The organism is Providencia sp. PROV076, assembly GCF_028483405.1.
Classification (GTDB): domain Bacteria; phylum Pseudomonadota; class Gammaproteobacteria; order Enterobacterales; family Enterobacteriaceae; genus Providencia; species Providencia huaxiensis.
Genome location: NZ_JAMPRR010000008.1, coordinates 115,344 through 205,935 on the forward strand (window position 1 = coordinate 115,344; position 90,592 = coordinate 205,935).

At 40.7% G+C, this 90,592-nt stretch carries 82 protein-coding genes and 2 pseudogenes (1 of these 84 running past the window's edge); 47 read left to right on the top strand and 37 right to left on the bottom strand.

Going from position 1 to position 90,592, the window contains the following annotated elements:
• Together feoB and PSF67_RS06985 are read left to right on the top strand one after the other, a co-directional pair.
• Positions 1-439: the final stretch of a Fe(2+) transporter permease subunit FeoB gene (gene feoB / locus PSF67_RS06980; protein ID WP_272676686.1), read on the top strand. It extends 1,880 nt beyond the left edge of the window; 439 of the gene's 2,319 nt are visible here — the last part of the coding sequence; the start codon falls outside the window, past its left edge; the stop codon is at positions 437-439.
• An 11-nt stretch (positions 440-450) separates the two neighbouring features.
• Entirely contained in the window at positions 451-684 is a 234-nt protein-coding gene (locus PSF67_RS06985) for a FeoC-like transcriptional regulator (RefSeq protein ID WP_102138812.1), read from the top strand.
• Between the two features lie 48 nt (positions 685-732).
• Here the strand turns inward: PSF67_RS06985 and bioH are convergent, their stop codons facing one another.
• On the bottom strand, positions 733-1,512 hold the full coding sequence (gene bioH / locus PSF67_RS06990; protein ID WP_102138811.1) for a pimeloyl-ACP methyl ester esterase BioH: 780 nt from the start codon (positions 1,510-1,512) through the stop codon (positions 733-735).
• A gap of 54 nt (positions 1,513-1,566) precedes the next feature.
• Between bioH and PSF67_RS06995 the strand changes: the two genes are divergently transcribed.
• From PSF67_RS06995 to PSF67_RS07025, 7 genes and pseudogenes are all read left to right on the top strand, one after another.
• Complete coding sequence (locus PSF67_RS06995) at positions 1,567-2,250, top strand: DNA utilization protein GntX (protein WP_166266030.1); 684 nt, start codon at positions 1,567-1,569, stop codon at positions 2,248-2,250.
• 63 nt (positions 2,251-2,313) lie between these two features.
• A complete protein-coding gene (gene nfuA / locus PSF67_RS07000) occupies positions 2,314-2,892 on the top strand; it encodes a Fe-S biogenesis protein NfuA (RefSeq protein WP_004266130.1) in 579 nt (192 codons plus the stop codon).
• An 89-nt stretch (positions 2,893-2,981) separates the two neighbouring features.
• Entirely contained in the window at positions 2,982-3,305 is a 324-nt protein-coding gene (gene glpE, locus PSF67_RS07005; protein ID WP_004262879.1) for a thiosulfate sulfurtransferase GlpE, read from the top strand.
• 16 nt (positions 3,306-3,321) lie between these two features.
• Positions 3,322-4,167, top strand: coding sequence for a rhomboid family intramembrane serine protease GlpG (gene glpG / locus PSF67_RS07010; RefSeq protein ID WP_102138809.1), 846 nt, complete (start codon positions 3,322-3,324; stop codon positions 4,165-4,167).
• Positions 4,168-4,195: 28 nt separating this feature from the next.
• A complete protein-coding gene (locus PSF67_RS07015; RefSeq protein WP_004262881.1) occupies positions 4,196-4,954 on the top strand; it encodes a DeoR/GlpR family transcriptional regulator in 759 nt (252 codons plus the stop codon).
• A 290-nt stretch (positions 4,955-5,244) separates the two neighbouring features.
• The gene (gene glpD, locus PSF67_RS07020; RefSeq protein WP_102138808.1) at positions 5,245-6,750 is read left to right on the top strand and encodes a glycerol-3-phosphate dehydrogenase; all 1,506 of its coding nucleotides are present in this window, start codon (positions 5,245-5,247) and stop codon (positions 6,748-6,750) included.
• 357 nt (positions 6,751-7,107) lie between these two features.
• Positions 7,108-8,678: pseudogene (locus PSF67_RS07025) on the top strand (ATP-binding cassette domain-containing protein).
• A gap of 42 nt (positions 8,679-8,720) precedes the next feature.
• On the opposite strand, the gene PSF67_RS07030 reads toward PSF67_RS07025, so the two are convergent.
• From PSF67_RS07030 to PSF67_RS07040, 3 genes are read right to left on the bottom strand one after another with little or no spacing between them, the layout of a single operon-like run.
• Complete coding sequence (locus PSF67_RS07030; protein ID WP_272676687.1) at positions 8,721-9,245, bottom strand: DUF2569 family protein; 525 nt, start codon at positions 9,243-9,245, stop codon at positions 8,721-8,723.
• Between the two features lie 18 nt (positions 9,246-9,263).
• The gene (locus PSF67_RS07035; RefSeq protein ID WP_166266226.1) at positions 9,264-9,617 is read right to left on the bottom strand and encodes a DUF488 domain-containing protein; all 354 of its coding nucleotides are present in this window, start codon (positions 9,615-9,617) and stop codon (positions 9,264-9,266) included.
• Positions 9,618-9,657: 40 nt separating this feature from the next.
• A complete protein-coding gene (locus PSF67_RS07040; protein ID WP_102138806.1) occupies positions 9,658-10,170 on the bottom strand; it encodes a DUF2569 domain-containing protein in 513 nt (170 codons plus the stop codon).
• Between the two features lie 160 nt (positions 10,171-10,330).
• On the opposite strand from PSF67_RS07040, the gene PSF67_RS07045 reads away from it, so the two are divergent.
• On the top strand, positions 10,331-11,230 hold the full coding sequence (locus PSF67_RS07045) for a DNA-3-methyladenine glycosylase family protein (protein WP_272676688.1): 900 nt from the start codon (positions 10,331-10,333) through the stop codon (positions 11,228-11,230).
• Positions 11,231-11,292: 62 nt separating this feature from the next.
• On the opposite strand, the gene poxB is transcribed toward PSF67_RS07045, so the two are convergent.
• Complete coding sequence (poxB, locus tag PSF67_RS07050) at positions 11,293-13,017, bottom strand: ubiquinone-dependent pyruvate dehydrogenase (protein WP_102138804.1); 1,725 nt, start codon at positions 13,015-13,017, stop codon at positions 11,293-11,295.
• 824 nt (positions 13,018-13,841) lie between these two features.
• Here poxB and proP point away from each other — a divergent pair.
• The 3 genes from proP (at position 13,842) to PSF67_RS07065 (ending at position 17,246) form a co-directional block, all read left to right on the top strand.
• Positions 13,842-15,344, top strand: coding sequence for a glycine betaine/L-proline transporter ProP (proP, locus tag PSF67_RS07055; RefSeq protein WP_102138803.1), 1,503 nt, complete (start codon positions 13,842-13,844; stop codon positions 15,342-15,344).
• A 95-nt stretch (positions 15,345-15,439) separates the two neighbouring features.
• Positions 15,440-16,855, top strand: a complete 1,416-nt coding sequence (gene phrB / locus PSF67_RS07060) for a deoxyribodipyrimidine photo-lyase (protein WP_210848658.1) — start codon at positions 15,440-15,442, stop codon at positions 16,853-16,855.
• 79 nt (positions 16,856-16,934) lie between these two features.
• On the top strand, positions 16,935-17,246 hold the full coding sequence (locus PSF67_RS07065; protein ID WP_102138801.1) for a monooxygenase: 312 nt from the start codon (positions 16,935-16,937) through the stop codon (positions 17,244-17,246).
• A 49-nt stretch (positions 17,247-17,295) separates the two neighbouring features.
• Here PSF67_RS07065 and PSF67_RS07070 read toward each other — a convergent pair whose 3' ends face one another.
• Positions 17,296-18,093, bottom strand: a complete 798-nt coding sequence (locus tag PSF67_RS07070; RefSeq protein ID WP_269140433.1) for a class I SAM-dependent methyltransferase — start codon at positions 18,091-18,093, stop codon at positions 17,296-17,298.
• Between the two features lie 63 nt (positions 18,094-18,156).
• Positions 18,157-20,220, bottom strand: a complete 2,064-nt coding sequence (paaZ, locus tag PSF67_RS07075; RefSeq protein WP_195698035.1) for a phenylacetic acid degradation bifunctional protein PaaZ — start codon at positions 20,218-20,220, stop codon at positions 18,157-18,159.
• Positions 20,221-20,542: 322 nt separating this feature from the next.
• Between paaZ and paaA the strand changes: the two genes are divergently transcribed.
• From paaA to paaY, 13 genes are all read left to right on the top strand, one after another.
• Entirely contained in the window at positions 20,543-21,481 is a 939-nt protein-coding gene (gene paaA, locus PSF67_RS07080) for a 1,2-phenylacetyl-CoA epoxidase subunit PaaA (RefSeq protein WP_272676689.1), read from the top strand.
• Positions 21,482-21,512: 31 nt separating this feature from the next.
• Positions 21,513-21,800 carry a 1,2-phenylacetyl-CoA epoxidase subunit PaaB gene (paaB, locus tag PSF67_RS07085; protein ID WP_004262911.1) on the top strand — a complete coding sequence of 96 codons (288 nt, stop codon included), beginning with the start codon at positions 21,513-21,515 and terminating at the stop codon, positions 21,798-21,800.
• Positions 21,801-21,810: 10 nt separating this feature from the next.
• Positions 21,811-22,569: a 1,2-phenylacetyl-CoA epoxidase subunit PaaC gene (paaC, locus tag PSF67_RS07090; protein WP_272676690.1), complete on the top strand. Its 759-nt coding sequence runs from the start codon at positions 21,811-21,813 to the stop codon at positions 22,567-22,569.
• A 4-nt stretch (positions 22,570-22,573) separates the two neighbouring features.
• Complete coding sequence (gene paaD / locus PSF67_RS07095) at positions 22,574-23,083, top strand: 1,2-phenylacetyl-CoA epoxidase subunit PaaD (RefSeq protein ID WP_102138796.1); 510 nt, start codon at positions 22,574-22,576, stop codon at positions 23,081-23,083.
• Positions 23,084-23,093: 10 nt separating this feature from the next.
• Positions 23,094-24,152 carry a 1,2-phenylacetyl-CoA epoxidase subunit PaaE gene (gene paaE / locus PSF67_RS07100; RefSeq protein ID WP_210844110.1) on the top strand — a complete coding sequence of 353 codons (1,059 nt, stop codon included), beginning with the start codon at positions 23,094-23,096 and terminating at the stop codon, positions 24,150-24,152.
• An 8-nt stretch (positions 24,153-24,160) separates the two neighbouring features.
• Complete coding sequence (gene paaF, locus PSF67_RS07105; RefSeq protein ID WP_102138794.1) at positions 24,161-24,934, top strand: 2,3-dehydroadipyl-CoA hydratase PaaF; 774 nt, start codon at positions 24,161-24,163, stop codon at positions 24,932-24,934.
• Positions 24,935-24,936: 2 nt separating this feature from the next.
• Positions 24,937-25,731 (top strand): 2-(1,2-epoxy-1,2-dihydrophenyl)acetyl-CoA isomerase PaaG, encoded by a 795-nt coding sequence (gene paaG / locus PSF67_RS07110; protein WP_206276020.1) that lies wholly within the window; start codon positions 24,937-24,939, stop codon positions 25,729-25,731.
• A 2-nt stretch (positions 25,732-25,733) separates the two neighbouring features.
• Complete coding sequence (locus tag PSF67_RS07115; RefSeq protein WP_272676691.1) at positions 25,734-27,284, top strand: 3-hydroxyacyl-CoA dehydrogenase; 1,551 nt, start codon at positions 25,734-25,736, stop codon at positions 27,282-27,284.
• Entirely contained in the window at positions 27,281-27,721 is a 441-nt protein-coding gene (gene paaI / locus PSF67_RS07120; RefSeq protein WP_206276022.1) for a hydroxyphenylacetyl-CoA thioesterase PaaI, read from the top strand. The genes PSF67_RS07115 and paaI overlap by 4 nt, the downstream gene beginning before the upstream one ends.
• Entirely contained in the window at positions 27,718-28,920 is a 1,203-nt protein-coding gene (gene pcaF / locus PSF67_RS07125; RefSeq protein ID WP_102138790.1) for a 3-oxoadipyl-CoA thiolase, read from the top strand. Before paaI ends, pcaF begins: the two co-directional genes overlap by 4 nt.
• 118 nt (positions 28,921-29,038) lie before the next feature.
• A complete protein-coding gene (paaK, locus tag PSF67_RS07130; RefSeq protein ID WP_094960845.1) occupies positions 29,039-30,349 on the top strand; it encodes a phenylacetate--CoA ligase PaaK in 1,311 nt (436 codons plus the stop codon).
• Positions 30,350-30,500: 151 nt separating this feature from the next.
• Entirely contained in the window at positions 30,501-31,439 is a 939-nt protein-coding gene (paaX, locus tag PSF67_RS07135) for a phenylacetic acid degradation operon negative regulatory protein PaaX (protein ID WP_102138783.1), read from the top strand.
• A gap of 22 nt (positions 31,440-31,461) precedes the next feature.
• The gene (gene paaY, locus PSF67_RS07140) at positions 31,462-32,055 is read left to right on the top strand and encodes a phenylacetic acid degradation protein PaaY (RefSeq protein ID WP_166266062.1); all 594 of its coding nucleotides are present in this window, start codon (positions 31,462-31,464) and stop codon (positions 32,053-32,055) included.
• Between the two features lie 37 nt (positions 32,056-32,092).
• Here the strand turns inward: paaY and PSF67_RS07145 are convergent, their stop codons facing one another.
• The 4 genes from PSF67_RS07145 to PSF67_RS07160 form a co-directional block, all read right to left on the bottom strand.
• Entirely contained in the window at positions 32,093-33,616 is a 1,524-nt protein-coding gene (locus tag PSF67_RS07145; protein ID WP_102138781.1) for a DHA2 family efflux MFS transporter permease subunit, read from the bottom strand.
• Positions 33,617-33,632: 16 nt separating this feature from the next.
• Positions 33,633-34,805 carry a multidrug efflux MFS transporter periplasmic adaptor subunit EmrA gene (gene emrA, locus PSF67_RS07150; protein ID WP_181490006.1) on the bottom strand — a complete coding sequence of 391 codons (1,173 nt, stop codon included), beginning with the start codon at positions 34,803-34,805 and terminating at the stop codon, positions 33,633-33,635.
• Positions 34,806-35,296: 491 nt separating this feature from the next.
• Positions 35,297-38,383, bottom strand: coding sequence for an efflux RND transporter permease subunit (locus tag PSF67_RS07155; protein WP_239978878.1), 3,087 nt, complete (start codon positions 38,381-38,383; stop codon positions 35,297-35,299).
• Positions 38,380-39,474: an efflux RND transporter periplasmic adaptor subunit gene (locus PSF67_RS07160; protein WP_272676692.1), complete on the bottom strand. Its 1,095-nt coding sequence runs from the start codon at positions 39,472-39,474 to the stop codon at positions 38,380-38,382. The genes PSF67_RS07155 and PSF67_RS07160 overlap by 4 nt, the downstream gene beginning before the upstream one ends.
• Before the next feature lie 264 nt (positions 39,475-39,738).
• On the opposite strand from PSF67_RS07160, the gene PSF67_RS07165 reads away from it, so the two are divergent.
• Both PSF67_RS07165 and PSF67_RS07170 read left to right on the top strand, forming a co-directional pair.
• A complete protein-coding gene (locus PSF67_RS07165) occupies positions 39,739-41,793 on the top strand; it encodes a TonB-dependent receptor domain-containing protein (RefSeq protein ID WP_210848622.1) in 2,055 nt (684 codons plus the stop codon).
• A 101-nt stretch (positions 41,794-41,894) separates the two neighbouring features.
• The gene (locus PSF67_RS07170) at positions 41,895-42,752 is read left to right on the top strand and encodes an alpha/beta hydrolase (protein ID WP_232368215.1); all 858 of its coding nucleotides are present in this window, start codon (positions 41,895-41,897) and stop codon (positions 42,750-42,752) included.
• A 2-nt stretch (positions 42,753-42,754) separates the two neighbouring features.
• On the opposite strand, the gene PSF67_RS07175 is transcribed toward PSF67_RS07170, so the two are convergent.
• The gene (locus PSF67_RS07175) at positions 42,755-43,687 is read right to left on the bottom strand and encodes a LysR substrate-binding domain-containing protein (protein WP_102138776.1); all 933 of its coding nucleotides are present in this window, start codon (positions 43,685-43,687) and stop codon (positions 42,755-42,757) included.
• A gap of 594 nt (positions 43,688-44,281) precedes the next feature.
• On the opposite strand from PSF67_RS07175, the gene PSF67_RS07180 reads away from it, so the two are divergent.
• From PSF67_RS07180 to PSF67_RS07210, 7 genes are all read left to right on the top strand, one after another.
• Positions 44,282-44,887, top strand: coding sequence for an ankyrin repeat domain-containing protein (locus tag PSF67_RS07180; RefSeq protein WP_102138775.1), 606 nt, complete (start codon positions 44,282-44,284; stop codon positions 44,885-44,887).
• A 35-nt stretch (positions 44,888-44,922) separates the two neighbouring features.
• Positions 44,923-45,846, top strand: coding sequence for a DUF2877 domain-containing protein (locus tag PSF67_RS07185; protein ID WP_272676693.1), 924 nt, complete (start codon positions 44,923-44,925; stop codon positions 45,844-45,846).
• Positions 45,836-47,386 carry an acyl-CoA synthetase FdrA gene (gene fdrA, locus PSF67_RS07190; protein ID WP_272676694.1) on the top strand — a complete coding sequence of 517 codons (1,551 nt, stop codon included), beginning with the start codon at positions 45,836-45,838 and terminating at the stop codon, positions 47,384-47,386. The genes PSF67_RS07185 and fdrA overlap by 11 nt, the downstream gene beginning before the upstream one ends.
• Positions 47,386-48,801 carry a DUF1116 domain-containing protein gene (locus PSF67_RS07195; protein WP_272676695.1) on the top strand — a complete coding sequence of 472 codons (1,416 nt, stop codon included), beginning with the start codon at positions 47,386-47,388 and terminating at the stop codon, positions 48,799-48,801. The genes fdrA and PSF67_RS07195 overlap by 1 nt, the downstream gene beginning before the upstream one ends.
• A 269-nt stretch (positions 48,802-49,070) precedes the next feature.
• Entirely contained in the window at positions 49,071-50,633 is a 1,563-nt protein-coding gene (locus PSF67_RS07200; RefSeq protein ID WP_102138771.1) for a xanthine permease, read from the top strand.
• Positions 50,634-50,714: 81 nt separating this feature from the next.
• Complete coding sequence (locus tag PSF67_RS07205) at positions 50,715-51,665, top strand: carbamate kinase family protein (RefSeq protein ID WP_102138770.1); 951 nt, start codon at positions 50,715-50,717, stop codon at positions 51,663-51,665.
• A 141-nt stretch (positions 51,666-51,806) separates the two neighbouring features.
• On the top strand, positions 51,807-53,195 hold the full coding sequence (locus tag PSF67_RS07210; RefSeq protein WP_102138769.1) for an amidohydrolase family protein: 1,389 nt from the start codon (positions 51,807-51,809) through the stop codon (positions 53,193-53,195).
• A 68-nt stretch (positions 53,196-53,263) separates the two neighbouring features.
• Here PSF67_RS07210 and PSF67_RS07215 read toward each other — a convergent pair whose 3' ends face one another.
• From PSF67_RS07215 to PSF67_RS07305, 19 genes are all read right to left on the bottom strand, one after another.
• On the bottom strand, positions 53,264-53,518 hold the full coding sequence (locus PSF67_RS07215) for an acyl carrier protein (RefSeq protein ID WP_195698021.1): 255 nt from the start codon (positions 53,516-53,518) through the stop codon (positions 53,264-53,266).
• Between the two features lie 8 nt (positions 53,519-53,526).
• Complete coding sequence (locus PSF67_RS07220) at positions 53,527-55,089, bottom strand: hypothetical protein (RefSeq protein WP_272676696.1); 1,563 nt, start codon at positions 55,087-55,089, stop codon at positions 53,527-53,529.
• A gap of 77 nt (positions 55,090-55,166) precedes the next feature.
• Positions 55,167-56,213 carry an IpaD/SipD/SspD family type III secretion system needle tip protein gene (locus PSF67_RS07225; RefSeq protein WP_272676697.1) on the bottom strand — a complete coding sequence of 349 codons (1,047 nt, stop codon included), beginning with the start codon at positions 56,211-56,213 and terminating at the stop codon, positions 55,167-55,169.
• A 5-nt stretch (positions 56,214-56,218) separates the two neighbouring features.
• Positions 56,219-57,547: a type III secretion target, IpaC/SipC family protein gene (locus PSF67_RS07230; RefSeq protein ID WP_206276891.1), complete on the bottom strand. Its 1,329-nt coding sequence runs from the start codon at positions 57,545-57,547 to the stop codon at positions 56,219-56,221.
• A 20-nt stretch (positions 57,548-57,567) separates the two neighbouring features.
• Complete coding sequence (gene sctE / locus PSF67_RS07235; protein WP_272676698.1) at positions 57,568-59,481, bottom strand: type III secretion system translocon subunit SctE; 1,914 nt, start codon at positions 59,479-59,481, stop codon at positions 57,568-57,570.
• Between the two features lie 35 nt (positions 59,482-59,516).
• Positions 59,517-60,011, bottom strand: coding sequence for a type III secretion system translocator chaperone SicA (gene sicA / locus PSF67_RS07240; protein ID WP_102138765.1), 495 nt, complete (start codon positions 60,009-60,011; stop codon positions 59,517-59,519).
• Positions 60,012-60,146: 135 nt separating this feature from the next.
• Complete coding sequence (locus tag PSF67_RS07245; RefSeq protein ID WP_272676699.1) at positions 60,147-61,229, bottom strand: EscU/YscU/HrcU family type III secretion system export apparatus switch protein; 1,083 nt, start codon at positions 61,227-61,229, stop codon at positions 60,147-60,149.
• Positions 61,230-61,246: 17 nt separating this feature from the next.
• Positions 61,247-62,041, bottom strand: coding sequence for a type III secretion system export apparatus subunit SctT (gene sctT / locus PSF67_RS07250; protein ID WP_102138763.1), 795 nt, complete (start codon positions 62,039-62,041; stop codon positions 61,247-61,249).
• A complete protein-coding gene (gene sctS, locus PSF67_RS07255) occupies positions 62,038-62,310 on the bottom strand; it encodes a type III secretion system export apparatus subunit SctS (RefSeq protein WP_004262998.1) in 273 nt (90 codons plus the stop codon). The genes sctT and sctS overlap by 4 nt, the downstream gene beginning before the upstream one ends.
• Positions 62,311-62,323: 13 nt before the next feature.
• Positions 62,324-62,980 (bottom strand): EscR/YscR/HrcR family type III secretion system export apparatus protein, encoded by a 657-nt coding sequence (locus tag PSF67_RS07260; RefSeq protein ID WP_181490130.1) that lies wholly within the window; start codon positions 62,978-62,980, stop codon positions 62,324-62,326.
• 10 nt (positions 62,981-62,990) lie between these two features.
• Positions 62,991-63,923: a FliM/FliN family flagellar motor switch protein gene (locus tag PSF67_RS07265; protein WP_272676700.1), complete on the bottom strand. Its 933-nt coding sequence runs from the start codon at positions 63,921-63,923 to the stop codon at positions 62,991-62,993.
• Positions 63,924-63,925: 2 nt separating this feature from the next.
• Entirely contained in the window at positions 63,926-65,278 is a 1,353-nt protein-coding gene (locus PSF67_RS07270; RefSeq protein WP_272676701.1) for a SpaN/EivJ family type III secretion system needle length determinant, read from the bottom strand.
• Positions 65,250-65,705, bottom strand: a complete 456-nt coding sequence (locus PSF67_RS07275) for a hypothetical protein (protein WP_102138759.1) — start codon at positions 65,703-65,705, stop codon at positions 65,250-65,252. The genes PSF67_RS07270 and PSF67_RS07275 overlap by 29 nt, the downstream gene beginning before the upstream one ends.
• Positions 65,705-66,997 carry a type III secretion system ATPase SctN gene (gene sctN, locus PSF67_RS07280; RefSeq protein ID WP_102138758.1) on the bottom strand — a complete coding sequence of 431 codons (1,293 nt, stop codon included), beginning with the start codon at positions 66,995-66,997 and terminating at the stop codon, positions 65,705-65,707. The genes PSF67_RS07275 and sctN overlap by 1 nt, the downstream gene beginning before the upstream one ends.
• Positions 66,998-67,003: 6 nt before the next feature.
• On the bottom strand, positions 67,004-67,408 hold the full coding sequence (locus PSF67_RS07285) for a type III secretion system protein (RefSeq protein WP_102138757.1): 405 nt from the start codon (positions 67,406-67,408) through the stop codon (positions 67,004-67,006).
• 97 nt (positions 67,409-67,505) lie between these two features.
• Positions 67,506-69,572, bottom strand: coding sequence for an EscV/YscV/HrcV family type III secretion system export apparatus protein (locus PSF67_RS07290; protein WP_166266104.1), 2,067 nt, complete (start codon positions 69,570-69,572; stop codon positions 67,506-67,508).
• A gap of 20 nt (positions 69,573-69,592) precedes the next feature.
• Positions 69,593-70,690 carry a type III secretion system gatekeeper subunit SctW gene (gene sctW / locus PSF67_RS07295; protein ID WP_272676702.1) on the bottom strand — a complete coding sequence of 366 codons (1,098 nt, stop codon included), beginning with the start codon at positions 70,688-70,690 and terminating at the stop codon, positions 69,593-69,595.
• On the bottom strand, positions 70,681-72,384 hold the full coding sequence (gene sctC, locus PSF67_RS07300) for a type III secretion system outer membrane ring subunit SctC (RefSeq protein WP_206276897.1): 1,704 nt from the start codon (positions 72,382-72,384) through the stop codon (positions 70,681-70,683). Before sctC ends, sctW begins: the two co-directional genes overlap by 10 nt.
• Positions 72,374-73,153 (bottom strand): helix-turn-helix domain-containing protein, encoded by a 780-nt coding sequence (locus tag PSF67_RS07305; protein ID WP_102138753.1) that lies wholly within the window; start codon positions 73,151-73,153, stop codon positions 72,374-72,376. Before PSF67_RS07305 ends, sctC begins: the two co-directional genes overlap by 11 nt.
• Before the next feature lie 225 nt (positions 73,154-73,378).
• On the opposite strand from PSF67_RS07305, the gene PSF67_RS07310 reads away from it, so the two are divergent.
• From PSF67_RS07310 to PSF67_RS07350, 9 genes are all read left to right on the top strand, one after another.
• A complete protein-coding gene (locus PSF67_RS07310) occupies positions 73,379-74,587 on the top strand; it encodes a PrgH/EprH family type III secretion apparatus protein (RefSeq protein ID WP_166266116.1) in 1,209 nt (402 codons plus the stop codon).
• Between the two features lie 49 nt (positions 74,588-74,636).
• Positions 74,637-74,942 carry an EscF/YscF/HrpA family type III secretion system needle major subunit gene (locus PSF67_RS07315; RefSeq protein ID WP_272676703.1) on the top strand — a complete coding sequence of 102 codons (306 nt, stop codon included), beginning with the start codon at positions 74,637-74,639 and terminating at the stop codon, positions 74,940-74,942.
• A gap of 52 nt (positions 74,943-74,994) precedes the next feature.
• The gene (sctI, locus tag PSF67_RS07320; RefSeq protein ID WP_102138750.1) at positions 74,995-75,291 is read left to right on the top strand and encodes a type III secretion system inner rod subunit SctI; all 297 of its coding nucleotides are present in this window, start codon (positions 74,995-74,997) and stop codon (positions 75,289-75,291) included.
• 3 nt (positions 75,292-75,294) lie between these two features.
• A complete protein-coding gene (gene sctJ / locus PSF67_RS07325) occupies positions 75,295-76,044 on the top strand; it encodes a type III secretion system inner membrane ring lipoprotein SctJ (protein WP_272676704.1) in 750 nt (249 codons plus the stop codon).
• Positions 76,028-76,585 carry a hypothetical protein gene (locus PSF67_RS07330; protein ID WP_231068071.1) on the top strand — a complete coding sequence of 186 codons (558 nt, stop codon included), beginning with the start codon at positions 76,028-76,030 and terminating at the stop codon, positions 76,583-76,585. The genes sctJ and PSF67_RS07330 overlap by 17 nt, the downstream gene beginning before the upstream one ends.
• Positions 76,557-77,207, top strand: coding sequence for a hypothetical protein (locus PSF67_RS07335; protein WP_272676705.1), 651 nt, complete (start codon positions 76,557-76,559; stop codon positions 77,205-77,207). Before PSF67_RS07330 ends, PSF67_RS07335 begins: the two co-directional genes overlap by 29 nt.
• Positions 77,197-77,676 (top strand): hypothetical protein, encoded by a 480-nt coding sequence (locus tag PSF67_RS07340; RefSeq protein ID WP_102138746.1) that lies wholly within the window; start codon positions 77,197-77,199, stop codon positions 77,674-77,676. The genes PSF67_RS07335 and PSF67_RS07340 overlap by 11 nt, the downstream gene beginning before the upstream one ends.
• Before the next feature lie 318 nt (positions 77,677-77,994).
• Positions 77,995-78,423 carry a winged helix-turn-helix domain-containing protein gene (locus tag PSF67_RS07345; RefSeq protein ID WP_166266229.1) on the top strand — a complete coding sequence of 143 codons (429 nt, stop codon included), beginning with the start codon at positions 77,995-77,997 and terminating at the stop codon, positions 78,421-78,423.
• 26 nt (positions 78,424-78,449) lie between these two features.
• Positions 78,450-78,896, top strand: coding sequence for a YbaY family lipoprotein (locus PSF67_RS07350; RefSeq protein WP_102138745.1), 447 nt, complete (start codon positions 78,450-78,452; stop codon positions 78,894-78,896).
• Between the two features lie 16 nt (positions 78,897-78,912).
• Here PSF67_RS07350 and PSF67_RS07355 read toward each other — a convergent pair whose 3' ends face one another.
• Positions 78,913-79,374 carry a MarR family winged helix-turn-helix transcriptional regulator gene (locus tag PSF67_RS07355; protein ID WP_166266128.1) on the bottom strand — a complete coding sequence of 154 codons (462 nt, stop codon included), beginning with the start codon at positions 79,372-79,374 and terminating at the stop codon, positions 78,913-78,915.
• A gap of 108 nt (positions 79,375-79,482) precedes the next feature.
• Here PSF67_RS07355 and PSF67_RS07360 point away from each other — a divergent pair, with 108 nt between their 5' ends.
• Positions 79,483-81,303: an FUSC family protein gene (locus tag PSF67_RS07360; protein ID WP_272676706.1), complete on the top strand. Its 1,821-nt coding sequence runs from the start codon at positions 79,483-79,485 to the stop codon at positions 81,301-81,303.
• 47 nt (positions 81,304-81,350) lie between these two features.
• Here the strand turns inward: PSF67_RS07360 and norR are convergent, their stop codons facing one another.
• Positions 81,351-82,865 carry a nitric oxide reductase transcriptional regulator NorR gene (gene norR / locus PSF67_RS07365; protein WP_102138742.1) on the bottom strand — a complete coding sequence of 505 codons (1,515 nt, stop codon included), beginning with the start codon at positions 82,863-82,865 and terminating at the stop codon, positions 81,351-81,353.
• A gap of 180 nt (positions 82,866-83,045) precedes the next feature.
• Between norR and norV the strand changes: the two are divergent.
• A pseudogene (gene norV, locus PSF67_RS07370) lies at positions 83,046-84,242 on the top strand (anaerobic nitric oxide reductase flavorubredoxin); the annotation flags it as partial.
• Between the two features lie 59 nt (positions 84,243-84,301).
• Positions 84,302-84,964 carry an iron-sulfur cluster repair protein YtfE gene (gene ytfE / locus PSF67_RS07375; protein ID WP_102138741.1) on the top strand — a complete coding sequence of 221 codons (663 nt, stop codon included), beginning with the start codon at positions 84,302-84,304 and terminating at the stop codon, positions 84,962-84,964.
• Positions 84,965-85,034: 70 nt separating this feature from the next.
• On the opposite strand, the gene PSF67_RS07380 is transcribed toward ytfE, so the two are convergent.
• From PSF67_RS07380 to PSF67_RS07395, 4 genes are all read right to left on the bottom strand, one after another.
• Entirely contained in the window at positions 85,035-86,405 is a 1,371-nt protein-coding gene (locus tag PSF67_RS07380; RefSeq protein ID WP_102138740.1) for a class-II fumarase/aspartase family protein, read from the bottom strand.
• 14 nt (positions 86,406-86,419) lie between these two features.
• Complete coding sequence (locus tag PSF67_RS07385) at positions 86,420-87,976, bottom strand: PTS transporter subunit EIIC (protein ID WP_102138739.1); 1,557 nt, start codon at positions 87,974-87,976, stop codon at positions 86,420-86,422.
• A gap of 183 nt (positions 87,977-88,159) precedes the next feature.
• A complete protein-coding gene (locus PSF67_RS07390) occupies positions 88,160-88,900 on the bottom strand; it encodes a MurR/RpiR family transcriptional regulator (RefSeq protein ID WP_272676707.1) in 741 nt (246 codons plus the stop codon).
• Positions 88,901-89,197: 297 nt separating this feature from the next.
• Complete coding sequence (locus tag PSF67_RS07395; RefSeq protein WP_272676708.1) at positions 89,198-90,304, bottom strand: fimbria/pilus outer membrane usher protein; 1,107 nt, start codon at positions 90,302-90,304, stop codon at positions 89,198-89,200.
• Positions 90,305-90,592 lie beyond the last annotated feature (288 nt).

Sequence of the window (90,592 nt, forward strand, 5' to 3'; positions counted from 1 at the left end):
AGAGACCTTTACCTTAAGCGCGTTATCGAACCCTATCGAAGCCAGTAAAGGCGATGGAGAAATGGAATCCGGCTCAATGGGTACCATGGCAGCGAAATTTGGTTCAGGAATTGCAGCCTATAGCTACCTCATCTTCGTCTTACTGTATGTGCCTTGCGTCTCAGTAATGGGTGCTATTGCACGTGAAACCAATAAAAGTTGGATGAGCTTCTCCATTCTGTGGGGCTTAAATGTGGCTTATAGCCTTGCGGCTCTGTTTTACCAAGTTGCCACATTTAGCGAACACCCACAAAGCAGCTTGATTACTATAGCCGCGGTTGTTCTGTTCAACCTTGCCTTGTTCATATTCTTACGTCGCATGCGTAGCCGCGTAACCCTGAACATCAAGAACAGAACCGCAGAGCAATGTTCTGGCTGTTCAAATGATGCTTGCCACTAAGGAATAAAACGATGACTAGTTTGCTGCAAATAAGAGATTTAATCGCCTTATATGGGCAAGCTGACATCGCGCTACTCAGTGAGCAGCTAAATACACCGGCTCCATTAATTCAAGCGATGGTTGAGAAACTCGTTAGCTTAGAGAAAATTGAACAAGTTGATATCAGTGCTTGTTTAACAGGCAGTAGCTGTAAAGGCTGCCCTGAAAGCACTGATTGCACTCATTTTGTATATAAAATCAAATAATAGGCACACCACAAAAAAATCAGCCTCGAATTAGGCTGATTTTTTTATTTATTCCTCGATACGACTTTGAAAATCCAACAGGTATTCGCAAAACTCATCAGGATGAGAAATAAATGGTGCGTGAGCACTATTTCGAACAATGACAGATGGCGAATTAGGGTAAAGTTCATCTAAAATTGGCACTATTTTGCGCGGTACCAAGCCATCGAGATAACCATAAATACGCAAGAAAGGAATAGGTAACAGCTTTAATTCCTCGCGCAAATCTTCGGTGCGCAATGATTCAAGCCCTGCATTTAACGTTTCAACCGTTGGAATAGGCTGTTCGAGTACCACAGATTTCAAGGTTTTTGCGTCGTTTCTGGCGCTTTCTGTCCCTAATGTCTGCAATGCTAAAAAACGCTCGACTGTGCGATGAAAATCAGCCGAAAGTTGCTGCTCGAAACCTAATAAAACCTCTGGCCGGATCCCTGCCCAACCGTTTTCTTCGGCTTTAAAACACGGAGAGGAAGCAACCGTAATGAGCCCTTTAACTTCATAAGGATGGTCAAGCGCGATACGGCTTGCAACTAGCCCGCCAAGTGACCAACCAAGCCAAATCGCGTTTTTAGGTGCTTGTTCCCACAAAATATTCGCCATCGATTGAATATTCATGGGGGAAAAACCTTGGCTACGCCCATAGCCCGGCAGGTCAACCAAATGAACCCGAAAGTGCGAAGCGATTCGCGGAATAATTGTTTGCCAGACTTGGGCATTCAGCCCCCATCCGTGCAGCAACACAAGATCTTGTTTACCTTCACCAACGGTCTGCCAATATAACTTTGCCATCGTTACACTCTCTTCATTCATTTATTTGTCAATTCGTTTTAACGGGACGCTACTATGCTAACAATGGAAGGGGGCTGCTGGCTATGCCATCAATCACTAAAGTTACCTCATCAGGGCGTTTGTAGTTTTTGCCTCAAAGGACTGCCTAAAATGCCAACTTGCTGTTTACGTTGTGCTTTACCCTGTGAACAGCCGACCATGGAATGCGGACGCTGCCTAAAGAGCCCACCCCCATGGCAGAGAATTATCACTGTAACCCCCTACCAAGCCGCTTTACGCATGTTAATTCATCGTTTTAAATTTCAAAAACAACCTCAGCTTGCTTTTACTTTAGCACGTATCTTTGCATTATTTTGGCTCACAGGTTATCGCCAACAACAATGGCAAAAACCGGACTTAATCATCACCATTCCACTGCATCGTCGCCGTCTATGGTGGAGAGGATTTGACCACATGGCATTAATAGGCGAAAATTTGTCCAGATGGTTAAATATCCCCTATTCGCAAAATTCATTATCGCGTAGTCGTGCTACACTGGCACAGACTACACTAAAACGTGAGTATCGCCGAAACAACCTAAAGGGAGCATTTACCTTAAACGACTCTGTTTCAAACCTACATGTTGCTGTTATTGATGATGTTATTACAACAGGCTCTACCATGAATAGCGCAGCACAATTGTTGATTTGTGCGGGAGCGCATACTGTTGATGCATGGTCACTGTGTCGCACCTTGTAGGAAAGGGGTAAATGGGCGTATTATAACCAACTAAAGCAGTCAACTATTATTGAGCAAATGATTATGATTAATATTACTGAAGCAGCACAGGCTCATTTTGCCAAGTTGTTGGAAAATCAAGAGCCAGGAACTCAAATCCGTGTTTTTGTTATCAACCCAGGCACGCCAACCGCCGAATGCGGTGTGTCGTACTGCCCTCCGGGTGCCGTTGAAGCCACAGATAAAGAACTAAAGTTCGAGAAATTATCTGCTTATGTTGATGAAATTAGCGCCCCATTCTTGGATGATGCCGAAATTGACTTCGTCACCGACCAACTCGGCTCACAACTGACGTTAAAAGCACCAAACGCCAAAATGCGTAAAGTCTCTGATGACGCACCATTAATTGAGCGTGTTGAGTATGTTTTACAGTCACAAATTAACCCACAACTTGCCAGCCACGGTGGCCGTGTTTCCCTGATGGAAATCACCGACGAAGGCTTTGCAATTTTGCAATTTGGTGGCGGCTGTAACGGCTGTTCAATGGTCGATGTCACCCTTAAAGAAGGTATCGAGAAAGAACTTCTCAAAATGTTTGAAGGTGAGCTAAAAGGCGTTAAAGACCTGACCGAGCACCAACGTGGCGAGCACTCTTTCTATTAATCAATACCACGAATATTTGGCACTCGGTTCTTTACGGGTGCCTATCATTTAACCTTTTATGGGTTGTTACCTACTGTATTCGGTATTTTATGGACCATTTTGAAACATTAACACCAGAGCAAGCCTACCAACATTGGTTAGACGGCACCGCCATACTGGTAGATGTGCGAGACCCACAAAGTTTTCGTGCAGGCCATGCGAGTGGGGCCTATCACCTCACCAATGAGTCACTGAGCCAATTTCTAGAACAAACGGATTACGAACAACCTGTTATGGTGATGTGTTACCATGGGCACAGTAGCCAAGGTGCTGCACAGTATCTGATCAACATTGGCTTTGAATCTGTATATAGCATCAATGGTGGATTTGAAGCTTGGTTAAGGGAATATCCACAAGCCGTTACGGCTCTCTAGATGAGAAAACGCATTCATGATCCACATCACCTCCTTTGCTAATCCCAGAATGGCGCAAGCTTTTGTTGACTATATGGCGAGCAAAAATATTCACCTAAAAATAAAGCCATCACAAGAACAAGCCGTCTTTGAGCTTTGGCTAGAAGATGAGCAGCTTCAACCTCAAGTCCAAAAAGAATTAGATATTTTTCTACAAGACCCAAATCACCCTCGCTACTTAGAAGCCAGTTGGCACACAGGAAGCGCAGATACTCAATTTCAATATCGCAATTATCTAACTTGGGGTTATCTTAAAGAGCAATCTGGCCCTTTAACTATCGCTGTTATTTTATTGTCGATTGTTGTATATCTTTGGGTAGAAATGACCGATGCTCGAGAAGTTCTACGTTATTTGGCATGGCCTATTGGCGACCAACAAACGGAACTTTGGCGTTGGTTTAGTCCTGCATTGGTGCACTTTTCGCTATCACACATTGGTTTCAATCTTGCACTATGGTGGTTTCTCGCTGGGCAAGTTGAGCGAAAACTCGGGACGGGCAAGTTATTCACTATCTTACTGGTCTCTGCGCTATTTAGTAACTGGGGGCAATCGCTATTTAGTGAAAACAACTTTGGCGGCTTATCCGGTGTCGTCTATGCCCTTGTCAGCTATGTGTGGTTAACGGGTGAACGTCGGCCAGAAAGTGGCGTTAGCGTTCCTCGAGGGTTAATGATTTTCTCCATTATCTGGCTTTTTTTCGGTTACTTCGATGTTTTAGGCATGCATATCGCCAATGCCGCACATACTTCAGGGTTAATTATCGGCTTATTAATGGGAGTATGGGATAATAGACACAGTTTTAAACACCAGAGCTCCAGATAAAACATTTTAATAATTAGAGGCTAACGCTGTGAAACAAACCCAGAGACATGATGCAATAGTTGAGCTTGTGCGTCTTCAGGGATATGTCAGTACTGAAGAACTCGTCGAACACTTTGAGGTTAGCCCTCAAACAATCCGTCGAGACCTCAATGATCTCGCTGAACAAAATAAAATTCAGCGGCACCACGGTGGCGCAGCACTGCCTTCAAGTTCTGTAAATGCGGCCTATAATGACCGTAAAATCATGTGGTCAGATGAAAAAGCGCGTATCGCACAGCATGTTGCAAGCCAGATCCCTGATGGTGCAACACTGTTTATAGACATTGGTACCACACCCGAAGCCGTTGCCCATGCATTGGTTAATCACAAAAACCTACGTGTGGTGACCAATAACCTCAACGTCGCCACGTTGCTGATGCCAAAAGAAGACTTTCGCCTCATTTTAGCCGGTGGTGAAGTACGCTCACGGGATGGCGGTATTGTCGGTGAAGCGACCCTCGATTTTATTTCCCAATTTAGATTAGATTACGGCATTTTAGGTATCAGTGGTATTGATATGGATGGCTCATTACTTGAGTTCGATTACCACGAAGTTCGTACCAAACGCGCAATTATTGAAAACTCACGCTGTGTCATGCTTGTCACCGACCATTCTAAATTTGGTCGTAACGCGATGGTTAACTTGGGCAATATGAACCTGATTGACTACTTATTTACTGACAAACAGCCACCAGATAGTATTCTCAAAGTCATTGAGCAACATAATGTTCAATTAGAGCTTTGTTAATCAAATAGTTATTCTCATGATGGTAGTCCTCACTGCCATCATGCTTCTTGCTATCCCCCTATTTTAGCCCTCAGCCTTACCATCATTTTTTCTTTTTCGCGCGAAATTCTCTTTTTTCCATTGTGAATAACAATATTTTATGTGTGGGTATTGAAAAAAAATTGTTACCAATATCACGCAGTTGTTATTTTTTTCATTAATAATAGTTGGCATCACTATCTATTTTGACTACAATCAAATGAGCGAAAACGAACATTATTGAAAGTGTTTCGAACATCTCAGGGGGATGCATGGAAACTAAAGACTTGATTGTCATCGGCGGCGGGATCAACGGCGCTGGAATTGCAGCAGATGCTGCAGGTCGTGGATTATCGGTATTACTGCTCGAAGCTCAAGACTTAGCAAGTGCCACTTCATCTGCGAGTTCTAAACTCATTCATGGTGGCTTACGTTACTTAGAACATTATGAATTTAGATTAGTGAGCGAAGCATTGGCTGAACGTGAAGTGCTATTACGATTAGCGCCACATATTGCCTTCCCAATGCGCTTCCGCTTACCGCATCAGCCTCATTTACGTCCAGCTTGGATGATCCGTATTGGCCTGTTCTTATATGACCATTTAGGCAAACGAGTGAGCTTACCAAGCAGTAAAGGGCTGAAATTCAACCAAAATTCCGTACTCAAACCTGAATTAACGAAAGGTTTTGAATATTCTGACTGTTGGGTTGATGATGCGCGTTTAGTTGTGTTAAACGCTCAAGAAGTGGTACGTAAGAATGGTGAAGTTCGCACTCGCACAAAAGTGACTCGCGCTTACCGTGAAAATGGCTTATGGGTTGTTGAAGCTCAAGACTTACGTACGGGTGAAACCCATACATGGAAAGCGAAAGGGCTGGTTAATGCCACTGGGCCTTGGGTAAAAGAGTTCTTTGATGATGGCCTGAAATTAAAATCACCTTACGGTATTCGCCTGATCAAAGGTAGCCACATTGTCGTTCCACGTGCACATGATGAACCACAAGCGTATATCTTACAAAATGAAGATAACCGTATTGTATTTGTTATCCCGTGGATGGATGAATTTTCTATCATCGGCACCACTGACGTAGAATATAAAGGTGACCCGAAAGACGTCAAAATTGATGAGAACGAAGTTAACTATTTACTGAAAGTGTATAACGACCACTTCAAAAAACAGTTAACCGTGAGTGATATTGTTTGGGACTACTCAGGTGTTCGCCCACTGTGCGACGATGAGTCAGACTCACCACAAGCTATTACTCGTGATTACACATTGGATATTCACGATGAGCAAGGCCAAGCACCATTGTTGTCGGTATTTGGTGGTAAATTAACAACTTATCGTAAGTTAGCGGAAGCTGCTGTAAATAAATTAGCCACTTACTATCCAAATGCAGGTAGTCCATGGACTAAAAATGGTCAGTTACCAGGTGGTGATATCGAAGGTTGTGACCGTGATGGTTATGCACGTGTATTACGTCAACATTATCAATGGCTTCCTGAAGGCTTAGCGCTACGTTTTGCTAGAACTTACGGTAGCAACAGTAAATTGATCCTTGAAGGCGCGAATTCACTCAGTGACCTTGGTGAAGCATTCTCTGCGAATGTCTATGAAGCGGAATTACGTTACTTAGTCAAACATGAGTGGGTAACAGAGTTGGATGATGCTATTTGGCGTCGCACTAAATTGGGTATGTGGCTGAATGAAGAAGAAAAACAGCGCATTGCTCATTGGTTAGCAAAAAATGGGTTGTCAGAGAATACCTCTGCATAATCGTAAAAATCTCGTTGTTATAAAATCTCGTTGTTAATGGAAAAAGCCAGTCGCAGTTGTTGACTGGCTTTTTCTATTTTTAAATCGTTTTTTCTATTTTTAAATAATTAGTACGACTTTCAGAAAAAACCCAATCACGATAAGTTGCACAAATCAATTTGACCTGTTTATAATGTATGCGAATTTATCTCTCACCCAACTTCGCAGGTACGCCTCACGATGAACTAAGCACTGCCAGAAAATATTTTCCAATACCCTTTTGGTATTCATTTTTCTGTTCCTGGCAGGCAACCGCTTTCATCGACGCTTCTTGATAAGTCAACGACGTTGTCTGTCCTCATTATTTTGGAGGTGCATATGACGATTGTTTGTCACTTTTCACAGCTCAATATTGAATTTAACCAAACCGCTCTTTTTTCACCGCTAAGTGGGACGTTGTCATGCCAAAAAAATGCCCTAATTGGCCATAATGGCAAAGGAAAATCCGTCTTGATGCGTATTCTTGCTAGCCAATTATCCCCTACGCAAGGAAATGTACATTGGAACCGCCCCTTTATCTATGTCGAGCAATTAACGCGACTAGCGGGAGAAACGCTTGTCGATGCTTTAGGTATATCTGAGCTTTATCACGCATTCTTACGCATTGAGGCAGGAAATGGTTCTTTGGCAGATTTTGAGCTCACAGAAGATAAATGGCATTTACCTTCCCAATGGCAAAGTTTATTGGACTCTGCAGGGCTCTCTATCTCAATGGAAGCCCCCATTGCCCATTTAAGTGGAGGTGAACGTACTCGCCTAGCCCTTTGCCGTGCATTTCTTCATCAAGACCACTTTTTGCTACTTGATGAACCGGATAACCATTTAGATACACAAAGTCGGCAATGGCTTAGCCAGAAACTCACAGAGCACCGAGCTGGTTGTCTCGTTATTTCTCACAACAGAACCCTGTTAGGCGAAATGGATGCTATTTTTGAATTAACGGAAAAAGGGTTACACGAGTATGGGGGGAATTATGCGTTATACGATACCCAAAAAACCGCGGAAATCGCTGCAATCGATGCACAAAGTGAGCGCTTAGAAAAACGTATACATCAAGAGAAAAAACAGCAACAAGCCACATTACAAAAAGCCGCCCAACGCAAGAAACAGGGAGAGAAAATTCGCTATGGTGGGTCGCAATCCTTATTACTGCTTGATATGCAAAAAACCGGGCAGAGAAAAGGCAATCAAACGTCGCAGAGCGGCACCAACGGGTTATGGATAACCTACAAAATCAACAACAGGAAAACCAAGAGAAAGCCCGCCATATCAAGCCACAAAAAATGACAATTAACTATCAAAATGAAGGTAATAAAGTCACCATTTTTGCTTCTGACTTGCGTTTGCCTTACGGTTATTCGTCACCTCTTTCATTCACCATATACAGTGGGGAGCATTGGCATATTCAAGGGCGTAATGGTTGTGGGAAATCAACCCTACTTAAGGTTCTTGCTGGCCTGTTGCCATCAGATTCAGGAGAGTGCCGCCTCAGTGGGGAGTTTTGCTATTTAGACCAACACCTCAACTTACTCGATAAAACATTACCTGTTGCTGAAGCCCTTCATCAATATCAACCCTTGTTTACAGTAGAACAGTGGCGCACGCAATTAGGTATGTTACGAATACGAGGAGATAAATCATTACTGCCACTACAGCAGCTCAGTGGTGGGGAGCAACTAAAAGCAACACTATTGGCGCTCACACATAGCCCGAGCCCACCCGCTATTTTATTACTCGATGAACCGGATAACCATTTAGACTTGGATTCAAAACAACTACTTGAAGCGCTATTGCAGGATTACCAAGGAACACTCTTGCTGGTTTCTCACGATGAAGCCTTTATTGCAAACTGCAATATAACCCATACGCTAAATCTTTCTGATAAATAACCGTACGTTAGGCCACTGCCAAAATAGGAGTGGCCGTATACTTTAATGGATAAATGTATTTTTGACGCGATGAGAAGCTAAAAAGTAGGGGATCCATAACACGCAATAAAAGCTGCCATTTATAGCGGTAATAATATTTGAGTGATTGATTTCCAAACCAAATATATATGGGAATATAAAACGAGCAACCAATACCATTAACGTAAATAACACCATGGTGGTGATAAACAGCCACTTCGCCTGTTTTTTCCATTTAACCGCAGCGATAAATGTCCAAAGAAATAGGGCAATTAGAACACCATAACCTATTTGTAAGAAGTAAAAACCTGTCGCAAAGCCTGGAATATAAAAATCAGAATCTGCATGAGTTGCCAATGACCATGCTGTTTGTACTTGTGAAATTTCTTGCAATAACATCATGACGGTTTTGTACAGCATATAAAACAGACCAATAACCGGTAAAATTAACCATCCACTGATCCCCTGTAACGGCTTTTTAACTACCGGGTGAGCCACTGGTGATATTATTGCGGGCTCTGCTTGCGTGGCTGATTGCTGAATATCCATTCAAATAACCTTTATTTACTATTTACTTTGCATTTTTTCTTCAAGAAATGCCTTGAGTACAATTGCTTGATTATGTTCTGTATTTTTAGCACTGTATAACAGTGTTAAGTCACCTTGCTTTGCTTGTGAAACCAATACCTGCCAAGCTGTTGTGTTATTAAGTTCCTGCTGATATCGCTCGATAAATTGTGCAAACTGATCGGTGTTCTGATGAAACCATTTTCGTAGCTCATTGGAAGGTGCAACGTCTTTATTCCAAGCGTCGTGTTGTAAATCTGTTTTTTTTATTCCTCTTGGCCACAGTCTATCAATAAGCACGCGATAACCGTCGTTATCGTCAACAGGGTCATAAACTCGTTTGCATTTAATCATCATTTACCTACCCAATAAGTAAACCGCATAATTTTATTTATTAATTTACAAAGGTATTTTTAACACGCTTTGAAACTAAAAAATATGGTATCCAAATGGCACAAGCAATTAGAGCCCGAAAAATATCTTTGATATCGGAGGCTTCGACCTCTAAATCCAATAAAATACTTGCGAGTATAATATCCGTAACCGTCAAAACTAAAGAAAAGATCTGGAAAAAAATATAAATTTTAATTGTGAGCTTTTTCGTTGTAAAAAAAACATAACTGAGGAAAAGTAAGGTGGCGTATAAAATAACATTACCTAAAACCTCAAAGTAGATTAGCTCTTTAAATAATGGAATAAATGAACTTGATTGTGGATCTGTTAATTCAACCCAATATTCAATCACTTGAGCATTTTGCCCATAAATCGAAAAAGGCAAAATAATCAAGGACAATATTATCCCTAACATGGGTAAAATAAGCCATCCACCAATACCTTTTAATTCTTTCCTTGGTTGTGGTGATGGTACCGAAGTGCCATGAGATGAACTGTGACCTTCAGTTTTCATTTACACTTCCTTATTATCCTTATTAAACAGACAAATAATATCAATACAAAATAAATAACCCTATATAAGATAGCATACCTACTCAACAAAAAATGAGTAACTAAATGCGCTAATTCACAATTATATTGCTAATAAAGAACAATCTGACAAGGCCATCATTATGCAAATATTTACCGCACAGTTACCACTCCCTACCAATTACCTCTATGGTGATTTTTTTGCCTTTCATTTAAGAGATCAACACAATGTTGCGGAAATAGTGGAAGAAAATACATTACACAAAGGCATAATATGGCAACAACATGCCACAAAAATGACATTAGAGCTAAAAAAACAACAAGCAATAATTTCATTAGAAATTGATCCCCCATCTGTCATTGTCAATGAACAAGACCTGTTAACGTTGGCACAGCATGTACTTGGCTTGAAACAGAATATTGATGAGTTCGAAAAACACTACTGTGAAAACCCAACACTGGGCCAGCTCATTGAAAAACAAAGAGGATTACGAATTTATCAATCTGCCAGTGCATTTGAAGCATTAGTTTGGGCTATTATTGGCCAACAAATCAGTGTTCACGCAGCTATTGCCATTCGTCGACGATTTATCCAAGCCGTGGGGATCCAACACACTTCGGGTATTTGGTGTTTTCCCGATACACCACAGGTCAAATCAGTTGATGACGAAACGCTACGCCAAACGGGTTTTTCGAAGGGGAAAATTACCGCCCTCAGAGCCCTTTGTGAAGCCATCGAAAATCAACAAATTGATTTATCACAGCATGTCACTCACTCCAATGCGAATCAAATAACTGAACAATTATTAAAAATCAAAGGAATTGGCCCTTGGACTGTGAGCTATGCTTTACTCAGAGGATTCAACTACTTAGATGGCTCTTTACATGGAGATGTTGTGGTAAGGCGTAATTTGCAAACATTGCTCGATAAACCAGAACAACCCAACGCCAAAGAAACAGAAAAATGGTTAGCGCAATTCTCCCCATGGCGTGCGCTGGTTGCCGCTCATTTATGGCGTAGCCAATCAGCCGCAGGGTATTGATTAATCAAAAAAAGCCCACTTCACATTGAGAAGTGGGCTTTCCAGCTATACGCAATATCGATTTAACGTAGCCAGTTCGTTTTCACTAATTGAACGACTTCATCACCACGACCACTCATAATCGCTTTTAACATATACAGGCTAAAGCCTTTCGCTTCTTGCGCTGCAATTTCTGGCGGCATAGACAGCTCTTGTTTGGCGGTCAAGACATCAACGACCACCGGCCCATCATGGGCAAACGCTTCTTTTAATGCGCCGTCTAGGTCTTCACTTTTTTCAACACGGATCCCTTTAATACCCGCAGCATTCGCAATCGCTGCAAAGTTAGGGTTATGTAAATCCGTTCCTGCTGTCAAGAAACCGGCAACTTTCATTTCCATGGCAACAAAGCCAAGTACGCCATTGTTATGAATGATGATTTTTACTGGTAATTGCATTTGAGAAAGAGAGATAAAATCGCCCATTAGCATACTGAAGCCACCATCACCACACATTGCAACCACTTGACGTTTTTTATCAACGGCTTGTGCACCAATAGCTTGTGGCATCGCGTTTGCCATTGACCCATGGTTAAAAGAGCCAATTAAACGGCGCTTACCGTTCATTTTCAAATAACGCGCAGCCCATACTGTCGGGGTTCCCACGTCACAAGTGAAAATCGCGTCATCAGCGGCTAATTCACTAATTTTTGTTGCAAGATACTGTGGATGTATTAACCCTTCATGACCCGGTTTAGCAAGATCATCTAACCCTTTTCTAGCCTCTGAATAATGTTTCAAAGCACCGTCGAGGTGTTTTGTCTCTTGTTTCGTCTCTAGGTGTGGCTGTAACGCATCCAATGTCGCTTTGATATCTCCAATCAACCCCATATCAATATGGCAATGGGAGCCCAAGCTGCCCGCATTAATATCAACCTGAATGATTTTAGCTTCACTTGGGTAGAAAGGACGGTATGGAAATTGTGTCCCGAGCAAAACGACCGTATCTGCGTTCATCATTGCGTGGTAACCTGATGAAAAACCTATTAAACCTGTCATTCCAACGCTGTATGGGTTATCCCATTCAATATGTTCTTTACCACGTAACGCGTGTACTACCGGTGCTTTTAGTGTTTCTGCTAGCTTAACCACTTCATCATGGGCACCCGCGCAGCCATTACCACAGAATAACGTGATATTCTTAGACTGATTCAGCAGTTCAGCAAGTTTTTCGATTTCACTTCGCTGAGGCATAATCAGTGGAGCTTGTGGCTGATACCACGTTTCTTTCGCTGACTCTGGCGCATCTTTTAGCGCAATATCACCCGGTATCACAACAACGGATACCCCTTTATTCAGAATCGCTTTACGCATAGCGATACCAAGAACTTGTGGAATTTGCTCTGGATTAGAGACCATTTCACAATAATGGCTGCACTCGCGGAATAATTCAGTTGGATGGGTTTCTTGGAAATAGTTACTACCAATTTCACTGGATGGGATATGAGCTGCGATCGCTAATACGGGCACTCGATTACGGTGGCAATCATACAACCCATTTATAAGGTGCATATTTCCTGGCCCACAAGAGCCCGCACAGACGGCTAAATTGCCGGTTAACTGAGCTTCTGAACCCGCAGCAAAAGCAGCAACTTCCTCATGGCGAGTACCTAGCCACTCAATAGCGCCTTGACGACGCAAGCTGTCGGTTAAGCCATTCAACGAGTCTCCTGTAACGCCCCAAATACGTTTAACACCTGCATTATCAAGTACTTTTGCAATATAGGATGCAACACTCTGTTTTTTCATAATGGCACTCTTTTAAGTCGGATGTGGTACCCTTGATATCTTGCAGTTCAAAATATGAAAGGGACCTTTTTAGATGTATAGCAACATTCAAAATAGAATCTTGTCATACTCGCTTATATCAAACTCAATATTGACAATAAATTGATTGTAACTAAGTAAATTCTTCATTCCTACTCATCAAATTAAATATAAGACAGAACAGCATAATCCACCGTTATTATCAAAAGAAGAGGATAGCAACAAGATAAATAAACAGGCGAGTTATTAACAACTTAAATACAATGAGAGCATCAGAAAAGGATTAGATTATCTTCATATATTATTCATCGCAACAGCGCCATTATTTCAACAATATTAAATCGCTAGCCTTATATATTTATGACAGACTGAAACTTGCCAAATGAAATGGTATTGAATTGATTTAAAACAATTTATTTTCAGTCCATTTATTATCCAAATTCTATTTTTTCGAATATTCGGCTCAATCGTCTAGCCATCAACACAAAACCCTGCAAAGAAAAATGAATTGGTATAAAACACCTTCATTTTACATTTATCCGATATTAATGTAGTATTGAATGTGTATTTATTAATTCAAGGTGGTTTTCTTGCTGTATTTACAACACAAGTACTCTCATTTCTCTACCCATTACATACCTGCTTTAGCCTGTTATTTCAGCGCTACATAAAAACACTAAAAACTTATCTATTGCGAAAACAACGTCTATTCTAAATAATAAGGTTTTATATTTTCCGATGTATGAAAACCCATATCTTAAGTGCTGTTGTTTCGATTATTGAAATTAAAATAAGAGGATGGTTTCATGAGATTCAAGAAAAAAAAAGAAAAACCGTTAAATATTAGTGATATTACTATTATTGATGACGGTAAACTCAAAAAAGCAATTACCGCGGCTTCGCTGGGTAATGCGATGGAATGGTTTGATTTTGGGGTATACGGTTTCTTAGCCTATGTTCTAGGTCAGGTTTTCTTTCCAGACGCATCACCGAGCGTCCAGATGATTGCCGCATTAGCCACGTTCTCCGTGCCTTTCTTAGTTAGGCCATTAGGTGGGGTCGTTTTCGGTATCTTAGGTGATAAGTACGGCCGTCAAAAAGTCCTTTCGATGACAATTATTATTATGGCAATCAGTACCTTCTGTATCGGTTTGATCCCATCCTATGAGAGCATCGGTATCTGGGCGCCAATTCTGTTATTAATTGCTAAGTTAGCTCAAGGTTTCTCGGTAGGTGGCGAATATTCTGGTGCTGCAATCTTCGTTGCAGAATACTCACCAGACCGTAAACGTGGTTTTATGGGCAGTTGGTTAGATTTTGGCTCTATCGCTGGTTTCGTTTTAGGTGCAGGTGTCGTTGTCCTGATATCGAGCATTGTTGGAGAAGCCAACTTCCATGATTGGGGCTGGAGAATTCCGTTCTTCTTAGCATTACCGTTAGGGATCATCGGGTTATATCTACGTCATTCACTGGAAGAAACTCCTGCGTTCCAACAACATGTTGAATCGTTAGAAAAACAAGATAAAGCCAATATTCAAAATCCACCAAAAATCTCAGTACGTGAAGTGGCGACTAAGTATTGGAAAAGCTTGATGATTTGTGTTGGCTTGGTTATCGCAACTAATGTGACTTACTATATGTTGCTGACCTACATGCCAAGTTACTTATCACACAACCTGAATTATTCTACTGACCATGGTGTGCTAATTATTATTGCAATTATGATTGGTATGTTATTTGTTCAACCAATTATCGGTTTAACCAGTGATAAAATTGGTCGCCGCCCATTTGTTATTACCGGTAGTGTCGGTCTGATTTTATTGGCATACCCTGCATTTATGTTAATCAACAGTGGTTCTGTTGGCTTAATTTTCCTAGGTTTATTAATTTTAGCGGTGCTGTTGAACTGTTTTACCGGGGTTATGGCTTCCATTTTACCCGCGATTTTCCCGACACATATTCGTTACAGTGCGTTAGCGATTGCCTTTAACATTTCAGTATTAATTGCCGGTGCGACACCGACTGTTGCGGCATGGTTGGTCGAATCAACCACTGACTTATATATGCCAGCTTATTACTTAATCGTGATTGCTTTAATTGGTTTATATACGGGTATTAGAATGCCAGAAACAGCGAATAAACCATTGCGTGGTGCAACACCTGCGGCATCAGATAAAGCCGAGGCAAAAGAAATTCTTAGCGAGCACTTTGACAATATTGAGCAGAAAGTTGAAGATATTGACCAACAAATTGCTGAGCTTGAGAAAAAACGCCAATCCTTAATCAATCAGCATCCTAAATTAGATTAAACATGAAAGGGCCGGTAAACGGCCCTTTGTTTTAATTTCAACAAAAACTTCAACCAAGGAGGGAGGCGGTGGCAGCCAAACAAGTTTGTCATCTTATGTGGTTTCGTAATGATTTACGGGTCACTGATAACAAAGCGCTTTCCTCTGCGTGTGTGGATCCTCAAGCTAAGGTTATTGCTCTCTATACGGCAACACCAGAGCAGTGGCAACAACATGATATGGCTGAACGGCAAATTTCATTCATTCACCAGAATCTTGTTGAACTGCAGAATTCACTTGCTGAGCTTGGTATTCCACTGGTTTGTCAAACTGTGGCTAATTTTGCCGACGCAGCGCAATGGGTACTCGATTACGCAAAGGCGCAACAGGCTGATGCCCTGTTTTTTAATCGACAATATGAATGGAACGAAAAACAACGGGACGAGTGGTTAATCAATCAACCTCATGAGTTGCATATCCATGCTTTCGATGACTATTTATTACTGCCCCCCGGCTCCGTAACTACCCAAAAAGGGGAGATGTATCAAGTCTATACCCCTTTTCGCCGAGCTTTCATCACCCAACTTACCGTGACAGATTGTCGTTCACTGCGCGCCCCAGAAAAACGAGCGGTCGCCATCAACATTGATAAGGCTTCACCGTTATTTCCGCATCAACCCATTGAAGACTCACCACAATTTCCTGCTGGTGAAAAATCTGCTTTAACGCGACTCAGGCAGTTTTGTTCCCAGAAAGTCGTCGGTTATAAAAACAATAGAGATATTCCTTCTATTGATGGTACCAGCCAATTATCACCTTACCTCGCGGTGGGGGTGCTGTCCCCTCGCCAATGCTTCAACCGATTACAAGCAGAAAATCCCCAAGTGTTGGATTACCCAGATAGCGGGGCATTCACTTGGTTAAATGAGTTAATTTGGCGTGAATTTTATTCGCATCTTTTAGTGGCATTCCCACGCCTATGTCGCCATCAGCCATTTATTCAATGGACACAACATATTCACTGGAATGATTCTTCAACCGATTTTGCAGCATGGAAAACGGGACAAACGGGTTACCCAATAGTGGATGCCGCTATGCGCCAACTAAATACAACAGGTTGGATGCATAACCGCCTACGTATGATTGTCGCCAGCTTTTTAGTCAAAGACTTACTGATTGATTGGCGAAAAGGTGAAAAATACTTTATGAGCCAACTGCTTGATGGCAGTTTAGCCGCAAATAACGGTGGGTGGCAGTGGTCTGCCTCGACTGGTGTTGACGCTTCTCCTTGGTTTCGTATCTTTAACCCAACCACTCAAGGGCAAAAGTTTGATGCACAAGGGGCTTTTATTCGCCATTGGTTGCCCGAATTACAGCAAGTTCCCGATAAGTATATTCATACACCCCATGAATGGGCGGTGCTCAGCAGTACACCGATTAATTATCCAGAACCAATTGTTGACCATAAACAAGCCCGTCTCGCCACTTTGGCGGCATTTGAAGCAGGTAAGCGTAATAGTTTGAAGCAATAAATCGTTTAAAATACGATAAATAGCAAAGTTATTATTTGCTTTAAGAATTATTATAGCGCTTCAATCATAAGGAGCAGATATGAGCGTTATTTTACAAGTTGATTTCCCGTATCAAGGGCCTTGGGGTGCAGAAATGACCGCGGCAATGGATGAATTAGCCAATTCAATCAACCAAGAACCTGGTTTTGTGTGGAAAATTTGGACAGAAAACCAACAAACTCAAAAAGCCGGGGGCGTTTATCTGTTTACCTCTGAAGCCGATGCCAAAGCATATCTACAAAAACACAGCGCGCGCCTGAAATCTTTCGGTGTCCCTGAAGTACGTGGTGAAATTTTTGCAGTCAATAAGGCGCTTAGCCAATTGAACCAAGCGCAGTTTTTAGTGCAATAATTTTTAGTACAATAATTTTCAGTTCAATAATTTTCAGTGCAATAAATAACTATTGGCACTGAAATTCAAACAACATCACATCTGAGGTAAATGAGCCATCTGCTTGCACGGCAAAGTGGCTTTTTACCTCATCACTTAATGTTCCTTGGTAGTGGCGGATAGCTTCAACGAGTGCCTGTGGTGTACGCATCCGTTCGACCCAACTGGTAAATTCCAGCGCTAAACGGAAACTTTGTACCCGCTGAACAAATAACCCTGCATTATTAAACATGCCTGACCATTCCCCAGCGGAATAATCACGAATATGTGAAGTATCCCGAAGCACTTCGACAGTTTGTAAGTAAATATCCAATAATGGATGCCCTGGTGATACCACATCAATAAAGATACCTTTTCCACCCGGTTTGAGCACTCGGCGCACCTCACGCAGTGCTTGTTCCACATCGTGCCAATGGTGTGCAGAGTAGCGGCTAATCACTCGGTCAAAACCATTGTCATCAAACGGTAGAGACTCCGCAGTCCCTTTGCAGGTGGTGATATTATTTAACTTACGTTCTTGTGCATTTTTAACCACAACATTGAGCATTGAGTCCGACAAATCATAAGCCGTCACTGACTTCACCAACGGCGCTGCATGGAAGCTGGCATGCCCTGCTCCACAGCCAAGGTCTAGCACGTCCTCGTCCTGACAACCTTGTAGCAATTGTTGCAAAACAAGTAAGTCTTCACCTTGTGCATGAACTTGGCTGGTTAAATACGAGTTGGCTTGCTCATCAAATTGTTGATAAACCGCTTGGTGGTGCGTTTTCATCTTTGTTTCCTTACATTCAGTTGGTGATTTCCTCATCACAACAGAAAATGATTGAAAAAGCACCTATTAGCTCGACAATTAATTCATACCGTATAATGACTAGTGAAAATCCCCAACACGACGCTCCACCAGCGTTAAAATACTGTACAACGCCACAACGGTATCGTCCTGATTAAACACTTGCACATCCCATTCAACAACGCCATTAGGTTTGTCTTCAGCAAGTTTCTGCGTTTTCTTGATCTTTTTCTTGCACGTTAGGCGAACTTGTATGGTGTCTCCGATTTTTACAGGTTCAATGAAACGCAAGCTTTCCATGCCATAATTGGCGATCACGGGCCCAACACCAGCATCGACAAATAACCCTGCGGCGGCGGAAACGACAAAATAGCCGTGCGCAATCCGTTCACCAAATAACGACTGTGCTGCGCCAATTTTATCAACATGAACATAAAAATTATCACCGCTGAGACAGGCAAAATTAGCAATATCGGCCTCTGTAACGGTACGCCTTGCGGTCAGTAACGTGTCGCCAATCACTAAATCTTCAAAATGTTTACGGAATGGATGGACCGCATCAGCGATGGTATCTGCCCCACGGAGCCATTGCTTGGTAATTGCCGTTAGCATCGAAGGGCTACCTTGGATGGCAGTACGCTGCATATAGTGTTTGACTGCTCGCAAGCCACCTAGCTCTTCACCACCACCCGCACGCCCTGGGCCACCGTGTACCAGTAGCGGAAGCGGTGAACCGTGGCCAGTGGACTCCACGGCTGATGCTTCATTTAAAATTAGCATCCGCCCATGAGCTCGCGCACTCGCACGAATGACCGTTTGCGCGACTTGTGCATCAGCAGTGACTAACGTCCCCGCAAGGCTCCCTCCACCTAAAATCGCCAATTGCACCGCCTGTTCGATATTCTCATAGCTCATTAACGTGGCGACTGGACCAAAAGCCTCGATTTCATGTACTGCTGTAGATTTAAAAGGCTCTGCACAATACAACAACGTTGGTGGATAAAAAGCCCCATGTTGGCTATCTGCACCAATCACATCCAGCTTTTCGAATTGCCCACCACATAAGACATCACAGCCATGATCACGTAAATAATTTACTTTCTCTTGTACGTCTTGGCGCTGTTCTAAGTTAATCAATGCCCCCATTCTGACCCCTTCAACCGCAGGGTCACCCACTGTTGTAGCGGATAAGCGTTTCAATAATGCCTGCTTCACATTTTCGAGCTGATTTTTGGGCACGATAACGCGGCGGATCGCGGTACACTTCTGGCCTGCTTTCGCGGTCATCTCACGAGCGACTTCTTTAATAAATAAAGCAAATTCAGGCTGCTCTGGCTGAACGTCATCGCCTAAAATTGCACAGTTCAGTGAATCCGCCTCCATTGTAAAAGGCACTGATTTGGCAATAATACGTGGATGCGATTTCAGCTTTTGCCCTGTACTAGCGGACCCTGTAAAAGTCACCACATCTTCAAAATCAAGGTGTTCAAACATATCGCCAACACCACCGCAAACCAGTTGAATTGCGCCATCAGGTACCAAGCCGCTATCAACCATTAACTTCACCATCGCCTGTGTTAACTGTGCTGAGGCGGTTGCAGGTTTGATGATGGCTGGCATGCCAGCAAGCCATGTTGGCGCCAGTTTCTCTAACATTCCCCAACAAGGGAAGTTAAATGCATTAATGTGCAGGGCAACGCCACGGCGAGACGTTAAAATATGATGGCCAATAAATTGCCCTTGTTTCGATAACGGGATCATTTCTTCTTCTGGCCAAATCGTGTCATCTGGTAGCTCACGGTTAGCGAGACCCGAATAAGAAAACAGTGTGGCAATTCCCCCTTCGATATCTACCCAGCTATCCGCTTTTGTTGCGCCAGTTTGAGCCGAAATCGCATATAACTGCGCTTTATGTTCCAGTAGATATTTTGCGAGTGCCTTAAGCATCTGCCCGCGTTGCTGGAATGTCATCGCTGACAATATTTCGCCTCCCACTTGGCGGCCATACTGTAAGCTTTCTGCTAACGGCAACCCTTCAGTCGTCACCGTATATAAGGTTTCATTCGTTAGTGCATGGTGAATTTTTCGCCCTGCGCCCTCACCTTGTACCCATTTACCCATAATGTAACTTGTTAAATGCTGCATATTCCTCTCCAGAAATAAAAACACCAAATCAAATTAGATGACAAATATGTATCATAAAAATAAGCATAGAAGCTAATTTAAATTTAACAAATTAAGAACAATTTTGTCTTAAATGCTTATTTCCATCAAAACCATATAAAAATAAATAATATTAACTAATTGTTTTTATTTGAGTTTAATTTATTGATTGTGAAGCCACTCGCAAAACAGGGTTAATAAACATTGATCTTTTTGTTAACAGTTTCTAGCATTGATGTTAAATATATATGATTCATTATTCATACAAAATAAAACATAACCGAATCACTTAATGGAAAGATCAATGAGCGAGCAAAATCAGGCTAACTTCGAAGCCAAAATCGAAGCCGATATTTCCATCGAGCCCAAGGATTGGATGCCCGATGCGTATCGGCAGAACCTTATCCGCCAAATTGGCCAACATGCCCATTCAGAAGTCGTCGGCATGCTGCCAGAAGCAAATTGGCTGACACGCGCCCCGACACTCCGTCGGAAAGCGATTTTACTGGCCAAAATTCAAGATGAAGCAGGCCACAGTTTATATCTATATAGCGCTGCCGAAACCCTTGGTTGCTCTCGTCAAGATATCTACCAAAAGTTACTTGATGAAAAAATGAAATACTCCTCCATCTTCAATTACCCCACGTTAAGTTGGGCAGATATTGGCGTAATTGGCTGGTTAGTCGATGGTGCGGCAATTGTGAACCAAGTAGCACTGTGCCGTGCCTCTTATGGCCCTTATGCACGAGCGATGGTGAAAATCTGTAAAGAAGAAAGTTTTCACCAACGCCAAGGTTATGAAGCTGTTATGGCACTCGCAGAAGGCACCGATGAACAAAAAGCGATGCTGCAAGATGCGATAAACCGCTTTTGGTGGCCCGTCCTCACGATGTTCGGCCCCAATGATTCTGACTCCCCGCACAGCGCTCAAAGCATGGCTTGGAAAATCAAGCGTTTCAGTAATGATGAGCTACGACAAAAGTTTGTTGATAACACTGTTCCGCAAGTGGAAGCGCTAGGTATGACGATCCCTGACCCGGATCTGGTTTGGGATGAAGAACTTGGTCATTACCGCTTTGGTGAAATCGATTGGGAAGAGTTTTATCAGGTGATTAAAGGCAATGGCATTTGTAATCACGAACGCCTTAGCGCTAAGCGCAAAGGATGGGAAGACGGCGCATGGGTACGTGAAGGTGCAATGGCACATAGCCGTAAACAAAAATCCGTTAAAACTGCGGCTTAATCACTGACCATTTTACGAAAAGGAAAACACCATGAGCAATCAAGATTGGCCTTTATATGAAGTTTTTGTCCGTAGTAAGCAAGGGCTTGCGCATCGCCATGTTGGCAGTTTACATGCTGCTGATGACCAAATGGCACTGGAAAATGCACGCGATGCGTATACAAGACGTAGTGAAGGCTGCTCAATTTGGGTGGTGAAGGCCGCACATTTAATTGCCTCACAGCCCGAAGACAAAAGTACGTTCTTCGACCCTGCGGACACCAAGGTCTATCGTCACCCAACTTTCTATACCATCCCTGATGGCATCAAAAATATGTAAGGAGCTTGCCATGAACCAACAAGAACAGCTCCACCATTACACATTACGCCTTGGCGATACCCCCTTAGTTTTAGCGCAGCGCCTGTGCGAGTGGTGCGGCCATGCCCCTGAGCTCGAAATTGACCTAGCGCTATCGAATATCGGCTTAGATTTGCTAGGGCAAGCGCGTAACTTTTTAAGCTATGCCGCGCAATTAAAAGGGGCTGGGTGTGATGAAGACACCCTTGCCTTTTTGCGCGATGAACGAGAGTTCAGCAATTTATTACTGGTTGAGCAACCCAACAATGGCTTTGATGACACTCTAGTGCGCCAATTTTTTATGGATGCTTATCATGTTCCATTATATGAAGCGCTAATTCATAGCCGTGATGAACAACTGTCAGCCATTGCAGAGAAATCCCTCAAAGAAGCCGTTTATCACTTGCGTTTTAGCCGTGGTTGGATGATCCGTTTAGGAGATGGCAGTGAAGAAAGCCATCAACGGATCCAACGTTCAGTCAATGAGCTATGGCGTTTCACTAGCGAACTTTTCCATGCTGATGACGTTGAAATCACACTCAGCGAAGCAGGTATCGCCGTTGACCCGCGCACTTTACAAGCCGCATGGGTTAACACCATTAACGAAACATTCACTGAAGCGACCCTCACTATACCGGAGAAAAACGCGTATCGCTTAGGCGGCAAGCAAGGCAGCCATACAGAACACTTGGGCTTGTTATTAACGCAATTGCAGTTTGTGCAACGCGCTTACCCGAACAGCCAGTGGTGATGTTATGGAACAGAGACTGCAATATCGCGAGCTTCAATCGCCCCAGGTTCACCAGATCTGGCAACAGCTTCACCAAATACCCGATCCTGAGCTACCCGCACTCTCTATTACTGATCTCGGCATGATCCGCAATGTGCTACCTGCGGCTCAGGGTTGGAAAGTTATTTTTACACCTACCTACTCAGGTTGCCCAGCAACTGAATTTTTAATCAATGAAATCAAAACTGTTCTAGGTAATGCCGGTTTTCCAAACATCGACATCGAAATTCTGTTAACCCCAGCTTGGACAACAGATTGGATGAATCAGGACGCGAAAAGGCGCTTGCGTGAATTCGGTATCGCACCACCACAAGGTACGTCCTGCGAGCACCCAGAACACAAAGGTGCGGTTCGTTGCCCACGTTGTGACAGCGAGCAGACCGAAAAAATTAGTGAATTTGGTTCCACTGCATGTAAGGCATTGTATCGATGCACTGAATGCTTAGAACCGTTTGATTACTTTAAATGTATTTAGGGGCACCCATATGACTGTATTTCATCGTTTAAGTATTGCTGCCATTGAGCGTGACACCCCTGAAGCTGTCGCCATTACTTTTAACGTACCAGATGCATTACGAGAGCAATATCATTACCGCCCAGGGCAACATCTCACACTGAAGGCCTCTATTAATGGCGAAAGCCTACGTCGCTGTTATTCCATTTGCAGTTCACCGGATGAAAACACACTAAAAATTGGGGTGAAAGCCATTTACGAAGGGCGCTTCTCTAATTTCGTTAACCAAGAGCTACAAGTTGGCGATAGCCTTGATGTCATGGTTCCCCAAGGGCAATTTGGTTACCAGCCAGAGGCAGATACCCACGCACACTACCTTGCCGTTGCTGCAGGCTCTGGGATCACACCATTGCTCTCCATCATTAAAGCCACATTACAAACTGAGCCAAAAAGCAGTTTTGTGTTGATTTATGGTAACCGCAATAGCCGCTCTGTGATGTTTAAAGAAAGCATCGCAGACCTGAAAAACCGTTTTTCTACACGCTTTCAAGTTCTCTATTTATTTAGCCAAGAACAACAGGATAGCGAACTACTCAGTGGCAGAATTAGCCAACAGCAGCTCAGTGCATTGGGCAAAACCTTATTGAATTTTAAACAATTTAACCGAGCGTTTATTTGTGGGCCTGACAGCATGATGGATGAAGTGCATGACACTTTAGTCGGCTATGGCATGCCAAAGGAATATGTTCACACCGAGCGTTTCAACACTTCAGGCACCAAATTCAAACCCGCAACCGCCATGACTAGCGAAACACGCCAAGTCAGTATTCACCTTGATGGCAGAACCATGGATATTGCCATGGATAGCCAAGATGACAGTATTTTGGATGCCGCACTGCGCCAAGGCGCGGATTTACCCTACGCCTGTAAAGGGGGCGTTTGCGCAACCTGCAAATGTAAATTGCGCTCTGGTGAAGTGGAAATGGGGGTCAATTACAGCCTTGAGCCTGACCAAATCGCTGCGGGGTACATCCTTAGCTGCCAAGCGTGGCCAAAAGGCGATGGTGTTGTTCTAGACTTTGACGTGTAGGAGCTGTAATGGAAAACCATTGGATTTTATCACAACAACATAACCGAGTTTTGACTCTCACGTTAAACCGTCCAGAAGTGCGTAATGCCCTGAGCACCGCCTGTTTAGAGTTGCTGGTTCAGCACCTCGAACAAGCACAAATAAATGATGAGATCGGGGCGATCGTGATCACCGGCAATCCGCGTTTTTTCGCGGCCGGTGCCGACCTTAAAGAACTACAGCAACAAACCGTTGCTAACGCGATCACCGATAAACGTCCCCAAGTTTGGCGCAGGTTATCGATGATATCAAAGCCCATTATTAGTGCTGCGAATGGTTATGCTCTAGGGGCAGGTTTTGAATTATTACTCGCCAGCGACATCATTATTGCTGGTGAGTCCGCTCGCTTCGGGTTACCCGAAATTACTCTGGGTTTAATGCCAGGCGCGGGAGGAACACAGCGTTTAATCCGTGCGGTGGGCAAATCCCTCGCCATGCAAATGGTACTAACGGGTGAACCGATCAGTGCAAAACATGCGTTGCAAGCAGGGTTAATCAGTGAAATTTGTGTGGATAAATTAGTGCTAGAACGCGCCCAAAAACTGGCAGAGCGCATCGCGATGCATGCGCCTTTAGCCGTACAAGCCGCAAAAGCCTCACTGGTGCATTCTCAAGAAAACCACCTTACCGAAGGGTTACAACTTGAGCGCCAATACTTTGTGACTTTAGCGGGGACGAACGATCGACGTGAAGGGATCGAGGCATTCTTCGAAAAACGAAAACCTCAATTTACAGGACAATAATCATGACCAATGAAGCAATGATCCTCACTACGTTAGAAAATGGGGTTCTCACCGTCACTCTCAATCGCCCTGATAGATTGAATAGCTTTAATGATGAAATGCATCGCCAGCTCAGTGAAGCGATCAAAATAGCAGAACGCGATGAAACCGTACGCTGTTTAGTGATCACTGGCGCAGGCCGTGGATTTTGTGCCGGACAAGATCTAAATGATCGCAATGTAAGCGTGGGAAGTGAAGCGCCCGACCTCGGGTTCTCCGTTGAAACTTACTATAACCCCTTGATCCGTCGCCTAACCGCACTACCGAAACCGATTATTTGCGCGGTCAATGGTGTTGCCGCAGGTGCAGGCGCTGCCATTGCACTCGTGGGCGATATTGTTATCGCAGCAAAAAGTGCCAATTTTATTCAATCTTTTTGCCGCCTTGGCTTGGTTCCTGACTCAGGGGGGAGCTGGTTTTTACCTCAGTTAGCAGGCCATGCACGAGCAATGGGGATGGCGTTATTAGGCGACAAAATAAGTGCAGAACAAGCATTACAGTGGGGAATGATTTGGCAGGTGACTGAAAATGAAGAACTCATTAATACCGCTCAACAGCTTGCACAACACCTTGCAACCCAACCTACTTATGGCTTAGGGCTTATCAAAAAGGCCATTTATGCCGCAGCAACTAATACTCTTGATGAGCAACTCAACCTTGAGCGTGACTTACAGCGCCTTGGCGGGAGAAGTGAAGATTATCGCGAAGGGGTTAATGCTTTTTTAAATAAACGTGAACCACAGTTTAAAGGAAGATAATCATGACCTTACCTTTGAATTTAACCATCAACACCGTCGCGGTAATTGGCGCTGGAACCATGGGGATTGGTATAGCGCAAGTTGCCGCGAGCGCGGGTTTACGTGTCTTGTTGTTTGATGTTAACCAAGATGTCTTAAACCATAGTCTGTCAACGATGACCCTGCGTTTACGCAAACGTGTTGAGCAAGGAAAAGCAAAACCCGAGGTCACTGAGGCGATTATCGCAAAAATTGCAGTGGCAAAAAGTCTCTCGGCACTGTCGGATGCACAATTGGTAATAGAAGCTGTTGCTGAAAAACTTGAAATCAAACAAGCTATTTTCAGTGAACTTGAAGGCATTTGTAACGAAAAAACCATTTTTGCTAGTAATACTTCATCTTTATCAATTACCTCAATCGGTAAACAACTCACACATCCTGAGCGCCTTGCAGGGTTACACTTTTTTAACCCTGCTCCCGTGATGAAATTGGTTGAAGTGATCCGTGGGCTAGAAACATCAGATACAGTGATAAAACAGCTGAAAGAATTGACACTATCATTTGGAAAAGTGCCTGTAGTTTGTCGTTCAACTCCTGGTTTTATTGTTAATCGTGTCGCCAGACCATTCTACGCTGAAACATTACGTGCCCTTGAAGAACAAATTGCGTCTCCTGCCACATTAGACAGCGCAATACGTGACGCAGGGGGTTTCGCTATGGGGCCATTACAACTAACTGATTTGATTGGCCATGATGTGAACTATGCAGTGACTGAGTCGGTATTTCAGGCCTTCGGCTATGACCCACGCTTTCAAACCTCATTAATGCAATTGGAATTAGTCCAAGCTGGTCATTTAGGCCGTAAATCGAAGCAAGGGTTTTATCATTATGATGATAATAAACCTCAACCTTTACCCTCCGTTGCAGAAAAAATCCACCTTGACCAACCTCAAAATATAAAAGCTCGTGGCGATTGGCAGATATTTCCTGAGTTTGCGCAGCTTTTAACTGAAAATGGGATCTCTCTCGAAGGATTAACACAACATTCCGAACAATCCCCGACACTTATTGTTAATGACGTTATTATTATGTTAACGAATGGTGAATTGACATCATCACATGCGCAAACACAAAAACAAGCCGTCGTGCATTTTGACTTATCGGCAAATTACCTTGCCGCAACAACCATCACGTTAAGCTGTGCAGCACAAAATAATGCGCAACAAAACCAGCAAGCTATCGCGTTTTTTCAATCATTAGGGAAACACGTGATTGTATTACCCGACTACCCAGCGCTGTTAACCATGAGAACGGTCGCGATGTTATGCAATGAAGCGTTAGATATCGTCAATAAGGGGATAGCAACTGCTTTAGATACCGATAATGCCATGTGTTTTGGGGTGAATTACCCCAAAGGCCCACTTGCTTGGGGTATGCAACTAGGCTGGCAACGCGTGCTGTCAGTTCTTGAAAATTTGGCTCAGTTTTATGGGGACACCCGTTATCGGCCGAACCCGCTTTTAAGGCAATTAGCAGCGGGTTATCAATCTTTAACTTTCAAGGAGATACCATGATTTCACTGCCAAACGAGACGCTAGCTCAGCAATCAGCTCACATTATGTACCGTGATGATGCATGCGCAAAAGCTATGGGTATGTCCATTGAAAAAGTCGAAGAGGGCTTTGCGCAATTGAAAATGCCTATCACAGCAAAAATGCTTAACGGTCATAAAACCTGCCACGGTGGGCAGTTATTTAGCCTTGCCGACACTGCATTTGCCTACGCCTGTAATAGCCAAGGGCATGCCGCTGTTGCCTCAATGTGTTCCATTGATTTTATTCGTCCCGGTTTTGAAGGTGACTTACTAACCGCCACCGCCACAATGCAACACCAAGGCAAACGCAACGGTTTATATGAAGTCGAGATAACGAACCAAGATGGCAAAACACTCGCGCTATTCCACGGTCGTTCTCATCGGTTAGGCCATCGTTTAACAGGAGAACAATCATGATAGATGCGTTTATTTGTGATGGTGTCCGCACCCCAATTGGCCGCTACGGTGGCGCTTTGTCACCATTACGTCCTGACGACCTTGCCACAGTGCCATTAAAAGCCCTAATGGAGAGGCACCCACAACTTGATTGGTCATTGACTGATGACATTATTTTGGGTTGCGCAAACCAAGCAGGAGAAGACAACCGTAATGTGGCACGTATGGCTGGGCTGTTATCCGGGCTCCCTGTTTCCGTTTCTGGAACCACCATTAACCGCCTATGTGGCTCTGGGCTAGATGCCATTGCATTAGCGGCAAGAAGCATCAAAGCTGGGGAGTCTGGGCTGATGATTGCCGGAGGTGTTGAGTCCATGAGCCGAGCACCGTTTGTCATGGGCAAACAAGAATCTGCATTCTCACGCCAAGCGCAAGTGTTTGATACCACTATTGGTTGGCGGTTTATCAACCCACTAATGGAACAACAGTTTTCCACAGATTCGATGCCAGAAACTGCGGAAAATGTGGCTGAAACCTACAAAATTAGCCGTGAAGACCAAGATGCTTTTGCATTGCGCAGCCAACAACGTACCGAAACTGCAAAAGTTAGCGGCATTTTTGCGCAAGAAATCATCCCTGTTACGGTCAAACAGCGTAAAAGTGAATACGTCGTCAGCGAAGACGAACACCCAAGAGCAGAAACGACTTTTGAACAACTACAAAAACTAAAAACGCCATTTCGCGATAACGGAACGGTAACAGCGGGTAATGCCTCCGGTGTTAATGACGGGGCTGCCGCACTGATTATCGCATCCGACACGATTGCCAAGCAGCAAGGGTTAACACCACGGGCTCGTATCATCGCTACAGCTACTTGTGGAGTCGAGCCAAGGTTGATGGGCATCGGCCCGCTGCCTGCTTCGCAAAAAGTATTAAAAATGGCAGGGCTCACCATCGAACAAATGGATGTTATCGAATTAAACGAAGCCTTTGCCGCACAAGCACTTGCCGTTTTAAGGGGGCTTGGTTTACCTGATGATGCCTCACACGTTAACCCTAACGGAGGGGCAATTTCGCTAGGTCATCCACTTGGAATGAGTGGGGCAAGGCTTGTTATTGCTGCTATCAATGAGCTGCACCGCAAACAAGGTCGTTATGCATTATGCACCATGTGCATCGGCGTTGGCCAAGGGATAGCAATGATTATTGAACGAGTCTGAACAACGTCTTATTACAAATAAAAAACAGCCTGAAACCCTACACCTGCTCAGGCTTATACCAGGAACGTCATTGATTAGCGTGAACTGGTAACCATAATAATTATGAGGACAGGCAATTATGAGCAATATACAAGATAGCATCGACCCAATTGAATTTGCATCGCGGGATGAGATCGAGTCTTTACAGTATTCTCGAATGAAGTGGACACTCACTCACGCCTATGAAAATGTACCCATGTATCGTAAAAAATTCGATGATGCGGGTGTACACCCTGACGATTTCAAACAACTGAGTGATATCGAAAAATTCCCTTACACGACCAAACAGGATTTACGTGAAAACTACCCATTTAGCACCTTTGCCGTGCCAATGGACCAAATCATCCGTATTCACGCCTCTTCGGGAACTACTGGCCGCCCAACGGTGGTGGGTTACACCCAACGAGACATCGATAACTGGGCTGACCTGATCGCACGTAGTTTACGCTCTGCAGGCACTGTCCGAGGCGATAAAGTCCATGTTGCTTACGGCTATGGCTTATTCACCGGAGGGCTAGGTGCCCACTATGGTGCGGAGCGCCTAGGAGCCGCAGTTATTCCTATGTCTGGTGGGCAAACTGAAAAACAAGCGCAACTAATCGCGGATTTCAAACCCGATGTGATCATGGTAACCCCATCGTACTGCTTAAGTATTATTGATGAACTTGAGAAAATCATGGGTGGAGATGCTAGTAAGTGCTCACTTAGATTAGGCGTATTTGGTGCAGAACCTTGGACTGAATCCCTCAGAACTGAAATTGAAACCCGCCTTGGTATCAAAGCATTAGACATTTATGGTTTATCTGAAGTAATGGGGCCCGGTGTTGCTATGGAGTGCGCGGATTCAGGCGAGAGCGGCCCAACGATTTGGGAAGACCATTTTTATCCAGAAATTATTTCCCCCAATACCTTAAAAACATTAGGGGCGGGTGAGCATGGTGAGTTAGTGTTTACTACCCTTACAAAAGAAGCTATGCCTGTTATCCGTTACCGAACTCGCGACCTCACCCACCTCATGCAAGGGGTCAACCGTAATATGCGTCGAATTGGTAAAATCACCGGTCGTTCAGATGACATGATGATTATTCGCGGCGTGAATGTGTTCCCTTCTCAGATTGAAGAACAAATCATGCAATTTAAGGAACTTTCTCCTCATTACCAATTAGAGATTGGTCGCCAAGGCAATATGGACAATTTATCTGTCCGTGTTGAGCTCAAACACCCTGAACAGCTCACTTATGATGAACGCTGTAATATCTGCCACCATTTAAAGCACCGAATCAAATCGATGGTGGGTATTAGCACCCGTATTAGTATTGTAAATTGCGGTGATATCCCCCGTTCTCAAGGCAAAGCAGAACGAGTAATTGATACTAGAATTGCGATTTAATTCAAATTATCAAGGCATATTGGAATGAACTACTCTGATATGCCTTAATCTCTGAGAAAGTGTTTAAAACAGGTAATGGAAGACAACCTTTAAATTTATGTCTACTATTCAGTAAGCCTTCTGATACATAAATTTTATAGATGAAATATAAATGGAAAATAAACTTAACCAATTCATACAACATGCAATAGCAAGCCAACCTATTAGCGGCACCTCTTTAATTAGCTCACTATATGGTGATGCTTTGCACCATCGTGGTGGCGAAGTGTGGTTAGGAAGCTTAACTAAGCTGTTAGAGCCGATGGGTTTTACTGATCGTTTTGTCCGAACGTCTGTTTTCCGCTTACAAAAAGAAGGTTGGCTTGATACAGAAAAAATCGGCCGTCGCAGCTATTACCGTATTTCTGAGCGCGGGCAAAGCCGATTTCGCCGTGCAGAAAATAAAATTTATCTCGCAGAACAACCTGATTGGGATGGAAAGTGGGATTTACTCCTTCTTGAAACCGCTGAAAAAGATGAAAAAATCAGGCTAAAAAAGGAACTTAGTTGGCTCGGTTTCGGGCAATTTAATACCTCACTCATGGCGGCACCAAGCTGTGCACAAAGTGATGTAGCTACGCTACTCAATGAACTCAATGCGACTGAAAATACAATTTATTTTCACGCAGATTACCCCTATAGCCGCTCAGAAAAAAACCTCAAAGAACTGGTTTCCCATGCTTGGTCTTTGCAAGAAATTTCAGAACACTATCACCAGTTTATTTCATTATTTAGGCCACTCGCATTACTGCTTAAAGAAAATATTGATGCGCAAATTTCCCCGGAACACAGCTTTCAATTACGTTTATTGCTGATCCATTTCTATCGTCGTGTCACGTTAAAAGACCCATTATTGCCAGACGAGCTCCTTCCCACACAATGGGAAGGTCATATTGCACGCCACCTTTGCACCAATATTTATCAGCGTATCGACCAAGCCGCGACCCAATACGTTTCTGAACAGTGCGAAAGTACGGTTGGTGAACTTCCTCAACCATCCAGCGCTTACTATCGCCGCTTTGGTGGTGTACTCCGAGAGCTCGCGGCCTAAAACCTCTATTACAGGAGCCCATATGCCTTTTTATCAAATCGATGGCATTACGCCAGTCGTCAGCCCTGAAAGTTTTGTCCACCCTACTGCGGTAGTGATTGGAGATGTTATTATTGGTAAAAATGTCTATATTGGCCCAAATGCCAGTTTACGTGGCGATTTTGGCCGATTGATCATCAAAGATGGCGCAAACGTGCAAGATAATTGTGTCATGCACGGTTTCCCACAGTATGAAACGATCGTCGAGGAAAATGGGCATATTGGCCATGGGGCTATCTTACATGGCTGCCATATCAAGCGTAATGCTTTAGTCGGGATGAACAGTGTGATTATGGATGGAGCAGTAATTGGCGAAAACTCGATTGTCGGTGCTTGCGCCTTTATCAAAGCCGAGGCGATATTTGCTGATAATAGTCTTATCGTTGGTACGCCTGCAAAAGTACTTCGCACATTATCAGAAAAAGAAATTGCATGGAAAACCAGCGGAACTAAAGATTATCAAAACTTAGTCACGCGCTGCTTAAACACGTTTAAAGAAGTCGAGCCGCTCAAAGAAGTCGAAACAAACCGGCCAACCCTAAGTTTTGAGAATATTATTCCTAAATCCCAGCTATAAGCTAGATGGGGCTATAATACTTAGCCCCATCCATTAATTATTTCGCTTTACTGCCAAATGGTGGCTTAGCAAACCAAACGGTAATAATCAGCGCAATAAATACCCAACCGCATAACCAGAAGATCTCATTTGCAGCAATAATTAACCCTTGGCTAGTAATTTGCTGAGCAATAAAACCGGAAGTCTGTTCGGTACTCAGCCCATGAGCGGCCATTTCTTGATACATCCCTAAAGACTCAGGATTGTAATCGGTAATAAATTCCGTTAATTGGCTATGATGTACGGCTTCTCTATCGCTCCACAGCGTTGTGGTAATGGAAGTCCCTATTGAACCCGCTAAGGTACGGAAGAAGTTGGCTAAACTCGACGCTGAAGCGAGTTTTTCGGGCGGTAGGCCAGAAAGGGTTAATGTGGTCAGTGGCATAAAGAAGCAAGCCACCGCCATCCCTTGCACCAGTTGCGGCCAAACCACAGCAGAAAAGCCCATATCCGGTTCAAACGTATACGCGCGCCAGAAGAAACAAATTGCATAAAATACAAAGCTAAAGGTCACTATCCAGCGGATATCGAGAAAATCGGATAATTTTGCCACTGGAGCCGAGAACAACACAGGCAATAAACCAATGGGTGCCAATGCTAACCCTGCCCATGTTGCCGTATAGCCATACACTTCTTGTAAGAGCTGCGGCAACAATACAATAGCGCCGAAATAGGCCATATATGCCAAACTGACAGAAATAGTTCCGATGGTAAAATTGCGCGATTTAAATAACGATAATTCGACAATTGGGTTTTTGTCAGTGAGTTCCCAGATTACGAGGAAAACCAATGCAATCGCTGAAACAACGGCTAAGATAACAATTTCATTAGACGCCAACCATCCCAGCTCCTTACCTTTGTCGAGCAGAACTTGTAAGCAACCAACGCCCACCGAAAGTAGCGCCAAACCAATCACATTGAATGGGACTTTCACGATCTTCGACTCCATCCCTTTTAGGATAATAGAGCCAACAATAATGACGAAAATTCCCAAAGGCACATTCATAAAGAATATCCAGCCCCAATGGAAATTATCACTAATATAACCACCGAAAATAGGACCGAACACTGGAGCTAAAATGATGGTCATCGACCAAAATGCTAACGCCATATTTTGCATTTTCGGCGGGTAGCAACGCATAATAAGGCTTTGCGAAAGCGGGATCACCGGCCCTGCAACAGCCCCTTGCAATACGCGGTATAAAATCAGCATACCAAGGCTATCGGAAAACCCACAAAGTAATGAAAATAATGTGAAAAGTGCCGTTGCCCATAAGAAAACACGGATTTCACCAAAACGCTTCGCGAGGTAACCTGAAATCGCAATAGAAATCGCATTCGATACGCCAAACGAGGTAATGACCCATGTTCCTTGTGACATGGAAACCCCGAGATCACCGGCAATCGTCGGGATAGCCACGTTAGCAATCGTGGAATCAAGCACCTGCATGAAAGTTGCAAGGGACAACGCAATGGTTGCCCATACCAGTTTTGCACCCTTAAGTGGTTGAATATCTGCCACAACGGCTCCTTTCAAGCTAGTCTGCGTTATCGCTGATAATGGTGTCGATGATGTGGTCGACATCACTTAAGTTTAAGACCAACACATCACTTTCAAATGCCGGTACTGTACGCTGAACTTCCGCTAAAACAGGGCCATTTTGGTCTTTAATATCTATCGTGACATTCATGGACAACCCAATGCGCAGTGGGTGTTTCGCCACCTGCTCAGGGTCTAATTCAACACGTACAGGCAAACGCTGTACCACCTTAATCCAGTTCCCGGTTGCATTTTGAGCGGGTAATAATGAAAAAGCACTACCGGTTCCCATATCAAGCCCAACAACAGTGCCGTTATAAACAATATCCTCTCCGTAAAAATCACTATTGATAGTCACGGGTTGCCCAATACGGACTTTTTCCAGTTGGGTTTCTTTGAAGTTTGCATCTACCCAAACAGGCTGAACAGGCACAATGGCCATTAAAGAGCTCTGTGGGCTGACTTGAGAACCGACTTGAACATTACGCCGTGAAACATACCCCGTCATCGGGCTTTTAATTTCAGTACGTTGTAAGTTTATCCACGCACTGCGTACGCTATCAGCCGCTTGCTGAATTGCCGGTTGCTTTTTAAGCTCCGTGTTACGCAGCAATGCACGGTTGGCATTATATTGTTGAATAGAAATATCCAGAGCCGCCTGCGCAAGTTGTACGGCTTCTTGCGAATGCTGTAGGTCTTCCTTCGAAATAGTACCGCTACGCCCTAGCGCCACACGACGTTGATAATCTTTTTGCGCTTGCGCAAGTGTCACCCGGTTTTTTTGAATTTGCGCTTGATACTCATCACCATTGATATACAGCTCTTTGGTTTTGCGCACAGTTGTTGCTAAATCATGTTTGGCTTGTTCAAATGCTAATCGGGCATTAGTTTTATCCAATACAACCAATACGTCACCCGCTTTTACCAAGTCAGTATTTTCAAAGTTAACTTGAGTCACATTACCCGTTGTTTGCGCAACTATCGGGATCTGCAAACCGGATACATAAGCGTCATCGGTATATTCTTGAAAGCGTAAAACTAAAAACCAATAAACACCATAGGCTACAAATAATAGAACGATAATTATTGTGGCTACCACCATCCATATTGTTCTACGTTTTTCATTCGTCGTTTTTTGATTGTGTATTTCTGAATGGGTATCTTGACTCATAATAACTCTCAAGGTCTGAAATCAATATTAATTCTCCCTCTATATTCACGAAGTATATGTAATAAAGCAATAGCTAATAATTTACAATTAAATCAATTCCAACGAAAAACCATTAATGCATTGATATAAAACAAGTAATTATAAACAAACTGAGTTAGGTGTTAAATTGATTTTTATTATCAATTTAATCAAATCCGTTCCTAATTAGATTAATGATAAGAATTAAAAATAAAAAACATTAAATAACATTTATTTTTGATAGCAATTAGTCATTCAATTATTGATATTCTTTTTTTGATGTAATAACCCTATTTATTAGGCTATATTTATGATTTATTAACTTGAGATTTTAATTTTTGATCACGGGCTGCCGCTTGCTTTTTAATATAATTAATCGTCTCGATTTTCATTTTTGGCCTCATCAATACGATGCTTAACAGAGTAACAAAGTACGTGAGTCATTGCTGGCCTTTCGGCCAGCTTTTATCCCTTTACCAGTGCTTAATATTGCGGTCTTCTTTTGTCACTGAGGTTAATTTGGCGAGCTGAGGTAATAATTTACGTTTTAAATCATCCATCAAGCTATAAATCACAGGGACAAACAACAAGCTAAGGATCGTGGAGCTTAACAAGCCGCCAATCACAGCGATGGCCATAGGGGCTCGAAACCCTGCGTCTGCCCCACTTGTTAGTACTAGGGGGATCATCCCTGCAATCATGGCAAAGGTCGTCATAATAATGGGCCGAATACGCTCTTGTCCTGCCTCAATAATCGCTTTTTCTCGCGCCATACCTGAACGTTGTTTTTCAAGAATGAATTCCACCAGCAAAATCGAGTTTTTCGTCACAATCCCCATCAGCATTAAAATACCAATAATGACAGGTAAATCGATCATCGCACCGTATAACACTAAAGCTATAATTGCCCCGCCAATCGAAAAGGGTAAGGCAACCAGTATGGTAATCGGCTGAATAAAATCTTTAAACAATACGATTAAAATAGCGAAAACCAGTAACACACTGAATACCATCGTAGTGCCAAAGCGTTCGAACATATCAATCATATATTCCATATCACCGTATTCCACTTGGGAAATACTGTGTGGCAGTTGTTGATACTCAGGAAGTTGCGCCACAATATCTAACGCTTCCCCTAATGTGAGCCCTTCCAAATTGGCTTCTATCGACATCTGTCTTTGGCGATTAATTCGCTCAATCTGGGAAGGGCCATCACTGGAGTCAATATTAGCAACAGATTTAATCGGGACGTTTTGCCCATTTTGGCTTCTTACATATAAATTATTCAGCACATCAATATTATTTTGCTGGGACTCCGGTAAAATCACCTGTACGGCTAATTGCCTATCTGGCAGATTAAACTTAGCGCTACGTGAATTTGCCTCCCCCATAGTCGCAATGCGTAGTGTGTTTGCAATCTCTTCCACACTGACGCCTGTTCGGGCAACATCTACCACATTAGGTTTAACAATCAATTCTTTACGCAATAACGGTTTCATAACTTGGACATTTTTAAACCCATCAATTTTTGCCATTGCCTCGCGCAATTTTTGCATCGATTTTTCGAGTTGTTCAGGGTCACTCCCTGTAAACATTAACGAAAATTCTTTTCCCCCATTACTGTTGCTGAAAGTGTAACGTGCATCCGTTTTTTGGCTTAACCACTCAGAGATAGCCAGCTCAAATTCTTTTTGTGATAATTCACGCTCACTGGGCTCAGTTAAGGTTAAAATCATTTCGCCTTTGTGCTGAGCAACACCTTCTGAGTCATCCGCAATTCCGGCAATCGAGTAGGCCGATAAAATTTCCGGCCTATCTTTTAGCTGTTTGGCAATTTCATTAATTTTTTTCTGCGTTTGCTCAACAGGCGTTCCCGGTGGCAGCTCAATATTAATTTGGCTAACACTGATATCACCATCTGGCATGAACCCCACAGGCAAAAAACTGGTTATCGCCACTGAACCAAACAGAAACCCACCAGCTAGCATTGATGCGAACTTACGGTGTTTTAGTGTCATCGATAAAAAACGGGTATAACGCGCTATCCAATTTGCTGTTTTAACGCCTTCATGGGCACCTTTTTGTGGCAATAATACATAGGCTGCCATTAATGGCGTAACTAACCTTGCCACCAACAAGGAAGACAACACAGCGGCAGAAACGGTAATGCCGAATGGTACAAAATATTGCCCCACAAAGCCGCCAATAAAGCTAACGGGTAAAAATACCGCGACAATCGTTAGCGTAATGGCAACAATCGCAAAACCTATTGCATCAGAGGCTTTCAATGCAGCAAGATACGGCCGCTCACCGCGTTCAATATATTTTTGGATATTTTCAATTTCAACAATCGCATCATCCACTAAGATGCCAATCACTAACGTCAGGGCCAGTAATGTGATGCTATTTAAGCTGTAATCAAATAACATCAAAATAAAAAAGGTCGGTAATATCGATAGAGGCAATGCCACTGCTGCCACCAAAGTGGCTCGCCAGCTTTTCAAAAAGAAAAATACGATAACGATGGTTAAAAAGGCCCCTTCTAATAAGGTTTGAATCGTTAGCGTAAAGCTCGATTCCGTATATTTGACCGTCGATGAAACCAAGCTTATTTCAACATTTGGGTTGGCTTTTTGTAGCTTTTCCAGTGCTTGTGCAACGCCCTGAGCTACCTTGGTATCACTAGAACCTTTTGCACGATATACCGCAAACCCGACAACCTCTTTACCATCAAGTTGCGAAATAGATTTCACATTTTTATGGCCATCATAAATATTAGCGATTTCCCCCAACCTGACAGATTTTTGGTTATCAATGGGTAGCATGATGTTTTTAATATCATCTACTGCCTGTTTTTCCCCTAAAACACGAATGGTATGCTGTAACCGATTGTATTTTGCGTTTCCTCCAGCAGAATTCTGATGATTATTTTTTAATATTTCATTGATACTCGCTATCGATAACTGCATTGCAGCGAGTTTATCTGCGTCCGGCTCAATGCGAATTACTCGCTCTGTATCCCCTAACCGACTGACCTTTTGCACCCCTGGCACAGTAATCAACTGCTTACTCACGGTGTCATCGACAAACCAAGACAAATCGGCGATAGATTCGGTTTCAGATGAAACGGCATAACGTAAAATCGCCCCGCCTTCGACATCAATACGGTTAATTAACGGTTCGTCGATAGTTTGTGGCAATTCCCCACGAATTTGCCCAATTTGTTCACGTACATCGTTAGTGGCGACATGGGCATCAACACTTAAATCAAATTCAATGGTTGTCGTTGATGCGCCTTCACTAATCGATGAGGTAATATGGCGGATACCGGGGATCCCAGAAACTGCGCGTTCAACTCGCTTTGTGACGGCATTTTCTAACTCTGTCGGTGATGAGCCATCCTGTGTGACAGTAACCGTAACAATCGGAAAGGTAATCACTGGGTTCGCAGTGATAGGTAATTGATTAAAAGAGAAAATCCCAGCGATTGTCAGGGCTAAAAAAATCACAATAGTTGGGATTGGACGCGTTATCGCCCAAGACGATAGCTGTAGCTTCATTGCGGTGCCCTTACAGGAACAACTTTATCATCTTCAGATAAAAAGGCTTGAGCGTAAGTCACCACGTCAAGGTTCGCCGCTAACGGGCTTAATATTTCAACATGACCATGTTGAATTTTACCTATTTGGACGGGTTGTTTTTCTACGCGCCCATCATTTGCCACACTAAAAATAAAACGTTGACCATCAGGCTCCGTACGAATCGCACTATAAGGCAGTGATATGTATTCACGCGGTGAATTGGTATAGGTCATCGTACCGGTTTCCCCTAATCTCATCGATTGAACGGGTTCGGTCAGCGTCACTCTGATTTTTCCTAATTGGGTTAAAGCCTCTATTTTGGGTGATATATAACGTAGTTTTCCCGAAATGACCGTATTGTTATTCACTTTCATCATAACGGGGTTATCCCCAAGGATGCGGGCTAATTCAGAGGGGTGTGCGAGGGCTTCAAACTCTAGCTCGTTATTTTCGATTAGTTTAAATAACAATGTGTTATCGGATAGCGTACCGCTCATTGCATGGCGCTCGCTGATCACACCTGCAACGGGCGCAATAATTTTTGCTTTATCTTCTTGGCTTTGCTCACGCCTTAGTTGGGCTTGTAATTGGCGTAATTCTGCCCGACTTGCTGTGAGAAGTGCATTTTGCGCTGCAGCTTCGTTTTTTGCTTTTCCAAAGTCATTTGCTGAAATAACTCCTGTTTTAGCCAGCGGAGACAAGCGCTGAAGCTCACTTTGTGACTGCCTACTGAGTGCTTCTTGCTGTTTGATATAAGCCGCGGCCTTATCAATTTCAGCTTTCAATTGTTGTACAGCAGCACTTTGGATTGGCGATTCTAAGGTGGCAAGCAATTGGCCTTTCTCCACCCACTCCCCTTCTTCCACAAATACTGCGGTGACGATTTGTTGCTGTAATGGCGAACCGATAGAAATTTCATTTCGCGCCACAAATTGGCCAGGAAGGCTAACCGCATCCGCAACTTTAATTTTTTGCGGATGCGTCACACTTAAGCGTATTTCTTCCGCTTGTACCCCTTGAGCCACTGCCATAATAAAACAGCATAAAATGGCTAAAAATGTATGTTTCATATAATTCAAATTTTTCTAGTTAACGTTGGCACTAGAGTAAATTTGCGCATCCCCAAACACCATAAACCAAAGTTAAACCTTAATTTTTCGTTAAGCTTGGTAAAAATGGTAAAAAGGGGGAAAACACTGTAGGTGAAAATTCTTAGCTGAGATCAAATATTGCTCATAAATTAGTTAGCCCATTATTTATTTTTGATATGTTTTAGTGATAATATTCGCAAACAATATAATTATCATTCTCATTTATATTTCCTAGGGATAACTATGACTTCGCAATATCACTACACCCTGATTGCCGCCGGTGTTTGTGCGGCTTTATCTTCATTTAGTGCTACAGCAGCAGACAGTAAAACAGATACCATGGTCGTCAGTGCGTCAGGCTTCTCGCAACAACTGCGTGATGCTCCTGCTAGCGTGACTGTGATCACGGCAGACCAGCTACAAAATAAACCTGTTCGTGACCTCGCCGATGCGGTTAAAGACGTGGAAGGGGTAAGTATCGTTGGTGCTGCCAACAAACAAGATATTAATATCCGTGGCTTACCCGGCGAATACACGTTGATATTGGTCGATGGGCGTCGTCAAAATAGCCGTGAATCACGTCCAAATGGGAGTGGTGGTTTTGAAGCGGGCTTTATGCCACCTGTCGAAGCGATTGAACGCATCGAAGTGATCCGTGGACCTATGTCCTCCCTGTATGGTTCTGATGCGATGGGTGGTGTTATCAATATCATCACCAAAAAAGTGACCAATGAATGGCACGGTAGTGTGACAACAGGCGCGATTATCCAAGAAAATAGCGATAGCGGTAATTCAACCGACGGTAACTTCTACCTATCAGGCCCATTAATTCAAGATAAACTCGGCCTGCAATTATATGGTGGTGGGGACTATCGCCAGGAAGATAAAATCGCTGATGGCCATCACAAGAAAGATAATAAGAGCCTAACCGCAAAACTGACATTTACCCCAATGGACAACCAGACTTTCTTATTAGAAGCGGGTAGAACCACGCAGGAAAGGGAAGAAAAACCGGGTTACTCCCTTGCACCAACCAGTGAGTTTAATGGTAAGCCAAGAGCAAATAAACACTCTGAAATCCATAATGACCGTAACCATTTTGCTTTAACCTATAAAGGGGACTGGGATTCATTCAATACTGAGTTGAGTGTTTATCAAGAAAATACGAAAAAAAGAACCAAAACAGACATAACAGACCCTGCGACTAAAATTACAGAATATCGTTATGACGCACGAGTACCCGAAATTACCAATACTGTCGTTGATGGAAAAGTCGTGGCGTTTTTGCCGGACAATATCCTAACCGTTGGTGGTCAATTTCAGTATGCGAAACTAAAAGACACCTCAGCAACAGGTTCATCAACAACTGAAAATGCGAAGATGACCGCGGAACAACACGCTTTCTTCTTAGAAAATGAGTTCACGGCAACAGAGAATCTGATATTGACGGGTGGGTTACGTTTAGATCACCATGAGTTTTATGGCGACCACTGGAACCCAAGAGGTTATGCCGTCTATTACCTCACCGATGAGATAACCATTAAAGGGGGCGTTTCATCTGCATTCCGCGCGCCAACATTACGTGAAATTAGCCCGACTTATGGAACGTCTACTGAAAAAGGCTTAGGCATCATTCATGGTAACCCTGACCTGAAACCCGAAAAAAGTGTCAGTGAAGAAATCAGCATTGCCTATAACCATGAGTCAGGCTTTGATGCGAGCTTAACATTCTTTAATACTGATTTTAAAAATAAATTAACCAGTTATTACACTGGTGGAACTGACCCACTTACAGGCCTAAAACTGTATACCTATGATAATGTGGGTAAAGCAAACATTAAAGGGGTTGAAGTCGCAACAGGTATTCCAATTATAGAAGATTGGAAGCTGAGTTTGAACTATACCTATACCGACTCAGAACGTAAAAGTGATGATGAAAAGCTAACTAGTGGACAATCTTTAAAAGGCTATCCTTTGGATAAGACACCAAAACACTTAGCCAATGCGAAATTAGATTGGCAGTTTAGCGAAGACCTCAACTTGTATACCCGTGCGCAATATGTAGGAAAACAAGTTTGGGCTGCACAGCGTAATGGTGCATCAGTCCCTCGTTACCGTAATGGCTATACCACTATGGATGTGGGTGCGACCTATCAATTATTGAAAAATACCAAACTCAACTTTGCGGTATTAAATATTGGTAATGAAAAAGGCGATAAAATTGACGCACAAGGTGGTGGAAACTGGGATGTTGAAGACGGACGCCGCTATTGGGCGAACGTTAACGTTAGTTTCTAATTAGCTCTGAGGGTGTACCTGTTTCAGGTATGCCCTCAAAAGTATGTGATTCGGGTTGCTGAGCGTAGTCAACACCCCTGCAGCTTGAAGGATGACGAGTATTGAATAAATTATTAATTTCCAGCTTATTATTATGTATGGCAAGCAGTGCGTTCGCACGCCCTAGCCAGACTATCCCAAGTATGGATGAGCAAGTCAGCCAATTTTACGATATCCAACAAACGGATATGGCCTACGGTGACCGTGCGCTGCGCATTTACAGTGCGGTACCCTATAATGTCACCGCACAACGCCCTGTCCTGTATATGCTTGATGGTAATGGCTTATACCCCAAAGCGGTTAATCGCGCAGTTGAAAAGCTCCCTGCGGATAAACTACCGATTATTATTGGGATTGGTTACCCCATCGACGAAGCCTTTCCAAAAGCATGGCGAACGCTCGATTACACCCCACCGGTTACCGGTGACGAATTTAAACAAGGCGGAGGCTCCCCTGCGCTATACCAATTTTTAACTGACACTATTCGCCCATGGGCAGAACAGCGGCTTCCTATTGATAAAAACAAGCAAACCCTATTTGGCCATTCATTTGGTGGATTATTCACCTTGATGGCATATCAACAACAACCGGATGATTTTCAGTTTTATGTGTCTGCCAGCCCGTCATTATGGTGGGGTAAAGGAAGTATGGTGGATTTAGCGAAGCTGACAGCTAAACAAACGGCTTCCCCCCTATTTGTGACTTTAGGCGGTTTAGAAGAGAGCCCTGATTTATCCAAATTGAGCGCCGAACAAGTACAAAATTACCAAGCGCGCAAAAGTTGGATTAGCACACGCCAAGTTTGCACTGAGATTGCAAACCACCAAAGGCACTGTGAATTTACCTTATTCGATGGCAAAAACCACGGTTCAGTGATCCCTGATGCCATCGATAAAGCCCTTGATGTCGCTAGCCAATAATACTAATTGATGGGCTTTAGGAGGTCGCTGTAAAGGTCTGCTAAAACCCCCTTTTCGCCAAATTCTTTGCGGATCCACTGCGTCACAAGTCCAGTAGCCGAATGTTGTGTGGCTAATAGCATATGGGAGTCTTGTCGTGGGTTCTGAATGTGTTTTGTTACCAACAGGCCGTGTTTAACATGTTCTTTAATCATATAATCAGGTAAAAAGCCAATCCCTTCACCGAGTATCTGACACTGGCATTTAGTATTAAAATCAGGAACTTGAATTGCTTCCTGCCCATGTAGTAGCCACCCCACCCGCTTATTAATGGTATGCGCGGTATCCTCTACCATAATATTTGGATAAAGACGCAATTGGCTCTCAGCGATGGGCTCTGGCATCAGCGCCAATGGATGAGTTGCCGCAATAGCAAATTGCCAATGGATCGCACCAATTTCAGTGTAATCAATCCCACCGCCATCCATCAACGTGCCTGGAGCACCAATCGCAATATCTGCATGATTATTAATAATGGCATCCCAAACTCCATTATATACCTCTGTTGTCACGGTGATGTGGCAGGTTGCAAACTGTTTTTTTAATATTTGCAGTAACTTAGCGGTATGATAAGGCGTATATAATAACTGATTAATACAAATACGCACCCGTGCTTCAATACCTTGCTCAATGGAATAAATACTTTTTTGAATGGAATGGAAATTATTAAGCAAATCGGTCGCTTTTCGATAAAAATAATAACCCGCTTCTGTGAGTTCAATATTACGGGTATTACGAATGAACAATGCGACATCTAAATAAGTTTCAATACGTTTGATGGTATAACTTACCGCGGAGGTGGTAACGCCTAATTCTTCCGCGGCTTTACTAAAACTCGCAAATTTCGCTGCTGTTGTGTAAGTCAGTAAGTTTTCTTCCGTAAAAATTGAGTTCATACCCACCACCAAAAGTGTTTAAATTTTAGACAAATCATCTTTTTATGTGAATAAAATTCAATAACGCAAAAATCAGATTATTTTTCGAGCATATTTTTATAGCTTAACAGAATTATTAACAACTGGAATAGATTAAATTTGATATATATTTTTCCCAAGTAAAAACCATACATTTAACGTCACTATTAATATTCGAAATACCTAATATTATTGAATTTAATAGGCAAACCAAGCATTAACATTCGATACAGATGAGATCAATAAAATTACAAATTTAACAAATTAAAAACTTTCAATTTGATGTCTATCACAGAACTGAGTAAATCATGATTTTCGATTTTAATTAACAAAAAAAATCACACAATTTGGGTCTAAAAATAGTCATAAACCATCAATAAACGATAAAAAAGGATGCTCATACGCACAAAAAAGCCAGATTATTGAATTTAATTCAACAATCAAACGCCTCATTGATGAATTAAATTTAAATGGATTCTTTTTATTAATGACAATTGCTATGCTCTACACATCATAAATAATCTTCAAATTGTCTTTATCTATGTTGGTAATAAAAACCAACCTAAGGGGAAAATGATGACCGCTAGTACTCTCGCTCACGATTTTTTAACCGCAGCTGAACAAGGACAATTAGAAATATTAAAAAGTTGTCTTGAAAAAGGTGTGGATATTAATACCACCAACCGCCAAGGCCGTACGGCGATTGTTAATGCAAGCCTGAATAAACATTATGAATGTGTTTCTTTCCTAATTAATGCAGGGGCCGATATTAATAAACAAGACCAAACATGTTTTAACCCTTTCTTATTAAGCTGCCTTAATGATGACCTCACGTTGTTGCGCATTGTCTTACCTGCAAAACCAAATTTAGATTTATTAACCCGTTTTGGTGGTGTGGGCATTACACCTGCAAGTGAAAAAGGCCACGTGGAAATTGTTCGTGAATTACTTGAAAAAACCGATATTAATGTCAACCACACTAACTTTGTAGGCTGGACACCACTATTAGAAGCTATCGTGCTCAATGACGGTGGCGAAAAACAACAGCAAATCGTTAAATTGCTATTAGACCATGGTGCAAACCCACACATGACTGATAAGTATGGTAAAAAACCATTAGAGTTAGCGCGTGAAAAGGGTTACAACGAAATTGTGGAGCTACTGATTGCCGCAGGCGCATAGCGAAATCATAGACTCTAAATAGGATAAGGAGGCATGTGAACGCATCCATATCTCATCGGCAAAGGTTATACGGGCTAACGGCTGATACACATTTTCTCAATTTGTTGCATCAGCCACAACCTCAAGGAACAGTAGAACAAGTCTTTAATAAAGCCATTAACTTTTCTATTGATAATGTACTTTATACTTTGCTTTGTTCTCAGTTAGATAATGCACCAAATAGTTGCCGATTAATCAATAAAGACTTTTCTCTTTTCGATATTAAAGAAGGAGAAACCATTTATTTATTTAATAAAGAAATATTGATTGGCAGTCATTATTTAATATCATTTTCTTTATGTAAAGAATGGCAGCAACCTGTTATCAACTTTAGTGATAACAAACTGAAAAACTCAAATTATTTATTATATATCGAAGAGCAAATAAATAATTTGGATTTAATCTTAACTGAAAATAAAAATTCTCTATTTAAATATCAGGGGGATAACTTTTTTTATCTCTCTATGACAGAACAATTGGTTCAATTACGCTCTGAATTGATTGAATCAATAATTAAGAAAAATAAAGAAAACATGACTCATGTGATCCGCCAGTTTGTTGGATTAGGTATCGGGCTAACACCTTCAGGAGATGATTACTTAGTTGGGTTAATGGCATTTTTATTATTAACCGGTCATCCGGCTGCCACTTTTTACCCTGAGTTTTATCAAGGAGTAACCCACAGCCTAGGCCAGACGACACCAATCAGTGCCATCACATTAGAAAAAGCATTAAACCGAGAATTTCGAGAAAACATGCAGCAACTAATTCAATCATTAGTTGATGCGAAAGAAACAGATATTTATCCACAAATTTTAGAGATTTTAAATATCGGGTCGAGTTCTGGCAGCGACATGCTATTTGGCTTGCGAGATGCCCTGTATATCACCCATTATTTCGGAGAAAACTATGTCGACTAAAGTTGTCATAAAAAAGAATACCTATTTTGATTCCGTATCACTGATGTCTATTTCGACAAAAGCCAATCAACTCGACAATGTTGAGCAAGCGTTTGTCGCGATGGCTACAGAGATGAATAAAGGCGTTTTACGTAATTTAGGGTTACTAACCCCTGAATTAGAAGAGGCTAAAAATGGCGATTTAATGATTGTCATCAAAGGCCCAAGCGATGAAGCGAACGACGCCACATTAATTGCTATCGAAGACCTATTTAATAAGAAAAACCAGGGCGCTGGGCAACATGAAGCCAAATACGCCACCATTAATTCAGCAAAAACACATATCCCAGATGCCAACCTTGCTGTCATTTCAGTCAATGGCCAGTTTGCTGCTCGTGAAGCGCGCATTGCATTAGAAAATGACCTCAATGTCATGCTGTTTTCCGATAACGTCTCCATTGAAGATGAACTCGCACTTAAACAGCTGGCTAGCAAGAAAGGCTTGCTGATGATGGGCCCAGACTGCGGAACCGCCATTATCAACGGTACTGCGCTGTGCTTTGGTAACAATGTACGCCGTGGCAGCATTGGCATCATCGGTGCATCCGGCACCGGTAGCCAAGAACTCAGCGTCCGTATTCACGAATTTGGTGCAGGCGTTTCCCAATTAATTGGTACCGGTGGTCGCGATTTAAGCGAAAAAATTGGCGGTATCATGATGATTGACGCCCTGAAAATGCTCGATGCCGATGATGAAACCCAAGTTATCGCACTGATTTCTAAGCCACCAGCTCCTGCCGTTGCCAAGAAAGTGTTAGAACAAGCGGAAAAATGCCATAAACCTGTTGTCGTGTGTTTCTTAGGTAGCCAACCGCTACCAGAAGATAAGCCGGGTCTAACCTTTGCACAAAGCACCAAAGAAGCAGCACTGAAAGCGGTTCTATTAACCGGTATTCGCAAAGAAGATTTAGATTTACACCCTCTTAATTTACCACTTATTGATGAAGTCAGAGCAAAACTGAAACCTGAGCAGAAATATATTCGTGGCTTATTCTGTGGTGGAACGCTATGCGATGAAGCCATGTTTGCCGCCTTGGAAAAATACGATGATGTTTACAGCAATATTCAGCCAAACCCTGACTACCGCTTAAAAGACCTCAACAAAAGTATTGCACACACCTTCCTCGATTTTGGTGATGACGACTTTACCAACGGTAAACCGCACCCAATGATCGACCCTACCAACCGTATTGAACGCTTATTACAAGAGGCTCGCGACCCTGAAGTTGGCGTCATTATGATGGACTTCGTTTTAGGTTTTGGTTCTCACGAAGACCCAGTCGGCGTGATGATCGACGCGATTAAAGAAGCGAAGAATATTGCCAAACAAGATGGGCGTGAACTAGAAATTTTAGGCTATGTGCTAGGGACTGACCAAGACACACCATCGATGGATGCGCAGGTCAAAATGCTAACAGATGCCGGTGTTATCTGGGCAAGTAGCAGCACCAATACGGGTTTATTAGGGCGTGAGTTTGTATGGAAAGGGGAGAAAGCATAATGACTTCATTATTTAAGCAGCCATTAAATGTCATCAATATTGGCATCGAAATGTTCAGTGATGACCTGAAAAAACAGTATGTTCCGGTCACTCATTTAAATTGGACTCCTCCAGGACAAGGCAACGTTGCGGTTATTCGCGCCCTCGACCAAATTGAAGGTAATGCCACGCTACAAGAAAAAATTGCAGCGGCTAATGCCCAAGCACTTGAGCGTATTATTCAATCTCAGCCTGTGTTAATCGGTTACGACCAAGCGATTAACGTGGTTCCAGGCATGACCAAAAACACTATCCTGCACGCAGGCCCACCGGTTGCTTGGAAAGATATGTGTGGCGCGATGAAAGGTGCGGTGACGGGCGCGCTGGTTTTCGAAGGCTTGGCAAAAGATTTAGCCGATGCAGAGCGTGTTGCGGCCTCGGGGGAAATCATTTTCTCACCTTGCCATGAACACGATTGTGTTGGCTCAATGGCAGGTGTCACTTCAGCATCAATGTTTATGCATATTGTTGAAAATAAAACCTATGGCAACCGTGCGTTTACTAACCTCAGTGAGCAAATGGCTAAAATCCTGCGTATGGGCGCCAACGACCAAAGCGTGATTGACCGATTAAATTGGATGCGTGATGTCTTAGGTCCAATGCTGCGCGACGCAATGAAAATCGTTGGTGAAATCGACCTGCGCTTGATGCTTGCGCAAGCACTGCATATGGGTGATGAGTGCCATAACCGTAACAATGCAGGAACAACCTTACTTATCCAAGCGCTCACGACTGGGATCATTCAAACTGATTTCTCTGTCGCGCAGCAAAAAGAAGTCTTTGATTTTGTTGCAAGCAGCGATTACTTCTCCGGCCCAACGTGGATGGCGATGTGTAAAGCTTCGATGGATGCCGCTCACGGTATCGAATACAGCACCGTTGTCACCACTATGGCGCGTAATGGCTATGAGTTTGGCTTACGTATCAGTGGGTTACCGGGACAGTGGTTCACAGGACCTTCTCAGCAAGTTATCGGCCCGATGTTTGCAGGCTACAAACCTGAAGACTCTGGTTTAGATATCGGTGACTCTGCAATCACAGAAACCTACGGTATTGGCGGTTTTGCTATGGCAACAGCGCCAGCAATTGTGGCACTCGTTGGCGGTACGGTAGAAGAAGCGGTCGATTTCTCTCGCCAAATGCGTGAAATCACCTTAGGTGAGAACCCGAACGTGACTATTCCATTACTGGGCTTTATGGGTATCCCTACCGCTATTGATATTACGAAGGTTTCAGCCAGCGGTATTTTACCTGTAATCAACACAGCCATTGCCCATAAAGATGCGGGCATCGGTATGATTGGGGCAGGTATTGTTCACCCGCCGTTTGATTGCTTTGAAAAAGCCATGTTGGCCTACGCACAGAAATATGCTTAGTTTTCAATCATAAAAAAGACGCCCAACTCCGGTTGGGCAATAATAAAATATCAATACCCAAATTATTTACATACAGAAGTAAAACAAAAACTACTTTGTTGCGGCTTAAAATGAGTAAGCAGTTACCCAAAATAATTTAAGTTGCAGCAAGGCGGCAAACGAGGATATCTCAGGGAGCATACTTCAGTATGTGACCTGTGTAGCCGAGTGTAGCCAACACAGTTGCAGCTTAAAGTATGATGGGTAATGACGGGTATGGGAGAATACTTATGAGTATACTAAATATTAAATGGAAACGTGGGGATTTGGCCGCCTACTTCGGCTTAATGACCAATAACCTAACTAACCTACTCACCATGATGGGTCTCTTGATTTTCGTTGTCGGCATCCCATCAGAAATTGTTTACGGCCGTATCGCTCCTGCCTTTGGTTTCGCTGTTTTACTTGCCAGCGTAAGCTACGCTTACTTTGGCCAGCAAATGATAAAGCAAACTGGGCGCGATGACGTAACAGCTCTTCCATCAGGCCCGAGTGCCCCTTCTATCTTTACGGTGACGTTCTTAGTCATCATGCCTGTCTACCAGACAACACAGAATGCCGAATTTGCGATCCAAATCGCACTAGTTTGGTGTTTTGTCGAGTCAATGATCCTCGTCGGTGGTTCTTTCTTAGGTGAAACCATCCGTAAAATGATCCCTCGCACCGTACTGTTATCCTGTTTGTCCGGTTTAGGATTACTGTTACTGGCGATGAACCCGATGCTGCAAGCGTTTGAAGCACCAACGGTTTCATTCATTGTGCTGTTATTAATTTTCATTAACTGGTTTGGTAAAAAACCGATTTTTGCTCGCATCCCAACAGGCTTATTACTGCTAATTGCTGGTACCGTACTGGCATGGGCTTCCGGCTTGCAAAGTGCAGAAGCAATCAAAGATTCAATGGCATCATTTGGCTTCAACCCACCAGGTATCCATATTGATAGCTTCTTCCAAGGCCTTCCTCACGCTCTGCCTTACTTAGCGTCTGCGGTGCCACTTGGCTTAGCAAACTATATCTTCGACCTTGAAAATATTGAAAGTGCGCATGCTGCTGGTGATGAATATAATACTCGTAAAGTCATGTTAGCTAACGGCTTATCATCTACTGTCGGTTGTTTTCTGGGTAACCCATTCCCAGTAACCGTTTATGTGGGTCACGCGGGTTGGAAAGCGATGGGCGCAAGCGTGGGTTATACCTTAGCATCCGGTATCACCATGTTTATCGTCCCACTATTCGGTATCGGTGCCTTTATGTTAGCGATTATTCCAATGACCGCTATCGTGCCAATACTGGTGTTTATCGGGGTTGTCACCGCCAACCAAGTGGTACGAGAAACGCCAAAAATTGAAGTCCCCGTTATCTTTATCTGCCTGTTCCCATGGATTGCTAACTGGGCATTGACGATGGTTAATAGTGTTATGGGCGCGGCAGGTACCTCTGCAAGTGCAATTGGTGTTGAAACCTTGTTACACAAAGGGGTTTATTACCAAGGTCTGGTTCATTTAGGTAACGGGGCACCTTTAGCCAGTATGTTGTGGGGCTGTATTGCTATCTTTGCTATCCTCAACCAGCCACTGCGTGGAGCTATTGCTGCTGCAGCGGGAGCAATATTAGTCTTCTTCGGAATTATTCACTCCCCAGCGGTCGGAATTGCCACCGGTTCGACCTTGATGTTTGTTTACGCATACCTCATGATGGCGGCTTTGTTTGTACTCAAGCACTTTTTAGATAGCCGAAAATCTGTGGAAGAGCAACAAGCTGAAAAATCTGAGAAACTCAGTAAGTCAGTGTAATCCAGCACACTTTACAGGGTCGATGTACTCAACTCAGTACACCGACCCTCAGTTAACTCTCTGTATCAGGATACATTAACAATGAAAGAACTCGTGGTTGTTGCCATCGGGGGCAACAGTATTATCAAAGATAACAACAGCCAGTCTATCGAAGCTCAAGAAAAAGCCGTTCAAGAAGTCGCACATCATATTAGTGACATGCTGGAAGGCGATTACAACATTGTTTTGACCCATGGAAATGGACCCCAAGTTGGATTAGATTTGCGCCGTGCTGAGATTGCCCATGAAACCGAAGGTTTGCCGTTAACACCGCTGGCTAACTGCGTAGCGGATACGCAAGGTGGAATTGGCTATTTAGTTCAACAAGCGCTGACTAACGTCTTAGCAAAACGCCATAACCGACAAGCGATTACGGTAGTGACACAAGTTGAAGTCGATAAAAACGACCCAAACTTTAGCGCGCCTACCAAGCCGATTGGGGCATTTTTCACTGAGCAACAAGCTCAGCAATTGCAGCAAGAAAACCCAAACTGGCATTTTGTTGAAGACTCTGGCCGCGGTTACCGCCGTGTGGTGGCCTCCCCCGAACCAAAACGAGTCATTGAATCACAAGCTATCCGCACCTTAACAGAACACAATTATGTGGTGGTTGCTGCAGGTGGTGGTGGTATTCCAGTCATTGACAACGGCAATGGTGGCTACAAAAGTGTTGACGCGGTGATTGATAAAGACCTCTCAACAACTTTACTGGCGAAAGAGCTCAATGCCGATATTTTAATTATCACCACAGGTGTCGAAAAAGTGTGTATTCACTTCGGCAAACCTGAACAAAAAGCACTCGGTGAAACCAGCACCCGCGACATGCAGCGTTATATGGAAGAAGGCCATTTCCCTGCGGGTAGCATGTTACCGAAGATTGAAGCCAGCCTATCGTTTATTGCCAATGGTGGTAAACGCGTGATCATCACCACCCCTGAAAAGCTACCAGAAGCCTTACGCGGTGAAACGGGAACCCATATTATTCAAGGGTAAGTTTCTATAATCTGGATCATGCGAATTTTTTGTTAATCGCAAATTGCAGTATCCCTCAGATCGTTTAATGACGATCTGAGTGGGTAAGTGTCGCTTAAAAACAGGAAATTCGACAGTAAATGGATATCACTAGGAGTTTCTATGAAAGCAGAAAAATCATCAGGCAGAAGAGAGTTCCTTTCCACCAGCGCTAAAGTCGCAGCCGCTTGCACTTTATTCGGCGCGGTATCGGGCTTTGCCTCCGCTCAAGGCCAAACTAGCCAAAAAGCAGGCCTATCTAGTATTACGGATAAACATTATTACCTCGATGACGTATTACTCGAAACTGGCTTTAATTATCAGGACTCAACGGTCGTCGGCACCCAAACCGCATTACATACGGTAGAAATCCGGGACGGTAAAATTGCAGCTGTTTTACCGAATAAACAGCATGCAGATGGCACATTAAATGCCTATAGTGCGCAAGGTAAACTGATGCTACCGGCCTTTCGTGACATGCATATCCACCTTGATAAAACCTTCTATGGCGGGCCATGGCAAGCACCACAGTCACGTGAAGGCAAAACCATCATGGATATGATCGCGTTAGAGCAAAAATTGTTACCTGAATTACAACCCTTCACGGAAGAAAGAGCAAATGCGCTGATCGCACTGATCCAATCCCAAGGATCAACGATTGCGCGTAGCCATTGTAATATAGAGCCCGTTTCCGGTTTAAAAAATTTAGAAGCCTTACAAAAAGTGCTTGGTGAACACCAACAAGACCTCACTTGCGAAATTGTCGCCTTTCCACAACATGGCTTATTACACTCCAAGTCAGAAGGTTTAATGCGTGAAGCCATGCAAGCAGGCGCTCATTACGTTGGCGGTTTAGACCCAACCAATGTAGATAGCGCGATGGAAAAATCCCTCGATTCGATGTTCCAAATTGCGTTGGACTACAACAAAGGCGTGGATATTCATCTGCATGAAACGAGCCCAGCAGGCGTTGCCGCTATCAATTATATGATTAAAACAGTGGATGAAAACCGCAGCTTGCGCGGCAAAGTAACCATCAGCCATGCCTTTGCACTGGCAACACTCACCCCTGAACAAGCGGAAAAAACGGCAAAACAGTTAGCTGAGCAACAAATCACCATTGCCTCTACCGTCCCGATTGGCACACTGCATATGCCACTGAAAACCCTAAATAAAAATGGGGTATTTGTGATGACCGGAACGGACAGTGTGATTGACCATTGGTCGCCCTTTGGCCTAGGCGATATGCTAGAAAAAGCCAATTTGTACGCGCAGCTGTATACTCGCCCTGATGAGCTATCGCTATCCCGTTCACTTGCCATCGCAACAGGCAATATTCTGCCGTTAGATGAAAAAGGCCAACAAGTGTGGCCAGCTAAAGGGGATGATGCCAGCTTTGTGCTACTCGATGCATCTTGTTCTGCCGAAGCCGTCGCACGGATCTCACCAAGGTTCGCGACTTTCCATAAAGGCCATTTAGCCCACGGAATGATGCCAAAGTCTGCAGCATAATGATAAAAGAATAGCGCCTATAGGGGCTATTCTTTTATGCTTCGGTTAAATACCGTGGCCTTCTGTTTTTATTTGACACTCAATAGGTACTCGACAATGTCTCGTAAATTATGCCATTTCATCCAAACTGCATCGTGAATTGGCTGCTCTGTATACTGCTCGATAGCCGCTATCAACTCTAACATTTCCAGCGAATCAATATGGACATCACGGATCAACTCAGAATCTATCGTAAGGACCTTTTCGATGCCCGAATAAGTCCGTATGAATTGAATTTGCTCTGAAAGCCATTGCCAGTGAATGTCTGTTTGTTCATTTTTCAATTGGTTTCTCACTCTGGTGTGGTGTAAGCGTCTTTCTTGCTTTGGTCACGCGTTAACGCACCTCTTTCAGTTAACGTCACTGGCTTACCCGTATTTGGAATATGTGAGTAAGTATCCACGACTGTTTTAACTGCTTCACGGTCGCCTTGGTAGATTGCCTTATCTAATAAATTACGGGTGAGTGCGCCATTTGCTGATAATGTCACCGCTTTTTGATCTTTTTGCTCTTTGAGTACCCAGCGGTTATTTTTGTCCTTTTGATAAGTATTAGGTGAAAACGTAGTTTCCTGCCTTGAAGGTGCTGAATAGTTCAGCTGCTCCTGAGCAATAGTATTTGATTTCCTCACTAATAAAGGCCGGGATTCCAAAAGGGCTTCTTGTCTTATTGGGTCTACATTAGGCTTTGTTTCTTTGGCTGCATCTTTTATCCCCAATAAAACATTAAAATCTATTGCTGGTTTTTTATTCATTCCATCCAGTGCCATATCATCTATCATTTGTTGACTAGCGACTTGACCATTTTCTTGATTGTTACCTTCAACCTGCTGCTCTTTAGGATCTACATGTTTATCATTTGTATTTGTATTTGTGTTTGCAGTCCCCTGCATCACATTATAGATATTGTTAACGTTAACCGTTATAGGTTTAGTTGGCGGAGAGGGCGCTTCTTTGTTGTCATCAGAAATACTTTCGTTACCACCATCCACGCTATCCTCTGGTTTGATCTTTTTATCTGGATTTGGAGCTGCCGTATTTTCAGTCTCATCATCCGTTTTTATAGAAACAGTTAACTCCTTCATAGTTTCAAGATACTGTTCCACCCCCGAAAATATAATATCTAGATGTAAGTGTTTATCAACTGATCCATCAGACTTATGTTTTTTCAGCTGATTTTTCGCTTCCATAATTAATTCATTTTTTGTGTTAAAAAGAAAATTAACAAATAATTTATCGATCGGGAATTCTTCGATGGTTTTTTCAGTTAACAAAGATGTTAATTTTTCTTTAGCTTTAGGCTTAACATATTTATTAAAAAAACGTTGAGACAAATCATCAATATTTCTTTCACTCCAGATATTATTAAAAGGCATTGCTTTAAAGACTTCTTTCAATGATTTAGCCAGCTGTTTAGTATCTTTATTATTACTATCATTAACTTGCTTAATTAATTTTGCCATACAGTCTAATATATTTGACTTTTTAATTTCCTCATCAGTTAACAATGTCAAAACAACAAATATATTTTTAGAAATATATTGCAACTCTTTTTCTTCTAAATAGCCATCAGCCCCTAAATTTTGGGTTTTGGTTATCATTTCCAAACTAATATCAGGGTATTTCTCGCTTAATAGCGATTTAACTATATTCGCCTGCAAATCCTGATTACTAGGATGTAACCCTTTATTATCACCTGGAATATCATATATTTTATTAATACATTTTTCTTTGACAGGAAAAAGAGCTTCCTGACCTGTATTATTAATTTCATTTATATTATTTGAAAATGATTTTTTATTTTCAAATATAGGTAATGATTTATTTTGGCTTGAAGTTAATTTTTTTATTTCCATTGTCCCTCCTTATTTTCGAGTATAGAGTGAAATTAAATATATAGTTTCACTCTATAGGTTAAATTTAAATTCTGACATTACATATTGACGTAGCCATTATTATATTGCTGTAAATCTTTATAGAGTTGAATAAGTAGCTGAGTTAAGGTTTCAAAATGGCTATTATCTTGTCGAAAGGTTTCTAATAAACGTGATACTGAGCTATTAATCGCATTTTTTTGACTATCAATGGCTGTTTGTAAGCTTTGGTATTCTTGTGACAAAATATCACTACCATCTTTATCCCAAGTTGCCGAAGAGTGATTCAATGCATAAAAAATTTCTTTTACTGGCTTTAAATCTGGAAATACGCATAACTTTCCATCCATTCGCTCAATAATAAACCCTTGCCCTGATAATTTTTTTTCCCAAAAAGCATACTCTTGCTCAGTACCTTTTATCTCCATTAGCGGCTCAGCATTATCAAAATCAGGCTTCCATTTTCCAAAATATTCGCCAACACTTTTTCGGGCAGGTTTCTTTTTTTCTGCTGTAATACCATCAACTTCCCTGATTACACTCGTACCCGAATATTTCGCAACCATTTCATCCATAGCCCTTAAAGTGTCTTCTAATTTGATATGTATTTTACCATCTTCACCCGCCTCTATATAACGAGATAGCTTACTTACCATGGTATTCATATCTTGCATATATTGGGTTGATGCTTTTACTAATTCACCGTATTTTTTTTGGTAATTCGTATGAATATTATCAATCATTCCAGATAACCCATTTATATGCGAGCGGCCATCTTCGAGAGTTTCCACTCTTCTTGTCGCTCTTAATGCCTTAGCCTCCGCATAAGTATCATTCACATATTTATTTTCGAGTTCCAGAGTATTCGCTCTAAGCTGAATCTCTTTAGGAGAATGATTTTTCTGTTGCTGCTGATAAGTCTCTTCTGGCACCGAATATTGAATTTGATTTAATTTATCAAGGATTTGTAGATAGAGCTGATGTGATTTATCAGACGCAGTTTTCTCCTCATGAATGGGAATTGGTTCTTGCTTTGTCGGAACCAATTCCGCCATCGGCTGATATTCAAAGAAACTATCTAGACTGCTACTATTACAGCAACCCATAGCTTTTAGCCTCTTACCATACTTTGCATTGTTCTTAGGCTACCTTCACGAATTTCACGTAAATGCTCTTGCATTTGTTTCGCAATATCCTGGCTCTTATCAATTTGTTTATCTTTATCGGAGTAAACTGAACGTGCAGTGTCTGCCACGGATTGTTCAATCATTTTATCCGCTTCTGCCGATTTCACATTAACTTGATTTGACGCTGTCGCTAATTGACCCGCGTTATCTGACATTCGAGAGGCTAGCTCTGCCACGCCCATTTGCACGCGAGATTTGTTCATGACTTGCTCGTGCTTTTCATGCTGTGACAGCCCCAAATCTTTCGTACGTTTGCTTGCTTCTTCAATTCTTTGGCTTGCAAGATTCTTTTGACTTTGTGTCGCTTGATTACTCAGCGTCACTGTTGAGCCATCTTTCCCCACTAAACTCAAGGTATTCGGTTTCGTTGCATCGCTTCCCACGTTGCCATTTAACCCAGATAACTTACTTGCACCACTGATGTTTTGATTTCCTGGTATTAAGTTATTTTTAATCGATTGGTGTTGTTGGCGCAGCCCTCTTGCTTGGAAAGCGCTGCCCGCAGCGGTAATCGCGAGAGAAGTAAAGAAGCCCATCATCGCGCCTTTAAATGTTTCTTTCCCTTCACGAATTGTTGAGTCTGCAGAAGCTTGTACCATTTTGGCATTTAATTGCAGAAATTCCGCACTAATACGCCGGTCTGAAATATTGATTTCTGCCATCACTTTGCGGATAATTTTCGACAGCTCCACCAGTAAATCATTACTAATAATTCCAACAAACGAGTTATTCTTAATACTATCAATAGGTTCTTGACCTTTATTACCACTATCAACCCGCCCTGAAGGTGAATCTTTGAAGAAACTACTGGCAATCAAAACTTGAACGGCTTGGGACATTTGTTTTAAATCAGCTTCATCTGGTAACTGAGCATCTCCAATAAGCTGTTCAATATGACTTTTTTCTTCTGTTAACACCTTGCCAATTGCCTGCTGAATATTTTCTGGCGTTAGTGTTCGGAAGGTATGAAGATCATCCAATGTGGCTAACTTATCGGAGTTCGTTAACGCAGAAATATCCGCAAGCATCTGGTCATCATGTATTGAAAATTGAGTTACTTTTAATAATGGCTTGTCCATCTGCATCTCAGGCCCTGATGCCACGGTGTGCACATCATTTAATTGCACTCCCTGCAGTAAAGGAGTGGCTACTGCTTTTGTATTACTGTTAGTTACTGGGGAAACGTCACCAAAATTAACAGGATTACGACGTAAAACGGGATTACTTAGTTCTGATTGAATATTAAGACTCATTTGATAAATTCCTATATTAATTATGCAAAGCGGGCGGTTTTCAGTGTATTGGCTTTCACTTGACCTGAATGATTTAATGACGTCAGCATTCCACTGAACATTTCCTCAAATTTCTCATAATTTTGAGACATGGATTTCAATAAGCTTTTTAATAATTCATCCAACGCTTGAATGGCTTCACTGTTAAGCATCATCCCTGCAAGCATTTCTTTCATATCTCTAATTTGGCCCGCTGCATGCAAATTTAGCCCTCCGGTTGTCGCCGCATTCGCAACCGTTAATGCCGCTCCGGTTCCCTTCATTCCTACTTCGAGGCGAGCCGCTGCAACACTTTGAGTTTTAACCGTGTTTACGGTTTTATCTGAGTTTTTAGTGATACCCGTAACATTGTCAGTTTGGTCTGCGACTTTATCTGCCGCTTTCGCAATATCTTTCATGTCATCGGCTTTTTTAGCGACCTTAGTGGTGGTTTTTACGGCTTGCTGTAAGTCATCAATGCTATCTGCCAACTTACTAAACTTAGTAAGCACTACCATGTCATCTGCCGATTTCCCTACCTTTCCGGCCCCATTTGCGATATTACCTAAGGCACTCATCAAACTATTTGGCATCGACTTAATGATGCTTTTCAATAATGTCCCTGCATTTTTAGCCAGCGTTTTTACTACCTTGCCGGCAACATTACCGATGTTTTTCACAAAAGATGACATCGAAGCTAATGAGAGGGCTAGGAATGCGATTGCGGCCAAAATCATTCCAACAATACTCCCAATTTGTTTCGCTTTTTCCTCAGGAACACCAAAAGCCATCAACATGTCGGTAACAGCACTAGAAATTTCCGTTGCTAGCATCTGCATAAGGCTACTTTGCCCCGTTTCTTCTAAAACGATATCAGCCACTGAAATAGCAATACCGATAGCAGCAACTGCAAGCGTTAATGGTGCAGCGGCGCCAAACGTCGCAACGGTGGCGATAACAGACACGGCAAGCATCACATAACTAAAAATTTTACTGGCACAAGAGGCCGCTTTGTTTGCTTCATCAGCTTTACGCTGGGCTTCTTCCGCTTCTTTGGCCTTTTTATCTGAGTCTTTTCGGGTAGCTTCATTGATGGTTGCCATCACTTCTTCTTGCTCTTTCATATTACGAATCGAATCTTCATTCATCGATTTTTTCAGCTGAGCTGTTAGCATCGTGAGCAATGCCAGAGTGTTTTCCCATTTTTCACCATCAACCTCAACGCGGCGTGGTGCTGTTTCTACAAATTGATTGAGTTTCTTGGCATCTTCATTCGCGTCTTTCGCATAATTACCAGCTAACTCAAGCAAGTTATCAATTTTAGTCCCTAAACTGGTAATCTTTGTATTTTCCGCCTTAATTTGCAGGCTAATCTCTTCTTGGTTGCCGCCTTGCTGAGACTGAAGACTCGCTAAACGCTCTTTACTTTCAACACGTTCTTGTTTTAACGCATTAACTTCATTATTAAGTTCGCTGGCTTTATTCGTATTATTTGAAAAAGAATTTAATAAATCATTCCCTTTTTCTCGAAGTGAATTTGATTCTATATTCAACAATTGGAGACGATTAGCTAACTCACTAATATTTCCTTCATGTAATAATTGGCGTAATGTTGAAAGGCTCTCAACGAGTATTGAAGACGCGTTAAATCCCTTTTCCTTTAGTGATAATTTTTCCTCTTTTGCCGCGGCGGCCTTGAACATAACGGATAAATTGTTTTTGGGTGCCGGTAACTGTGGTGCGTTCTCAATGCGGCTACGCTTCATCTGCTCTGCTGACGTTAACTCCTCACACGCCATTTCCAAAACCAATACCGACTTGAGGCAATCATCCCCTAATCCAATAGGATTACTGCCTTGTAGAAATGTATGAATATTATTTATTCGTTCATTACTTGAATTGGTAATTTGAACCATATAATTTCCTCTACTTCATATTAGGTTTTTATTTTCTAAACTTGTTTTTCTAGTTTCTTTTCCAATGCGGTTAAATAAGCTTGAGATTTATTTTGTAAATCAACATCGGTACTACTTTTTACAACGCTCTCAAAACAATGAATTGCCGCACTACTTTTTTTCATCATTAAATTACATTGCCCTGCATGAAAAAGTGGGCGGTAATCATTTTTCGCCAATACAAATGCGAGAGCATATAATTCAGTTGCTTTGTCATATCGCTTCGTTAATTGATAGACAGCCGCCAGCCCCATCACATAGTCTGTATTATAGAAATCATAAATACTTAAAAATCTAAAAAAAGTTTCTGCTTCTTTTAATTTACCTTGCTGATAGAATTCGTATGCATAGGAATAAATGCCATCCATTGTGCTCTGTGGGATCCCGTGAATATCTTTATAAGTCGCCCCATCCATTAATGCAGACGTGATATTATCAAGTAACCCTTCCATGTCAGCGCTTTGAAAACACTCTGTTTCCGTATTATTCATATATTTACCTTATTGTTGATATGCAATACATAACGCACACTTTATGCTTGCATCATAATTAACCCATTTAGTTCTTTCTTTAAAAAAACGATTTAAGTAATAAATAAATTATTAATTAAGAGTGCTATTGTTTTGTTAATCCATCTCATTTTCAGCCATTTGTTCCAACGCTTTATCAATATCGATGCCCATTTTTACTAATTCTATACGCATCAACCATGATATTATTTGCATAACATCCTCTAAACCTTTTTCATCGATAAAGCTGTCATTCTTATATGACCGCCATATTTGCCTTGCTAGGACTATATCTCTAATAACTGGAACACCTTGTTGCTTTGCGTATTTAATAATTGCTTTTGCTTGCAGGCCTTTACTTTTAGAAAATAAAAAAGGTAATGGTGCAATACTGGAGTCATAATAGATAAGTAATGCAATATGCGTTGGATTTGCCATTACAAATGTTGAATTACGGACATTTGATTTAACCTCTTCCGACAGTAATTCTTGATGCATTCCTCGACGCGCACTTTTTATATGAGGATCTCCCTCATTATCTTTATATTCTTTTTTTACTTCTTGCTTCTCCATTTTTAAATTCTTAATATACAAAAAGAACTCAGCTATTGCGTCAACTAATATAATTATTAGGGCAACCGCAAGAAAAACCACAATAAATGTTACACACAGGTCAACCCATTGACTAATAACCCCATTTATCATAGTTCGGTAGAGCATAAAAATATCTTTCCGCCAAACAATAAAAAAGACAAGTGTTGACACAATAAAGACAATCAAATACAGAATAGCCTTAATTAATTCTTTCAATGAGTTTAATGAAAATATTTTTTTAAAACCTGAAATTGGGTTTAATTTGGTAAAATCAATTTTTATTGCTTCGCTAGCCAATCTAAATCGACTTTGCAATAAAGAAATTATCGTACCAGATAAAAAACAAACAAATAGAACGGGTAAAACAATACTTAAAAATATTGTGAAAAATTGCCAAAGTAATGCATCAATTTTTATTTCCGTTGGAGATAAAAATATTTTACGCATTAACCCACCCAGTTCATATAAACTAGAGATGCCATCAATAACGAATGCACTTACTACTAATACAATTGCCGCAACACTATCTTTGCTCTTAAAACTTTGCCCTTTTTTAGCTGAATCTCTAATTTTTTTATCGGTAGGCTTTTCTGTTTTTTCAGCCATATTTATACTCGTAGCAATTAAGAGGAAATAAATACATCTCGTAGCGGTGAAATTGAAATCATGTTCACTAATATGTCAGGGACTTCATTATGAAAATAAAGTAAAAACACACAAAATGCGATGATTGATTTTATTGCCAAAGATAACGAAAACGCATTTAATTGAGGGCAAAAACGCGAATATAACCCTAGAGCAACCTCTGTAATAAATAATGTCACTAATATTGGTGCAGTCAAAACAACGCCATTAACTACCATCTTATTTAACCACTCCCCTAAAGGGAGGCTATTAAATGAAGTAAATCCATGAGCAAAGGGTAATAACTGATAGCTTTGTGCGAATATATTAGCGAGTTGATACATTCCTCCCTGAGCTAAAAATACCATACAAGTGATATGACTCAATAAGACCGCCAGCTCTGATGCTTCTGAACCACTTGCCGGATCAACAATACTACTAATAGTTTCACCCCGCTGTGTATCGATTAACTCGCCAATCACATTGGCTATCATAAAAGGCAAAGCTAATATCAACGCTAATACGAGTCCAATCGAAATTTCATAAATAAATACATCAACGAAGTTAATTTCATCCCATTGTATTTCATAAGAAGAAAAAAAGGGCCATAAACCTAACGCAATATAAGCCACTACGCAGTTTTTAATAATTCCACCATTGAGTAGTTTATTACTTAAGAAAGGCAATAAAAACATCACCGGTGCAATTCTTAACCAAGCTAACGCTATTTTTATCAACCCCTCTTGAAAGACAAAATAGAGTGAGGACATCAGCGATAGTATTTCTTGGTTCATCCGAATAGCCCAATAGCGGGGATCGCTGCACTTAAGGTTTCTAATGCAAAATTCATTACCTTATCGGATAACCAACCTGAGATCATAAATAGCGAACCAAAAACAGCTAATAATTTTATACCAAAAGGTAAGGTTTGCTCTTGAAGTTGTGTGACGGTTTGCAGCAACCCTACCAATAACCCCACCGCAGTCGCCACTATTACGGGTATTGCAGATAATATAACGATTAATAACATCGTTTTATTACTTAAATAAACAATTTGATCCATAATATTATTCGCTTTAGTGCTGCGCTAATTCAATGTACTGCATCACTAACCCTTTAGAAATTAGTGACCAACCATCAATTGCAACAAATAAAATTAATTTAACTGGAATAGAAATTGTCACTGGACTCATCATCATCATACCAAGCGCCAATAGAATACTGGAAATAACTAAATCAACCACCACAAAAGGTAAATAAATATAAAAACCAATTTCAAAGGCTGATTTAATCTCACTTAATGCATAAGCAGGTAATAAAGAAAACAGTGTAGCTTCGCCTTCATCAGCAGTCACATCCTCTTCACTTCGACCTTGTTGTATTGATTCAAAAAATGTTACTAACTGCGGATCTGAATATTTTTTCAAATAAGCTTTGTATCCCCCCAATCCATTATCAACAAAATTATCGATTGACTCGGCATTACTAAAATCAACATGCTCTTGTCGCATATGATTATTCACATCCTGTAATACTGGCATCATGACGAAAATAGAAAGCAGCAATGCAATGCCATTTAAAACCATGGTAGAAGGAACTTGTTGGACCCCCATTGCATTACGAACCATAATTAATACAATAGATATTTTTAAATAACAGGTTCCCGCAGCAATAATAAATGGTAGTAATGTAGAGAATGCGATAATCGCTAATAATGGAATTCCATCTGGTATTGTTGGCATATTAAACTCTTTTATCTCCCAAGCTTACAATATGCGTGATTTCTAAACCTAACTCATCACTATTGCCAATATAAATAAGCTCGCCTTCCGCAATCAGTTGTTTATTAGCATAGACTTTAACTTCACGCTCTTTATTCTCACCAATAGAATAAATATAACCAGGCTCCATTTTTGAAAGCTCATCGACAGTAATATCACTATGGCCTAAAACAAAGGTTAATTTGATATTCATTTCTTTTACATTAAAGGGGCGCACAATTTCTTGCACTTCATCTTCTTCAGAAAATACTAACTCTTCTTCATCTTCTGGTGCCATCAATTCTTCAATCATAAATAGTCCTTCTTCTTGCTTTTGAAATTGTGCTAGTATCTGCCCTGTAACAGACATATTTAACTGTAATTGTTGGATACTCAACACATCACGTAATTCTATGGTTTGTAAAAGTTTGGCGCTGATATAGCTATATCCTAATATCCAATCAGCTTGCAGTTTTAAATGACCAAATATCTGATTGGTTCGTTGCTTTTTTTCGAGCCCGTCAATTGGCTCTGCTAATAATACTTCTCCAAGATTCGCTTCTTTCGCAATTAACCAAGGCTGATAGTTGATGCGTATATCATCAACTATCTCGACAGATTCACAACGGAAATACTGGGAGAAAAATGTCATTCCAATATATTCAGAAGCAAACAGTTCACATAACTGATTTGTTGATAATGAATTCCATGCATAATGAACCAATTTAGGCCAACGATATTGACACCAACTTTCAACAGCAACTAATGCATTTATTTTTTGTGTTTCACTTACTAGCGATAGTTGGAAATAACGAATACTGCGGTTAGCTTGTTTTATTTGTACATTAACTGGGTAACATTGCTGCCAAATTTTAAGTTGTTTTTCTTGAGAGCTGATCCGTCGAATCTTCAACATAATTAATCTTCTTCTTGCGGTTGGTCATGCTGCTGTCGGTTTCGATGCTGCTGGCGCTCATCTTCACGTTGAATATGCACACTAGTTTCATGGTTCAATAAATGCTTATTTTCATTCAATGCCAATTGAACTTCTTGACTCGCGGTTGAGGCAACGAACTCCCCTTTAGATGCTAATTCAAATGTCACTGATGGGCTACTTTGCCACTGGTTAAAGGTGTAAGTGAGACTACGGGATACCGCTTTCAGCTGTTTGCTTTCGCCTAAAAGTGGATTATTTTCTATCAGCTCTGGTATTCGGTGCACCTCTTGCTTCGGCTGTGTAGCTTGTACTGGCTCAGACGAGGACATCGCCCCATTAAAAACCGTTGCCATAAAATTGGTAGGCGACTCCATCTCTTCTACAGGTGTAGTTTGTGGAGAAACCATCGTATCTTGCGTTGTGTCAGAGAAGTTATTTGTCGCGTTTTCAGGTAATGAAACCCGTTTCTTATCATATGAAGAAGAGGTTTCCGATGATGCAACTGGCTGCATAACTAGCTTATTTTCTGTAAAAGGCTGTTCGTCAATATGAGGATGGCTAGCAGGTTCAATTGCATGTTTAATATGCTCTTGCCCGGTTTTAATCTGCGGTTTTAACTCTTTTGATGTTGGCTCTAAAGCACTCTTAGATGCTAACTCCGCCAACGAATTTTCCATATTGAGCTGGATCTCATCACTTAATTGAAATTTACTTTTTCCGTATTGACCTGAATGGTCGTTAGCCTTCCCCTTTTCTCGCTGCTGAATGTCCTGTAATGGAAAGGCAACCATCATAGTGTTAAATAACGGAGTCTCATCTTCATCGACAATATTTTGTTCAACTGGAATAGTCGACGTCGCCGACAGGTTATTATCAATGTCTGATTTATTTAATATATCGATAAGATCAACGGCAGGTGTGCTAGTAATGTGACTAATATTTTCACTATTATCCTCCGTAAATACATAGTGACTGATTAGTGACTCAACTCCTTTAGTGTTGAATTCTTTATTTTGACCTGCTGTCTGGATGCCTTCATCAATATATGTGCTCTCTTTATATGTAATAATCCCCTTAGCTAAATTACTTAATTGCGATGTTTGTTGCATAGAAGGAGGGGCTACAGTTAAGAACGGAGATGCATCCTTTTGCTGATTCTTCTTCTTCTTATGTTCGAAGAGCACCAACATATTTTTGTCGTTCGCTGCTTTTGCCATTCTTTTAGCTATATTGTTATGGCTAAATTCAGTGGTGCTATATGTTGATGATATGCCATTTTCTTCGGCCACCACACGATGTGTATTTTCATATGAGCTCGCTTTTGTTACTGACATGTACGAATAATTCCTCAATTTCATTTTGTTGCTGAAGCTCTGATTTTAACCTTCTTGCTATACGTTGTTGCTTGAGATAATTTCGGAATTTCTCGCACTTATTACGTAAAATAAAAACACGTTTAGCAATTTCAGACTGCAATATTTTATTTTTTGATATTTCGACTGATAGGGTTTCTATTTGAAATTCAAATTGGGCAATTTCCGCTAAAACCACCGCCTTCAATCGCTGCCTTTCCCAAAAAGCGGCTCGACTTAATTCTTCTGATTTTTCATAAGATGCGGCCTGTATCGCCAAAACTGAAATACGCTGGCGAATATCCATACATTGTTGTTGCTGTTGCTTTATTATTGAATTTAATTGCGATTGTTCTTGTAATGTCCGGTCAAAACGTCGCTCAGTTAAAACCAATAAATTAGAGATCATTAAGATGCCAATTCATTGAGAATACTTAACATGTTGTCGAAATTCATCGGCTCATCCATGGCTTGTTTTAAGAAACCTTCAATTTGCTCTTTTTTATCTAAAGCTCGGTCATTTTCATGGCTTTCACCACGTTGATATTCCCCTAGCTCAAGATAAAGCTGAATTTGTTCAAGCCTTGAGATCATGTCACGCAAATCAATTGCACACCGGCGATGCTCTGGAGTCGTCACCTTTTGGAATACGCGGCTAATACTGTGTAAGATATCAATCGCAGGATAATGCCCACGTCCTGCCAATTTGTGGCTCAAATAAATATGACCATCCAGAATTGAGCGAATTTCATCACCTATCGGGTCAGCTTCTTCTTCGCTTTCTAATAACACCGTATAAAAAGCAGTAATCGAGCCATGCTTTAGTTGCCCTGGTCGCTCCAATAACATAGGAAGCTGTTCAAAAACAGACGCAGGATAACCACGCCTAGCGGGTAGTTCTCCGGTAGCCAAAGCCACGTCACGCAACGCTCGCGCATATCGAGTCATTGAATCGACGTATAACAATACATTACGGCCGCTATCACGAAAATATTCAGCAATCGTAGTCGCAAGCAACGCGGCATTACATCGCTCAATCGGTGGGCTGTCTGAAGTTGCATAAATTAAAATTGTCTGTCCTGCATGGGGTGACTCCTTTAACTCTTCAATAAATTCAATAACTTCTCTACCTCGCTCACCAATTAAAGCAACGACATGGATATCTGCATGAGCATGGTTGATGATCATGTTCATTAATGAGGTTTTACCGCTACCTGCGGCGGCAAAAATACCAATACGCTGGCCTAAGCCACATGTCAGTAGGCTATCAATCGCACGTACCCCTGTGACCATCGGCTCAGAAACAGGTCGTCTCTGTGTCACGCTCACAGGCGGACTATCAATGCGTAGTAATTTTGTATTCAGCAACATTGGCTCAGAAATGTCTTCACACAACGCACCAACCTGCTCTCCTGCCGCATTAAAAATTTTACCCGCTAAATGTTCACCCACTTCAAATACGAATGGGTAACCGCTCGGACGAATAACCACTTCTCGCGTTAAACCTTGTGCGCGACCGATTAAACTCAGTACTGTGAGCCCCTCTTTAAAACCAACAACCTGCGCTCTCGCAATAATATCGGGCTGCGTAAGAGAACGCTCAATAAAACAAATTTCACCGATAAAAACACCCTGTAAAGGCGCTTCAATTAGGCATCCATGAATGCGCGCAGGATGCGCGCAGAAATCGAATAACTTCATAATGGATTACGATAGCTGAGCACTAAGCTCATTTGCACGCTCAAAGAATTCTTCAAAACTATCTGCAAATAATTGTATATTATTTAAGGCTGATTCTTTTAAAACCGCAGAAAGAACATAAGCATCATTCACAATGTTCAATGCAGGTTGGCCTGGATAAAAATTATTTGGTGGGTATTCTAATAATGATTTTAATAAGAAGGAGCTAGTTGCATCTAAATGGCTATAGTTACAGTTTCCTAAACTACACCAAATAATAATATCGTCTGTAGATAGGTCAATATTAATTTCAGCAAAACCATTCATTTCAAACTGAATGTTAGAATGACAATCTAACTGAGAGTTAACTAGGTCACTACGTCCCATAGTGTTTAAAAATTCATTAAGCATTTCTATAAATCTATATTTCATTGGGTGATCCTTATATTTTTAATATATTTTAATTATTCAATATTTTTAGTTATATTGAATTCAGTTGCTTTATTTGTTAATAACGTCAATTTTTTGATTATATGGTTTTAACCACATTGACCTTGACCATCTCAGAAACTTCATTAAAAGAAAGTACTTCTAACTCAGGAAAACGACCTTCTAAGATTTTTTTGACAAAACGACGAATGTCAACAGGCACTAAAATATTTACATCTCTGACTGATAGGTAACTGTTTTCTAAAGCGAGTTCCGCAGCTTGTATCAACTCATTGGTTTTTTCAGGCTCAAGATGTAAATACATGCCACCTGAAGCCTGCCTGATCCCTTGACGTATCGTGTCTTCCAGCTGTGAGTTAATCATGAGGACATTCAATCGCCCATCTACAGAAAAACGAGATGAAATATAACGCGCCATTGAACTTCTTACATGTTCGACTAACATCAAACTATCTTTTTCTTTTGGTACCCACTGCACTAAGGTTTCAATAATCAATTTCATATTACGAACTGATATTTTTTCCATTAATAAGCGTTGAAAAACTTCGGTGACTTTTTGTACCGTAGCATGGCGATAACACTCTTTTAGTAATTCAGGGTATTTTCTCTCAAGGTCATCAAGTAAATTTTTCGTTTCTTGAATACCAAAAAATTCATTAATAAATCTCAACAGCAAGGTACTGACACAATCAATAGCCTCTGTTACGTCATCACGAGCCATTAAACCGAGCTGTTCAATATTCGTGAGGTCTTTTTGTTCAAACCACGTGCTCACTGAGCCATATTCATCCGTAAACTTTGTCAATGTCATACCAAGATATTCAGGTTCATCATTGATAGTCAATAAACGATATCCATGAAAATAGATATCATATTCTCCTGCTTTGATTTCATTAATTAGTATCACTATTTTATTTTCAGGGATTATTGGTGAGTAATTAACAGCAATATCCGGTATCCTATATCCATAACGAATAAAAATATCTTTTTTCATTCTGGATAGAAATTTATTTTGCTCTAAATGTTGTTTATATTTTTGATTAACCGAAATAATAATTGGTAATGTTTCTGGAATATATTCATCTTCAATATCACTATTTTCTCTTTGAGTTTCACCTTCCGTCACATCTGGATTAATGATTTCAGCTTCACCCTTAACTGTTTTTTGCTTATCTTTTTGCTTTTTAAAATATCTGAAAGCAAATAACCCAATAAGAAGCCCTGATAACAGTAAAAATATAATGGTTGGGAAACCTGGTAAAAACCCCATGGAAAGTACAATAAGTGCTGTAATTAAAATCGTAAAGTCATTCGCAAATAGCTCCGAAACAATATTTTCACCTAAGTTCTTATCATTACCCCCCACTCGAGTGACAATAAAACCCGCACTGATAGAAATAAGTAGTGCAGGTATTTGTGCGACTAAACCATCACCAATCGTTAACAACGAAAAAGTATTCAGAGCAGTTGAAACATCCATTCCCTGCTGAGCTGTACCAACAGATATCCCACCAATTAAATTAACAAAAATGATGATAATACCCGCGATCGCATCCCCTTTAATGAATTTCATCGCACCATCGAAAGAACCAAATAGCTGGCTCTCTTTTTCGAGATCGCCTCGCTTCTCTTTAACTCCCGCCTCATCAATCATACCCGCCCGTAGGTCGGCATCAATACTCATTTGCTTTCCAGGCATTGCATCAAGGGAAAAGCGTGCAGCGACTTCAGCAATACGTTCAGACCCTTTAGTAATAACAATGAACTGTACAATGGTGACAATCGCAAATACCACCATACCAACGACTAAATTATCTTGAATAACAAATTCACCAAACGTTGCGATAATATCCCCAGCATCGGCTTCTAATAAAATTAAGCGGCTAGTACTAATTGATAAAGCAAGTCGAAATAGCGTACTAATAAGTAAAATAGATGGAAACGACTGAAAATTTAGGATCCGAGTGATATAAAAAGAACTCATAAAAATCAGTACTGAGATCATAATATTTAAGCCGATCAATAAATCGACCAATATTGTGGGTAATGGAATAATCAACATCGCAATAACCATAACCATGATGATTAATACCATTAGCTCTGGACGATTACGGACTTGTAATAAAAATCCGGTTATATTTTTCATGGAGTAATTTTCCTGTCGCACTATGACTGTCGGTGTAGTATTTGCTCTTGCACCATAATTTGGTCCATGAGTATTTTTAATTGTTCGATACATTGCTCTCTTGCTTCCATTGACCTAAATACAGTCGTAGGAATAACTGTAAAAGCCAGCAATAAGAGTTGTAAAAATCTGCCGCGCATATCTGAAGTCATGACTTTTAGCTCCTCAGAAATAAAAGTTATGACTGCTGTTTCAAAACCAACTTGGCTACGAATACCATGGGTAAATAATTGACTCAGCTCTTTTGCAAGTTTTGATTTATTTGAGTTTTCATTGAGCCGAAAAAAGCCGGATTGAAAGAATTGCTGGCAGAACACATAATCTAATGATTGCAGTTCTCGTAATCGGCCTATGCGATTAAAAAAAACACTAAATGCACTAATATTTAAATCACCCAAAGGTAACGTTTGTAAATCACAAGCAAGGGCACGACCAAGGTAACGCATTATATTTTCACGCTCTTGGATATCCATTTCTTCTACCCATTGTTCATATAAATAAACAACCGGCCCGTCATAACTGATAAATTCACGATATACCGTACGTAAATCACCAGAACTTAACTTAAATTTCTTAGCAAATGCTTTTGCGATTAACGCAATATTAATACCAGCTTGAGCACTCCGTTTAGTGTCTTCTGCCTGTAGTAATTCCACTAAAGCTTCAAGGTTATCAATTTGTTCTTTTTTTAATTTTTTCCGATTGATTAATGCGGCAAGAAGCATTAACAGGTCACTCGGGTCAGTAAAAAATTGTAGTAAAAATGCTCGTAACTGTTTTGGGGTCATTAACTGTTTATTAAGTAACCCTTCTATATGCAATACTTTGTCATCCGCATCTTTATCTAAGATGCGTTCAGAAAATTGCATCCACTCTTCTTCACTGCCCTTTTTAGAACTTCCTCGACGCACATGGCTTGCAGCCAACATCGACATTGATGCATATTCACTGGAGCTATCAATAACACCCGCACCACGAGCTACTTCATCAGAGTCATCATTACTACTCACTGGTGTACGACTTTTGTTTTGAGTATTAACTGAAAAACGGTTATTAAAACTCAGTGGGGTTATTGCCATGACTCACTCATGTATTGTTGAAGGAATTGAACAGTACCGTGCAGCTGACTATCATGGTTGCTGATCCGCGTCTTTTCGGAAAATTGTCGCCCATCCCATCCTTCATTTTCATCCAATAAACGCGGTTGGATTAGAAATAAACGAACCATCTTCTGCTGATTAGTTGATGAATGGCTAAATAATCCTCCCACATAAGGAAGATCGCTTAAAAAAGGAATTTTGCTTTCATTTTCAACATATTGTTCACGTGTATAACCGCCAATAAGCAAACTACTGTCTTTCGCAATACGCGCAACTGTGTTAATGCTAGTTCGGTTAACGGCAGGTAACCCTTCTACGCTGGATGTTTTACCCATGCTGTCGCGATTTTCTGCGCCATCTTCAATATTGACTTCCATTTCAACGTTATTACCCGCAGAAATACGTGGCATCACACTCACCATGGTGCCATAAGTGACTTGTTCAAGAGTCGCAATGCGTTCACCTTGTAATTTGGCGTAAAAACTGGTGTTGTTATCAAATAAAGCGGGGATATTTTCTTGGGTTAATAGCACTGGACGAGAAACAATGTGTCCGTTACCTGTCTTATTTAATGCATCAATCTGTAATAGGAATTGCTGGCTGTTCGATAATGTACTGCGATTAAATGATACTGACCCCGTTCCCGTATTAAATGTGCCAACTTCCCAATTCACACCTAAATTATCTAATTCAGATCGCGTAATATCAATAATCCATAATGACAGCTCCACTTGGCGGCGACGCATATCCAATGTATTCACCAGCTGTCGAACATAACGAATTTGTTCTTGGCTTCCTTTAACAATCAAACTATTACTGTCAGGATGTGCCACCAGAGAAAATGCACTATTAGTGGACCTTTTCGTTACCAACTGGGACTTATTCGCAGAAGGTAGTGAGTCACCAATTGGCGCGTCCATCAATTCATCAATTGAATCGCCTGTTGAGTTAATAGCTACCGATGGAGGCTGGATAGTTAACGTTTCATCAATTGCGGCCCCATTTTTAAATAAGTTATTAATCACATTCAGCAAGCCGGGGATCGTAATATTTTGTCCACGTAATGAATAACTTCTATCAGTTACGGAGGCGTGCTTTAGTGGAATAACCGCAACTTCACCACTAGACAATTCCTCTTTCCTAATTTGTTCCGCAAGGTATAAAGAAGCCGCTTTAATTAATTCAATATACAGAGGTGGTCCAGAAACAAATAATAACCTTTCTCCTTCTTGTGAACGTACAGGAAAACGTGAGTCATAAATGCCGTTTCGTTGAATATAATTAAGCAGCTGATTGCTGCTGACATTATTCGTTGGAATAATCGCGCTACGCATTTCGCTATTATCGTAGACATAGATACTAGCACCATCGTCATACCACACTAGCGCAATTCTCCGAGCTAACGCTTTAAACATTTCATCTGCATTAGCCAAATTAAAATTACCCGTTACTTTTTTTTGAGAAGCTAATTTACTAAGAATAATCGGTTTATTTAAACGCTCCGCGACCGCATCAAACACCTTACCTACCGCAATGTTATTTGCGACAAATGTATCGTGATTTCTTGACTGCGTGACTGGCTCAGCCACAATAACTTCTGCTTGTGCCGAATAGTAATTCATACTCAGTAAAAAGAGTGTTAACCCTAACACTCGATTTTTTTTACTGCTCATATAATGTTGCTCCAATGTGCCTAATTTCTGATGGAGTTAGACCTAACTCTTTTTTAATATCATTAGTAAAATGAGATGCTGAGCAATAACCAGCTTCCAGCCCTACATCTAATATTGAGTCATCACTTTCTATTAGCTGTAGAATTGCATTAGCCATACGAACACTCATAATTTTTCGCTTTGCCGTTTTATTAAAGTTTTCTCGATAAAGCTGCCTAAAATAAGAGGCTGATATACCATAACGCACACATAACTGATTAATATTGGCATTCTTGTCATCTTGAGCAGAAGTAAGAAGAAATCGCATCATGCCATAGGCTTCATATCGTCTTAATATTTCACACCAATTATCAAATACAGGATGATTTCTAATAATCAAATCAATAACTATATTTTTAATCGAGATATTTAATGAAAAATCTTCAGGTAATACAATAAATTCGTTTTGGCAACTTTCATCCGTTTTTAGTTTCTCTTTTTTAGAGAGAAATGCTTGCCCTGTCGCTGTGTCAATAATTGCTAAAATTTCAACTAATTCTGACAAATCCATTTTGTACACATGCCAATGTGATTTATCTATTGACTCCCACTCATTCTCTTGGCAGATAAATATAGACTGATTTTCGATTGAAATATTTAAATTTGAATATAGAGATTTATAAAAAAAAGGCGTTGCATTCTTATTGGGTATAGCCAAGACCAATTTATCCTGCAAAGAAAAGCAACAGCCTCTACTTTCTAATAATGTAGCAATATCTTTGTTTGACATTATATAGGCCTTATTAACGTAATTTTGTGTACACAGAATGAGCGATAAATAAGAATACCTCAAGGGAATACTCTGGAATCCTTCATACTTTTCATTTCAAATTAAAGGTGTGAATGAATAAGAACAATTCAACTGACAAAATAAATATTTCTTGTTTTACTTGCGGCCAATAACGACCCAATAAATCCATAACTAGAATGAAATTAATTCCATGAGATTATTTTTATGAGTGATACAAATAGCCAAACATGCATAATAAAGATTGCTAGTGGCCCTATGACTGGCCAAGAATTAATGGTTAATACAGATAACAATCTTATTATCATTGGTGACGGCTTAGAATACAAAACTGACATCAATGATGATGGATTTACAACTTACCAAATCCCTAGCGATGGTATTGCTTGTGAATTTTCAATTATTACAGCGAATCAACATACTGAAAGTGGTATGGCAATTCGGCTAAATGATAATGGGTTAAGTACTGAAATCCCTATCATTCTTCAGCAATTACTTTTGGCTGATATATTTCCTATTGCAATAAAAATGCAAGATACCGATTGGCAAAGCCCCCAAACGCTTGAAGACGTATTAATCTCGGAAGTGAAAGATCCATTACCTATCATCGAATCTAAAATAAAAAAATCGACCAAGGAAAAACAAAGTTTTTTTAATAAACAAACGATGTTGGTCTTTTTCTTTACTTTATTTTCAATATTTATTGCTTACGTTACTTTCCAATATATTCCTACCCAAAGTGCTGAGAAAAAAGTAAAAGCATTAGAATACATACTTCAAGGTAGCCATTATCCTATTACTGTAACTCAAAGTGTAAATAACGAAAGCCTCATTGTAGTCAAAACACAAAGAGATGCTGATTGGAGTATGCAACGCCTAGTCAAAGCTAAATACAATGAAAAATTCTCAATTAAAATAATAAATAAACTCGAAAAAGAAATTGAAAACAAAATCATTGAAGTATTTCCAGACACATTAAAAATAGATCTTAGCAATCCCTGCAACCCTAAAATAACTACTATAGCTAATAATATATCAACTGATACAGAGGAGAAAATAGACAAACTATTATCTAGCTACTTCCACTGCTACATTAAAAGTGAAATAAAACAGGTTATTTTTGGTGAATTATTACAAAAAGCAGAGTTGGGATTAACAGAAAGTAATGTTCAATGGCGTAAAATTACTAAAGATAATAAAGTTATCTTTATAATAAAAGACAGTTTAGATGACAACCAAACTGCCTCGCTGATTAACTTTACGAATTCATTTTATAAACAATGGGGAGAAAACCATATCCAATTCTCCATTTCCCTTGCAAATAATACTCTTGTGGGAAAATCATTTGTCACCAATGCCAATGGTTATATTTTACTAGGAAACAATCATTGGTTTTTAAATTCAATCAGTTTTTAACTTAACAAAATATTAATTAGTATAACTTTACAGATAAAGAGGAAACAAAATGGCAGATATAATTACAGGCTTAGATAATGGCCGTTGGGTAAGCTCCAATTTAGAAATCGAGGAAAAAAATAAAGATGGCTTGGGTATGATCTATCGAACCTCAGCAAGTATCAGTGCTAAAGCTAAACAGTTCGGAGATGAATTGAACACAATCCTTTCCTCAACAAATTTAGAAGTCGATAACCCATTAGTATTGGCAAGAATCACCGCCATGAGTGGTAACTATAATATGGCACGCCAATTACAGAGTAACTTTATGAAATCAATTAAAGATACTGACCAAGCCATTATTCGTAACGTTTAATTTTTAAGAGCATTATTTAATATAATGCTCTGCTTTATTTAGGAAATAATTTATGTTAGCTATTACACCACATTTACTGCTTACCACCCCAACAGAAACAACATCCGTTCTCCCATCATCTCTTCCGATTGAAGACAAAGTCAAAAAGCTATTTGCTGAATACACCGCAACCGCCAGCCAAGAAAAAAAAGCATTAACTGAGAGTGTAAATAATATTGACCCAAGTAACCCTGCCGAATTACTACAATTTCAAAATCGTGTCGGTAATTACAGCCTGACGATGAACATGATTAGTACACTGACGCATAAAAGTGTCTCTGCGATTGATACAGTCTTAAAAGCCCAATAAACCATGAATATTTTAAAGAAATTTATCTTGATTGGGTTTATTAGCTTCTTAGTAGGTTGTGATAACCAGTTATTACTCAGTCAGTTAAGCCAACGACAAAGTAACGAAGTATTAGCCATACTACAAGAGCATGGTGTTGAGGCTACGCGTAAACAAGATAATAAAAGTGGGGATTCCATTCGCGTTCAACCTAGTGATTTTGTTATTGCAGTAGATTTACTGCGCCAATATAACTTACCATCAAAAGAACCAATAGAAATCATTCAAGCATTCCCCGGTGATTCTTTGGTGGCATCGCCACAAGCAGAACGTACTCGTTCACTTTCTTTAATTGAACAACGCCTTGAGCAATCACTGCTCACCATTCCCGATATTATTAATGCTCGAGTTCATGTCAGTTATCCATTAAATGGTAATAATCCGACCAAGCAAATACAAAATGTATCTAGCTTGGTTACCTATTCTGGAAGTGAAGATCCTCAGATGATGATGCATAAAATTAAACTGTTTCTAACAAACAGTTTTGCTGAAGCAAATTACGATAATGTCTCCGTTGTCGTTGTCAACCGGCCACCATTGCAATATCAAATTAAATCAGAACCGGAATATACTTTTAATCCAATCATAATCAGCTCAATTATCGCTGCGATTATCATTCTGTTGACTATTTTACTATTACTGTGGCGCCAGCTAAGTAACAAAAAACCGGCAACTAATCTAGTGGAGAAACCTGCTGATGACAGCGCTGAATAACCTACTCATTGCACAAGGAAACATTTTCCTCGCCCCAGGCTGCTATTTCCATAGCGAATTTAATGGGGTCGGATATAACGACTTTCCTCCTTTACTGCAACGTAAACATAACCAGCAATTGATTCTGCAATACTCATTGCCTTTACCCAATGAGAAAACCCCCTTATTACCCAAAATATTATCTGAACATTGGGCTTTACTACCGGAGGTGGCGTTAGGCTTAGGGGTTCTGTTACACGCCGAACCTCTCCCTTGGTGGGTTGAACTTTCCAAATACCGTGTATTACATACACGATTAAGTCGCCCACTTTGGCAGTCAGAAAATCAACCCACGACTTCACCACAGGTATTAACGGCCCTTGGAGCACAACAATTATTGATGTGTTTAGCCCCCTTTGGCACCGCTTACACTCTTCGAGCTAAATATATGTTTAGTCTTGAAACTCAGCAACTTATACCTTCATCCGTAAAAACGATGCTACCTTGGAATACTATTGAAGAAACATGTCGATATGTCAGAGAAAACACCCCTAAATGTTAAACAGACGATGTCTGAGAAAGTCTTGATCAAATACCAAGCATTGAGTGCCGATAAATACCACAAAACTATCACTCAATATGCTCAAAAAAAGGCAAGTGAATATTACCAACAAGCAGAACAACAGCAAGAAGCGCTCTACCAGACGGCTTATCAACAAGGCTATAACGACGGTATCAAACAATTATTAACGGATTTTATTAATGCGATAGAGACCAGTGAAATTAAGTACCAAGAAAATACCAGTCAAAGCAAAGAGCAGCTGATGAAAATATTGAATGATATTTTTGGTGATAACCATCTACAAGAGGCGGTTGCAGCTTATTTTAAAAAGCAATACGCAAAAATAGCCAATACTACATTACACCTACCTGCGAAAATGCAAGCTCGTATTGCCAAAAGTGGTTCTGATATGAAAATTTCAACCACTGCTGATAACACAATTGCCTTAGAGGTTGATAATAAAATTACCTATTTCTCCCCTATTACTGCCTCTAAAAATATTATTCCTCATGTATTTTCTGTTCCAACACAATGCAACATTTTAAAAATGCATAGAAAGGCCTATCAAAACTTGATAGCAACAATAAATTCAATACAGGAAGAACACAAAGATGCTGACTGATCTACAAGCTAAGGTTATCACTCCTCAACACAATGAATCTCAAATTCATCCTGAGAATACTCAAAGTAAAATGAATTCATTATGGCAAGGAAAAAACATGGAACGCCAAAACACGTATCAATCCAGTGAAAAAATAGATCTATCCCCTAAAGAAATAAATAAAATTAACAAATTTATTGATGAGCTTAAATCAAAAGGGGATGACAAAATATTTTTTTCTCATGTATTTAAGACTATGATTACATTGGGTAAAGATGAAAAACAAAACTTTATTGCGGGTGTTAGCCAAACATTACAGTCATCAAGTGATCCTGAACTCTCCTCACTGAATAAAAAATTTAAGCGCTCACTCAACCATTATATGTCTATCAGTTTGATGAGTATTCCTCTTAACAACCAAATTCGTCATAATATGACTAATATTAGTTTAGAAGGGAATGATGATGAGGAAGACGAATTACTAATCTGATAATCAGCTCCCCTACCATTCTCATCTTACATTTATTATCCCTCGACTAATATTTATAGGTTTAGTGTATTTTATTAATATTCTAAGCCTATTTATTTGGTAAAAATAAGAAAATATAAAAAATACAAATAAAAATTGATATATACAACCTCCGAATATAGTTTAAATTCACCTCATCAAAACATATGAGTCCAATATCAAAAAACGATTTTATTTTTTAAATATCTTATCCAGCTTCGCTTTTTGTATTGACATATATTTCATCGATAATCAGGATAGATATAAATTATGACCGATTTATCAACAGTACAAAATTTTATGAATAATATTGACTATAATGAAAAGGAATCAATGATCCTCTTATCTGGGAATGTCGTATATGACCCACTGAAACGAACTCTCTCTCGTGAAAAAAATGTCGTTAACCTTTCCGAAAATGAATCATGCCTGCTTAAATTATTATTAATAAAAACAAATAGCAAAAGAGAAGTCATGTATGAAATCTGGGAAAAAAGAGGCACGATCGTGACTGAAAGTAGTTATTACAAGCTTGTCAGGCAACTGCGACAATCCTTTAAAAAAGTCGATCTTGATGAAAATTTAATTATGACTTTACCTCGTATTGGTATTTTATACACCGGAGAAAAATCAGAAATGCCGATACTCTCTAAATATGACACAAAAAAAAATATTTATTCCTATATACGATATTTCCTTCAAAAAATGTTTATTCGTTCATCACTATAATTAAATTTTGCTAAAGAGAAATTTTAATGTTAAATATTAACTCCGTTCTATCAAAAAAACATTTTTTTTCATTATTCATAATTTTTATGACCTTCATGCTATCTGCTTGCAGTAATACTTTAATGAATTACTTTACTCATACCCCCACTTACCATATCAGTGGTAATATTTATTCACACTCTTACGATATTCCTGAAAATGCTATAGTTACGCTGTCATTGACCTCAATACAACAAAATGAAAACAGTGCAAAGTCTAATCTGGATTACAGTTTCAAAACACAAAGCACAGGACGTAGTATCGCATTTACAGTCACTCTTCCTGAAGAATTTCAATCCAAACGATATACCTTAGGAATGAGTGCACGAATTGAAAAAGATGGTGAATTAATCATGATGAGTAATAAACTCAGCCCCATACCTGAGAATTTATCTGAAGTAGTATTACTTCCTGTATCCACGATTCAGCCATAACGTTGGTTACTCAACCTCACTCAGTTGGTTCTTCTAATAAACGCGGAAAATCTGCCACTGAGCTTTCAATGGCTCGCTTTGCCAAACTGTCTAATGCATTAAATAACTGCTCAGCCTCTAGCTCTGGCAAGTCTGCTGATAAATAATCATTCCACTTATCTAGTTTACAATTTAGCTCATTCACAATCGTTCTGCCGAGGGGGGTCAACGAAACATGATAAACCCGTTTATCGACTAAGCTATTCGTTTTAGCAACCCACTCCTTAGCTAAAAATTTGCTCACACCTCGAGTTGTTACTGATTTATCCACAACCATCGCTTTGGTGATTTGCTCTAGGGTTGATGCATCATTTTGATGAATATGTAAAATCATCAAACACTCAATTGCATTGATACCGTAAGGCTCTCCCATCCATTTCATATAATGGTGAGCTGCCCGGCTAATCACCCCAAATACTCGAGCCTGTTCTGTACGCATAACGCCTCTTTAGTTGATTTTATCAACCAATTAGTGAATAATCACACTGACTTTAGTTGATTTTATCAACTAAATACCTTTTTAACACGCCAAATTCACTCATATTCTATGTCACAAATAATAAGTTTACTGAATTTCTTGGGATTTAACCCAGCACGCTTTCGCTTTGCTGCTATTACTGCTTGTGCATCAATTGCCGCGTTGTTTATCGCGCAATACTTAGAGTTGGTTCATCCTCAATGGGCAGCCATGACTGTCTGGGCTTCTGCCCAACCTTGGCGTGAAAATTTACTGGAAAAAAGTTGGTGGCGTTTTGCAGGAACGGTCTTTGGTGTACTTGCCGGCGTCGTTTTGATTCAACTTCACCTTATTCACCCATTACTATTTATTATAGGGCTCGCGAGTTGGTTAGGTATTTGCAGTGGTATTGGCCAATTACAAAAGGGCTTTGTCGCTTATGGCACTTTTCTAGCGGGTTACTCCGCTGTGATGGTGAGCATGTTGAGCGTTCACATTACTGACAATTTATTTATGGTCGCTTGGGATCGGTTATGGACGATTTTGGTTGGCGTTCTCTCAGCCGTGATTTTCAATTTTCTTTTTACGCCTAAGCGTGAGCAAGATAATGTCATTACTCTTAAAAATCAAACCGATACGCTCTTCTTCCAAATATTACATGACTCACTCGAGAAAAAGCGCCCAATTAAGCAACACGAGATCGACCACCTTTGGCAAACCATGGCAAGCTATGAAGAAATTTTAGAAACTCACCGTATTGGTTGGCGTTATCACCGTAAACAAGTCGCTAAAGCGCGTCAAAAACTCATGTTTCAGAGCCAAATATTATTACACTTAGATAAATACCAACCTATTGCTCCTTTCTATTTTCCTGCGCAAGAGCCAACAGATACTCAATGGAAACACATTTTGTCATTGTGTCCTAATGGGGTACTTAAAATGCTGTTAGTCCCGCTTTACTATGCTACTTTTGGTAAATCAATCAAGAAGATAAATAAAACCGACAAATTAAAACTCCATCAAGATAAAATTTCAGCGTGGCATGCCTTCTCTCGTTCTTTTATGGCTATCGCTGTAGTTGGCTTGTTATGGCTATGGACGCAGTGGCAAGTATTGGCTTATCTTACTCTCGGTCTTTCGGTAATGTTGGCTCTATTCGCCTCCCTCGATTACCCCGCTAAATTCATGAAAAATATTTTCACAGGCCAATTGTTTGGTGCTATTGCTGCGTTAATCTGTACATGGTACTTATGGCCTTTTGCCTCTTCATCATGGCAGATGACCTTTTTCATTGTTCCAGTGATTATTAGCGGTGTTGTTATTTTTTCCTATAACCGCCTAATTTTAATTGCTTTTGACTATATTATGGTTTCTTTAATTTTACTCCAACCAAGCTATCCTTTTTCTCTGTCACTCCCTCAAAGTATAGGTAATGCCATTGCAATAGTTTCAGGCCCATTAGTTGCAATGGCTGCTTTCGCGTGGATTTATCCAACCAACCCAACCAAACGTTACCAGCAATTAATTTATCTATCTGAGCAGCAATTTAAATTAGGGGTAACGGCTTTAATTCAAGGAAATAAACCTTCCACAACGCAATTTATGCACCGTTTATTTAGTGGATTATTGCTAGCAAAAAAAGCAAATCTCCCTCACTCGCCTATATTTGATTTTTTTATAACTCGACAAAGTATTTGGTTGTATCTACTTATTTTGCACAAGCAATTTGCACACCACGCATCAAAGAAAAGAGCCCTTATTGCGCTTGAAAAACGTATTCAACAAAACCACGTTGATTTAAAGAAAATCTCTATATTATTTCGGCATTTACAGCGTAACGAAAATGATAACAAGGAACTTGAACAGCTTAAGAAATATGTAAAACTCTATATGGAAAAGAAACATTGCTAATAAGATAAGTATTCATGAGTACTCCTGATAAAACAGGTATTAATGTTTTATTTCAGACCTAACCGTTTAGCTAGTCGATGTAAGTTAGCAATATCTAAAGATAATTCTCTAGCACACGCAGACCAATTATGGTGGCTTTTTTCCAGTACCTGTGTAATAAGCGTACGCTGAAAGTCATCCGTTGCTTCACGTAAGTTTTTAGTTAGCGATACGGCTTTTTGTGATGCTTCCGTTAATTCATGTTCATTATCATCAAAAATAAAATATTGAGGCTGTAAGATAATTTCACCCGTATCACTTGAAGCACGAGCAAGAACAATGGCACGATGAATCGCATGCTCCAATTCACGCACATTGCCTGGCCATGAATAGTTGAGTAAGTACCGTTGTAATGATGAATTCAGTACCACACGGGATAAACTAAAACGCTGACGATATTGCTCACAAAAATACCCCGCTAATAAAATAATATCGTCTCCGCGCTCCTTTAATGGAGGAACAAATAGAGGAAATACGCTTAAACGATGAAATAAATCGGCCCTAAACCGACCTTCTAACACTTCTTCGCGTAGATCACGGTTAGTTGCCGCTAACACACGGACATTAACACGCAAACTACGGTCATCACCGACTCGTTGAATATCACCATATTGCAATACTCGCAGTAATTTTGCCTGTAACGCTAATGAGAGCTCACCGATTTCATCTAAAAATAAGGTACCATTATCCGCCATTTCAAATTTACCACTACGGTGGCTAATTGCCCCAGTGAAAGCACCTTTAACATGGCCAAATAATTCACTTTCCGCCACACTTTCAGGTAATGCCGCGCAGTTTAAATAAATAAGAGGGTGAGCCGCTCGAAGGGATTTCTCATGGATAGATTTAACAACTAACTCTTTTCCTGTTCCCGTTTCCCCGCCAACCAGAACATTTAATTCTGATGCTGCAACAATATCAATTTCCTTTTTTAATTGCTGCATACGAAGAGATAAACCAATAATTTCAGTTTCTCCTGAAGGTTTAAATAGTACAGGGTTATTCGGCAATATATTTTGGTTTTCAAGCTGTTCAATAAGCAATGCATTATTTAATGCACCTGCGGCTAATGCGGCAATTAATCTAAGTGACTCATCACTAAATGCATCAAATTGATCAGGCTCCATGCCATCTAATGTTAATGCGCCGATAAGATTTTGCCCCGCATATAAGGGTAAGCCGACACAAGCATGAACTTTTAGGTGCTGATGATGAGGAATTAACCCATCATATGGGTCAGGGAGCTGGCTATCAGCGGGAAAACGCACAACATCACCGGCTCTTGCAATGGCCTCTAGCCGGGGGTGCCCCGCCAAAGAGAAGCGGCGACCTAAAACATCAGCCATTAATCCGTCTATTGCTAAAGGAATAAATTGGCCTGATTCATAGCGTAATAACGCACAAGCATCGCACCCCAATGACTGCCTTAGCGTGGTAATCAAACGCTGAAAACGATCTGAATGCCCCATACCATCTTGTAATTCTATTGCAATCTTTGCTAGTGCCTCAACAGAAAAGCCCATGCCCATTCCTCATAGTCAATTTGACAACAATTATAGTCTTAATGACCATGATTAACATAGTCATTATGACCATAGATTATAATGATTTATTTTAATTTAATTAAAAATCAATATATTAAATATTGGCATGAATATTGATTATGTCTTCTTATACTTTAAAAAATACAGGACAAAATTAATATGGCGATTCATGTAAAAAATAACATTCATTGGGTGGGGCAACGTGATTGGGAAGTACGTGATTTTCATGGAACCGAATATAAAACGTTAAAGGGAAGTAGTTATAATAGCTATTTAATCCGTGAAGAAAAAAATGTCCTCATTGATACTGTCGATCATAAATTTAGCCGTGAGTTTGTTGAAAATTTACACTCACAGATTGATTTAAGTGACATTGACTACATCGTTATTAACCATGCTGAAGAAGATCACGCTGGCGCATTAACTGAATTAATGCGCTTTATTCCGAATACCCCAATCTATTGCACCGCTAATGCCATTGACTCAATTAATGGTCACCACCACCATCCTGAATGGAATTTCAAGATCGTTAAAACAGGGGATACACTCGATATAGGTAATAATAAGCAATTGATCTTCATTGAAACGCCAATGCTACATTGGCCTGATAGCATGATGACTTATCTTACTGAAGATGCAGTACTTTTCAGTAATGATGCTTTCGGGCAGCACTATTGTGATGAGCGATTATTTAATGATGAAGTCGACCAAAATGAGTTATTCGAACAATGCCAACGATATTACGCGAATATTCTTACCCCATTTAGCCGCTTAGTAACTCCAAAAATAAATGAAATTTTAGGCTTTAACCTACCCGTCGATATGATAGCGACATCTCACGGAGTTGTATGGCGTGATAATCCAAATCAAATCATTGAATTGTATTTGAAATGGGCAGCAGATTACCAAGAAGATCGCATCACTATTTTCTACGATACCATGTCAAATAATACCCGTTTAATGGCAGATGCGATCGCTCAAGGCATCAATGAAGCCGACCCTAATGTCGCAGTTAAAATATTTAACGTTGCACGCAGTGATAAAAACGACATTATTACTCATGTTTTTCGCTCCAAAGCGGCTTTGGTCGGTACCTCAACCATGAATAATGTCATGATGCCCAAAATAGCAGGTATGCTTGAAGAAATTACAGGCTTACGTTTTTTAAATAAAAAAGCCGCTGCTTTCGGAAGTTTTGGTTGGAATGGTGGCGCCGTTGACCGTGTTCAAACACGTTTGATGGATGCCGGTTTTGATACCGCATTATCTTTAAAAGCAAAATGGAAGCCTGATTCAAAAACATTGGATGACTGCCGTGAATATGGGCGCAATATTGCTCGTCAATGGGCGCTATCTGCATAAATTTATTTAGAAAAAAGCGTCAGAATTTTATGATTTTTTAGAGGATAACTCATATGCAATTTAGAGATAAAACACTTGGGCAACTCGCATTATCTATTCCTAGAGCCTCATCGTTGTTCCGTCAATATAATATGGATTACTGCTGCGGTGGAAAACAAACACTCAGCCGAAGTGCAGAAAAATTAAACTTAGACATTGACCAGCTAGAAAGTCAATTACTTGAGTTATCAACAGAAACCTTAGAGAAAGATTGGCGAGAAGCGCCACTCAGTGACATTATTGATTTCATTATTGTTCGTTATCATGATAGGCACAGAGAGCAATTACCTGAACTTATTCTACAAGCACAAAAGGTTGAACGAGTTCATGCAAACAAACCAACCGTACCAACAGGGCTATCAAAATACTTAGAAGCATTACTGGAAGAATTGACTAGCCATATGATGAAAGAAGAACGTGTTTTGTTTCCTATGATAAAAAACGGAATGGGCAAAAACGCAGCCGGCCCAATCAGCGTTATGGAACAAGAACACGATGATGCAGGTGATATATTAGAGGCAATTAAAGGTATTACCAATAATGTTACACCGCCACCAGAAGCCTGCACCACCTGGCGTGTACTATATAATGGTATCAATGAATTGATTGATGATTTGATGAATCACATTAACCTAGAAAATAATTTATTATTCCCAAGAGCACTCGCTGGCAAATAAATAAACAAGGGGCTATCTATATAATAGACAGCCCCTTGTTTTAAACATTTTTAATAGATACTAAAAATACCTATTTGTACTGTTGTTTAATTTCTTGTGCCGTGGTTAGTCCACGTTTTGCTTCTTTTTCTGCAATTTCAACGGATAGCCCGATATAAGATCTCGGGTCAAGCATTGCCTTAATTTCTTCATGGCTGAATGCCGCTGATATCACACTGTTTTTGGTTAAATTAGTATAGAAATCTTCCCCATCCGCAGCCGTTTTAATGGCTTCTTCATACAGGAGGGAATGCGCTTTATCTTTACCCAATTTTTCCGCCATCTTCATCATGACATACTCGGTATTATCTAACCCTTTGTTTCTCAATACATTATGAAGCATTCTCTCTTCATGTGGCACAATCGTCCTCGAAAGCTCCTCGGTTCTTAATAAAATTTCCGTGGTCAATTCCAAAGCTTCTTCGATTAACCCATCAAATAACATATAAGAACTACTATCACCTTCATAAGGCCTTACAGCGGAATACATACCAACACTCGGTAAGGAATATAATTTCTGCGAGTTAGCAATAATTCCTTTAGCCAATTTTGGATTTATTTTATGGGGCATAGTGCTACTACCCACAGTTCCTTTGGTAAATCCTTCAGAGACCTCTGCAATTTCTTCTAACGTTGTGCTATAGACTTCTTCACCAATTTTATGACAAATATTCGCCATCAACGCTAAATTTGCCATATATTCAAGCTTATGTGTGCTCAAGTTTCTGGATGGCACTTCCATGGCTTCCATCCCAACCAGTTCAGCGACACGTTTTTGTACTGCCATACCAACACCAGGCATTGAGTTAAATGCACCAACTGCACCACCCATCATGATAGTGAAAACGCGTTTTTCACACTCTTTCATGCGTTGATAGCAATCAATGAAATCGCTGATCCACACCGAAACTTTATAGCCGTAGGTGATAGGGATGGCATGACGTCCATGAGTTCTTCCCGGCATCACCATATGTTTAGTTCTTTCGGCTAAACCTGCTAAGTTTTCGATGATTTCACCCAGTAACAACATAAATTTATGGTGTACAGTTTTCATCATATAGAGCTGTGAACTTTGCTGAATATTTTGCGTGGTAATTCCATAATGGATATATTTACCGCTTTCTTCAGAACACGCATTCACTAAAACTTTCAAGAAAGGTACAAAGCCATGGCCTATTTTTTGGTAAATACGGCTCATTTCTTCAAAATCGATATTTTCGATTACGGCCTTTTCTTTAATTTCATCTGCCGCTGATTGAGGAATAAATCCCAGTTCCGCTTGAGCTTGAGCCAACATGGATTCAAACATTAACCAAGTAGAATATTTTGCCTCATCAGACAATAAGTTTTTAATTCCACGGTCATCAATAGTTTTACTTTTAGAATCGTATAATGCTCTCATTTCGTATCCCTTCTTTATTTCTTCATAGCTTCATCAACAGCATTGCGAACGAACTCAACCTTCGGTCCATATACAACATGGACGTGGTTTGCCGATGGAAAGAAGAATGCGGTACATCCTGATTCCAACATTAAATCTTTATCAATTTGGTTCACTTCTCCGACATCAATACGCATACGGGTAATACAGTTATCTACGTTACGAATGTTTTGTTTGCCGCCTAACGCTTGGACTAAAATTTCTGCGATTTCACCATAACGTTTTTCTTTAATTAAGGTATTTTTCAGATTGCTCGATTCTTCGCGACCTGGTGTTTTTATATCAAACTTAATAATGGCCCAGTAGAAAATAAAGTAAGTGACGACAGCTAAACAGCTACCGATAATAACCAAGAAGATCCAGTTAGTATTTTCGTACAGTAAACCAAAAATAGTGAAATCAAATACGGTTCCACGAATATAACCAATACCGACCTCAGCTAAAGAAAGTAATACCGCACCGATACCAACAATAATGGCGTAAATTAAGTACAGTAATGGCGCAATAAATACGAAGGTAAACTCGAGTGGCTCCGTGACGTTACCAAGCATGGCTGTTAATACCATGGTAACCAGCATGGATTTCACTTCTGCGCGGTTTTCTTTCTTCGATGTTTTATAAATAGCAAGGGCAATTGCAGGGAATAGGAATAGTGTGACTAACATTTGTTGCTGTGCCATAAAGCGAGTCAAACTTGGCATCATCGCCCAATATTCACTATCCGGGCCTTGGTTAAATAGCACCTCAGTTAATGCAGGAACAACACCAACAAAGGTTTGTCCGTCAATAACATAAGTACCACCCGCTTCAGTAAATCTAAATAAAACGTTCCATACATGGTGTAAACCAAATGGAATAAATAAACGTTCACCACCTGCGGTAAAAAATGGCCCTACAGGACTTAAAAATACTGAAGAGAGTTTCATTAAACCTTGGACCAATACTTCCCAAATAAATGGTAATAACGCCCCCACCCCAATCATTAATCCTATCATTATAATAGAAACGGATTTTTTTCCAGAAAAGAAAGCAAATGCGGTAGGTAGTTCAAGGTTATAAAATTTATCCGTCGCCCAGGCCGCAATCAAACCGGTAATAATTCCCCCTGCGGCACTGATGTTTAAGGTTTGTATACCAAGAACTTTAATTTGCCCCACTTGGCCCATCATTGCAGGGTCTGCAAGCTTACCAGTAAGCACTAACCAAATGTTCATGGTGATGATCAGCGATAAATAGCCGACAACCGACGCGAAGACGGCAATCCCCTTATCTCGATGACTCATACCATAGGCCACCCCCATTGCAAACAGCAAGGGAATATTATCGAAAATTACACCTGCAATTGAACGAATGCTGACAAGTAATGCGTTAACCGTTTCATTACCGAGAAAAGGAAAACGTGCAATCATATAAGTTTGCACTAACGCACCACTGATACCCAATATCATACCTATCGGTGCTAATACACCGATAGGAAGGAGTAATGTTCTCCCAAAGCGTTGAATTGATTCACCAAACTTTCTTCTGGCCATACTATTTCCTTATGACTTCTATTATTAGAATTAAGGGCATACTAGCTTGGGGGTTTTATAAAAGAAATGATGTCGCGGTTTTAAAAATTATCTTAGGTCAGAAATTATGACCTAAGTCATTTCTTATAGCGCATTAATGAATGAATCTAACAATAAAAATAGATCAAATAATAAAACAATAATTTATTGTAGATTTTCTAATTCATTGATAAGTAAATCAACTAATATAAAAAATCCGATTCTGGATTTTGTATCATCCCGTTTGGTATCAAAATTATCAGCAAAACAAAACAGAGTATTATCTGTATAACTGGTTAATTCATTAGTATTAAACGCAGTCATACTAATGATATTTGCCCCTTTTAATTGCACAATTTTTGCTGTTTCAATGATTTTTTTAGTACCGCCAGACAGTGAGATAAAAATGACAGTATCATCTTTGCTAACTAGCCGTGTGAAGGAATCAGATAAGTTATAGTCATTAATGAAAAAGCAATGCAGGCCTAATGCAAATAACAAATGCTCAAGGTAATAACCAACCGCTTTACTCGTTCCTCTTGCCACAATAAAAATATTTCTCGATTTATGCAATATTTTAGCGCAATCATTAATTTGCGCTTCATTAATTAATGTAAAACTTTTATTAATGTTTTTTTCGAGCTGTTTTTTATATGATGAGGGAAGTGTTTTTTCGGTTTTATTTTTCGTTAAAATATAATTATTAATCTGAAATTTAAGCTCTTTAAAGCCACTAAAGCCTAGCTTTTGAGATAAGTTAATGATAACTGTTTTAGACACGAAGGTTTTAGCAACGAGTTCATTAATATTTAAGTAGGGGATATCCGCAATATTATCGGTCAGGTATTTTAAGACTTTTTTTTCACTAATAGTTAAATTGTCGTAGTTTTTTAAAAAATCTAACATATCCCCTCCAATGAACTTACCCAGCCTATAAACGATTATTTTTTATGATAATAAAGTTAATACAGCCATTCAATTGGTTGATTATACGTCAAATTATTATTCTGCGCTGAGTTTAAGAAGAAATTTTGTGAAATGCTAAAGATACTTATCACGAAAGGTGACTTCGATGAGATCTGCGCTCATCCACTTTAAGTGAGTGAGCGCTTGTATATTGCCGCGATAGATGCCTGCTTTGATTGTTTCAAAATGGTCGTTGTGACCGTTTTATGAAGGGTCGAAACGGAACCGAGTCATCCCCTAGCGCCCTGTAGAAACCTCGTAATTGTTCGAGCCTTGGCGCTCCATCATCGGCAGTGAGGAATAGGCTTGGGTAAAGACCGTTTGTTTGCCATCTTCTTCTTCCACCGTCACTTCCATGTCCCCCGCCAACCCGCTGGCAGGGATATCACGAATAATAAAACGGCCCGGTGCTACGAACGTTTGGTAAACCACGCTGCCATTTTGGCGCACGGTGACAGTGGCATTGGTGTTAGCAAACCCTTCCACCACAGGGGCAAACCCTTGCATACTGCTGGGGTCGAGTTGAGGGTTGGATTTCAGCGTTGCCCCTTTCATGGGAATGGAGTCAAAAATATTGCCTCCCGTTGAAATCTCACCGGCACGCAAGGTGGATTTAATCGCGTTAATGCTGCGATAAACATAAGTATTGGTGAAGTTGGAATCACTGTTGCTTGAGTTTCCGCTACTTTTACTGTAGTTGTACAGGTAGCTGGTTCTCAGGCGCCATGCACCGACGTTGATCCCCGCGTTTAAGTTAGCGAATAGGGAATCACTGGTACTGGATTGTTGGTGATGTTGAGCTAACTGACGGTTATTACTGTAGTTAAAGACGTAGTCCATCACTAATGCGGTCACGCCGTCATCACGCAATTCTGGTGGCACATAACCCGCGAAATTAGGCACAATGGCAATTTGTGGCACGGATAAATTCACAGTCAATGTTTGGGCATCGAACGTGGTAGTTGCATCAGCAATATAGTCAGACAGTTTTTCTATCTTAGCCTCTTCGCCAAGATCTCTTAATTTAGGTAATGCAGAGGTATTCACCCCCAGTTTTTTTAGCTCACCTACGGTAAATACAGGGATAATTTGGCCATCGGGCTGTTTATCAAATGCAATATTGAATTCCCCAGAAGGGATCAAATTGACATTGACCATGACATCGTATTCGCCGGGGGTTAAGGTGTTGCTACTGGCGAAGTCATTTAAATCGAGTAGAGAAACATCAATCCCGCTCCCATGCATTAATAAGCCAGGGTCAAAATATGATTCGGCATGCGAGAAAGAGGGTGCCATTGCATAGCAGCAAAGAAAAATCTCTAATGCAATTATATTTAATTTCATCCCTTTCACTGCATCACCTTTTGTTATTTATTGTTGTGAGTTATTTTTCAACCGGAATATATTTTATTAACGCAGTAGCCCAATGTTAGTAGTTGAAGAGGAGTTAATATTATTTTAACTTTGTCATTTCTATTAAAATAATTTGGCTCATTTAAAATAATCAAATATCAAAAAACGATATAATTATTTATCTATATAGGTTATTTTTGAACAAAGTGAATTATTTAACTTTTCATTTGTTATCGCTTTATAATCATTATTAATCGGCGTAATAGCCAATCGTTAAAG

Excerpts from the sequence above, each read along its gene's own strand:
- glpG (WP_102138809.1), top strand. The coding sequence starts at position 3,322 with ATGATCCACATCACCTCCTTTGCTAATCCCAGAATGGCGCAAGCTTTT.
- PSF67_RS07385 (WP_102138739.1), bottom strand. The coding sequence starts at position 87,976 with ATGGCCAGAAGAAAGTTTGGTGAATCAATTCAACGCTTTGGGAGAACA.
- proP (WP_102138803.1), top strand. The coding sequence starts at position 13,842 with ATGAGATTCAAGAAAAAAAAAGAAAAACCGTTAAATATTAGTGATATT.
- PSF67_RS07180 (WP_102138775.1), top strand. The coding sequence starts at position 44,282 with ATGACCGCTAGTACTCTCGCTCACGATTTTTTAACCGCAGCTGAACAA.
- paaZ (WP_195698035.1), bottom strand. The coding sequence starts at position 20,220 with ATGCAGCATTTAACAAGTTACATTATGGGTAAATGGGTACAAGGTGAG.
- paaC (WP_272676690.1), top strand. The coding sequence starts at position 21,811 with ATGAACCAACAAGAACAGCTCCACCATTACACATTACGCCTTGGCGAT.
- phrB (WP_210848658.1), top strand. The coding sequence starts at position 15,440 with ATGTGGTTTCGTAATGATTTACGGGTCACTGATAACAAAGCGCTTTCC.
- fdrA (WP_272676694.1), top strand. The coding sequence starts at position 45,836 with ATGTCGACTAAAGTTGTCATAAAAAAGAATACCTATTTTGATTCCGTA.
- PSF67_RS07345 (WP_166266229.1), top strand. The coding sequence starts at position 77,995 with ATGAATAATATTGACTATAATGAAAAGGAATCAATGATCCTCTTATCT.
- paaA (WP_272676689.1), top strand. The coding sequence starts at position 20,543 with ATGAGCGAGCAAAATCAGGCTAACTTCGAAGCCAAAATCGAAGCCGAT.
- glpD (WP_102138808.1), top strand. The coding sequence starts at position 5,245 with ATGGAAACTAAAGACTTGATTGTCATCGGCGGCGGGATCAACGGCGCT.
- PSF67_RS07210 (WP_102138769.1), top strand. The coding sequence starts at position 51,807 with ATGAAAGCAGAAAAATCATCAGGCAGAAGAGAGTTCCTTTCCACCAGC.
- PSF67_RS07160 (WP_272676692.1), bottom strand. The coding sequence starts at position 39,474 with ATGAAACATACATTTTTAGCCATTTTATGCTGTTTTATTATGGCAGTG.
- PSF67_RS07330 (WP_231068071.1), top strand. The coding sequence starts at position 76,028 with ATGACAGCGCTGAATAACCTACTCATTGCACAAGGAAACATTTTCCTC.
- paaG (WP_206276020.1), top strand. The coding sequence starts at position 24,937 with ATGACCAATGAAGCAATGATCCTCACTACGTTAGAAAATGGGGTTCTC.
- PSF67_RS06995 (WP_166266030.1), top strand. The coding sequence starts at position 1,567 with ATGCTAACAATGGAAGGGGGCTGCTGGCTATGCCATCAATCACTAAAG.
- pcaF (WP_102138790.1), top strand. The coding sequence starts at position 27,718 with ATGATAGATGCGTTTATTTGTGATGGTGTCCGCACCCCAATTGGCCGC.
- PSF67_RS07340 (WP_102138746.1), top strand. The coding sequence starts at position 77,197 with ATGCTGACTGATCTACAAGCTAAGGTTATCACTCCTCAACACAATGAA.
- PSF67_RS07230 (WP_206276891.1), bottom strand. The coding sequence starts at position 57,547 with ATGAGTCTTAATATTCAATCAGAACTAAGTAATCCCGTTTTACGTCGT.
- PSF67_RS07030 (WP_272676687.1), bottom strand. The coding sequence starts at position 9,245 with ATGGATATTCAGCAATCAGCCACGCAAGCAGAGCCCGCAATAATATCA.
- PSF67_RS07245 (WP_272676699.1), bottom strand. The coding sequence starts at position 61,229 with ATGGCTGAAAAAACAGAAAAGCCTACCGATAAAAAAATTAGAGATTCA.
- PSF67_RS07200 (WP_102138771.1), top strand. The coding sequence starts at position 49,071 with ATGAGTATACTAAATATTAAATGGAAACGTGGGGATTTGGCCGCCTAC.
- PSF67_RS07195 (WP_272676695.1), top strand. The coding sequence starts at position 47,386 with ATGACTTCATTATTTAAGCAGCCATTAAATGTCATCAATATTGGCATC.
- paaY (WP_166266062.1), top strand. The coding sequence starts at position 31,462 with ATGCCTTTTTATCAAATCGATGGCATTACGCCAGTCGTCAGCCCTGAA.
- norR (WP_102138742.1), bottom strand. The coding sequence starts at position 82,865 with ATGGGCTTTTCTGTTGAGGCACTAGCAAAGATTGCAATAGAATTACAA.
- PSF67_RS07225 (WP_272676697.1), bottom strand. The coding sequence starts at position 56,213 with ATGGGTTGCTGTAATAGTAGCAGTCTAGATAGTTTCTTTGAATATCAG.
- PSF67_RS07305 (WP_102138753.1), bottom strand. The coding sequence starts at position 73,153 with ATGTCAAACAAAGATATTGCTACATTATTAGAAAGTAGAGGCTGTTGC.
- PSF67_RS07360 (WP_272676706.1), top strand. The coding sequence starts at position 79,483 with ATGTCACAAATAATAAGTTTACTGAATTTCTTGGGATTTAACCCAGCA.
- PSF67_RS07310 (WP_166266116.1), top strand. The coding sequence starts at position 73,379 with ATGAGTGATACAAATAGCCAAACATGCATAATAAAGATTGCTAGTGGC.
- PSF67_RS07395 (WP_272676708.1), bottom strand. The coding sequence starts at position 90,304 with ATGAAATTAAATATAATTGCATTAGAGATTTTTCTTTGCTGCTATGCA.
- bioH (WP_102138811.1), bottom strand. The coding sequence starts at position 1,512 with ATGGCAAAGTTATATTGGCAGACCGTTGGTGAAGGTAAACAAGATCTT.
- poxB (WP_102138804.1), bottom strand. The coding sequence starts at position 13,017 with ATGAAAAAACAGAGTGTTGCATCCTATATTGCAAAAGTACTTGATAAT.
- PSF67_RS07350 (WP_102138745.1), top strand. The coding sequence starts at position 78,450 with ATGTTAAATATTAACTCCGTTCTATCAAAAAAACATTTTTTTTCATTA.
- paaE (WP_210844110.1), top strand. The coding sequence starts at position 23,094 with ATGACTGTATTTCATCGTTTAAGTATTGCTGCCATTGAGCGTGACACC.
- PSF67_RS07270 (WP_272676701.1), bottom strand. The coding sequence starts at position 65,278 with ATGTCAGTAACAAAAGCGAGCTCATATGAAAATACACATCGTGTGGTG.
- sctJ (WP_272676704.1), top strand. The coding sequence starts at position 75,295 with ATGAATATTTTAAAGAAATTTATCTTGATTGGGTTTATTAGCTTCTTA.
- sctE (WP_272676698.1), bottom strand. The coding sequence starts at position 59,481 with ATGGTTCAAATTACCAATTCAAGTAATGAACGAATAAATAATATTCAT.
- paaX (WP_102138783.1), top strand. The coding sequence starts at position 30,501 with ATGGAAAATAAACTTAACCAATTCATACAACATGCAATAGCAAGCCAA.
- emrA (WP_181490006.1), bottom strand. The coding sequence starts at position 34,805 with ATGAGTCAAGATACCCATTCAGAAATACACAATCAAAAAACGACGAAT.
- PSF67_RS07265 (WP_272676700.1), bottom strand. The coding sequence starts at position 63,923 with ATGTTGAAGATTCGACGGATCAGCTCTCAAGAAAAACAACTTAAAATT.
- PSF67_RS07045 (WP_272676688.1), top strand. The coding sequence starts at position 10,331 with ATGCAAATATTTACCGCACAGTTACCACTCCCTACCAATTACCTCTAT.
- PSF67_RS07335 (WP_272676705.1), top strand. The coding sequence starts at position 76,557 with ATGTCAGAGAAAACACCCCTAAATGTTAAACAGACGATGTCTGAGAAA.
- PSF67_RS07065 (WP_102138801.1), top strand. The coding sequence starts at position 16,935 with ATGAGCGTTATTTTACAAGTTGATTTCCCGTATCAAGGGCCTTGGGGT.
- PSF67_RS07205 (WP_102138770.1), top strand. The coding sequence starts at position 50,715 with ATGAAAGAACTCGTGGTTGTTGCCATCGGGGGCAACAGTATTATCAAA.
- paaI (WP_206276022.1), top strand. The coding sequence starts at position 27,281 with ATGATTTCACTGCCAAACGAGACGCTAGCTCAGCAATCAGCTCACATT.
- paaF (WP_102138794.1), top strand. The coding sequence starts at position 24,161 with ATGGAAAACCATTGGATTTTATCACAACAACATAACCGAGTTTTGACT.
- PSF67_RS07035 (WP_166266226.1), bottom strand. The coding sequence starts at position 9,617 with ATGATTAAATGCAAACGAGTTTATGACCCTGTTGACGATAACGACGGT.
- nfuA (WP_004266130.1), top strand. The coding sequence starts at position 2,314 with ATGATTAATATTACTGAAGCAGCACAGGCTCATTTTGCCAAGTTGTTG.
- PSF67_RS07175 (WP_102138776.1), bottom strand. The coding sequence starts at position 43,687 with ATGAACTCAATTTTTACGGAAGAAAACTTACTGACTTACACAACAGCA.
- paaK (WP_094960845.1), top strand. The coding sequence starts at position 29,039 with ATGAGCAATATACAAGATAGCATCGACCCAATTGAATTTGCATCGCGG.
- PSF67_RS07315 (WP_272676703.1), top strand. The coding sequence starts at position 74,637 with ATGGCAGATATAATTACAGGCTTAGATAATGGCCGTTGGGTAAGCTCC.
- sctS (WP_004262998.1), bottom strand. The coding sequence starts at position 62,310 with ATGGATCAAATTGTTTATTTAAGTAATAAAACGATGTTATTAATCGTT.
- PSF67_RS06985 (WP_102138812.1), top strand. The coding sequence starts at position 451 with ATGACTAGTTTGCTGCAAATAAGAGATTTAATCGCCTTATATGGGCAA.
- PSF67_RS07380 (WP_102138740.1), bottom strand. The coding sequence starts at position 86,405 with ATGAGAGCATTATACGATTCTAAAAGTAAAACTATTGATGACCGTGGA.
- PSF67_RS07070 (WP_269140433.1), bottom strand. The coding sequence starts at position 18,093 with ATGAGGAAATCACCAACTGAATGTAAGGAAACAAAGATGAAAACGCAC.
- sicA (WP_102138765.1), bottom strand. The coding sequence starts at position 60,011 with ATGAATAATACGGAAACAGAGTGTTTTCAAAGCGCTGACATGGAAGGG.
- sctT (WP_102138763.1), bottom strand. The coding sequence starts at position 62,041 with ATGAACCAAGAAATACTATCGCTGATGTCCTCACTCTATTTTGTCTTT.
- sctN (WP_102138758.1), bottom strand. The coding sequence starts at position 66,997 with ATGAAGTTATTCGATTTCTGCGCGCATCCTGCGCGCATTCATGGATGC.
- PSF67_RS07285 (WP_102138757.1), bottom strand. The coding sequence starts at position 67,408 with ATGAAATATAGATTTATAGAAATGCTTAATGAATTTTTAAACACTATG.
- PSF67_RS07290 (WP_166266104.1), bottom strand. The coding sequence starts at position 69,572 with ATGAAAAATATAACCGGATTTTTATTACAAGTCCGTAATCGTCCAGAG.
- paaD (WP_102138796.1), top strand. The coding sequence starts at position 22,574 with ATGGAACAGAGACTGCAATATCGCGAGCTTCAATCGCCCCAGGTTCAC.
- PSF67_RS07155 (WP_239978878.1), bottom strand. The coding sequence starts at position 38,383 with ATGAAGCTACAGCTATCGTCTTGGGCGATAACGCGTCCAATCCCAACT.
- PSF67_RS07355 (WP_166266128.1), bottom strand. The coding sequence starts at position 79,374 with ATGCGTACAGAACAGGCTCGAGTATTTGGGGTGATTAGCCGGGCAGCT.
- sctI (WP_102138750.1), top strand. The coding sequence starts at position 74,995 with ATGTTAGCTATTACACCACATTTACTGCTTACCACCCCAACAGAAACA.
- PSF67_RS07220 (WP_272676696.1), bottom strand. The coding sequence starts at position 55,089 with ATGGAAATAAAAAAATTAACTTCAAGCCAAAATAAATCATTACCTATA.
- PSF67_RS07390 (WP_272676707.1), bottom strand. The coding sequence starts at position 88,900 with ATGTTAGATTTTTTAAAAAACTACGACAATTTAACTATTAGTGAAAAA.
- paaB (WP_004262911.1), top strand. The coding sequence starts at position 21,513 with ATGAGCAATCAAGATTGGCCTTTATATGAAGTTTTTGTCCGTAGTAAG.
- PSF67_RS07040 (WP_102138806.1), bottom strand. The coding sequence starts at position 10,170 with ATGAAAACTGAAGGTCACAGTTCATCTCATGGCACTTCGGTACCATCA.
- PSF67_RS07115 (WP_272676691.1), top strand. The coding sequence starts at position 25,734 with ATGACCTTACCTTTGAATTTAACCATCAACACCGTCGCGGTAATTGGC.
- PSF67_RS07275 (WP_102138759.1), bottom strand. The coding sequence starts at position 65,705 with ATGATCTCTAATTTATTGGTTTTAACTGAGCGACGTTTTGACCGGACA.
- sctC (WP_206276897.1), bottom strand. The coding sequence starts at position 72,384 with ATGAGCAGTAAAAAAAATCGAGTGTTAGGGTTAACACTCTTTTTACTG.
- PSF67_RS07165 (WP_210848622.1), top strand. The coding sequence starts at position 39,739 with ATGACTTCGCAATATCACTACACCCTGATTGCCGCCGGTGTTTGTGCG.
- sctW (WP_272676702.1), bottom strand. The coding sequence starts at position 70,690 with ATGGCAATAACCCCACTGAGTTTTAATAACCGTTTTTCAGTTAATACT.
- ytfE (WP_102138741.1), top strand. The coding sequence starts at position 84,302 with ATGCAATTTAGAGATAAAACACTTGGGCAACTCGCATTATCTATTCCT.
- glpE (WP_004262879.1), top strand. The coding sequence starts at position 2,982 with ATGGACCATTTTGAAACATTAACACCAGAGCAAGCCTACCAACATTGG.